Source organism: Sphingobacterium sp. B16(2022), from assembly GCF_012030425.1.
GTDB lineage: Bacteria > Bacteroidota > Bacteroidia > Sphingobacteriales > Sphingobacteriaceae > Sphingobacterium > Sphingobacterium anhuiense.
The window spans coordinates 519,042-634,384 of the sequence record NZ_JAAUVN010000002.1; the positions used below are offsets into that span (position 1 = coordinate 519,042).

The following is a 115,343-nucleotide window of genomic DNA, read 5'->3' on the forward strand; positions in this document are numbered from 1 at the left end:
TATGCAGATTCCTAATAAACAGATCACCTTATCGAATGGCGTGCTAAAACAAAATGACGGATGGATTTAGTAAAGCCGATCGTTAAATTTTGCTTTGATAAAAATTGTACAAAGATGAAAAATATAGTAAAGTATAGCATCTATTTCTTCATTGGAATAGTTCTGTTTGGAGCCTGTACTCCTGAAAAATATGAATTAGGGGATATCGATATTGCACCGGCCCAGATCTTAGAGGGCGTATCATATAAAATTGAACATGATGCCGCGAATCCCAATATTATTTATTTGACCAGTTTGGTGGATGCAAAATATACACCCCTGTGGGAGCATCCTCAGGGACGTAGCCAAGATAAAAAGGTTACCCTGAATATTCCATTCCCTGGAGAGTACAAAGTGAAGTTCGGTGTTGAAACCCGAGGTGGTATTGTATATGGAGAACCTGCTACTTTTAAGGTAGATGATATGTATGCCGAGTTTATCAGTGACGAAACTTGGACACTGTTGGCAGGTGGGGCAGGAGAAGAGAAAACCTGGTATCTGGATCTAGATCAAAATGGACTGTCTAGAGTTTTCAAAGGGCCGTTATATTTTTATGGAACAGGAGACTGGTGGGGCAATGTCAACCAGCAAGGAAAGCCTCTTAATAGCGATTCTTGGCTTTGGGATCCCACCTGGAAAGAAAATACCTGGCTTATGCCAGCGGGTGATTATGGAGAAATGACTTTTAATTTGAAAGGAGGCGCCAATGTAATCGTCAACCACAATATGCTTGGTAGAAAGCAAAACGGATCCTTTATGATTGATACGGACAAGAAGACGATCCGTATGGTTGATGCAACACCGTTACATGGTAAACCTCAAGATGGTATCGTGGTCGATTGGGGCGATGTTCGCATTATGTCGTTGAATGAAAATACCATGCAACTGGCCGTTTTACGAGATCCTGTTCTTTCGCAAGAAGGTGCCGCCATGTTGACGTATAATTTTATTAGTAAAGCTTATCGAGAAAGTTTGGAGTCGGGCGATTAAAAATGGGAATTACGTATTGAGCTTTCCGGAAAAACAGATACTGAAAAACGTAAATCAAGATTGTTTGATCTTGCCATGCTACAATCTACTGCGCATCCGTTTAGCAAAATTTTTCAATCTAGAGATAGATTGATCGTAGTATCAATAGTTATTATAAAATAAAAGGTCTAATGAAAATTAGACCTTTTTATTTTGGCGTTCAGTTATACTTCCGCTATTCTCTGTCCCTGAAGCCTACTCGTTCTTATATGAACTGCGTGCTTTTTATTAATTCCATTCATTTAATATTTGAGGTCTAGCATTCTGCTAAAAGGTTTTAATTGTAGGTTTATTTTATATTTTATATGTCTAAATTACAATTATTATATTATTTTTACCGAGCCATAAAGCAACCGTTTGCTTAAGGTATTAAAAAAGGCAGATATTCTGTTTTTTAACAATTGTAAAACTATTCCATTTATTAACTAAAAAACTATGTGGCATTCTGACAAAATTAAACTGGCGATCGCGACCAAACAGTGGATTATACCGCTTGTAGCCCTCGCAACTAGCTATTCACAGGTACAGGCAGCAAGTACCTTATCCTTTACAAGTAAGGATAGAAGTACATTGAATGTTCAGAAATCAATAAGCGGTACAATTAAGGACGCTAGTACAGGACAGGGAATTTCAGGAGTGACCATTAGTGTGAAAGGAACTAATATCGCAACTCAATCCGACGCAGCTGGCCGATATACAATCGCTGCAACCTCAGGTCAGTCGCTTGTTATCAGTTTTATAGGTTATGAAACTCAAGAAGTTATTGTCGGAGATAAGACCTTGCTTGATTTAAGGTTAACAGCTTCAAGTACTCAGATGGAGGAAGTTGTCGTTACAGCACTAGGAATCATGCGCGAAAAGAAATCTTTGGGTTATTCGACCACTTCTGTCAAAGGAGATGATTTCACAGCTGCTCGTGACCCGAATTTAGGTAATGCGTTGAGCGGTAAAGTTGCTGGGGTTAGTGTTGCGGGTAATTCAACTGGCCTCGGTGGAAGTAGCCGTGTGGTTATTCGTGGTGCAGCTTCAATGACAGGCAATAACATGCCATTATATGTTGTCGATGGTATTCCGCTAACTAATAGTAATCAAGGTTCTGCTGGACAGTATGGAGGAATGGATATGGGTGATGGTTTGAATAGCATCAATGCCGATGATATTGAAAATATTCAGGTGCTAAAAGGAGCAGCAGCTTCTGCACTTTATGGATATCGAGGTGGAAATGGTGTAATTATGATCACGACCAAATCAGGAAAGGGTAGTAAAGGTATAGGCGTCGATTTGAATAACAACATGACCGTAAATACAATATACGATTTTCGTGATTTTCAGGACACATATGGTCAAGGAAGACAGGGGATTAAACCTGCTGCTATTGGTGCTGCAAATGATACCTATAACCAAAGTTGGGGAGCGAAAATGGACGGAAGTCAAGCCGTCAACAAATTTGGAAATAATTATGCCTATTCTCCGAACGACAATTGGAAGAACTTCTACCGTACAGGCCTAAGCAATCAAACATCTGTAGCAGTTAGCGGTAGTGACGAAAAATCAACATTTCGTCTCGGTCTAAACAATATGTACGAAGGTTCAATATTGCCAAATGCCAAGTCTAATCAACGTGGAGCCAATTTAAATACTACATATAAAATTACGCCAAAGGTACAATTGGGTATCAATGCTAATTATATTTTTGAGTTTGTCGATAACCGGGCAAATCTTTCAGATGGTAATGGAAATACCAATGCAAGTCTTCTTTACTTAGCAAATGGTTATGATGTTCGTTGGTTGGAAGCTGAGGTAGATGAATTTGGAAAAGAATTACAACCCGGAAATAACGTTTATTTTAATAACCCTTATTTTTTACAAAACCGTAAGTCAAATAAGTCTACTAAAAAAAGACTCACAGGTGGATTCAACTTGCGTTATGATATAACCGATTGGTTGTATGCACAAGGAGCTGCCACACGTGATGGCTACAACCTAGCTTTCAAACAGGTTCAACCTAAAGGTGCATCCGCTGATCCAAATGGATATATCAACGAATATAATACCGAATTTGAAGAAACAAATTTTAATTACCTCATCGGTGCGAAGAAAAAACTTGGTGATTTTTCGATCTCGGCAACAGTTGGTGGTAACCATCAGAAAACCCGCAGTGAAACTTGGGGAACTGACGGCGGTATCCGCCCTTTTATTTTAGATGGTTTTTATTCGACAGGAAATGTCGCGGCTGGTACACGTACTTTCAAAAAGTTATATAATGAATATCAAGTAAAATCTTTGTATGGTACCGCGGATTTTAGCTTTAAAGATTTTCTGTTTTTAAACTTGTCCGCACGTAACGATTGGTTTTCAACACTTGATCCTGAAAATAATGGGTATCTATATCCATCAGCCAGTTTAAGTTATGTATTTACGGACCATCTTGATTTACCTGAGTGGATCAATATGGGTAAATTGAGATTGTCTCGAGCAGCATCCTCTAATGGAACTAGCGCTTATCAAACGGCATTGGCATATCAAATGCAGTCGTTTGAAATTCAGGGTCAGCCAATCGGAACGATTAAAAATTCTACTGTTCCAAATGCCAATTTAAAACCTGTGCGAATAAGTGAATGGGAAGCTGGAGCAAACCTTGAATTTTGGGGTAATAGAATGGGGCTAGATTTGGCTATTTATCAAAAAACAACAACTGATGATATCGTTCAAGTGACCACAAGTACTGGTTCTGGTTATTCCTCAGCAATCCAAAATATAGGTGAGTTACGCAACAAAGGTATTGAGGTATTGTTGTATGGAGATATTATCCGCTCTACTGATTTCACATGGAAAAGTTCTATAAATTTTGCTTTCAATGATAGCGAAGTGATGAGTCTTGGTGCTCAAAATAACTTGATTTTCGAGGGTGGACTTTCAAGATCGGGAAATGCTTCCGTACAGAATGTTGTTGGCCTAGCTTATGGACAGATCGTTGGTTACAAGTATAAAACAGATGCATCTGGAAATCGTATTTTTGACGACAAAGGTCTTCCTGTTCGCTCTGACGCAGTAGAAGTACTTGGTACCGGTGTCCATAGATTTACAGGCGGATTTAGAAATGACTTTACCTATAAGAATTTTAGCCTAGGCATGTTGTTGGATGTTAAGTTAGGAGGGAAGATCTTTTCGGGTACAAACCTAAACCTTTATGGCTCCGGTTTACACAAAGCAACCTTAGAAGGTAGAGATGGTAATATTGTAGGTAAAGGAGTTAATCTTTCTGGTGCGGCGAATACCACTGCCGTCGATGCGGAAACTTATTGGAAATATGTTGTAGATCAGTCTTTTACCGAAGAGTTTGTGTATGATGCAGGCTTTGTTAAGTTAAGAGAGATCTCTTTTGGTTATAAGTTGCCGAGTTCAATCTTGTCAAAAACACCTTTCAGAAGTGCTTCGTTATCTTTAGTAGGGCGCAATTTATGGACAATTCATAAAAACACACCTAATATAGATCCCGAATCAGCTTATAATACTAGCAATGCTCAAGGGCTTGAATTGAATGGTTATCCAATGACACGAAATGTTGGTTTTAACCTTAATCTAAAATTCTAAAAGAATGATTTAGCAGTTTGCTAAAAGATCAGATTGAGAATTAGTAACAGGAAAAAGAAAGAAAAAATGAAAACAAAACTACTATACCTCTGTGCTGTACTTGGACTTGGACTGTCCTCTTGTACTAAATTTGGAGACGTGAATGTCGATCCAGAAGCGATAGGGAAAGATAATATGGATTATAAATTGATCTTTACAAATGTACAGCAATATGGCTACGGTACAGAGTATGAAGCATGGCGTAATGGCTTGATCTATATCAGTACCATGATCCAGCATACAGCATCTGTAGAAAGCTATTGGAATGGCGATAAATATACCTACAGTGCAGGCTATAATGCAGCATATTGGGATCGTATGTATCCTAACGGTATTCGTGACGTTGTGGATTTAATGGAGAACTGGAAAGATAAGGAGAATTTTTATACGGAATACCAGATGGCACGAATTATGAAAGTTCTTATCTTTCACAGAATGACCGATCTCTATGGAGATGTCCCATATTCTGAGGCAGGACAAGCCTTTTATAGTGGTAAAGGATATCCCGTTTACGATACCCAGGAGTCCATTTATTTGGATATGTTGAAAGAACTTAAGGAAGCTGCAACGAATCTAAATGGTAAGACTTCTACAATTGGAAATGCAGATATCATTTATAAAGGTGATGTAGTCAAATGGCAAAAATTTGCGTATTCTATGATGTTACGTTTGGGAATGCGTCTTTCCAAAGTAAATGCAGAACTGGCCAAAACTTGGGTTAATACAGCCGTTTCAGGAGGTCTGTTTACCAGTAACGATGAAAGTGCACTTGTATTACATCCTGGTGCGGTTACAGCAAACAATAGTGCAGAACCATTCGCCAAGATTTACGCGCACGAAGATCCTAATGCTTACCGCATGAGTGAATCGTTCATCAATTTATTGAAAAATACGAATGATCCAAGATTACGATTCATTTCAACTGTTGTAGCAGATCCTGCTATTAAAGTAGATGATTCCCGTTGGTCAAGAGGTGATACCGCTGCGAGTAAACAAGTCGGCATGCCTAATGGTTATGATCAGATAAAAGGAGGAGCGACTTTTATTGAAGACTATCCACTGTATCCTGGAGCAATGAATAAATACTCTGTTGTCAATAGATATACTTATGCTCGTCTAGATGCACCTACATTTTTAGTGACTTATGCAGAAAATCAGCTTTTGTTAGCTGAAGCGGCACATCGAGGATGGATATCTGGTTCAGCTAAAAACTATTATGAAGCAGGAGTCCAAGCTGCGATGAAGCAATTTGCCCAATTTAGTATAGCCGGTATAGATGACGGTGCAATAGCACGTTATTTAACACAAAATCCATTTGTTGAATCTAAGGCATTGGAGCAGATCAATACACAATACTATATTAATACATTTTCGGATGAGTATGAATCTTTTGCTAACTGGAGAAGATCAGGATATCCGGTATTAAAGCAGGTTAATTATATTGGTAATGCAACAAACGGTACCATTCCAAGAAGATTTACCTATCCAACAGAAGAAGGAACAGTCAATGCAACTAATTACCAGCAGGCCGTTAGCCGATTGGATAAAGGAGACCAGATGACATCTCGCGTTTGGTGGGACAAACAATAAAAAATTAAAGTATAACGGCCAACACTTTTGTTGGCCGTTATACTTTAATTGAGATTGATAAAATTTTGAAAAGTTATATTTCGAGTCCCTGTAGTTGAAATCTAAATATTTATTTAAATAGCGAAAGGAGATCTGTGATTTCAAAACCCTTTAAGCATAGTAAATCTACAATTACAGGACTCATATTATGTATTCGATTTTTTTTCTATTATGAGGAGGGTGTACCTTTTTTAGAAATGTAAACTTAAAGCTAAGTTATACTGACGTAAATTGCCCTGAGTAATAAACCCTCTCCCTCCGTAATAATAATGTTTATTAAAAATATTGTCTGCCGTAAAATTGCATTTGAACTTTTTGTATTGATAACTGACCATACCATTAAGAAGTGTATAATCGTCTGTGGAAAAACTTCCAGCTTTTTTGCTGTTGATTATTAAATCCTGTCCGATATAATTTCCTCCAATACCTGCCGTCCATTTGTTGTCACCATATACTGGAAATTGGTAATTTGCATACCATGTAGCTGACCATTTAGGTCCTGCATTAACTGGCCTTAGACCTTTTGTTGCATCTTCTGCTTCTGTTATTTTACTGTCATTGTAAGCAGCTCCGCCATGTAAATATAAATTTTTTATAGGTTCCGTCTGAATGTCGATTTCTACTCCACGGCTATACTGCCTGCCACCTTGTATATATTTTGTAGCGTCGTTTTGATCTGCCATAACAGTATTGCGGATATTAATATCGTAATAACTTAATGTCGCTTCCAACAACTGATGCAGGGAAGAAATTTTTAGACCTGATTCCCACTGGCTACCGTACTGCGGTTTGAAACTGTACAATATACCGTTGATACTTGTGGGCGCAATGTTTTGGAAACCACTCATGTAGTTGCCAAATAAAGTAAATACTTTAGGTATGAACTGATAAGTAAAACCGATCTTAGGTGTTAAAGATGTTTGATTAAATGCACCCGTAGTGGTCTGTGATACTAAATCTTTCGTACCACTATTTATTAATCGGTCATATCTGACACTTAACATGATTGATAGCGCATCAAATGGTTTAAGGACATTTGAAACATACGCAGCATACGTATTTTGAGGTGCTATTGTGTGACTTGGTTGCTTAGAAATAACCAATTTATTAATAAGATCTACATTAAATAAGTTTGCCGATAAAGAAGGGTTTCTAATAGAAACTGTATCTATGTATCCAGCATTTTTATAGTTTGCTGTATAACTGTAATGATAATAGTCAAGACCTATTAGGAGTTTATTGTACCAATTACCAATACTGAAATTGCCAATGAAATTTTGTTGTACTTGGTGGTTAGTGATATCTTCCGCATCATAACGTAATACTCTTCTTGCTACTGAATTATTATCATTGGTCAATAAGTTGGTTTGGTAATCACCGCTTGAAGTGCCATAAGTTGTGGCAACGTTCGTTTCTGATTGCCACTTATCAGATATTAAGTAAGTCACTTTACCATAAAGATTAATAGATGTTGTTTTCCATAATATGCTATTATCTGTATACGATCTATTGTAGTCAAGCATTAAATTTCTTGAATTTTCTATATTCACTAATTTTCCATTTAATTTAGGATTTCCCGGAGTAAATAATGGACTATTGGTCGCTTCTTTCCTTAAAAACTCAGCTTCAAACTTTACTTTTAACTTGGTATTTATTTGATAGTTAAAGCTTGGAGATAAAAATATGTTTTTATTTAAACCTTGATCTTGGAAGCTTTTTCTGTTTACATAGGTGCCGAACATTCTGAATAGCAGATTATGGCTGGAGTCTAAAACAGTATTGACATCCAAACTTGCACGCTGAAAATTATTATTTCCTGCTGTAAGTGAGAAATTGGTAAAAGTACTGTCTACGGGAACATATGTAACCACATTGATGAGTCCTCCAAAAACCATATTAGCGCCTCCAAATAAGGTGCCGCTAGGCCCTTTGACCACGTCTAACTGTTGTATGTTGCTATTATCATCACTATATTGTAAATAAGCATTTAGGCCATTTCTAAAATTACTTCTAGTTCTAAAACCGCGGATTGAAAAATTGGGAGCTAGTCCCGCCCAGCTTGGCGTCACTCCGGTTGCATTAGACAGCATAGCTGTTTGTGTATAATAATTTCTATTCTGCGTAAGTTTTATTCCCACGCTCGTCGTTACTTGTGGATTTTCATGATCATGAATATTTAAACGTGCAGTCTGAAAGCTAGACCTGTCTTTATCACTGATACGGCCTTTCACATATGCGGAATCTAACCGGTTTAATTTAAGGGAGTCTGTAGTTTGTGCGGTTACTCTACAGGTAAAAAGGAAAGAGACGATTGCATGGGTTAAGAAGAGTTTAAAATATATTGGACGTAAAGACATAAGTTACGGATGTTGAATTATAAATAGTTGAAAAATTTTGAATACAACTTTTTTTAGAGTTGTGTCTATTAGATCAATGTTGGTTTAATATTTTAAATTGTTCGCAGTACGTATCAAAATAGCTGGTCGTGTATTTACCTGAATTTTAACTAATGAATGTGCTAATTTTGAATGTTATGTTATAGTGTTGTGCGAAGCACGTATGTGCAATTTTTCCTTCTCGTTAAGGACAAAGCGCTATATCCCTTATCAATAAATTCTATTGAATAAAGGCAACTCCTTTACGATTTTTATTTTTAAGTATTTGAGATAAGAAAATGCGTACCTATAATTAAATTGTACAACTTTTGGTAGCAGACTTTTAGCAAATTTGCTATAAAAATATAATTATGTGGTATAGATAGTAGGAGGTCTTAGTAACCGGTTGTAGAGATTTAGTTTCCACAAAGGGACATCAGTAAGTAGTGAATAACTTTGGTCAAAAATTGTAGAAGGACGGTTTTTTTTTAATATCGGGAAATAACTATGACAAATTAATAAGGTAGATTTTGAGAAAATTTCTTGAATATCTTTTTCTCTTTGGCCTTCTTTTTTCAAAGCCTTCATCAAAAAACAGTTACCGTTACAGTGCATTGTCACTGTATTTTTATTTACACAATACTTTGCAGCTATTTCGGAACGGTTTGCATAAAAACTCACAACTATAAAAAGTTTGCTTAAGCTCATCATAACGATACAGATCAATAGCAATATTGTTGTGAATGATTTCAAAAGCGATGTGATAATATGTTAAACCGATGCAAATATAATTGATTTTTTTAATCTTTTCAATATATTTGCAACATCATTGCATTAGCGGGTACTTATATGAAGCATTTTTCTTTTTTGATATTTATCCTGATCACTTTTCAATCTTTAAAGGCACAGACATTAAGTATACGGCATATTTTAGATCAAGAAAAATCAGTTATAACCGATACTACTTTTCAGTTAACTACTAGAGATAAACGAACTGTACCTATTCCTATCACATTGGTTAGCGGTTCAGAAAAGGGACCTACTTTTACCATTATAGCCGGGATTCATGGAATGGAATATCCGACCATATTGTCGCTATTGCAATTGCGTAAAGAAATAGATCCTAAAAAATTAAAGGGAAATCTAATTATAATTCCAATTGCCAATGTACCATCTTTTTATAGCCGTACTCCATTCGTAAATCCAATGGACGAAAAGAATCTGAATCGGGTTTTTCCAGGTCATCCCAATGGCAGCATTACTGAGGTGATGGCAGATTTTCTTACACGCGAAGTTTTTAGCGCAACAGATGTGCTTTTGGATATGCACGGTGGAGATGTAGGAGAAGATCTTATTCCTTTTATATGTTATTATAATAATCAAGAGTTCAAGGCACAGACTAAAAAGGCTGCTCATCTCAGTGAGATTAGTGGGTTTGATACAATTGTGTCCTATCCCTATATTCTCAATGCCCATCAACCTACGATGTATGCTTTTAAGCAAGCCGTCAGTCAAGGGATTACTGCATTAAGCATAGAAATTGGAAAACTAGGTTACTGGAATAAAGACGAAGTCTCAAAGACCAATGATGCTATTTACCGTATGCTATTTGTTTTGAAGATGTATGATAAGAAAGATATTAGTCCGACTTCCTTTAAAAAGATCAGGTATACCAAACAAGCATATATTTCGGTTCCTGTTCAAGGTATATTTTATAGCAATTTAAAGGCTGGCGACCGTGTACATAAAGATGATAAAATTGGTTATATCACAGATCTTTTCGGTAATAAGATCAACACAATTTTAGCAATGGAAACCGGAGTGATACTTTATAAAATCGGTACACCTCCCGTAAATAAGGGAGAAACCTTATGTTGCATTGGGATTGATGAGAACTTTGTAGAATAAGAGTTTGTGAATATTTAAAAAATATATTGTTACTGTTAAAATAAAGCAATGCTTTAAATAGCACATTCTTTGAACTTTAGAAAATTATTCAGCAAACTTCTTAACAACCAAACTTTTAATTTATTGGTCATAAACAGAAAAATTGATTGAGATTCTATTAAATTCATAAACAATCTGTATTTTTTATCGTTATGCTGTTTAAAATATGATATTTTTCTTGTTTTATAGCCTCTTCATTGTATTTTGTTTTGTTAATTTCGATAATTGCTATAAATAATGTATTACATTATTTATAATCAAACTTTCATATCACTATTTTAAAACAAAAGCTTTATTATGAATAAAAACCTAAAAACAATAGCTTTTCTCTCTCTATTGTTTATTACTACGGGTACTTATGCCCAAGTAGATAAGTATCAATGGAAAGAAGCATCAGAAGGAGGTTATCAATACAAGTATGTAACCAACGATCCCATTAAGACCCGATTTTACAAATTGAAGAATGGTCTTACGGTGATTCTTAGTCCAGATACCAAGAAACCTCGCATACAAACTTATATCGCCACTAAGGCAGGTAGTAAGACAGACCCGAAAGATCATACTGGATTAGCTCATTATTTGGAGCATATGCTATTTAAGGGTACTGATAAATTTGGGAGTTTAGACTGGTCAAAAGAAAAACCTTTGTTAGATCAGGTGGACAATCTTTATGAAAAGTATAACCATTCGACGAATGATGCCGAGCGTGCCACGATCTATAAAGAAATTGACCGTGTATCTGGCGAAGCCGCTAAATATGCGATTCCCAATGAGTATGATAAACTGATGAGCAGCATGGGCTCTAAGGGTACAAATGCATTTACATCATTTGAGCAAACGGTTTATGTAGAGGATATTCCCAACAATGTTATGGATAAGTATTTAGCTGTACAAGCCGAAAGATTTAGAAATCCTATTCTGAGATTGTTTCATACCGAGCTTGAGTCAGTTTATGAAGAAAAGAATATCAGTCTGGATAATGATAATAGAAAATCAATAGAGGCAATTTTTGCAGCAATGTTTCCTAATAACAATTACGGAAAGCAAACGGTCCTGGGTTCAGTAGAACATCTCAGAAATCCATCTCTGAAAGCAATCCGTCAATATTATGAGACCTATTATGTTCCCAACAACATGGGAATCATTATGTCAGGCGATTTTAATCCGACAGATGTAATCAAGCGTATTGATCATGCTTTTTCATTTATGAAATCTAAACCTGTTCCAGCTTATACTTTTGAAAAAGAACAGCCTATCACGAAGCCGATTTCAAAAACGATTGTAGGTCCATCTTCAGAATATATTTTGATGGGATTCCGCTTTCCGGGTGCAGCTAGTCCCGATGCACAGATCTTAAATCTCATGGCCAATGTGCTTACAAATGGTTCAGCAGGACTGATTGATCTTGATCTTGTGAAATCGCAAAAATTACTAGGTGCAGGAGCATTTCCTTATATTTTGAAGGATTATTCGATGTTGATTCTTCAGGGAAATCCTGGAGTAGGGCAGAGTTTAGAAGATGTTAAAAAACTTTTATTAATGGAGTTGGATAAATTAAAAAGAGGTGATTTTTCAGAAGACCTTCTTACTTCAATTGTCAATAATGAAAAGAAATCACAGATTAAACTGTACGAAAATTATAATCAAACTGCGGAACAGTTGATGTCAGGTTTTACATCAGAACTAGACTGGGCAAACGAACTGGCATATACAGACCGTTTATCCAAGATTACAAAAAAAGACATTGTAAATTTTGCAAATAAATACCTTTCAGATGTCAACTATGTGACCATTCTGAAGGAAAAAGGGCAGGACATGAATGTAGCTAAAGTAGAGAAACCAGCTATTACCCCGATCACTGTAAATAGAAATGTGCAATCTGCATTTTTAAAACAGATCAATGAGATGCCCGAGCAGGATATAAAACCGCAATGGATAAATTTTGAGCAGGATCTTTCAAAATCAAATCTACAAGACTTAGAAGTATTAACCGTTCAGAATAAAAATAACGAACTTTTTAGCCTGACCTATCATTTTGATTTCGGTAAATGGGATAATAAGTTATTGGGTATAGCAGTAGGCTACCTGGAATTTTTGGGTACAAAAGATAAAACAAGCGAGGAATTTAGCAAATTGTTCTATAAGTTGGCTTCAGATTTTTCTGTTTCCTCCGGTAATGAAGAAAGTAGTGTTTCCATCTCTGGCTTGAACAGTAATTTTAAAGAATCTGTAAGTTTATTACAGGATCTTTTACATAACTGTATCGTAGATGATGCCGCATTCAAATCTTATATAGAGCGGTTGAAAAAAGCCAGAGCAAATGCAAAGGAAAGTAAAGCGACTATCATGGAGGGTTTAAAAGCTTATGCACGTTATGGCGAAAAAAATCCTTTTAATTATACGTTCACTGACCAAGAATTAGACGCATTAAATCCTAAGGATCTAGTTGAGGTATTGCATAATGTAGCAAATGCAAAACATCGTATTTTATATTATGGCCCTAAAGCAGTTGCTGATTTAGTGGTGGATTTAAAGCCATTGAAAGATAAAGATGCTTCATATTTTTCATTAGAAAAAGGACTAAAATTTGTGGAAAAACCAACAAATGCAAATAAAGTCTTATTTGCTCAATATTCAATGAAGCAGGTAGAAGTGTTTTGGCAAAGAAATTCTGGATTATTTGATAAAAATCAGATGCCTACCATCACTTTTTTTAACGGATACTTTGGAGGTGGCATGGGGAGTATTGTTTTTCAGACTCTTCGTGAATCAAAAGCATTAGCATACACAACATATGCTTACTATGGTCAGCCCCAAAAGAAAGCAAACCATGGTATGGTTGGGGCATATATCGGAACACAATCAGATAAATTTAAAGATGCGGTAAGTGGTATGAATGAACTCCTGAATGAGTTGCCTGAGTCTACTGTTGCTATGGAATCTGTAAGAACAAATCTTTTAAAGTCATTAGCTAGCGAACGTGTTACCGGTGCTAGTATCCTTTCCAGTTATTTGGGTGCTCAGCGTTTAGGTCTTACAGATGATTCTCGGAAAGTCATTTATGAAAAAATACCTCAACTTTCTTATATAGATCTCAAAGCTTTTCATACTGAAAATATCAGCCAAAAACCGTACACATATTGTATCGTAGGAGATGAAAAAGACTTAAATGATAGCAATATTACCAGTCTTGGCGATGTGAAAAAATTAGATCTAAGTGAAATATTTGGGTACTAATAGCGTATCTATGCCGGATACATTTTAGTTTGTAAGGGGACCAAGTTATTTTACGATTCGCTTATGCAGCGTTACATTGCCTGCAATGTAACGCTGCATAAGCGATAAAAAATCATAAAAATCGACACTATAGATTGAATTAAATTAGTATAAAATGAAAAAAATAGTATTAATGATTACCGCTGTCATATTTGTGGTAGCTGGAGCATCTGCTCAGATCCACAAACCAGTAAAGTGGACTGTAGCAAGTAAAAAACTGAATAGCAAAGAAGCTGTTGTATTTATTAAAGCCACTATTCAGAACGGTTGGCATATTTATTCTCAAAACGTAAAAGATGGAGGACCTATTCCCACATCTTTTCAATTTGCTCAAGCTGCAGATTATGCGTTGACAGGTAAAACTGCAGAACCAAAATCTAAAGTAAAACATGAAGAAGTTTTCAAGATGGATGTCGGTTATTTTACTAATGAAGTTATTTTTCAACAAAAAGTAAGCCTTAAAAAAGGAACAGCTACAGTAAAAGGCACTGTGGAGTGGCAAGCATGCGATGCTTCCCAATGTCTCCCTCCAGACGAATACAGCTTTACTGTGACTATTAAATAAATAAGAAAAGGTGAAAATCACCTTTTCTTATAACTATTTTTTAATGGTATTTATAAATAGTATAGCAGTTATGTAGCTCAGTACTATTCTTAAACGAAGATTTTTGTTATTGGAATAGCTTAACCTCTTTTTTTGTTATGGCAGGTCTTTTATTATATTTAAAAAGCAGAACCAGAAAAAAATAAAAGGTTTTAAATCCAAAAAATAAGTAATGAACTTTAGCCATATCTTTATGTAAATAATTGTAATAAAGATGGATAATTTACATTCAATGAATCTATATCGTAATATAAAAAAACGCTTGAGTCTGGGAAACTCAAGCGTTTTTAATCTAACCAATTATTAACCTAATTTAATAATACATTTTTTGTGCCAAATTAATTGATTTCTTGATAATATTGGCGATTTTTTGGATTTCCACTCTTATATCCTACCAGATCATGATGGCCATTGTCGTTGACAATATTGCCTTACTATCCATTTAGATATCTACTTAAGTTAATGTGGTGGAAGTCAATGTTACTATGTGTTATGTCCAGATTTTCCGACTTTAACCCATAATTCGATTAGTAGCCCAGCTAAAAGCATAAAGACGCCGGCAGTAACAAACACACCAACAATTCCCGTAAAGTTAAATAACATTCCCCCTGCGGCTGCGCCAGCTGCAATAGCCCCCTGTACGGCTGCCACAACCATGCCTCCGGCACTTTCGGCTTGGTCAGGAACGGCTCTTGCAACCCAATTTGACCATGCTACAGGAACCCCGCCAAAAGCCATTCCCCAAATCGCAATTAATAGCGCATGTCCTACAAAAGAAGATGGAATCATTACCAAAAGCAATGCTATGATACCTACGATCATTGGCATCAGTACCAGTGTTCTACGTAAACTTCTTTCCAGTAGTTTACCGGCTAATAACGTCCCTGCAAAATTAGCTACTCCAAATCCCAGAAGCATGAGTGCTAAACCATTAGGCCCTATCGAAATAGTGCTTTCTAAAAACGGACGTATGTAGGTAAACAGTGCATAATGCCCCATGTGTGCTAATACACAGCCTACCATTCCTATAGCTATTCCTGGCCGTAAAAGTACACTGGACACTGTACCCGAGGTTGCTGTTTTATGGGGTCTTAGTCGAGGCAGGGTGAACCATTGGAAAACCAGTGTGATTACCCCTATTACAGCAGCAGCATAGAAGGCACTTCTCCACCCCAAGATCCCGCCTAAGTAGCTTCCCAAGGGTACAGACACCACTGTTCCAACGGCTATGCCACTAAAAATTATAGAAAGAGCTCTTGGGACAAGTGCCGCAGGTACTAAACGCATTGCAACTGCCGCCGCCATCGCCCAAAAACCTCCCAGAGCAACACCTAATAATGTTCGCATGACGAGCAGTACTATTAAACTGGAAGAAAAAGCGACCAATAAATTAGAAATAACCATTAAAAATGAAAACGCAAGTAATACCCATCGTCTGTCCAAAGACCGTGTCAGACCTGGTAAGATTAACCCCGAACATAATGCCGCAACTGCTGTAACAGTAACCGTTTGGCCTGCAACAGCTTCAGACACCCCGAGCTCCGAAGCCATAGGGGTTAGGAGACTCGCCGGTAAATACTCAGACGTCAACAATCCAAAAACGCCCATTGTTAGGGAAAACACTGCAGTCCATGCTGGTGCGGTCGGTCCTCCATTATTGGAGCCTGAGGGAGCTGCATCTATCCTTGTAACAACTTTACATTTGTTGTTACCTAAATTTAAACTATCCATAAAAACAAATTTATTATGGATCAAATCTCGTTTTTAATAACTATGAAAAGTTATGACAATCAAACAGATCGTAATGAAATACAAACAGCAATATCAACCCTAACTGTTTTCATTTGTAAACATATATATATGATCCGAAAGTGCTGTTTTAAATAGAAAATTACAATGAGTTTTATATTGCTATTTTATTTTTTAATATATACTGATCCCGTGTTTTTCCGAAATTGTAAAGGAGTAACAGCGGTTTGCTTTTTAAAGAAAAAGATAAAGTTAGATGAATGTTCAAAACCTAAGCTGAATGCTATCTGAGAGATGTCCCAACTACTAAATTGTAACAATGCTTTTGCCTCCTGAAGTATCCTTTCCGTGATCCACTCCGTAGTTGTTTTGCCTGTATATTCCTTCAAAGCGCGGTTCAAGGTATTTGTATGAACATTTAGCTGAGCAGAAAATTCGTTTGCGGTATTTAATTTCAATGCCTGGCTTGGCGAATCGATTGGAAACTGCAATTCTAATAATTCCACAAACAGTTTTGTAATGCGTTCGGACGCGTTCGCAGGTTGGTAAAACGTTTCTGGTGGTTGCATTTTCATAGCTTCATGCATAATGATCTGCACATAGCTTCGTAAAAGATCATATTTATGTGTATAATCGGAATGGATTTCGCGAATCATATTTTCAAAATGCCCTTTTAATACATGAATATTCTCTGTGTTTGGAAAAAATAGATGCTCCCCGCCGACTTTAAAGAGGGGGGACTGGGCTAGACTTTCGTTTCTGAAGTTGCGGGTAATAAAATCTTCAGTAAAAAGACAGAAATAACCGCCCTGATCTTCCGAGGTTGGTTCCCAGGAGTATGGGATCATCGGATTAAAAAATGTAATAGATGGTTTGTCAATCCTAATGGATTTATCGGCATAACTTAAAATTCCCGTGCCCTTTGTAATGATGGATATTTTATAAAAATCTCTGCGGTTGGGTGGGAGAGAGGTGCTATCGCAAGAAAAATTCGCTCGATTATATACATTAAAACCGCGAGCTTCCCTATCGATACGTCCATGTCGGCTATAAAACTCGGATACACTTTCCTTTCTACTCATAGTACAAAATTATGAAATTGAAACGATCATAGACAATATTTTTATTTCCAGTAAAAAATATAGCAGATATAGGCTACATGTCATAAAATTTGGAATATCGAGCTAAATCTTATGTTTATATCCGCCCTGAAATGAGTGATTACTTTAAAGCATAAATCTGTTATTTTCACAATCTATTGACCTGTAATTATTTAAGTTGGCTAAACCTCTAACCACTGTGAAAAACTAGGTAGCCACTTAAGTTCGGTCCATAATTTATTTACGGAGTTAATAATGACAGTAATTCCGTGTTGTTTATGGAATATTTCTTTTTGCACAGCTCTTTCAAATAATATTTCCAAAATAGTTTAGGGATTCCCGTTCTGGCAGGAACCTACTAGCATATACCTGTGAACAAAAAATTAGGCTTCAGACCGATATAAATTTAGAAAGAGCTTTATACGCTTTTTTTGGGGAAAGATTATTCCTTTATGCAGCCCGGTCTGCAGTTTTAATGATACAATGGAATAAAGTATTGATGATTCTTTTTTATGAAGGTCTACCATTACTATAAGCTTTTCGTTGTTCGTACGCTTAAGTTGCTTTTTTTCCTCTTAAGCTTTTAGCCAAAGAGAAGAAAAGCATTGCCAGCCAGGAATTTATTTTTATGGTACCATTATTTGTGGATTTATGTTAATGGTATTGATAATGAATTAGTTATTGATCTATGATAGACGTTAAGATAAGCACCCTTTCTGATGAAGAACTCCTACACATGCTGCAGGCTAGCAGCAATCAGGCGTTTACCGTGTTGTACGATCGTTATTGGAAAAAACTGTTTACCACAGCTGCCAATAAGCTGAATTGTCTCGAAGAGGCCGAAGATATCGTACAGCAGATCTTTATCAGCATCTGGAATCGGCGGGAGGAGCTTGAAGTTCATTCTTCTTTAGGTTCGTACCTAGCTGTTGCGGTAAAATACCGGGTACTCAAATGTCTCAATGCGCGGTTCAAGCATAAGTATTTAAGTGATAACGCAACAGAGGAGGTCCTTTCCGAACTATCGGACGACTCCACTCAGCAATGGCTCGAGTTCAATGAGGTTAATGAAAGATTGCAGTATCTGGTCGAGGCATTGCCCGAAAAATGCCGCCTGGTGTTCGAGATGAGCCGTGTGGAAGGACGCAGTCATAAAGAGATTGCATCCACCCTGGATCTCTCTGAGAAAACCATCGAGTACTATATCACCAAAGCACTGAAATTTATCCGCACAGGTCTAAAAATGTTTTTTCTTACACTGTGATTTCTTTAGAGGATTATAGCAGGATATAACAGGCGAAAAAATAAGAAAAGAGTTCAAACGATCAGATAGATTAAGGTAATTTTTAACTGTTGCACTAGGGATAACCGAACCGAGGAGAACATAACACAGAACGCCGTGCAACTATAAAATTGATATGAAAAATAAACGCATCGAGTATCTAGCTCATAAATGGTTGAACAATACCATCAGCTCCGAGGAGGGCCTCGAGTTCAATCAATGGTATCGTGAAGGACTGGAAAATCCAGTCTTTATTCACGGAAAATACGCAAAAACGGAAGAAGAGCTCCGTGACCGGATCTATCAGGTCATAGACAGGAACATACATAAAAAAAGGAGAAGCGGCCGGTGGTTGCGTACGGTGGCGGCTGCATTTGTAGTTTTGAACATCTGCGCAGGAATCTATCTGTACAGCAATAATGACCAGGAATTAGTAATTACTAATAGCAGTACACAAGATCTACCACCAGGCACGGACCAGGCAACCTTGACCCTTTCCGATGGTAGACGTGTTCAATTATCGGATGTCGGACACAATGATCAACTCGCCGATCAGGGAGGGGTAGTCATATCCAAGACAGCCGACGGACAATTGATCTACCATGTCAGCACTAGCGCAAAAGCTGATCCCAAAGGTGTTGTTTCTTATCATACGATTGAAACACCTCAAGGCGGACAGTATCAAGTAGTATTGCCAGACGGCACCCATGTTTGGCTCAATGCCGCTTCCTCCTTTCGTTATCCCACATCCTTTCCGAAGACAGGGCGCCGGGAAGTACAGCTAAGCTATGGTGAGGCCTATTTTGAAGTCAGTCCCGATACCGAGCAACCCTTTATTGTTTCATCCGGACGGCAGCAGTTGGAGGTAGTAGGTACCCATTTCAATGTCAGTGCCTATATCGAAGATGCTACGGTTAAGACCACGCTTTTGGAAGGGAAGGTCAAGCTGACCGACAGGCTGTCCAAAGAAGAAGTCATGCTTCGGGCGGGACAACAGGCACAGCTATCGGGAACAGGCATTCAGGTGAAGACCTTAGATGAAGCCAATATGGATCTGTGGAAAGACGGCAAATTTACGTTCAATAATGAAAGGATGCTTTCCGTGATGCAGCAGATAGCACGCTGGTATAAAGTTAAGATTGTATTTCAGGATCCTGTACAAGATGTACGGCTCAATGGTTCGGTGTCCCGATTTGAGCATCTTTCCACCTTGTTGAGCAAGCTGGAGCAGACCGGTCTGGTCAGTTTCAGGCGCGAAGGAGACAATCTGGTTGTTATGAAACCGTGATATGAATAAAAAGAATGCTAATAGGTAGCGTTTTTATGACCGTAAAGGGGACGCCTTTTGCGGTTTCTATAAAAAGAAAGGTTATGATGCTGCTTTTGCAAAGATTCTGTTTGAATGTAGCTTTTTTAATGGACCGTAGGTGCGCGAGGTACTTACGGTTTTTTTATGCATTTACTGTTTAGTCATAGTCAATAAAACTTTTAAAACTGAGAAGATTTTAAGCTAAACGGCTAGGGAAGTATCCTTATCAAGGAACCTATTTGTATATAAACTTACATTAAGGATTCCACTATGAAATTTACAGCTCTCTTTTGTTTTTTACTATTCATTACAGCGTTTTCGCAGGCACAGGAAAAAGATAAGTAAGGCAGACCACCGTTGGTGCCAGGTATTGCTGAGCTAAAGATTGGTGATCCGGTGCCTAAGATTTTGATATCCTACGAAAAAAGTTAGGTTTTTATTCAAGCAAATAGACCACTTCTTAACACTGCTGAAAAAGATGATAAGAAACTTATACCAGTTTAACGTTTTTAGGTACCCTATTATAAAGAATGAACAAGAACAATAAAGAGTAGATTTTTAATTTTTACGAAGCCGTAAAGTATAATCGCTTTGCGGTTTTTTTTATATGAAAATGAACAAATACCTGTTGTTTTACTTTTTCTTATTCCATTTTGGTTTTGTTAGCTCGGTTGTAGCACAAAATTTCGAACTACGTGGTCGTGTAGTAGATTCCCTTCAAAAAGGTCTTACAGGTATATCAGTTCGCGTTTATATGGAAAACGACAGTATAAGTACTGGAACTGATAAAGATGGTTTTTTTTCTTTTCGTTCATTGAAAAGAGGAAATATGAGACTTCTCGTTAGTAGCTTGGGGTATCAGACTTACCAACAAAATATGGTGTATGCCGGCGATGAGCCTGTCTTTAAATTACCACCGATTATTGTTCAGACCAAGACCCAGCGTTTACAAGAAGTAGCGGTAAAAGCCCCAGATGCCATTCGTGTTGCCAAGGATACAATCGAGTTCAATGCGTCAGCGTATGCAGTGGGCGAAAAGGACCGCCTAGAAGATCTGTTACGACAGCTACCTGGTGTAAGGATCGATAACGCTGGAAATGTGACGGCGATGGGCGAGTCCATGACTAAGTTGCGGGTCAATGGCAAGGATTTTTTCACCAATAATGTCAAAGATTTTTTGAAGCAGCTGCCTGCAGGTATCATTGCCAAGCTTCAGGTGATCGATGATTATGGCGATCAGGCCAATTTTACAGGGATTAAAGTAGGAAAACCTCAGAAAATGCTTAATCTGGTTATTAAAGATGGACAGAATAAAGGCATTTTCGGCGATGCTGAGGCCTCTGCAAGTACGCAAGGGCTTTTTGGGGGAGGTCTGCAGGGCAATCTCTGGCTTGATGTCCATCAGCTCAGTGCTTATGCCAATCAACAAAATACGCGTATCGAGGGCGGGAACCAGCAAACGACAAGTATTGGGGTCAATTATAGACATTCCATGGACAAGAGCAATGTTTACGGAAATTATGGCTATAATACGAACCAGCGAACAGGAGATTCTGAAAGCTACAGCGAGAGCGGTACCAGTAACGGCATCCTGTACAACCGGATGCAGAACAGCAATACCAATGAGAATCAAAATCAGCAAGTGCAGTTTAATATGCAGTCTAGCAGTAAAAAGAACTTTTGGAATTTTCAATTGTTGGGGCAGACTTCCACCGCTGAAGATGCCTCACATATGGTATCCAAACAGACCGGTGCCATCGTGCAGGATCTGGACAATACGGTGCTGGGCGATTCGAAAAATAAAAGCGGAAACTTATCCCTATCCTGGAGCCGGAATATGGGCAAACAGGGCCGCAGTTTGAGTACCAGCATTTCTGGAAGTGTACAGGGTGGTCAAGAGCTGAGCACGATCCACGATCAGCTGCGTTTCTACGATCACGCAACAGGGGAGCCCGTGAAAGATTCTGTCAATATGCGCCTGCTGAATGCAGACCGAAGAGAGTCCACGCTTGCGCTTAGTGTAAAATATGCCGAACCGCTCAACGATCATGCTGCAACCGAGACGAAGCGCAGTTTGGATCTTGGTTATAGTTATGCGCTCAGGAACATTGACCAGGTTTTGGAAACAAACAGCGGTCAAGAGGAGGTATTGCAGCGTATCGATTCATTGAGCACCGATTTCCGCTCGCACTTCAGCACCCAGCAGCTGGAGCTGAGCTATCGGGTAGCCGCACCCAAGTTAGGGTACAGCTTAGGGTTGCTGCTACTGCCGGCTAGTATGGATGCTGCTGAAGGTATGCAGCAGAAGGCTGTAGGTTATAGCCTATTCCATATCTTTCCTGTTGCGAGCCTGCGCTACACACCGTCACCCAAAAACAGCATGCAGCTGAATTATACAGGAACTGCTTCGGCTCCGTCAATTCAACAATTGATGCCCTTGCAGGATGTCCGCAACATGCAGCAGATCACTGTTGGCAATCCCGATCTGAAACCTACGCAGGTGCATCGGCTTAGTTTAGATCTGGGACATGTCAACCCTGCGAAAGGGTATACCTACAGTTTTGCATTAAATGGATCCGTTGTAGAGGATCAGGTCGTGAGCAATGTCCTGCTGTTTCCCGACACACTCAACAATTTCAGGCAGGAGACCCATTATGTTAATGCCAATGGCGCTTATCAACTGAGCGCCAGCTATGATATGACCTTACCATTTGCAAAGGATTACCAATTACGCTGGGGTACGTATGGGAGCAAGAACCGATCTGTGGTTTTTATTGGTGGGCAAAAAGGAGCAAATAGTACCATTGCCCTGCGCCAGTCTCTCAGTCTGGCGCTCAATAGGAAAACAATTCGGGGTACCGTAAATCTCAGTTATGGTTATGCCAACAGCCTATATGAGTTGAATAGCGATTTAAGTAGACGAACCTACAGCTGGGAGATGGGGACTGATGCCCGCTGGACCATCAGTCTACGGCTCGTCATTGGCGCAGATGCCAGTTATCGGATCAATGGTGGGTATAGCATCCCGGTCAGAAATCCCATTTTGATCAACGCCTATATGGAACTATTTCTGTTACGGAATAAAGATTTTAGTCTGCGTTTTCAGGGGTACGATCTCTTGGATCAACAGCAGTCGGTCAACCTGATGTTGATGGATAACAGCATCACGCAGCGTACTTCAAGTCGGATCGGGCGTTATGTATTATTGACGGCTAAATACAGCTTGTCCCGCTTTGGAGGGAAGCTGTAAAAAATTATGCAGCTCAACTAGGGATAAGAAGCTCAGATGGAACCTACCTATACTAACCAATATTTAAAAACAAACTAAAAATGGAGCAACCACCAATTTTCCGATCGGACTGATAGTCTGTAGGCAAAAAAAGCCACGCTATGTTCGCGCATAGGCATGGCTCAATAGCCGGGTTCACAGCAGCAAACTATTTGAAATTTACCTATTTAACCCAACTAACCCAAAAGTATGGATTATTTTTATTTTAAACAAGGGGTTCGGCATCGCTGGATTTCGCCCCATATTATGATTGTTATGAGAATAACGACATTCCTACTGCTCATCGGTTGCGTGCATGCAAGCGCCAATACCTATGGGCAAAAAGTAACCCTCTCCGAGCGGAATGTTTCGCTGGAGCAGGTTATCAGCTTATTGAAGCAACAGACAGGCTATGATTTCCTCTATGGTGCCGACTTGCATACCGATTCCAGAAAGGTCACGATTGAAGCGAAGAATCAGGAGTTTTCACTTGTTTTAAATCGTTTGTTTGGCGATGAAAGCTTTAGCTATACGATCAGTGATCGTACAGTTGTGATCAATTCAAAAAAAGATGCCACTGAACCACAAAGGACCATTCAAGGTAAAGTGCTGGATGAAAATCGAAAGCCATTGCAAAGTGCCACGGTTTCTGTAGAAGGAACCAATCAGAGTATACAAACAGATCTATTTGGTATGTTTACCTTGACCAATGTAGATGCAGATGCGACTATACGTATTAGTTATGTGGGTCACGATACTCGGGTCATTAAAGTAGCAACTATTAAGGGATTTATCGAGGTCATCATTCGGATGTCTGAAAATAAATTGCAAGAAGCCAATGTATTGAGTACGGGGTACTATACCTTACCGAAAGAGCGGGCTACAGGATCTTTTGAACATGTGGACAATGAATTGTTTAATAGAAATGTAGGTCCAGACGTGATCACGCGTTTGAAAGGGCTGACGGTCAGCACCATTTTTGGACCTGTGGATAATCCACCGAGTTATACTAACCCTTCAGGAAATACTACATTAGGTAGCAGAAAGCTCAATGCTTTAAATCAATTACAAATCCGTGGCATCAGTACATTAGAGATGAGTACTCCCTTTGATGCGGGTACACCCGGGCGGTTGCCTTTGGTTATTTTGGATAATTTTCCTTTTGAAGGCGATATTAATAATATTAATCCCAATGATGTGGAATCTGTGACGATCCTGAAAGATGCTGCAGCCGCTTCCATTTGGGGGAGCCGTTCCTCTAATGGCGTGATTGTCATTACTACGAAAAAAGGAAAATTGGAGCAACCGTTGCGCATCTCTGTCAATAGCAATGTCACCATTAAGGAACGTCCGGATTTATTTTATGCTCCTTTTATGAATAGTTCGGATTATATCGATATCGAGAAGTCTAATTTTAATAATGGTATTTACGACTGGTATGTCGACGATCCATCGGCTTGGTATACGTCTATATCGCCCGTGGTCGCTTTATTGGCGAAACAACGATCATTACCTATGAGTGATGTGACAGGTCGGGCCGCCATTGATGGTCAGATTGATGCTTATCGAAACTATGACCGCAGAAAAGATATCACCAAATATCTGTATCGGCGCGCTGTTTTACAACAGTATTCTGCTAGTCTTTCGGGTGGTGGTCGCCAGTTTTCTTATTTTTTCTCGGGAGGCTATGATCACAATACGGATAGCGAAGTGAATGTCTATTACCGCAGAAAAAACTTACGGAGCAACATGACTTTTAAACCGCTCAATAAGCTGGAATTGAGTGCCGATATTCGTTATACCAATGGCTTGTATCATGCTCCTGCGATACTGGGTGCCCAACAAAGAGTCATGCTGTCGCTTCCATTCGAACCTTATCTTCGATTGGCCGATGAAGCCCGAAATCCGCTGGAAGTAATCAATCCATTTAATAGCCTAGTTTCAAATCACAGGTATCGCTGGGCGGCTGGAAATGGTCGCTTATTGGACTGGCGCTATTTCCCACTCAACGATATCCAGACCAATTATGGCGAGAGCAATACGCAGGATTTCCTAATGAACTTTGATGTCAATTATACCATCATCCCGGCTTTAAGAGCGAGTGTCAACTATCAGTATGGTAAAAGGAACAATTTAACCACCCAATTTTTAGATCGTGACTCCTGGTACATGCGAAGCTTTATCAATACTTATGCGACCTATAGTAAAACCGATCTGACGCTTCCCGCTACTTTCAATGTACCCATTGGCGATGCGATTAGTCAGACAGTCCAGCCGGGTACCTCCAATACCTTACGGGCACAGTTGAATTTTGACCAGACCTTCCATCAGCTGCATGAAGTCAATGCGCTCGTTGGTTTTGAACGAAGTGAAGCCAAGATTGATGGTAGTCCTTATGTCATCCAGTTATATGGCTATAATTCAGATCCGATGATGTTCTCACCCGTGCCTTATGATACTCCACTTTCCTATATAAATGGTGATGGAGGAACAAATGTTATTCCTGTTCCGATCTATCTGCTAACCTCCTATATCGACCGGAAGACCTCTGTCTTTATGAATGCTTCGTATAGCTACAATAAGCGTTATGTATTAACAATAAGCGCAAGAAACGATGCTGCTAATATTTATGGCATAGCAGCAAGTGATCGGATCAAACCGAACTGGTCCATTGGTGGGGCATGGAACCTGCATGAGGAAGCCTTTTTTATGCCCGGTCTATTGCAGACTTTGAAGCTCAGGGCGACCTATGGTTATATGGGCAACATCAACAATACGATTGCCACTTATCCATCGATTACGTATAGTTCATCTCCAAACACTATTACGGGTCTCAATTATGCTCAGGTCGGTCAGGCTCCCAATCCCTATTTAGCACCCGAGCGTACAGGCATGCTTAACATTGGGGTAGATTTTAGCCTGCGGAACAATCGGCTATCGGGTACCTTGGAATGGTATCAGAAGCGATCCAACAATCTGATTGCCCCCACACCGGTAGATAACAGTACGGGTTATCAATCGATCATGATGAATTCGGCAAATATGAAGACCAATGGCTTTGAGGCCACTCTGCAATCTATTAATCTGCAAAACCGGGATTTTAGGTGGACCAGCAATTTACTGTTCGCCTATACCCGAAACGTGGTGACCAAATATCTGCTGCCTCGCGCCGATAGAGCAAGCAATTATGTAGTCTTTAATGATGGTAGTCCTCAATTTAGCAGTTATCGTGAGGGGTATGATCCCTTTAGTCTGTATACTTATCGTTTTGCAGGTCTGGATCCGCAGACCGGTGACCCGTTGGGCTATGATACGAATGGTCATATTACAAATGATTATAATGAAATAATTAACAATTCGAAAGTTCAACATCTGGAGAATCAAGGTTCGATTATCCCGATCTATAACGGTGCATTTCGTAATACGCTGCAGTGGAAATCTTTTTCGCTCTCGGCCAATATGCGTTATAGTTTGAAGTATAAATTGCTTCGTTCTGTTACTAATCAGGATGCTGGGTCTGGAGCATTATTTCGGTACTCAATGACTCCATATTGGTATTATGCCAATCGTTGGCAACAGCCTGGTGACGAGACCAAACCGGACGTGGTACCTTCCGTTCGACCGGGGGAAAATAATACTACTCGTGAACTATTTTATCAGGCTTCCTCTGCCCGTGTTATCTCTGGGGATCATATTCGATTGGAGGATATCCGTCTGGATTACCGGATTCCCCGTACAGGAAGGGTACTGCGCAGCATGCAGGTCTATTGTAGTATAAATAACCTTGGCATTATCTGGCGGGCCAACAAGTTTGGGATTGATCCAGCATCTATGATGCAACCGCCCGCCCCTCGAACGGTTACTTTAGGTTTTAATGCGAGTTTTTAGCAGGAATTAATGTAGAGAAATTATGATGAAGAACAAATTAATATTCATAATCATTCTGTTGCTATTTTTGCAGACAGGATGTAAAAGCGACTTCTTGGATCAGCGACCGAATCTAGCGCAGGTAACTCCCGCTACCCTGGCTGATTGCCAGGCGCTATTGGATGATTATTCCCGTATGAATGCCAGTTATCCGGATCATGGGGAGGTCGCATCAGATAGTTATTATTTTACGGATGCTGTGTACAATAGTCTTTCTGATGCGAACAATACAGCGGAAAATAAGAATAATTACATTTGGCATGCTCAAGGTGAGCATGTTGCGCAATGGTCTCGGGGCTATCAGGTTGTTTACAATGCCAATTTGGTGCTGAGCACATTGGAAAAGCTGTCTGCTGATGATCCTAATTATAAAATAATCAAAGGATCCGCTTTGTTTATTCGTGCCTTTGCTTTTTACCATTTGGCACAGCTCTTCTGCAAACCTTATACCGCCGGAACAGCAGGTACGGACCTCGGCATCCCTCTACGGATGACACCAAATCCCCAAGAGGTATCGAGCAGAGGAACGGTAAAGCAGGTCTATGATCGGATTACAACAGATTTGAATGAAGCTGTTGCTCTGTTACCTGTTGAGGTTCAGGTTAAATCACGCCCTTCCAAAGCAGCAGCCTATGGAGCCTTGGCGCGGACTTATTTGTCTATGGAAGACTATGGCAATGCCGCTAAGTTGGCCAATGAATGCTTGAAATTGCAAAGTACGTTGATTGATTATAATGCGACTAGTAATCCTGCAACTTCCACAACCGTCAATAGCAGTGCTACTGGTCCATCCTTTATGAGATTCAATACCGAAGTGATCTTTCAGGCGGTTACAATTTCTGGAACACTGAGACAGAGTAATGCATTGATTCATCCTGATCTGTATAGTATGTACAGTTTATCTGACCGTAGGCGAGCGGTATTTTTTCAAAGTTCAGGTGCTAATTTCGTTTTTAGAGGAAATTATGATGGCACGACCAATCCGGTCTTATTTATGGGATTAGCGACCAATGAAATGTACTTGATCCGAGCGGAATGCTATGCTCGTGTAGGCAACACGGTATTGGCTATGAATGATTTAAACACCTTGATGGCAAAACGCATGGTACCGCCTTATGTCAACCGGACAGCAAGTAGTGCTAATCATGCGTTGGTGCAGATTTTAACGGAACGCCAAAAGGAACTGATCTTCCGTACGCTGCGGTGGACCGATCTGCGTCGTTTGAATAAAGACCCACAATTTTCAGTTGTGCTACGTAGAAATATGAATACCATACCGTATACACCACTGCAGCCCAATGATCTGCGTTATACCTTTTTAATTCCAACCCGGGAAGTCATCGATTTAACCGGTATGGAGCAGAATCCGAGGTAAGAATAGCTGAAATGCTTTCATTAAAAAGAAATTGAACATTATGAAGACAATATTTAGAATAATAAGATTTTTCCTGATCTTTTTCTGTGGATTATTTTTGTACTCTTGTCAAAAGGAAATGGTATGGCAGGCAGAGGCGGGTATTGCCAAGGTCAATGTGATCAATGCCGTAGTAACGGGCGGAAATGCCAAGGTCAATGTATCGGCAAAGCAAATAAATTGGAGCAGTATTCCTGATAATCAAGCTTTGGGCGGATTTACACTGAGTAGAATGTTTATTGTTCCAACGGACAGGAATACAGTATTTCAGCTTGTACCCCTCAGTGATACCACAAATATGTGGTACAATCAGGTTGCTCAGTTGGATGGAGGAAAGGTCTATACCTTGTACCTGTCGGGTACGCCAACAGATTTAAAGACAAAATTTCAGGAAGAAATTAACTTTCCAGATTATGTGATCCGCGATCCGGGGAAACCTACTCCCTCAGCAGATAGTATTGTTAATATCCGATTTGTCAATCTGTCGTCATCAGGCCCTAAATTGGATATCAATATGCTTAATAATATAGCACTGGAAGCAAATGATTTGGGCTACCAGCAATTCACGGATTTCAAAGCTTATCCTGCTCGGAATAATACATATACCATCACTTTTCAAATTCGAAATTCAGCAGATAAGTCATTGATCGCGACTTACGATTTTAATGCAGATTTTTTTCGCTTTAAATCAGTAGCGGTTGTGCTGATGGGGGTGTATAATACACTTGGACTTCCCTTCGTAGACAACTATCGTATAGAATCAATTCCTTATCAATAGTAAATCAAAATTCGAAAGAAACCCTGCAAATATAAAGTGCAGGGTTTCTTTCTTTAAGCTTGCTTGTGGGCAGTACTTATAAATATAAATATTTTTTAGACCAAGAATTAGGGAATCTATGCTATTAAGGAACCTATAGATATAAACTTACACTAATTCTATTATGAAATTAACAACAGTCATTTGTTTTCTTTTATTATTAACAAGTATTACACAGGCGCAGGAAAAAGATAAATATGGTCGGCCACCTTTGGTGCCTGGAATTGCCGAGCTAAAAATTGGAGATCAAGTTCCTGATATTTTGATTGATAATATCATTAATATCGATAAGCGTAGCATCCGCACTTCGGATTATAAAGATCGGTTATTGGTCCTTGATTTCTGGGAGCGGAGTTGTGGTACCTGTATCGCGAGCATGCCCAAGCTGGATTCTTTACAGCGGGTATTTGGCGACCAGATTAAATTGTTATCCGTTACCTGGGAATCGGAAGCGAATATTGTTGATTTTTTTAAGAAAAATCGTTTTTTAAAAGAATATAATCCACCTGTGCACCGAGCTTCTGCTGTTGATGATAGGATTTTACGTTCTTATTTCCGCTATCAGACCAATCCACATGTCATCTGGATTTATAAAGGTAAGGTGATGGCCATTACGGGATACGAACATATTTCGAGTACCAATATTCAGGAAGTATTGGATGGGAAAACCGTGAGTTGGCCCTTGAAGAACGATAGCTTTGATCCGATGTATCCCCTCATGCGCTTGGATGGCTTGTCGGAAGAAGTTAGGGATTCACCTTATTACGGTTATTCTGTCTTGACCGGAACATCCAATTCGATGCAGATTGGTTTAGGAGGACTTTTTTTTAAGCAAGATACCGTACGAAACTGCAGTCGTCTTGCTTTCTTTAATCAGGACCTTTCGTCCATCTATCAAATTCTGTTATATGCAACAAAGCCATCTGTAACGATGGAAGACATGAGAAAAGATGCGACTAAAAGACCTTACATTCCGCATCCCGCACGTCGTATATTAGAGGTCAAGGATGTTTCCCGTTTTCGCAATGATCGCCAAGAGGATAAAGTGGTATGGGACAGTAAAAACCACTTCTGTTACGAAATGGAAAAACAGGGGCGACTAGAAAAACAAGCATTGGCAAAACAAGCTTTAACGGATCTGAACAATAGATTTTATCTGAATGGGCGATATGAAAAGCGTAAGGTTAAATGTTTGGTCTTTGTGAAAACCGATAAACCGCTCACCGATACTTTGCCGAAAGGAAAGGGAGGGATGTCAATTCCTGCTTTGGTGATGATGAGTTTAGATTATGCGCAAAAATATCCACCCGCTATCGATGAGACAGGATTAGGGTACAATGTAGAGTTTAATATTATGCCAGATGATGGTACCCTAGCTGGGTTTCGCAAGGAGATACAGCGCCATGGTTTGGATCTAATAGAGGCCGAACGGGAGATTGAGGTTCTAGTGATTTCGGACGCTAAATAGCACGTATTAATTATTTGATACAAGAAACCCTGCAAAATTTTGATTGCAGGGTTTCTTTTTTAAACTGCTCGTAGGCAGTATGGCTAAGCCGGAATTTTAAAAGCGCTTTTGTAAACGCTTAATGTATTTGTTTTTACACACAGAATAATCTATTTCAACCCTCCTTTATTGGGTCGCTCTCAATAGTACATTTGCACTTTCTGCTCTGCTATTAACAGCATCTGCAATTTCCAAAATTAATTCTGATGTAAGAATAGGCTTCTGATTATTATCAGCAGCTTGTATTTCGCATAGGAAAATTTTGGGACCTGGATAGTTTGTCGGTGGTGTAGTAGTAATTGTGAAGTTGCAAGAGCTTCCAGTACTACCAGAATTATATATATACCAAGGCATAAATTTAGTGCTTTTATAGATCAAAAAGCATAAACTTGAATTATTTAAATAGATCCAGTTAGATGATTGATATATCAATGCGTTATTTATTTTTAATGCTATTTTTTGTTAATCAATCTGAAAAAATCAAGAAACCCTGCAGAATATAATTTGCAGGGTTTCTTTCTTTAAACTGCTCGTGGGCAGTACGGCTAAGCCGAAATGTTAGAAACGTTTTGATAAACGTTTATTGTATTAGTTTTAACACACAGAATAATCTATTGCAACCTCCTTTATGGTTTCAATAGGACATTTGTACTTTCCGTTCTATTTTGGAGTGCATCTGCAATTTCTGTAACTAATTCTTCGGTAAGAATAGGCTTCTGATTATTATCAGCAGCTTGTATAGCACACAGGAAATTGTTGGGGTTTGGACAATTTGGAGGAGTATTTCCATGAAGGGTATAGCTGTTAGGAACTCCAACACTACCAGAAACATAATTGTACCAAGGCATAATATTAGTGCTTTTATAAATCAAAAAGCGTAAACTTTAATTGGTCGCTTACTCGTTTACAGGGTTTTCAGCTTCGCCCTTTGCCTACTCGATTTTGGATTTTCGGCCTTCTCCGGTTTTAATGGCTGCTTAGGTAGATAATTGTGTTTTACGTCTTTTTTTAATAGGTTTTTACGTCTTTACAATTATCAACTCAGCTACACTTTATATTAATCACGCGCGTGTGAGAAAGTGTCATGCTTCTTGTCATGTGTTTTCACTTTTTTATGTTTTTAGAAACACACTGACTGTATTTGTATTGCTCTCCAAAGCTCCTGCTATTTCACAGATGAGCTCGAAAGTCAAAATTCGTTGTCCATATTATCCATTTCTATCATGGTTACTTTATGGAGTTGGCCTTAAAAGCACATTTGTACTTTCAGTCCTACTGTTCACTGCATTAGCGATCTCACATATTAAAGCAAGTGTAATAATAGGAGAACCCGAATTATCACTAGCCTGTATCGCACACAAGAAGTTGTTTGGATTTGGACAAGGTGGAGGCGTACTTCCAACAATTGTATAACTGTTAGGACTACAGATATTTCCTCCGATATATGAATACCATGGCATAATTGTAGCGCTTTTATAGTTCAAAAAGCTTAAACTTTAATTTTTTTATTGTCTACTCTGTTATAGGATTTTCGACGTTGTCCTAAATTTTTTTAAGGTGTTGGCCTTAATAGTACATTAGTACTTTCAGTCCTACTGTTCACTGCATTAGCGATCTCGCATATTAAACTCATTGTAATTATTGGATGACCCATATTATCAATGGACTGTATAGCACAAAGAAAATTGTTCGGATTTGGACAGTTTGGTGGTGTTGAAGCAGGGCTGTAACTATTTGGGTTGCAAATATCTCCGGAATTGTATCTATACCAAGGCATAATTGTAGGGCTTTTATAGTTCAAAAAGCTTAAACTTTAATTTCTTTCTAGTCTACTCTGTTTTAGGATTTTCGACATGCTCCTATTATTTGCAACCTATTAGAACAATTATGAACGTAACAGCACGTTTGTTGTATCTATTCTATTTTGTAGTGCTAAAGCAATTTCTTGACATAGTGCAGCTGTAATAATAGGTGATCCCATATTGTCTGAAGCCTGTATTGCACATAGAAAATTATTAGGTGCTGGACAGCTAGGAGGTGTCGTTCCAATAAGAACATAATTGTTTGGACTACATGGATTGTGTGGAAATGAATCTACTGGGTTATATACATACCAAGGCATAATCGTAGCGCTTTTATAGATCAAAAAGCATAAACTTTAATTTCTTTCGTCTACTCTGTTACAGGATTTTCGACAAGCTCCTTTATTCTTTTTTATAAGTGGTACCAAACCTTATTGGTACCTTCCTGCAGGAAATATTCCTGTCTCAGGATGATGTTTTCACTATCGCATCCTGATAGTACCGCCGCTGACATTTCTTTTTGAAGTGATTCATCAATAATGGGCTTTCCGGTTGCATCAAAGCAGGCATTGATGGCGTAGATCTTGTCTGTACAGCCCTGAGTGCAGGGTGATTTTTTACCGACCACATAACGTGTGTACTGGGCGGGATCGGTAGGATCAAACCGTGTACCTTGTCTGGGTGTAAAGAGATACCATATTCTCATCTTGCTTTGCTTTGAGTGAACCTAAATTCCTATCTTGCTTACTCGTTTACAGGGTTTTCAGCTTCGCCCTTTTGTTTTTTTATCATCTGTGTTATCAGGTGATGCTAGGCCCGTACCAGCATTTACTCTTTTGGGCAAGTGGCCGGGCCTACAGCATGCACCTCAATCAGACACTATGAACATTGTACTGTACGTGATCCTAAATTCCTATCCTATTTATTCGTTGACAGGATATTTAGCGCTTCACCTTTTATATTTAACATGCTGTGCTTTTGATCTGATGTGAGGCACCGTACCAGCATTTGCTTTTCTGGCATTGGTACGGGCCTACATCATAAACCTAAATTTTAACAATTCAAATTATCAACTACGGCATGGTTTCAACTTAATCGCAATCATGATCACATTTGCTCCCTTTGAGCAACACATTGGTCGTGCTGGTCTGATTTTCCAGTGCACAGCAGATCTCGGCTTCCAGATCGCAGGTGATAATCGGTTTTTTGTGGTGATCCATGGCCTGTATCGCACAGACCATCAGGTGGCCCTCACAGTATGGCGGATGATTGCCATAAAGCGTGTACTGGTTTTCGTCTTTCGGATTTCCATCCTTTGAACAGCAGGGGGTGAATGTATACCAAGGCATAATCGGGTTGCTTTTATAAATCAAAAAGCGTAAACTTTAGTTATTTAAATAAGTTGAACTGCATCAACAATACGCCCACTAGGGCAATGGCAGTCAACCACATATTGACTTTTAAATGTTTTTTCCATCCCATCCTTCTGAACATACCTCCACAAGGGCAGGGATAAATATCATAGACCTGAAAAATAATCCCGGAGACATAGACCGTGAAGATCAACATCAGTGCAAACGAAAAGTAGAGGCCTAATAATCTCGTCTCCGGGAAAAGCAGCATGAAAACAACCGAAAGCTCCAGCAGCGGTATCAGCAAAGTCAGAATCGGTACGCTCCATTTGGGGATTGCCTGTGAACCTAATATATCGTAGAAGTATTTCATCTTAAAAAATTTTGGTATTGCTGTGTAAGCCCAAAGCAGGACAAATAACAGTACAATAGCATATGTAATAATAGTCGCAATCATAATCGTAGTTTTAAACTGTGAACTAACTAAGACTAAGGTAAAGGGAAAACGAAGGGGAACGGTAGCACATTTGTACCACTTTTTTTGTTAAGCGCTTAACAATTAAAATGCTCATTTTGTGACAGTTCTATTGTTGACAATTAGCATTTTTTATTGTGAAACGATGTTGTTTTGTTATGATGCAATAATAATTTCTTGTCTGTAGGAAATTTATTGTATTTTGCATCTAAAATGGCATTGAACTTGTGGCCTAATGGAATTCTGCATGAAAATTAAAAAACACCAAAAAAACTGATTTTTTTCTTGGTAAAATGATCCAGTTTCGGAATACTTTGGCAGTCGTTCTCTCAAATACTCAGTTCCAGACCATTTATAGGACAATAAAAAGGTCAAAACTGGAGTTATGCGCCTCTATTAAGGTGAAAAATGATGACCGTAAGCGTTGCTTATTCCCAGAAAGAGTAGGGTAGCAGTGGTTTGCTGTCTGAAATTCTTTTAAAAGTGGTGTCGCGATTTATGCCTTACAACCGTTATATTAACTATAAATACTAAATAATCTGAATTATGAAGAAAACTTACCTTTTATTATGCAGTCTGTTGGCTGTAATCACTCTGTTTTACGCCTGCAAAAAAGACAATAAGTATGAAGAGTTAACCCAGCTTGCGGACATGAAATTGCAGGAAGCGATTAAGTTAGCAGAAAATCAACCTTGCAAGCCTGCAGAAGAATGGCGTATTGACACGTTTTCCTACCGTTATGTCGCTGTACATCCAGGTTTTGAAAAAGAGTATAATAAATTGGTTGAAGAATACAGAAAACTATCTGAACAAGCTGATAAAGCGTACAAACCAGGCAAAAACGGTGCGCTTGTTTATGATACTTCACCGGTTGTGCTACCTCCGCACTTTGGTGTGCGCTGCAAGGATGGTAAGATGATCGTAGCATTGGCTACAGATCTTGAGCTAGTAGAGATTAACCAAAGATTGGAAGTGTTATTCCCTAAAGTTCGAGATTTCTTCAAAGACACGCCCTGTACCGACGCGAGCAAATGGGGTGTAATCAATTTACGAAAAGACTGCGAATTTGTACCTATCGCGATCACCGATACACCTAACTTTAGATCTTTTGCAGAAATGGAACAGCAATACAGCGCTTTGAATACCGCTAAGGTACGGTTGACCGAAGGAATGGACTGTCCGGCAGTTAATCCCAACCCTTCTAAAAACGTAGTCTGTGTTGATGGCAAAGCCAGTGTGAAATTGTAACCCGCTTTAGATAAGTAGTTTGAGAGGGCGATGTGGCGGAAATAGTATTGTGTTTGCGTTCAATAGCAGCCCTACAGTAACCTGCTTATTTTCAAAATCAAGGCCTGCATGTTAGTTTTGGTAAACTATTGTCTCGACAGCCTTTTCCATGGTTACCTATTCAGATGGTCGAGGATGGTTATGGCTTCGAAAAACTCGCAGATAAGGCTAAGAGTCTTTTCCAGGACTTAATGGTTCTGGAAAATCAATATTATTTAAGCAGATCGGTAGCCAGTATTATAATGGCTATTTTGTAAATTCGGACGATATTGAGAAAGAATTAAAGAGTACCAATTTAATTATTCGTGACGAAATCTCCATTTTTAATAATCCTGTCCACAGACCTATTTAGCCATTTTTTAATATGTGGTTTCAGCAAATTAAACTTATACTTATCTATTTTAAGCTGTACTACTGGATTACCAAATACATTATTATCGATAAAATCATGTACACTTCTTAGTTTTTGATTGCAATAATAGAGCTCAATTGTATCGTTTTCATGATTACCTTTGAATAATAGAAAAGGTGCATTTTGCCAACGATAATTCGTGCTGAGCGATTTATTACTAATCGACAAAATCATATAAATCGGAAGATCTGGGCTAAAATACCTGCGGCTATTTTTTATATGCGTTTCGTTTTTTAGCACGATATTTTTTTCCAGAAGAGGAGTTTCCAAACTATTTGCTAGTTCTTTAACATCATTGAATATTAAGCTCTCGAAATCTGCTTTAAATTTCTTGAATTTAACCCAGTAGATTTCATACTTTATATTTTCTTTCTGTTTCTTTTCTTTTACTGTTAACTTTCTTTTAATGATTTCTTCATCAAATGCTAAAAGACTTTTTTCCAGTGATTTAATAAGGTCATCCATATCATTCTAATATTTTGTTATTATTCCATATTCTTTCTCGTTTTCTAATTAATCCATCCCCAGATCACCGCGCTAAGCAAAAAATAAATTGCAAATGCAGCGATAATAACACCGATTGCTTTTAAATATTTAAGGTTGCCGTTATCGTCATTTCTTAATAATTGTAGATTGAGCATAAATGCAACTGCCCCAATGCCCCCGCCTAGTGCGCCACCACCAATAAATACTATGGAAAAGGGCATTACAGCTAAGACTGCTTGATACCACTTTAGTTTTTCTACTATATTATATTTAAGGTTATTGATTTGTAATACAGGTATGATGTCAGGAAATGAAGATTTTGGAAATGCTTTCACAATATCTCCGTTATTATCTGGTATTAGAAAAGGTTTTCCTTTTTCACTGGATCGCTCCACGAAAACTTCGTCTTTGTATAATGTTTGTTTACCTGTCCAAAATGAAACTTCTATTTCAAAGTTAGAATCTGGGAAATCTGGTAGTGTAAATTGGTGCTTCATTTAATGTTATTATTGATTTTCTAACTTCCTTTTAGCTTTTCCTATTAAGCGTTCATCCATAGGTTTGTGAATTAGGTAGAGAGGATCACTAACTTCTTCACCCTTCTCATTCTTAAATTTTCTTGATCTCCTTAATTTCTTAAAAGTACCTTTTAGCAATCCACTATTTAGGTAAATCGTGACACCTTTTTTTAATGGATAGGGGAGACATCTTGTGATTTCTGATTCTGAAAATTGTGTGCCCACATCTAGATGCTTAATAGCAAGTATTATGTAACTAGCTGTATTTTTTAGACCATTCTCTCCAACATCATCCGCAGCAGTATAAGGTGTATCTAGAATTATTTTTTTTGTTGCTTCTGGGAGATCATCCCATACAGGATACGTGTCTTTATCTTCTTCAAAGGTGGACCAATCCAACCCATAGATTAACGGGTATGCTTCCATTAGTTCTACATTCAACTTCCTTCTACTTGATTCAATTCCCTTATAAACTAAGTTTTTACCTAACAATAATAGGTCAATTTGTTCCTCAGTAAGCTGAAAATGGAGTCTAAACTTCTTACTTCTAGCTATAAATTTCTCTTCGTTGCTCATGTTTCGAAATTGTTTAGTTTAAAATATTTGAACTCCATCTCTATAAATATAGACCTATAGAATTTTACTAATTTGGTTATTGATGATATATAATCCTTATACGGTTAATAGTTAAATAAAAGCTTTTCAATCCTTGCTTATATCTGCTTTATGGTTGGGAAATTGAATTAAAAATTCCTTAAAAAATGTATCCAAGTCAATTTTTTGGAATTGAGTTATTGCATAGATAGTCGATAATGGAATATTGTATCCTTCTTGACTCCCAATTTTTGAGATGGTAGAAGATGATAAGTCACATGCCTCAGCATATTTGTTTAGTGAAGTTTCAGTACCATTTATTTTGAATGGATTGAAATACTTAGTTACAATAAACATGCATATATTTTTATTTAACTCTGTAGCGGAATCATCTTTTGCAGCCATTTTTATTCTGATTTAATATTTTTAAAAAAAAAATAGTGTTCGCTATAGCGAATACTTAATATTATTTTATTATCTTTGATTATTAATTATATGCGACAATTACGGTAGGAGCTTATGTCCCTACTGTTACGATGTCTCTCGTTTGAGAAAACCGGCAAAATTTGACCTGCGAGAAGACTGCGAGTTCGTCAAAATCTATTGGATTATTTCTATCTTTACAGATATGATATAGCCAATAGGGCGAGCTTTGTATCAGTCTTTCTGGAGGTAAGCAGAAAAATCTCGTGAAGATTATATTGCAAGGGTTCCATGCCGGTTTCCCTCAACCATTAAGCAGCAAGGTTCGACCTATTGGTATTATGTCAATAAGTACTTTCCTAAGCTTTCCGAGTCACATCGTTCACATAACCTTTTTAATAATTATGATGCAACGAATTAAAACCTCCAACAAAAGAACCACTCAAGACAGGATCAAGGATCAAGGTCATCGGTTCGCCAATTTCAAATTAATAAAGAACATATTCTGCGCGCCAGAATAAGCGTTACATTAATCATAACGCCAAATAGGTTAGGGGAAACTAGTACCAAATCAAAATGTGCGCAGATAGTAGAAAGCATGGTGTAATGACCATACCTGATACTAAAAAATGCGAGCTCTTGATAGGTTATTATCAGCTTCTTACCATCCCTGAATGGTTTTATGTTACCGACTTTTATTTTATTGGTACACAATTATATGCTCCAACAAAAAGAGGATCGGAGGCCTACTTTTCTTTTTCCACTTTAAAAGTACAATCTTTCCTTTAGTAAAGCAAATGATGTTCGTTAATATTTTATCGTAATACATTAATATTATAAAAGTCGGTTTTGTTCTTTAATCCAAATTATGCAATAGCGGAGACTACAAATAACCAATTGACGAAGACTATATAATTGCATTTTCTCGATTTATTTTTTTAACCTGGTTTCCTTAATGCCCAAGTTATGTCCAATCGGGTAGGGTTTAAGGGAGCCAATTTAAACCTTAAAATAATGCAAAAAACTTGCAAAGGGGACGGCTATGCGCTATCCCGAGAGGAAGAAATGTTTTCGTATTTGAGTGAAAAGTGCGTCCCCGTTATCAAAAAACGAACTATGATAACACTCTTACCCACAAGAACATTGAAAAATGCTAGACGAATGAGATCTAAAGATCGCCAGCCTTATGTGCCTAAGGCTATCTTAGAAAAAAGAGCGAAGGAATCTTATTATTCTTTATTGATTCCATCGGAAAAAGATATTAGTCCATTCATTACTGTTGTACGCGATGCACGCAATGATGTAATACGGATTACAATGGTCAATATGGCGATCTATGAGTGCTACCTGTTTGCTCTTGGACTGCCCGCTAACTTTCCGAGTGAGCAGATCATCGTTCATGGTCACGATCGGGCCCGATACATCCCCTGTCGAACTTGCCAGTACTGTGAAAAACTGCTATTCGACTATGAACTCACTGTTCCTAGCGGTACAAGTATAGAAGACTATCAACAACAGGTATTGAATGATCTGAATGTGCACTTTCAGTTAGATGTGAAAGTAGAGAATCTTTCCGTAGTGAAAGACAGCAGAAGAGTATTTACTACGGCTGGTGAGTCTGTCGAATTGCTATGGGAAGAACAGCTGATGCTGATCATAAAAGCTAAAGCTGCAGTAGAAAAGAATCAAGAATTCATATTAGAAAAGAATTAAATAAAGTTTCACTACCTGTGACGCCGATTCTTCCGAGGGATACATTGACGACCTGGTCAACCCTCGGCAAGAAACGGTGATAGGCGAAGCTTTATCCAAAAATTAACAACAATGAACACATATATAATATATATAAACAAGCTCTGGGGATATCTCCGGAAGCTTCTTAAGCCACAAGGAGCAGAAATACTGCTGATCAGTAAGGTGCTCTCAGTGTGCTTATTTATGACCTTTCATATGTTGAGTAGTGCTCAGACGCCCCGCAAGGACAGCGGGGCTGATGGGCCTATCAATCATGTATTGCGCGGTACTGTTGTGTCTGCTGTAGATAACAAACCATTGGAAGGGGTATCGGTCCGAGTCGAAGCCGAAAAGGGGAGGACCTCGACCAAGAGAGATGGAACATTCAGTTTGCAGGTTGAGCATGCAAAAGGACCCGTGAAGTTTACCTATGTCGGCTACAAAAGCCAAGAAATCAATTATACCTCAGGGGTATCGTTAATTGTGAAATTGATACCCGAAGATAACAAACTCGAAGAGGTGGAAGTCGTATCGACAGGATTTCAGAAAATACCGAAAGAACGCGCCACGGGTAGCTTCGAGTTTGTGGACAATAAGTTGTTCAATAGAAAAGTATCTACAGACTTTGTCAGTAGGCTGGAAGATGTGGTGCCGGGGATAACCTCAATGAAAATATATCCTGAAAATAAAGGAGATCTTTTGAATGTTCACATAAGAGGAATCAGTACTTTGGGTTCAGAAGGATGGCCACTGGTTGTTATTGATGGTGTACCTTATGATAATAAGGGTGCTGATGTCGGAATAGGAGCATTTAATAATATCAACCCGAATGATATCGAGAGTGTTACTGTATTGAAAGATGCCGCTGCATCCTCTATTTGGGGTGCGCAGTCGGGCAATGGGGTCATTGTGATCACCACGAAACGAGGGAAGTTTAATGAACGGACAGAGCTCAGTTTCAACTCCAATGTTAGTGTCAAGGCAAAGCCCGACTTGTATTATTACCCACAGATGAATACTTCGGATTATATCGATGCACAACAGTATTTGTTCGATCAAGGGAAATATGATAGTTGGTTTGAAGATAAATATTATAATCCGCAACCCGCGTTATGGCTGATGTACAATAGGCGAAATGGGGATGTACCTGAATCGGAGTTCTATAAACAAATTAAGCTCATGAAGAATACGGATCTACGAGATGATTTCTTGAAATATATCTATCGGAATGCGATCAATCAGCAATATCATGCGCAATTACAAGCAGGTGGTGAGCGGGTTAATACACTTTTTTCTGCGGGCTACGATAAGAACTTAAATGATGTGATTACTTCTTCCTTCAGTCGTTTGAACCTCAAATCCAATACGCAGTTCAAACCCATTAAAAATTTGGTAGTGGATTTAGGGCTGATGTATACAGAAATAAAAAAGCAGGAATCACTCGTTCCGGTGGGATATCATGGACTAGCAAAAGGTATGCAAAATTATCCCTATATGCGTCTAGCTGATGAACATGGAAATGCCTTAAATGTAGACGGTAGTGGACTTAATCCTGCTTTCAGGGATACGGTAGCAGGTGGACGTCTATTGGATTGGATTTATAATCCTTTGAATGAATTGGATGATTCAAAAGAAACACAGGTTATCAATGAATTTTTCACCACGATGAATGCTGGTTATCATTTTGATTTTGGATTAAAATTGAATGTACTTTATGCTTATCAACGCTCTAAATCCAAGTTCGAAGCATGGCAAGGTATGGGTACCATAGGACAACGAGATCTTATCAATAGCTATGCGAGTTGGACTGACGCTAAGGTGACTTGGAATCTTCCAGTTGGGGATAGTTTTTATCAATCAAATTGGGATAATCTTACACATCAAGGTCGAGCTACTGCTGAGTATTTTAGAAAATGGAATAATAAACATGAACTGACCCTATTTTCGGGTATAGAAGTGCGTAGCATTGAAAAAAATGCCACTTCTAGTCAATATTACGGATTTAATCCAGAAACAGGTTCTTATAAATCTGTGCCCTATGGCGTTTTACTACCGATGTTAAATGGAATCCTGGGTTCTTCCACGATTCGTGACCCCAATAGTTACCAACATTTCCAAAATAATTTCCGATCCTATTTTGCTAATCTTGCCTACACTTATTTAGATCGATATATTTGGAGTGGCTCATACCGCAAAGATGCTTCCAACCTTTTTGGCGTAAAGAGTAATGATCGGGGACAGCCTTTTTGGTCTTTAGGTCTTGCTTGGATTTTGTCTAAGGAAACCTTTATGAAAAACAGTCCATTCGATCATTTTAAATTGCGAGGTACCTACGGGTATAATGGTAATGTGAATAATAGAACTTCGGCTTATCCAATAATCAACATCGTTACTAATCCTAATAGTACGACTGGACAGAACTACGGGATGATCAGTACACCTCCAAACCCGAGTTTACGTTGGGAACGGATAGCGATTACTAATCTAGGACTTGACTTTGCACTAAAGGGAAATAAGCTGTCGGGAAGTGTCGAATATTATGTAAAAAATGCCAAAGACCTGATTGCTCCAGATAGGGTAGACCCGAGTACGGGTTTTACGACCTTAATGATCAATAGTGGTAATATCCGTACCAAAGGTTGGGACATAAGTTTAAATGCTATTCCAATTCAGCTTAAAAACTGGACCTGGAGCAGTAATTTCGTTTTTACTTATGGACGGACAAAGGTGCTTAAATCCTATGTCTCAAATGAAAATGGGAAAGATTTCATCAGTTCCGCACAATCCAATCCAAGGACTGCAATTGAAGGCATGGACCTCTATTCGTTATTGGCCTACAAATGGGGCGGCTTAGATCCTGAAACAGGACAAGCACGCGCTTATTTGAATGGTGAGGTGTCCAATAATTATAATGCCATCTTAGCCTTGAAGGTACATGATCTTGAAAATTACGGTTCGACTGTACCTTTGTATACAGGAAGTTGGCGCAACAGCGTTCGTTTTAAGGAGTTGGAACTGTCATGGAATATTTCCTATCAATTGGGGCATAAATTCTTGCGCAATTCCTTTGATAACCTCTTGTTTTTGAACAGTGATATTGGGCATAAAGATTATGCGCTGCGCTGGCAAAAACCAGGAGATGAATTGCTGACTGATGTACCTGCTTTTAACTATCCTGCTGACTTAGGTAGTCAGGTTTTTATGCGATCATCCGCTCTATTGGAGAATGGAGGACAGATCAAACTTCGCGACATACAGTTGAGTCTTAATGTGCCTTTTGCGAATAGGTTTAAATTGAAAAATTTTAGAATATATGCTTACATACAAAATGTAGGTACTATTTGGCGAAGTAATAAAATAGGTATTGATAGCGAGTATGGCTCTAATATTCCAGAGGCAATCATGTCTTCACTAGGTGTTAATTTTAAACTTTAATCCGAATAATCATGAAATTATACATGTATATCTGTAGCATGTGTGCTATACTATCTTTGTGCTGCTGTAACAATTTTTTAGAGGTCAAACCGGATATCAAGATGGTTATACCCAAAAGTTTGGATGATGCTGAGCTTTTGCTTAATGACTATGCAACGATGAATACGGGCTATCCGATATACGGGGAATGGTCTGCCGATGAATATTATATAACTCCCGAAACATTTGACGCACGATTAGACTTTGATCTACGTAATACTTATACCTGGATGGATATCATTTACGACGATGTGTCGCAATGGCAAAGACCATATAGAGCTATATTTAATGCCAACCAAGTTGTAGAAATCATTAATAATAGTGGACAAGATATGGATGCCCTAAAGGTCAAAAACCTACTAGGGTTAGCACATTTTTTTCGGGCATTTGCTTTTCAGCAATTGGTTGAAGTTTTTGCGCCTGCTTATCAAAAAGAAACAGCTTCTGTTGAGATGGGAATCCCTTTGCGATTGACTCCCGGCATAGACGAACCTTCCAGTCGCGCCTCTGTTCAGGAAACATATGATCAGGTTTTGCGGGATTATAGGGAGGCATCGATTAGATTACCGATTGAAGAAGGTATAAAGGGCAGGCCTTCTCGAGCAAGTGCCTATGCAGGTCTGGCAAGAACTTATTTGGTGATGGGGAAATTTGAAGAAGCGTATCGATATGCGGATTCTTGTTTACAATTGAAAAGTGAGCTGATGGATTTTAATAATCTTGATAAAAATAAAGCATTACCAATTGCAAGATTCAATGCTGAAGTACTTTTTCCAGCCATATCTGCAACTTCAGGTCCAATGAATCTGAATTATGGCTTGGTTGATTCGTTGCTTTATAAAAGCTATGAACCCAACGATCTGCGAAAAGTTGTCTTTTTTCGAGCAAACAGTTATCCATTAAATTCCTACGGTTATAAAGGGAGTTATGATAATGCAATGGCTAATCTGTTTGTTGGCCTGACGGCAAGTGAGGTTTACTTGATCAAGGCGGAGGCAGGTGCTCGAATCGGTAAAATTGAAGAGGCCCTGACTGCATTGAATACTTTGGGTGAAAAACGATTTGAACGGAATAAATATGTTGCTGTTACCGAACGAAACCCCGAGTTGTTATTGAACCTGATTTTGAAAGAAAGACAAAAAGAATTGGTTTTTAGAGGGCGTCGCTGGTCTGATCTCAAAAGGTTGAATCTAGATCCTCGATTTCAGAAGACACTAAAGCGGGAGATGCATGGAGTGGTATACCAATTGGTGCCGAACAGCCGTAAATATGCCTATAGACTTCCTGAAATCGTAGTCAATAGTGGGAAAATACCTCAAAATATTCGCTAATCATTTATAAAAAAGAAGAAAATGAACTATTTAAAATTAATAGCTCTGGTATGGATGATACTGCTGAGCGCTCCTTATACTTATGCACAGTCTGTTCAAAAAATGGATATGAGCAAAGTACTCAAAGTGGGAGATACTTTTGTTTCGCCAAGCTCGGTTCAGCAGATGCGGGGTACTGGAAAAGTTATCAACTTTCATAAATTAGTCAACAAAGTCGTAATACTGGATTTCTTTGATACCTATTGCGGTACATGTATTCAGGCTATGCCTAAGTTGAAAAAGCTACAGGACAAATTGAAAGATAAGGTACAGATCATCTCTGTCAGTTGGCAAGATGGGGCTACATTAGAGAAATTCTTTGAGAAGAATGAATATCTTAAGGAAAATAAGGTCAATTTGCCTGTGATTTATTCGGACCTCTATTTAAAGGCGCGATTTCCTCACCTTACCGTTCCGCATGTTGTTTTTTTGTACAAAGGAAAAGTGCATGCCATATCAAGTCCTGATTTAATCTCTGAAGAACATATCTTGGCATTATATAATACAGGTCAGATTGATTTTCCGTTAAAGGATGATTATGGTAAAGGAAATCTTTTAGGACAAACTATTAGTGAAGTGCAAATGAAGGGAGCTGTTTCACTTTCTGGATATCAAGATGGTGTCCCGTTTGAATCCTTTAGAAGACAGCAGGATAGTGTGACAGGTTTACAAAAGACATCCTTTTATAATAGCTCCATCTACAGTGCCGTGATGTTTACGTGGGCCAAAATAAAAAAAGCAAGTTATGTACCAAGACCCGAACGCTTGCTGTTGAAGGTGAAAGACCCGAATCACTATGAGGATATCGCTAATGATGGCGATATCTGGTATGCGGAACATGCTATTTCTTATGAGCGATTAGATAAAATACAAAGAACAGATTCGGCGCAGGCGAGGCTATTACTAAATGATTTACATGCCTTTTTAGGTATTTTAACCTATAAAGATGTGAAAAATATAAAATGCTTAATCTTGAAGTCATGTCCTGTAAAACCCTATACGGGGAAATTACCCTTGGACGGGATGACTTATAATGGAAGTTCAGTCTTAGCAGTTATGTTGGATATGGGGCAACAGTTTCCACCAGTCTTGGATTTAGTTAAGAGTAAAGTAGTGCTAAAACTTGGGAAATATAACAATTTGGATGAGCTGAATGAGCAACTTGCTTCTTATGGTATTGTAGCTGAAATTGGCATGGGCGAGCAGGAGGTACTGGTGATTGAGGAAGTGGAATAGGATAAAATAAAATAGGGTATGAAACTTCATACCCTATTTTGTTTTATGTAAAAACTGAGGTTAAGGTGATTTTTACCGCCTTTTTAAATGTACATTTGGACCATTAACTTGATTTTGAAGTGAATTGAGCATTTCGTCTTTCAAATCTTCGGTGAGAATGGGCTTATTGTTAAGATCAGCATCAGCCTCTATGTAACACATTTGCTGTGTTGGAGTAAGACACGTGGGAGGTGTTGATGTTATTGGTGTATAAGATCCTGGATCTGATGGGTTTGTACCCGTATAGCTGAATAGTGCCATAACTTTAATTTTTGTTATTGTTAGTAATTGATATCAATATTTAACATATTCATATCGTTAAAGATCGAACTACCTGTGTATAACAGGTTGGCCACATAGAAGCTTCCGCACATGGGAGGCTACTATATTAAAGTGGACTTTAATAATCATACCGCCTGCGGGAAATACTGCAAATCTGTAACGGTACTTTTTGATACCGATCTGGTTGTTTTTCATAGGTGTTATTTTTTGTAATTGCTACCGTTCAATATGCTTTTTCCAAGCTGATGCCTATCCTTGCCTACTGGTTTATTTGTTGAAAACTTTAACTATGCACTGCAGCAGGACTCAGTAATCTATCGCAATCTTGATCACATTTGATCCCTTTCAGCAGTACATGGGTAATGCTGGTCTGGTTTTCAAGTGCACAGCAGATCTCAGCTTCCATATCACAGATGATGACCGGTTTTTTGTGATGGTCATTGGTCTTTATAGAATGGACTTACAGATTTCTTTTACAATGCGGCCGATGATTGCCGCATCGTGTGTAGCATATATAAAAACAGTCGTAATCATAGTTTTAAACTGTGAACTAACTAAGACTAAGGTAAAGGGAAAACGAAGGGCATCGGTAGCACATTTGCGACACTTTTTTTGTTAAGCGCTTAACAATTTAAATGCTCATTTGCGTCAGTTTTATCGTTAATAATTTGCATTTTTTATTGTAAAACGATGTTATTGTATTGTGATTTGATTATAATATCCTATTTGTAGGAAATTTATTTTATTTGCTCCTAAAGTGGCATTGCACTTGTTGCATAATGAAATTCTTCTTGATAAAAGAAAAACCATTAAAAATTGTTGCTTTTTAGGTTCAAAAAAAGGCTTTATCAGAACCATACTCTTATCTAATCCGCCAGATTTGCTATGTGTCATCGTCCTGTATAAGGGCTTTGTTGGAGAAACCCCATTGGACAGTAATATGCTCCAATTGATCACCTCTAATGCATCAGATTGTACAGTGTAATTTACGTCTTCGGCGTCATTTGATCTCTGTGTATCGGTGTGTATCTTTGATGAGAGATTAATAAACCTGGAGTGGATAAGGTGGTGGAATAAGTCAAGAGATTGTTTCCAGAAAGGTGAAGTCGTATATAAATAAAATGGGAAATATAAGGCATCATGTTGATGCTTTTATAGATCAAAAAGCCTAAACTTTAATAAGTGCCTACTCTGTTATAGGATTTTCGGCAACCTCCTTTAATTGTATAGTATGGTCCATTCTGAAACAGGAGTATGAATTGCTGTTTCCCGTGAACTCGTTGGTTATACTAAGTTCGAGAGAAATGTGATTCGGAGGTTAGCACAAGAGTGACAGTTTTACTGTCTTTGTGTAGACAAATATTTTGAAAAAATAATGTCATATAAACTGTCAAATACTTTACAGTTTGTATGTAAAATCTTTGACAGCTTCTTAATTTTTATCTTCCCATGAGTTTTTTCTTCAGGACTGTGTAACCCTGACGGGTCAGTCCGACATGCATGGCTTTGGTGCCGACCGATGCAATGGTGCAGAATAAGGGATTTTCGGCTTCAAACTTCACAATCCGATCGACGGATGGTTCGTTGAGCAGCAATATCCGATGTTGTGAGGCTTGCTCATTCTGCACAATGATCTGCTCGATATGTGCTGTTACTTCTGGAAATTCTTCCCGCAAGGTCAGCGCATCGCGGTAACTCAGCGATAGCACAATGCCGGATTCCAGCATCTGGATATGATTGGTTCGATCTTCGCCGAACAGCAGGCTTGAAGCAAATAGAATAATTTCATTTTTCTTCCAGATCTGGGTGCCATAATTGGCACCTCTGACTTTGTTGTAATGGTAACTGTGTACCATGGCCTGGGTCGAAAGCCATAGGCGGCCTTCGTGGGCAGGGCCGGGCGATTCGACATCTTGGTATTTGATGGTTTTCTGGATTGAACACATGGGGGCGACACGTTGTAAAAGCAAATCTTGTTTTTCTGTCGTCAGGTTGAGCTTGGTTTCAATGTACTGTTTAATCACTTTGTGTTTAAAATCTTGCATAATGGTTATATATTATTGTGAATCCCGGGAGGGATCCGCTATTAAATTGGTTTATTAGATCAATTAGAATCGCTATTTTTATACCTATTCCTGTTACTCTTCAATACTGTGCCTGATCCAGATCATAAAGGGCTAAAAGAATTGCAGATCGAAATGGGTATTCATAAATTGGTCGAAACCGGTTCGGATATCTGCGATCAACACTTGTCGTTGCGCTAAGGTAAGTTGAAATAATTCGGTTTGAGATGCAGCAAGTCCCGCATTGTTCAAGATTTTTTTCATCATACTTTTTTTTAAGTTTTATTGTATAAAATTCGACACTTTTATAGGACGAGTCAAGAACTTAAAATCAGTATTTTATAAAATGTACATTTTTTGTACAGTCTGAGCCCGTGAATGGAAACCATGCCATAACTTTAAAATTTACTTGGAGTGCTCAAGTAGATGATTAAGGCAGGAGTCTTCTTTCCTAAAATGCATATCTAAATGCTTGATAAAACGATCCATTTTTGAAATTTTGAAATAATCAGTTTAAGAAATAGCAAATGCCATGGGAGAGGTATGGCCCATGGCAATGCATCGGGTAGGTGGTGTTTTATAAGAGCTTATAATAAATCCGAATAATTAAATGTCCAGCTAACTGAAGGTTAAAATGCGTATCGCCTTCAGATCGGATAGGAATATCAGAGGCATCTGATTGAGTCTTTTTCGATTCGTATTCTGTTACCTTGACCGAATCACGTGACAATGTACTTGAACGTTTCTCATCAGTCTGCTTATCCAATGTGATCTGCGATTGATTGTTAATTGCAAACACCAGCTCTTGCGCAAGATTGCTCTTGAAATCTTCCGACAGGGTATTGATATAGGCGATCTGATCTTCAGAAAGATCAAACCTGGATATCAGCCAGCTACGAAGGCACATCAGGATAAGGTCCTGTTCCATCATTTGGTAGTTTATGGTAGCACTGTAAAGTGCGGCGAGCCATTCGATGACTCCTTTATTATTGAATGGATGTTTTTTCATTTGTTTAAAAATTTGTGATTTTTTTTCAATTTCCTCGTGATTATCTTAAAAAAAATAAACTGTAACAGCATGCTTTGAGACAGGTTATTGCTTTAGGTAATATGAGGCTTGATTCATTTAATTTGTTTGTTGCTTCGATCGATATACGAAGATATTAGGTATCTCTTGTTAAGAGAAGTAAATAGGTTTCAAAATCTGTGAATCAATAATCTTGTCCGTTAAATACTTTTTAAAATTGGCTCTACTGTAATTAAAGGCGGTTTTGTATCGGCGAATTGGAAAATTAATTTTGTTAAACTGGTTTTGTAAAGAAAGCGTTACAAGTAATTTGCATGAATTTAATTAACTTAGGGGTAAATATAATAATCACCTAAATATGATTGCTCTTCGGTTTTTCTTTAGATCGTGGTATGGAAACCTATGGTCGATGTTTTTACTTGCTGCCATTTCATCTTTTTTGATCACTTTTTATACCACGGAACTTTCTGTTCCTTGGAGTCTCACATTAAGAAAACATATGCTGATATTTCTTTTCAGTTTTATACTGATGGTGTTGGCTATATTTCCTACTGGCTATGTTGTATATCGACTGGATACTGATAGTTTTATGAGGCAACATGAACTGCTGCGGTATTTGATTCAATTTTTGTTATTAGTTATGCTAATGGGCGCTCTTGCACTAAGGGTGGTATATGAGCTATATTTAGCGTTATTCGGAGTAGATCTCCAAAAGGCTGAGTATTTTGAACGAGACTTTGTTGTCGTTATATTCTGCTTGATCATGGTGCAGGTATACTATTTCATCCGGAAAGAACGAAAGGTGAGCGCTTATACGTTCAAGAGAAATCAGATTATGAAAATGTGGCTGTTGCATCGTGAAGAGTCTATAGATGAGATCGGTAGTGGTAAAGTTGTACTTTTACAAGAATTGAAAGAATCACGTGCGCAACAGGAGAGTTTAAGAATGCTCCACGAGACACAACTTGATGAATTATCTGTGGAACGGGATAAACTGATTAAATTTTATGAGGATGATCTACAGGAATTACGCGCAAGGAAACAACACCTTAGAAGCAGCCATGAATTGTTGAGTATGGACGAAATGCGGTTGAAAATATGTCTTAAAGAACTTAGCGACGAGGTTTTGGTAATAATAGGAGCAGAAAATGAATATGTTCGAATACCGCAGATAGCTTATTTCCATCTAAAAGAAGGGTCTTCCCGTTTTAAGCTTGTCGATGTATTGTTATTGGACGGGCGCGAAGGTAAAGTAGATTTGGAGTCACTTGCTAAAATAGAAAAATTATGGCCAAATTTACTGTTCCGGGCAGGAAGGGGATTGTTAATTATGCATTTGGCCATCAGAACTTTATTGAAAGAGGGAGATATGTATTTTATAGTTTTTTACGGAGCGACGCAAGAAAAATATAAAGTACAGACCGATGTGTATAAGAAACTGTTAAAAACACGTGCGGAATGGACTAAATTAATACCTGAACGACAATAAAACTAACTATCGGAGATGAGAACCTACCCCGATAGTTAAGTTCTCAAAGTTATAATCGTTCCACTACTTCCGTCAGTGGTAAACCGTAATAAGCTGCAAACTCACCAACCGTAAGATGCTGATGTTTTGCCTTGCTGTATGCATCTTTGGCCTGCTGATATTTTCGTTGGGCCTGGCGTGGACTGAGGTCTAGGATATTGGCTACGTCTTTTGCGCTGATGCACAGACGGTGTTTTTTTGACATGATAAACTGATCTGGGGATTGCCGGTGGACATAGCAGTGGCATGTGCCGGACAATCTGGGGTGATTACCTGATTCTCCTGTCAGCTAGATACCTCTCTGTCCCTCATACTGTTGGTTGCAGTGAGAAGGACAGCCCTTTCATAAGAAAATTACTAATTTACTTTTAACCGATACTCTTGTTGTTTTGTTTTAATTATTTGTTTTACAAGTTTTTAATGCTGTTCTGATGTATTATTTCAGGTTTCTACATTCCTATTTTGTTGTATTTTATACCTGCATCATCCCACCACTGGAGTGTGTGTTATTTTCCACACTTGGGTATACTGTTTCTGATGGATTACCTACTGTCTTATAGTAACTGTTTAGTAGCTCTTTAGTAGCTCTCCAGTACCTTTTTAGTAGAGGGGTAGTACCTTTCTCGTGCATTACCAGTACACTCCCCGTACCTTTTCTTGCATTTAATGATGGACAGATTGTGCCATATACTGCCATTTGCTGTTATGATGGTCGTATTAAGCCATTTTGGACCGTGATTGTTTTTGCCTGCTCCATATTTGTATTGCTATCAAAACAATAATATCATGGCAAAACAAGAAAGTTTAATCAAGTTTAGAGGTAAGGTCGGGGACCTTTCTTTTAGCAAACATCGCAGTCGAGGATACGAAGTTCGTATGAAAGGCGGTGTGGACAAGGCACGGATCCAGACGGATCCCAATTTTCAGCGAACGCGCGAAAATATGGCTGAATTTGGTAATGCAGCAAAAATGGCAAAACTCCTGCGTGTACAGTTAAATAATCTGCTACGCACATTTGGGGACAGTAGCTTACGAAACAGAATGACGTCTTTGGTACATCGCATTCAAAAAGCTGATGTTATCAATGGTAGGGGTGAACGCACGTTTTTGGAGGAGAACAGTCAGTTGCTTAAGGGGTTTGAATTTAATCAGGCCAGTAGCCTTAAAATGTTGATCGGAGTAAATTTGGACGCTTATTTTGACAGACTTGATGGGCAAGCTAACCTCACTGTTCCTGCCTTCAATCCCCAGATTGATGTGATGCTGTTGCCGGGAGCGACACATATGCAGTTTACACTGGCTGTTGCCGAGTTGAGCACGGATGATATTCCGCCCCGTCCAGAAGTTGTGAAATCGGCCTACATCCCGTTAATAGGGCAATATCCTGGCGATTTGTTAGAGGCTCCTTTGACTGTGGACGACACTAAAGTGGTGTACGTGATCGTGGGAATTTCCATGTACCAAGAGGTCAATAATGAGTTCTATCCATTAAAAAACAATCCATACAACGCAATGACAATTGTGGCGGTGGATATTCCTTAATGAAAAGTGATGAAAAACAGACAGATCCTGAAGCTTCAACGGAAATATGGAGCTCAAGGAACGAATGGAACGATCACCTTTAATGGAGAACATCTTTGCTATACGATCGAACTGCCAGACCGCAATAATATCCCTCGGATAAGTTGTATTCCGATAGGACAATATAAGCTGGAAAAGAAGCGGTATCCGAAACATGGCGAGCAGATCGGTATTCCACATGTCCTTGGCCGTGAAGCGATATTGATTCATGCCGCCAACGATGCACAGCGGGAGTTATTGGGTTGTATCGCACCCGTCACGACCTTAACGGGAGAAGGAACGGGTACCGCAAGCGGAAAGGCTTTGGCAAAACTGAAGGCACTTGTTTACAGCCTTTGGGATATGGGTGATGAAGTGTATCTGAATATTCACTAAAGAACGGAAGGCCTGGGAAAAATAATTACTTCTTATTAATTTTTCTAGGCTTTCCGTTTACAGCATTTAATTCTTATAATGATGAAAAACATTATTCAAAAAATAAGCCAGGCATTACAGGTAGTGCTTTTGGCGCCAATTAAGTTGCCAGGAAAGGCACTAAATATTATTAAATACATTGCTTTGGGACTTGGTGTGGTAGAGACAGTTCTAGATGATAAAGTGAAAAAAGGAGAGGAGGAAGGACCGCCACCACCAAAAGAGCTTCTGTCAAATAAAGAAAAGGAGGTGCAAGATGAAATTGAATGATATTCGTATCGGTACGATAGGTGGTACACTATGTTCGATATGGGTTTCATTTTCTTTCGGAGATGTGATACAGACCGTGTTGATGGCTGCATTGGGAACAGTAGTCAGTTACGCAACTAGTAGAATATTAAGGAAAATTTCAAATCGGAGGTAATTATTACCATCTAAAATTAAAAAATCCTCTCAATCGCGTTGAGAGGATTTTTTAATTTATTTATTTTTTCACAAAATTAAATGTGAAGTATACTTTAGTAAGTACTTTAAACATATTAAGGAAAGCCATCTTAAAATGTGGCAGTTAATTGTTTTATCAATAGAATCAATTAGTTATGACCTACACTTAAAAAACTAAACGCAGTGTCTCACGAATACCATCAAAATATACCGTAATGAATAAAAGTATTGATACCTTGGCAACTACGAAAATTGAAGAATTAGTTGCTGGATATAAGGTTTCATTACGGGAAAGCATGTGAGGTATCACTACTAATATTACATATTATAAATATTTACTCAATTTTATCAATTACAATTGATAAAGTCTTTTTGTCCCATTTGCTAATTCTCTCTTTATCAGCAGAAGTCACATATTTATTGTTTGGGAAATATATGAAAAAATGATCAAACGAACTAACTGATTTGAAATTTCCTGTGAAATCACTCTTATCATAAATGGTCACATTATACTTATTGGAAGTAATAGCAAAACCTCCAATATTACTTTTGAATTCGCCCAAAGCCATGTAGACTAAGCCAACGTTTTTCAGATCCTCAGCCGTATATTTACCAGGTGATAAAAATACTTCTTTTGTAGGCACAAAGTATTTATTTACGCGATCAATTTTATAAACTATAATTCCGGCCTCTTTTTCCTTTCTTTTGTCAGAAAAAGAGGTAGCTCCAAATTTATTAATAAATCGAATGATGGAAGGTTTGTTAAGATTACTCTGCATTTTGTCCTCTATATTTTTCACATAATCCTTTGCTGTATAACTAAGGACATCAAACATATATGTCGCGGCACCAGAACCTTTAAATAGTCCAATTTTACTCATATCTTGTTCCCATTCTGTCCGTAAAAATTCCAAATGCTTAACATTGCCGAGTAAAGCATTATCTAATAATTCTAATTGATCTATCAAAGTACCACCGTACACTGTTTTAAAAGATTTAAATGCATTACTTTCTTTATTAAAAAGTTCATCCACTTTTTCGTTTGATTGTTGATTAATGCAAATTAGCTTAAAACATTCTGAAATAAATCGCAAATTATAGATATGATATGCAAATGCATCTCTATCATAAAGATCAACACCGACACCATCAAATCTAGTCTGATTTTGTAAATATGTTTCTATCATTTTGATGTTAGCATTTATCTTAATCTGATCATTCATAATTAAATTGGTATGTAAATCAAGTGCATACTTAATTATGTCCCAATTATTGTTTCTTATTTTTTCTTTATTGTGAAATGCAGCTTTTTTGATAAGCCAGTTATCAATCTTTGTTTGTGAATCGATATCAATATATGGCCTGATTATGGAGTAAGCAGTTAACATATCAAAATCTTTGCCGTGACTAGGTGTATTAGTCATAAATATATATTCATCACTTTTAACAAAAGATCCTGATAATCTTAGTAACTTATTTTTTACATCAGTTAAATATAAATTTGCTTCAACATCTTTTTGAAAAAGAAAAAACCGTAGCGATTCTATCAGTAAATCTTTAAAAATAAGAGTTCGATCAGTAGGCCAAGTCTGATTAGCTAAGCTTAGTTTACTTGTTTCATAAATATTATCAAATACGTATTTTCTGGTGTGGTCAGTTTTTTGTATTTGGTCAATCAACTCAACAAACCCCTTGCGGCTTAATGCAGAGTTATGACTATATTGACTTGTATCTGATAGTCCACTCATTGTACTACTTGTATCCAAAATGTTAGAATTACTCAATGAGCTGATAGCTATATTATTATTAAGCATATCTTTACTGCAACTAATGTGTAGAACAGAAAAGAAATATAACCCTAATTTTATTACTTTTTTTAAAATTAATTTTTTCATAATTGATCTTTTAATGGTTAATAATCTTATAACATATTTATTAATGAAGTATTGTAATCCTTTTTTTTCCGTGAAAAAAATCTCCGTAAAATTATATTATAAACTCTTTATAAAGAGAGTCGCTTAGTAAAATTGAATTTCAGTATTATATTAAATAATATAGTCGTAAAATCGGGTCAAAATCGGGGTAATTTCTGTTCATTTTTGGTGAAATTACATTATGTAAAATGGGAAGGCTTAAAGAAAATGATTTAATCTAGAGTGTTTATTAAATATTTTAAGAAGGCGGATTTCGATCGAGTACGTCGAAAAACTGATATGTACCTAACTCTTGTTCCGATTTAATGTAATATTAGCAATATTTCAGTATAATAAACTAGCGTTAGTTTGATGATAAATACTTTATCTTAACATGCTTTATCGATCCAGTTTTAAAATCTTTTAAAACATAATTTATATTGTTTTCAGGAATATCTGAATCTTTAGTCATGTCATCTAAAGCCTCACAAAAGGAGGTGTTTGCAAAATTTTTGTTTCCAATTTCCAGTATTTCGTCACCTACATTTACTATCTTTTCAAGATTTTTACTGTAAACCACACCAATTATAAATTTGTTGTTATGAAAAATATGCCCAACTTCTCTTATTTTTCCTATATTTTTTAATTCTATATTCTCATAAGGTTCGAAAAAAAAACGTCTCTGCTTGTAATCCAAAGTAATTTTCCCATACTTAAGTATTTTGGTTCCCAGTAAAGATTCTGATCCTGAAGAAGTTATTGTATTGACATTAGAAAATACTTGATCATTGATAAAGAGCTTAGGAATTTTCAAAGCAAATACTTTTTGCTCCTGTCCCTTCCCATGTAATCCTAGTGAAGTAAAACCATCTGTCTGCGCTAGAGTTTTTATAAGATTCGAATCACCTTTCAAAGAGTTATAAGTTTCTAACGACATGTCGTAAAAACCATTTGCACCTGTATCAAATAATACCCGATCAAGTACCTTCACATTATTTTTATCAAAATTCAAGTTTATATATGGAGTGCTATGTACGTCGGACAACTCCATCTTTAAATATGATTTTTTATCTAGTGGAGAGTTCTCAATGCTATTTTTGATTGTTATAGTCTTACTCTTTTGATCAATTTGAACAATAGAATTTCTCAGGATGTTGCTACCTATTATACCTTCAATACCCCAACATTTGAAAAGATCATTGTCGTCCCTGATAACAATAGCGCTAGAATTCAAAAAAGTTATATTTCCGATATTTAGTTGTGGAAGGAGAGTTATGACTGATTCTTCTTTTTGACCATTGGCATCGTTAACATTCACCCCCTGTATCTTTTTAAGTTGAAGTTTTGTGTAAATTTTATTACTTACAATTAGAGGAGCTCCTGTGTCAAAAAGAAATTTGTAGCTTTCTCCGTTAATAGTTATGTAAACAAACATTTTTCCAGAAAGCTGCTCATATGGAAGGCTCTGATCGTATATCTTTTCCTTTATCGTTCCTTGGTTCATAGTAAACGCTTCTTGAGAAAAAGATTTAAAAGACCAAAATAAAAGAATAACAGCAACAATAAAAATTTTTAAGTATTCAATTTTTGAAGTGAGCTGTCTCCTTATTTGTATTTTATACGTACTCATTATTATTTGCATTTAGAAAACTACGTTTAGTTTGATCCCATCATTTTGTTAATTATCTAGTTTTGTAATCTTAAAGATTAGACTAATTGAGCATTAGTCTAATCTTTGAAAATACTAAGGTTTTTTAACACATTTGATAGTCATGCCGCGATCTTTGGGATAATCAGTAACTCTATTACCAGCGCCCGTTCCTCCTCTCTCATCGACTTCTAAAGTAACACCTCTAGTTGAGCTGTAGCTATCTGACGCCCAGTACATACCGTCATTTTTATTAGATACATCACAATCATTATCCGTGATCCAACCGGCCTCATGGAAATATACTCTTTCCCCTGTGTTATTAGATCCTGTAAAATATACTGCTCCATTTTCGGGACTATTTGGTATTGCTACATTCAAATTCCTAAAATCCGCTGTAGTTGGAGTCCTCCATGTATTTTTAGGTAGTACCTCCTTGCATGGATCACCGAAAGTCACAGTTTCATCATTGGTCATGCTTCTGGGGTATAATGAATTCCAGTTCCAATAATAATTACATTCGTGAGTCGTTCCCACTAAGTACGGCTCCGAAATTTTATACTGATTAATGTTATCGGTAGGGTCATAGTAGAGAATTCCATATGCCCATTCAGTATCCCCTATAACAGTACCTTTGTATTTTAACGTAACTAATCCTCTTTTTAAACTTTCTGAACTTGCCGAAAAACCTTGGATTACGGCCAGGCGAGGATTTGATGATTTAATTAAATCAATTCTATTGCCTGATTTATTTATAGCGATTTCTGTAAAAGAAACCTGGATATTAGTAATCGGACTTGTTGTATATAGTTCATTTGTCGATATTTTTGTAGAAGGAGATGCTTCATCCTTAAATGTAATAGCGCTATTGCTTTCTGAAGTCGTAAGCACTTGAGTAGCGAGCGATCCTGTTTTCAAACCAAAACCTTGGGTGGTCAACGGTAATTTGACGAAATTTGCTTTAAGACTGTTAAAACTATTTGCAAATATAGGAGATGCATCGACTTTAAGCTCAATTTTTGAAATCTTATGCTCAAATTGAACGTCGATTATGCTTCCAGATAAAGAATTGGTTGTGATTTTGCCTTCGTCGTAAAGAAAAGGAGCATCTGTTCGTGTCTCAATTACTGGATTACTTAGATCTTTAGGCATTGGGATAGTTTTATCGTCATTATATGAATAAGCATACCAACGGTAGGTGACATTAGATTTAAGATCAAGAGTATATTTAGAGCTAGCAACGGTGATCTCTGCAGATTCACGATAAATTTCAGAACCATCCTTTACTTCGTAAAATAAAACTCTATATTTTTTTCCAAAACCCATTGCTGTAACATTATTCGTAGAGACAGCAGATCTTTTGTTAGACATACTATTATTTTTAATAGTAGAATTTACATCGGGAGATGTAGACCACGAAAAATCACTAAAATTTTCTTCATTAAGTAATGTCTTATTTGATACCCCGCTCGTTTCTCCTTTTAGTGCCTTCGTAGACTGCATATTTCCTATATCGGACACTAAAACGACTGGTGCTTTAATCTGGCTTACACTAATTGAAACATTGCTTGATTGGCTAATATCCTTTTCTTCCGTTCTCTCACAGCTGTTAAATAAGGCCGTAGTAAAAAGCACAGATATTAAACATAGTAAATAGATTAATTTCTTATTATGTGTTATTGATTTCATTTTTTTATTATTAAAATTCAAAGTCGTAATTTTTTTCTTCAGATGATTGATCCATGATTTCGGGTCCGATAGATGCCGGGGCAGCTGATCCGGCTGCAATCCCTTGCTCCATCTCGATCATTACCATTTTAATTTGTGGTTGTATGTATTTGCCTTTCACTTTTGTAGCTTGAAAGTCCAGTTTGTTATTCTCATTTTCCTTTGTCATTTTGTTCTTGTTTTTGATTTAAAACTAATATTATCCTTAGCGTGATATTTTTGATTTGATAATAATCTTGAAACTCGATTTGATATTGTTTTCAGATATTATTTTTTAAAAATATAATAGGTAAAAAAATGCTTTATATAATTACCTATCGTAATTTTATCCGATTACCTCTTGGGGAATAGGCCTTGTACTGCTTTTCGCATAAACAAGTACGCTTATTTCATAACTGCTACATCATATATTGGAATAGTCTAATTAATAAATAACATTAAATTGAATGATTAAGTGCATGAATAATCCGGATTATTCGCCAGCAAATATCTATCATTTAATCAGAAGAGTAGGGTGTAATTTTTAGCTATTTAGGTTGTTAATATTGTCAAAGATAGATATTTACAACATTTTCTAGTTAGGATTTATAGCAGTATTTCAAATATAATTATCACACAGTGAAAATATATTTTTCATGTGAATCTAGCACAACGAGGTCACTATATTTATCACTACACGAATGTGTGTGGACTATGAAACTTTGGTATATAATATAGGCAAATCTCATTTTGAGTGCGATTTTGCTACTGTATCACAATAGAATCAAGATAGAGGGAAATCATAAAATTTACACTGTTGATATATGGGTAGGGGATAAAGTGAATAAATTGGTTTGATGTTTTTTTATACCTTTTTTGATAAAATTATACCCCTGATGTCTAGAGGATTAAAAGGAAATTTGAAAACAAATCTTCTTGGAAATCAAATGGCTGGATTATCGAAAAGATCATGACAATTATGTAACTTAACAGTTTAGTAATTGACCTTGAATAAATGCGAGCTTATATCGTGTTAGCGTTAAAGCAGGTAAGGATTGATGAATTATGACAGATAATGAATATTATCTAAGTGACATTTTGCAAAAAAAAGTTCGGTGATTTTGATTTGTCTTTATTTTTTACTGCATAAGTACAAACTCGGTAGGTTAGGTGTATTCTATGTCTTAAAATTATATTGAAAAAATATAGATCAAAAATCTAATGATATAAATTAAGTTACAGTATCCAGTCATATTTTATGTAATAAGTTTTTATTGATCAAAAGCTCCGCCAAAGCTATGCTCAAATTGTGTATTTACAAAAGTTTTTAATTTCCCATATATGAGAAAGCCATTTATACGGTTTACAATATTTTTTTTGATTATTACTCTTCAAAATGTCTTTGGACAGTCCTTGAAATTTGAGACACTTGAATATAAAAATGTATTTGAGCAAAGTCCAGTTGTTTCCATCACACAAGATCTCCAGGGAAGGCTTTGGTTTGGCGAGAATAAAAATCTTTTTAAATATGACTCATACCGAATAGTTAATCTTTTTGATGAAGATTCTTTGGTGAGAAAGGAAATAAAGTATGTTTCTAAATTAGCGGTCAATGGTCTAAATGATCTGTTTATTGCTTCATCCAACGGCGTATATATTTATGACATTACTAAAAAGAATTTGAAGACTGTAGAAAGTAAGGTTTTAAAATTTGATTTTTATGCGGATCACATGCTTGCTCATGGTAATCATGTTTTTATATGTTCTGATAAAGGTTTATTTGTCGCAATGCCTAATGGTGACAATTATATTTTAAAAACAATACTTAAACGTCCTAATATATTTGCTATAAATCATCTAAAAGAAAAAAAATTTATAGTAGCTTCCGAAAAAGGAATTGAGCTTCTATCTTGGGACGAAACTCAACCGGTAAAGCTTGAAAATTTGAGAATCCCATTTTCATTTGTTGGAAAAGACAATGTGATAACAATATATACTGATCAAAAGGATATTTGGGTAGGAACAAAAAAAAATGGGATCTTTCGATATAATTTTCTGGATGATAATTGGCTAATTTATAAAACGAGCAACAGTAATCTTTTGAACAATGAAATTTGGAAAATTATTAAAGATCGAGAAGGTAAAATTTGGATTGCTACGCAAAATGGATTATCCATGTATAACGTTAATAATTCATTTGTAAATTATCAAAACAATCCTTTTTTACCAGGTTCTTTAAATGCAAATTCAATTTGTGATCTCTATTTAGATAAACAGAATATTATGTGGATTGGAACATTCTACGGAGGCATGAACTATTTAATTCCAGACCAATTTGAGCCTATCATTTATTCCACTTCATCTGCTTTACAGAGGCGCTTAAGTGCAAATGTCATCAATAGTATAGAAATGGTAAACGGAGATTATTGGATTGGAACAGAAAAGTATGGCATTAATATTTTAGACGAAAAATCAAAAAGTATTAAGAGGGATAAATCTCTTTCAACATTATTACATACAAAATCTCTATATTATCATAAAGGTAAAGTCTATATTGGGACAAGGGAGACGGGCTATTCAATATATGATTTAAAAAGCAAAACGGTAGCAAATTTTATGTTACATAGCAGCCCGGTTTCACATATGAATATCGTACATGATATTATGGTTTCTGGTAATGGAACTATTTATCTTGGTACAAAAGCCGGTCCCTTTGTAATTTCAAATAACAAAAAACCTCAACTAATTTCTGAAATTAAGAATTCTCCATGGGTCGATTTTGAACAAGATAATAAAGGCCGTATTTATGCTAAAAGACTTTACGGCACGTTATACGTGAAAGAAAGCGAGAGCAAACCGTTTGAACCCCTCTTTGGACCCGTCTCTGATTATTTTATTGACAAAGAAAATATCGTCTGGCTTACTTCCGAAAAGAAAGTTGTTAAGATATCTCCTAATGGCCATATCGTAACTATCGCTGAATTTGAAGGAATAAAACTCAATGGAATTGTCGTTATCAAAAATGATCTTTGGATCACTTGTGATAAAGGTTTATTGGTGTATAATATAGCAACGAAACAAATGCGTATACTAAATAAATACGACGGAATACCTCTCAACAACCTTTCAAATTCTTTAATAAAAGTATTATCTGATAAAAGTATATTGGTTACAAGTTTAGCGGGTTTGATACAAATTGATCCTAGTCAATTAAGCAACAATCTCACAGCATCGCTGTATCTAGAGGATATTATTGTTAATGAAAATAGGTCAGTATTAACACAATTAATCCAAAAAGATACAACTAATAATTATTCGCTAGACCTAAAATATAATGAAAATCTGATTACTTTATCATTCGGTAGTAATAATTTAATCAAACCGGCTAAAAATAAATATAAATATATATTGAAAGGTGTTGATCCAGAATGGAGGGTGGATGATAAACCTGATTTTCGGTATTCCAATTTATCTCCAGGCAAGTATGAATTTGAGATTTATATATGCAATAATGATGGAATTTGGAGTACAGTTCCTTTAAATATCTCTATTAAAATTTCACCACCAGTATGGCGCTCTTGGTGGGCATATCTCCTATATTTATCCCTCCTAACGGTTGTACTCCATCAGCTATATAAATTTCGTGTGGAAAGAAAGTTAGCTAGTAATCTAGAAAGAGTTCAAAAAAATAAAATTAAATTTTTTACACATATTTCTCATGAAATCCGTACACCGTTGACTCTTATAAATGCACCTTTAGATGATATAATTGAAGACTCCATTGAAAACGAAGTGTTACATAGGAAATTAAAGAGAATAAAGAAGAATACAAATAAATTATTGAATATTGTTAATGAACTTCTTGATTTTAAGAAATTTGATGAAAATAAATACCCTTTAAAAAAGTCCATTGTTTCTTTTAAAGAGTTTTTGGAAGATAATTTTTATCTTTTCTCTGATCTGGCCAAGTTGAAAAATATAAATTATTACATTCGAAGAATAGATGACGTCGGTCAAATTGCAATAGATGTCAATCAATTTGAAAAGGTGATATTTAACCTACTTTCAAATGCAATTAAATATACCCCATTAAATGGAACAATTTATCTGGAACTATTAGACGATGATGAAAATCTTCAAATTAGAATTGTTGATAATGGGATAGGAATTAAACCCGAGTATGAATTTTTAATATTTGATGAATATTTCCAGGTTAATCCTGGCGGAGGCGAAATAGGTATTGGTATCGGGTTGGCCCTATCGAATGAAATCGTGAAAAAGCATGGTGGGAAATTAGAATATCAGCCCATTTTAGAAGATGGCGAGTCTAAGACTTTATTCTCGATAACAATAGAAAAAGATTTAAAAGAATATGAACTTTATTTACCGGTATCCCCTGCGCCAAATAAAAGTGATGCGCTTGCTAAAAATATACCGTATACGTCAAAAAGTAAAACAACAATCTTAATTATTGAAGATAATGTAGAAATACAAGAATTTTTAATAGATCTTCTCAAAGATGATTATTATGTATTTACTGCAAATGATGGAGAGGAGGGGTATAAAATATCCACTCAGCATTTACCGGACTTGATTGTTTCGGATATTATGATGCCCAAAATGAACGGTATTGAATTATGTGAAAGGATAAAATCAGAAGCCGCAACGTCTCATATACCGATTATTTTGTTGACAGCAGTTATGGATCCTCAACAGTTACTAGAAGGCATGAAATATGGTGCCAATATTTATTTAACAAAACCTATTGATAAGATTTTATTAAAACTAACTATAAACAATCTTTTACAAATATCTGATAAGAGGAGAAGAGAATTTGATATTGAGAAAAGTGAAATTGATAATGAGATTGACCACAAATTCTTTAATTCCTTAAATAGTTTGATTGAGGAAAACTTATCAAATGAAGAATTTGAAGTTAATTATATATCGATGCAAATGGGAATGAGTGTTTCTACATTATATAGAAAATTAAAAGCTGTAACAGATCTTACCGTTAACAATTATGTTAAAATTTACCGTTTGAACAAGGCAAAGTCTTTATTAGACAGTAAATTGAATATCAGTGAAGTTGCATATATGGTTGGTTTTTCAGATCGTAAATATTTTAGTAGAGAATTTAAAAAGCATTTTGGGTCTAATCCTTCAGATTACTTACCAAAAAAAAATAATAAATAGAGTTGGACATAGTAAATCCGTTACCATGAAAAAATCAGATTGCTTTTTTTCATTGTCTCGATAGTCCTGTCATCCTATCGAATTGCTGGTTGGCAATAGCATCCCCTCGTATCGGTTGTATGCCGATAGGACAATACAAGCTGGACAAGGAGCGATATTGATTCATGCGGCTAACGATGCACAGCGGGAATTGTAGGGTTGTATCGCACCCGCCACGATCTTAACAGAATAAGGAATGGGTACCGCTAGCGGAAAGGCCTTGGTAAAACTGAAGGCACTCGTGTACAGCCTGTGAGATATGGGAGATGAAGTGTATCTGAATATTCACTAAAAGGCGCAAGTCTCGGCAAAAATCATTACTCACGTTCAAATGCCTTACATTTTTTTGTATCAAAACTGTCTACTTCTTGCAAAACGAATACTTAATAGCAATTATGAATAGATTTTACGCCTAAATAGCTAAAAAAACACCCCTGTTTTTTAATTTTTTCATAACAATTTTGAAATAGTTTAATAATGAAAGTCATGTTACATAATATTTCACTTTAAGTCCATTATTAGTCACGTGTAATATTTGTTAAAAATAATTTTATGTTAAGAAACAATTTAAAGGAGAGGGGCGTAGTTGCGCCAGGACCTATGGATACTCCATTTTTTTATGGAGAAGAAAGTGACCACTCTATAGCCTACCATAAATCAGCATCAGCACTAGGCGGGCTTACGGAGATTTATGATATAGCTCCAATTGTTAAATTTCTTGTGACTGATGGATGGTGGATTACTGGGCAAACAATTTTTGCTAATGGAGGATATACTACACGTTAATTCGGAAATCATACATTTTAATTTGGTGAAGCGATAATGGATTTTAAGACAGTACTTTCTGAACATGATATTGATAATATTGTTGAGATGGCATTATTAGCCTGGCAGCAAGGAGATAGTTTGCTTTTCTTATCATATTTTAAGGACAAAGCACAGCTATTGGATGCAAAAGGACAACCTCATATATTAAAGAACTTTGTGAAGTCTGGTTGCAAACACGCTAAATTCACAATGATAGAAAAGGTTGAAAATGGAGGCAAAGATGTTATTGGGACTCTTCAATCAAAAAAATGGGGTGTGTTAAAAGTCTATTTTAAATTTAAGATTAATTATAAAAAAGAAATTATCAGTTTATGCGTGGAGCTGGCGTCGTAATTTATATTGATACTTTCAAAATTTGATGACTTTTCTGTAGTAAAAATTAGATACAGAATTGTGCGAATTGGATATCAGATATGTTTTAATTTCTGTTTTCTTATGGGGAGACTTGAGTTAACGGAATTATCGCTTTTTTTGAAATCTATACAATTAATTAATGTGTAAGTAAGGTGAGCATAGTTTTGAATACTGTCAAATTATCAAATTAAATATAGAATGGTTAAATATTCACAAAAATTTAAAGATCAGGTAGTCAATGTAATTTTAAGTGGGGAATTACTGTTAAATGAAGCCAGTTTAAAATATGGAGTAGCAAAATCAATAATAATAAGATGGATTAATAATTCCCTTAGAAAATGTGAACAAGATAATTTTTAATACCCTATCTAGCAGTTTGACATCAGGGAATTATTATCTTTCAAAATACCTAAAATTGGCAATTTATTATGAATAGAATTATTAAAGAGAATCGAATCCAAATAATAGATGTATTGAGAGGGTTTGCGTTAAGCATTATTATTTTTATGAACTTTGAAAGCATTATGAAAATTCCCTTTAATGAAGCAGACCGAGACTTGTATCATGTAATGAATGTTTTATTCAAGGGTAAAGGATATATTCTGTTTTCGTTTCTTTTTGGTTATGGCACCTTTATTTTTATGGAAAATGCGTATAAAAAAGGTCTTTCTCCAGCTTTGTGTTTTTTTAAAAGAATTATTTTTCTTTTTGTTGTGGGCTTTTTGCATCGGTATTTACAAGCAGGCGAGGCGTTGACCTATTATGCAGTCTTTGGGCTGTTTCTCCTTCCCAGCTATAAACTAGATTCTAAATACATATTTTGTATTGCTACTTTATTTTTTGTAGAGAGTACGATTGCAGCTGCACAGATATTTAGTTCTTTGGGGATGATATTTTGTGGTTTTGGGATAAGTAAAATTAACTTTTTCTCAATTTACATGAATAAGAAATACAGCAAGCAATATCTTTTAATATTAGCACTTTTTGTAGTGCTTTCCATTCTTGGGTATTTTTGGATCTACAAATATATATACATTTATCATATTTATTACTTATCCAAAGCGATGTTTATAGGTGGAATTTTGCAGAGTATAGCATATACTTTATTGGTCATATTGCTTTATTTGCATTCGTCTATCTTTAAAAGATTATTATATGAGTTTGCCTATCTGGGGCGAATGTCCTTAACAAACTATTTGATGCAGACTATAATGCTATTTGTATTGGCATATTTTTGTCCTGGCACTACATACCTACAAGGAATTTATGCAAGTATAGCGGTGTTGTTTTTGCAATATTTATATAGTAAATTTTACCTAATCAAGATAGATTCTGTAGGTCCGTTTGAAAAAATATGGAGGAAGTTTACGTATTATGATTTTAAAAAGTTGATTGGAAAGACTAGTTTTTAATGAATTGTGGATAACTAAATTTTAGGCATAAAAATGGTTATGATACTCTTATCGTACTACCGTTCTTCTAAACACCCTAGCTTTGTTTCCAACCTGAAAGAAATTGGAGCTCCTCTTGAATACGATCGATCGCGACATAGGTATTATTATGAAGAAGAATATTTGATTCAAATCAAGGCTAATATCCAAAACTCGATCTGAAATAGATAAGACCTATTTCTGCAGGGAAGTATTATTTATCAAATAATATCTCCAGTGCTTTTTTTGAGCATTGAGCAACTGTAATTTAGTTGTTTATGAACACCTGTCAAATTTTAGCTTTTTACAATAGACTTCAAAAATCAATCTTATTGTCCATTTTCTTGATACATAATTTATAAAAGGGGATATGGACTAGGGGAAATCAGGTATCAGCTATTAAGTCAGATCCAATAGGTTTTAATGAGTAAAAAGAGTATTAAATAAGTCTTTCTGAAGGTTAGTCGAAAACTTAATTTGAGATATTCTTTTTATATTGTTGTAACAATTTTTTTATTCAATCGACTAATCGATTATTATCAGTTAACTTATTTATGAATTTATCTATAACAAATCTCAGTAATTTCCTCTCAAATTTTGTGTTCAAATAGGTGCAATCGTGTAATAAAAACCTCCTGAAATGCTCGGTTCAGGAGGTTTTGTTTCCTATATGAAAATAGAAGAATCCTGATGGGCATTAGTTATCAATCGCCTATAAAACTTCGAAAAGGTCTTTATATTTTACTGTAGTACCGTTCAATTTCATTTCAATCGCGGATTTTGCTCTTGGTGCAAAGGCTGGAACAATTCCGATCACGTAGCCCGGAATGATGAATGATATTTGACCGTTTTGAGCGATAGCACCTTCTCCGATTCGATTTCCGATGATTGAATATCCGTGACCATCAATAAAATTACCGGTTATTGTAAATGGCTCTCCGACATATCGTGTTGTATGAGCAGATGTATTCCAATTTAAGTTTCTAACTTCAACTTGCTCTGTACTTGTTACGCTATAAAAAGGACTGCTGTAACTGAAATTGAAAACACCATCTAGAACATTACGCACAGCAAATGATTGTGTATCATAGGAACTGTTAAAATAATGTGGTACGGCATGTTTGCCTACTGTTGAGGTATAGGGAAGGTACAAGATCGGTATAAGATTGCCGAAAAGGGGGCGAACCTGTTCCGAATGAGAATTGCTTTATCTCTGAACTTACAGTTTTTGAGCTTATGTATGGCGCTGAAAATAGTGACAATCCGAAAAAATCACTTGATGCGGTAGATAAATTTGTAAAAGGATTATCCATTATTCCAAATATGGCCTCAGTAAAGCATTACGCCAAAACAAAAGTCTTCCTTAGAAAAAATGTACACCTATGCATGATGAATTTGATAATAGGAGTTACTGCTGTTGCTCACCAATTAATCTTAATGACAGATAATATCAAAGATTTTAGGTTTATTCAAAACCTTAAAATTGAAAATTGGTTCGAACGAATTTAATTTACTACCTGCAGTCTCTTCCTGCGGTTACTTTTCTTTTACCCTAAAAAAAAGAGTTTGCAATTTTTTTTCATAGCAGATTGGAGAGGGCTCAATAAATAATATGAATTCTGATAATTTCTTAAAAACATCTTTATTCTGCCGTGTGAATAGCTCTTGCTGTTCAATCCTTTTTTTTATTTCGTTTAAAAATAAAAAAGATTTTTTTATTGTAAATAAATCGCTAATTTTAACTTGATGTATGTGCTTAAGGATGTCCACCTCTGTTTCAAAGATGGGCTTGCGCATATAACTATTTTAAAATGATCAACACCTGAACCCTTTTATTATAGCACCCTTACCAACGGCTCAATACTGATAAACCACGTTTTAACAACGAATATATTAGATATAAAAATAGTTATGCATCCTGCAGGCTTGATGCAAGCGAGAGACCAATAGTCTTAAGTTTGTTGTCAATTGTTTTTTTATCTGTATTAAATCTTTATATATATGAACCACAGATTAAATGAACAGCAATCCTTGCTGCAGGTATTTGTAAGTGATAAACCAGAACCGCGTCCATGGCTGAGGAATTTGAATCAGTCGCGAGATCCCGCCTTGATCTTTTTTGAATTAGATAATATTACTTTAACAGATGGTGGCTTGTCGATCTTCTCTTTTTATGGTAAAGACCTATCCATGCGCATGACTACCTGTGCTTCAGAGAGTGAGAAAAAACTATACTCTACCCCCGATGAACCTGTCGTTACTTTTCATTTGCAGATGATGGATGACCATTTCAGCCGTTTTTCCGATGACCCTAACCAGAGTCTGTGGATGGCGGACCAAACCCGGTTATTCTGGCAAAACAAAGAAACTGTCATCTATGAATTGCCGGACGGGATCTGCAACCATCTGGATCTATTTTTTAGACCCGATCATTTTTTAGAAATGGCAGATCGATATCCCATCTTGCGAGAAATGGCGATGGAAGTAAAAACAAGCCCATCTGGAAACTTAGATTTTTTTGTATCACAAAGTAACGACGATGTCGATGATCTGGTGGACCAGCTGTTGGATGAACTGCAGGATTATGCGGTGAGCACGCAACGCTTTCAGCATCTCATCGAATGTTTACTCTTGCGCTGTATGGGTGTCATTGTAATCGTTGAACCGATACCTGATGACGCAATATCCGCAGATGATTATTATTTGCTAGATGAAAGCACACATGGATCCCAGTCCCATCCTAACCCCAGTTACTTTTATACAGAAGAGCTACAAAAACTTGTTGACAGCTTGCAGATGTTGACAGAAGTAGAAGTGAAAAACAAATTTTACGAAGAAAGACTTGCTTATTTTGATCATAAGAAAAATACAGCAGCCTGTCAAAAACTCATGGATAAAATAAAATCTCGCTATCCCCTGATTATGGGCGATACGATTGATATTGTAGCAGATTTTTATTTTGCGATAGCTGAATGTCTAGATAAACAATACAAAAAGTATCCTTTGGATGACCAGGAGATGAAAATAGTGACCGAAGCTATTGCATTTGTCTGTGATCAATCATTCCAACTTCGTCTGCCATCTCCTGTTTGTCTAGAACTCTATCACAAATGGACCAAAAAATCCTATTACCAAAATATGGATCTGGATAAAATAAGCGCGCTATTAGCGAAGGTTATATCCGAAAATGATCTGAATGTACCTAAGCTGGATGGCTCCCCAGAATCTAAAGCGATATTTTCGGAATATATGAAAGAGCAATTTGGCTTGAAGCCGATCTCGAATTTTATGGATGAAGGCGAAAAAGATAAACCCAAAGAAGTGACCGAACTTTACCAGACGCTCATCCAAAATTTGCCAGATGAATTTACCATAACCGATGACGGCGGAATCAAAAAAAGCGACCTGATCCGGATTCTGGATTTTGCTTATGATTTAAACGATGTTATTCCGATGTTATTGGTCGAAATTGAACATTTTTCAAAGGACGTGCAATATGTCGATAAGCAAACTTTTGAAAAAATATACTGGTGGCTACTGGCTATGAAAGAAAGGAATAGCGACCTTCATGAACAGGATCTCATGTTACGTAAAGATCGGCTATTTGGTCTGGTGCAAGTTTATGAATCTGCCATAGATGGAAAGCATGCGGTCGAATGGAGAATTAGTCAAAGTAGGGAGGTTTTCGTGAATTTGGCATCTAAACTCATCAAAGTCCGGCTCAGGATGGAAGAACAGATGAGTAGAGGAACTTTTATGCTGTGCGTTAAGGCATTTATTCGAGCAGGAGATACCTATAAATTGCCAAAGGAGTAATGATGGTTCTAATTGCTTGAATGGCTATTGCAGGCCGTCAAAGGTTTAAATCTTATTTGATTCTGCCCTTAAAGTCAGTACCGGCATATTGTTCATAAACTGTTTTCAGGGATAGATAGATCGCTTTTACACAGTCGAAATAATACTCCACTATAATCCAGTTCCGGTCAGTAAGTTTTTCAAAGAAATATCTGGAATCAAGGAAAAGTGTCGATAATGTTTTGATGATTGCATTTATCAGAGTTTATTGAAGCTATTTTTTAAATAGATAATCATGTTGTTAAGAAAGGTAAATAAACCAAATTATATGAATGGTTATTTTGAATTTATATTATCTCAGCATTTACAAATGCTATCAGAAAATGTAGGTAGGGTACGATTCTATTGAAAACAATATCTATAAAATTAATAATAGACTTTATGGATATTGTGCTAACTGTTGGTTGATTATAAGTGAATTATTACTTATTTTTTTAGATTTAAAACCGAAATAGATTATATTCTCGGTACTTATGATGTAGAAGGTTATTCCGATATTGAGATTATTGATTTAATTGCAGTTTAAAGAATTTAAACGTATTTTATGTTGCTGAATGTAAAAGTTGGATGGAGTTAAATCCCATCTCAAAAGTGATGGAGAACCAGTTGTTCTGAAATACAAATCACTACTGGTTCGATTTTGACCTTCGTCAATGTTTCTTAAATATTTTTGTTGCAACTTTGACTTTCAATAATGTTATATCTACGATTACAATGATGCTTCCAGACTTAATTCAAAAGATAACAATGCTCAATGAGAAGCAGTTAACCACTGTCATTTCATACTTTAAACCTGTTGAAGCAAAGAAAAACGAACAGTTGCTTGAGTATGGCACAGTAGCAAACCGACTCTTTTTTATTAACAAGGGCTGTCTTCGATTGTATTATTCTAATGATGATCAAAGTATCATTACAAGGTTCATGGCATTTGAAAATACGTTCCTAACTTCTATTGTAAGCTTTATTTCCAGAGAGCCTTCGACAGAATATATTCAGGCAGTGGAAGCATCAGAACTTTTAGTTATTACATACGAGGACTTTTCTTATTTAAGAAAAACTATACCTGAATGGGACAAGATGTATATTTATATACTGGAATACGGATTAACGGTCATTACTTCCAAATTAGGTAATCTACTTACACAGAGTGCTACCGAACGTTATCGCAATCTGCTTAAAAACAATCCTGAACTTATACAGAGGTTGTCCAACTCCAATCTTGCTGCCTACCTGAATGTATCGCCGGAAACACTCAGTAGGCTAAAGTCTCAGATATAGTAGCTACATGAACCAGAACTATTATATATCACCTATCCTGTTAAAATCTGCAGGTACAAATAAATTTTCAATATGAGAAGTGACGAGGTAAAAAAGGGGAATCAGAGAACACCACATAGATCATTGTTCCGAGCTACAGGACTAAAAGATGAAGATTTTGCAAAGCCATTTATCGGTGTAGCAAACTCATTTATAGAAATAATTCCAGGACATTTTTTTCTGAATAAAGTAGCTGAGATCATAAAAGATGAGATCAGGGCCAATGGATGTGTTCCATTCGAGTTTAATACAATCGGTGTCGATGATGGCATTGCTATGGGACATGATGGGATGCTGTTTTCACTACCAAGCAGAGAACTTATTGCAAGCTCAATAGAAACCGTGATGAATGCGCACAAACTTGACGCAATGATAGCGATACCCAACTGTGACAAGATAGTTCCGGGAATGATCATGGGTGCTCTTAGAGTGAATGTGCCAACAATTTTTGTGAGCGGTGGTCCAATGGCCAAAGGATATAAAAAAGATGGGACCCCAATTGATCTAGCCTCTGCTTTTGAAGCTGTCGGGAAACACGAAGCAGGAAAGATCAGTGATGAAGAACTTCTGGATATTGAATGTAATGCCTGCCCTAGCGGAGGTAGCTGTTCGGGCATGTTTACCGCAAATTCAATGAATACTTTAATGGAAGCTATGGGTATTGCGCTACCCGGAAACGGAACAATACTGGCCCAAACGAGTGAACGTGAGGCACTATACAGAAGTGCTGCGAAAAGAATTTGTGAAATAGCAAAGGACGAGGCTGCTGGTGAGCGCTTTAAGTTAAAAAACATTTTGAATGAAAATGCCGTCAGGAATGCTTTTGCTGTGGATATGGCAATGGGCGGAAGCTCAAACACGGTTTTACATATGCTGGCTATTGCTAATGAAGCAGATGTTAATTTTCAACTCAAAGACATCAATGAGATTTCTAAAAAAGTTGCTCATATCGCGAAGATATCACCTAGTTTATCAACCGTCCACATGGAAGACATTAATAAGGCTGGTGGTGTAAATGCAGTGATGAAGGAAATGACAAAAAGGGGTAATACAGTTTTATTGGACAATTTGACAATCAGCGGGGAAACATTACTGGAAAAAATTGCGAATGCAGAGATCAAAGATGAAAATATCATCCGAACTATTGACAATCCTTACAGTCCGGTAGGCGGATTAGCCATTCTTTATGGCAATCTTGCTGAGGAAGGTGCTGTTGTAAAAACAGCTGGCCTTACCGGCGCAAGGGTATTTACCGGTAAGGCTGTATGTTACGATGGACAAGATGAAGCTATTACAGGTATACTGATGAAAGAAGTAAAGGCGGGTGATGTCGTGGTAATTAGATATGAAGGTCCTAAGGGCGGACCAGGTATGCAGGAAATGTTAACTCCGACAAGTTTGATCATGGGCATGGGATTAGGAAGTTCGGTTGCACTGATTACAGATGGAAGATTTAGTGGAGCAACAAGAGGAGCCTCAATCGGCCACGTATCGCCAGAAGCAGCCGAGGGTGGCATGATTGGCTTACTTAAGAACGGTGACGAAATCCATATCGACGTTGATAATTACATCTTATCTGTTAATCTGGATGATGAGGAAATTGCCAGACGGAAAGCGACGTTTGTGCCTATTAAAAAACCATTACAATCAAAGTGGCTTGGTCAATATAGGGCTTTGGTTACCAATGCAAGCAACGGAGCTGTCTTGAAATCAGACTTATAATCTTGATTAATTAGAAGTCTCGGTCAAACTAGTTCTTCGTCAATTTTGGCGAAGAACTAAGCGGTCAGTATTAAATAGTTATTCTGATTAGCAAGTAGGTCGCTTAAAAAACTAGCGTACTGAGCCCAATGATATTAAAAATTATAGTTTTCACCAAATGTGGTGAAGAACCACTTTCTCCAGAATATTCATTTATGTTGGGATTTTAGATAAATGGGGTTGCCTGAGTTTGATTACTGATACTTATTCTTGAGATGTAATAGAGGTTATTGTTTTTGAGAGGATATGACTACTATAGGGTGTGTTAATGCTTTAGAAATGGCTAATTGCTAATAGGAAATGGTCAGATTTTTATGTCATTCAGCATTCCAAAATAAAATGGATTAATCTTATTGCAAAATGTATTACTTAGTGTTAAAGTGTCAAGTAGGAGGTAAGTGAAGGTTAAGTTTATCAATCATCATGACACCATGACTTTTTTTAATTGCGTCTTTCCTGAATGTGCATTTTGCATAATACAACGATAGGCGGGTTCTGCAACCATTAAGGTATGTGTTACTACTCCATCACTGTGTAAACTTAAAGGATGATAAGGAGATTCAAATTCCTCTAACTTTATTTCTAATACCAGTCCTGGTCCATCAAATTTTAGTGCGGTAATAAAAGGTATAGCATCCTTTATAGTTTTAAAGAATACCTCTTTTGTTCCTTTTCTTTATTTCGCTGATACCATTTTGTAAATCTGAGTTTTTAGTCTTCCCTTCGGGATTGTAAAACAATATTTATATGCAGTTTTTTTGCGTAAACATCTTGTTGTCGGGAAATTTGTTATAAGTTGCTTTTAAAATGGCATTGAACTTGTACCAAGGAGAAATGTTGCTAGATAAGGGTAGCAGGTAATGTCATGATCATGTTGTTGTTTGACCGCATTATTTAAATGTTTTTATATTCTATTAGGGAAAAGCTTATGGGTGGGAACCTACTTATGCATCTGTCAATTTGATGCATATGATAAACGGATTTTAAGAATAAGCTATCCATCTTTTATGAAACACAAACAATCTTTACTCTTTATTTTCTTGTTGCTCTGTAGCTCATCTTTTGCACAAAATAAAGATGCTATAGCCTCCGCAAAAGTGATCAATACGGTCAATGCCAAATCACATCTTTCATTTTTAGCCTCGGATGAATTGCGGGGTAGAGAGGCCGGTACAGCTGATGGTGATAAAGCCGCACAATATATAGCCGATTATTATAAAAAAATAGGGGTAAAAGGTGCTGTCAATGGCGCTTATATGCAGACAGTAACAGCCAAACGTGTGTTACTGAATGAATCTGTCAAAGTAGGTGGTATGTCTTTTAAACCGGTGGTGGATTTTTTTAATATGCCCGCATCGGTGTCTTTGTCCGGATATGATATAAAAGCTGATACCATCCTGTTTGCTGGTTTTGGAGTCATTGACGAAGGGTTGCAACCGTACAATGATTTTCAGGATCATGAGGTTACGGGCAAAGTGGTCATGCTCCTAGGGGCTGGACCTCGGGATGCAGCTTTTTCTTTTCAGCAAAAGATAGGCTACCTGTCTTTTCATAAAGCCAAAGCAGTGCTGCTAGTGGAACCTATTGTCGATCGTAAATCGGATGGGCTGATGCAACATCTTTCTGGCGATCAGATGTTGTTGGAAGGTTCGCAAGAGCTTGCCTCAATGGATAAGATGATCCAGGGCATGCCGGTTATTTATATCGGTCAAAAAGTGGCCGATGCTCTGTTAAATGCTGCCAAGACAGATCTGGTAACACTAAGAAAGAAATTGATGGATAGTAATAAGCCTTTTCCTTTTCTGTTTAAAACTAATTTTTCGGCTCAAGCTTCACGAGCATTGCAGACGGTAAACCCGGTAAATGTACTGGGCTATATTGCGGGCACGGATCCGGTATTGAAAGATGAGGTACTGCTGCTAAGTGCTCATTATGATCACCTGGGTATAAACCGTTATACGGTAGGCGATAGTATCAATAATGGTGCGGACGATAACGGATCGGGTACGAGCGGCATGTTACTGATAGCGGATGCTTTCATGGAGGCTATCAAAGCAGGAAAAGGCCCTAAGCGCAGTATCTTATTTATGGCTGCTACGGGTGAAGAAAAGGGATTGCTGGGTTCGTCCTGGTATGTCAACCATCCGGTGATGTCTCTGGATAAAACCATCGCCAACCTCAATGTGGATATGATCGGCCGTACGGATACGTTGCCACATCCGGATATAAATTATATCTATATTATCGGCGCTGACCGGCTGAGCAATGATCTGGATCGGGTTGTGAAACAAACAAATTCGGACTATACAAAGTTAGAATTGGATGAACGCTACAATGTACGTAATGACCCTTTCCAATTGTATTACCGCTCGGATCACTATAATTTTGCCAAGCAGGGCATACCTGTTACTTTTTACTTTGGCGGTTTTCATGGCGACTATCATAGACCTAGCGACGAATTTGATAAGATCGATTTTGAACTGCTCTGCAAAAGGGCACAATTGATTTTTTACACCGCCTGGGAACTGGCAAATGCACCTACTAGACCTATCGTGGATAAGAAGATCGACAAGTAATTATATTGGGTTAGAGCTGGTCGTCGTCATCGGATTGCTTATTGTTGATTTTCTTTTTAACAACCTTCTAATGCTGGTCTCAGCGATTTTAGGTATTGATTTTTGATCGCCTTTTAAATGAGACATCGCGGTAACAGCCGCTCGATCAGTAAGTATCGTCGTTCGGTGCTGCTCTGTATGTTTTTTTCGATGTATTGTTTAATAATTCGACACTTATAATCTCTCGTAATTTATTTTATAAATAGGTTATAAAACATTAAATCGGTTAATAAAAGTTTAGATTAAGAGGGTAACTCATTAAATCGTTGTACGATAGCAGATCCATACACTGAATGGAAAATCCTGACTCATACTTGTGACATTTGGATTATTCGGATCAGGAACAGATGAACCGCCAATGATAACATCTTTTACGGTGGGTTTATCATCTTCGGCAACGGTATCTTTTTGAAAAGTGATAGCATAGCCACTTTCCCAAGTGCTTGCAATGCCTTCTGCTAACATCGTTTTAAAGGTGGTAGTCATGTTGTTAATCTGTGTAATTTGATTGGTATGTAGATCAAAATGATCCATCATAAACTGTGCAAAGTCCGCTCGGATTTGTGCAATTAGTAATTGTTGTTCAGTAGAGCTTAGGTGTAGCAGTTCGTTTTGAAAGGCAGCAACTCCTGCATTGTTAAAAATCTTTTTCATTCATGTACTTCTATTAGTTTTATTATTAAAATTCGGGATTTTTGTACGTAATATGGAGTGAAAATCACCGGTTTTCCGAAAATGTACAAAAAGTGTACATGTTTTTAGGAAAATGTACAAAGAAAATTACTTAGTGTAATCGTGCGTATTAATATACTATAGGGAATATATTTTTCATTTTGAAAATTTTTGGTTAATATTACATCCGTTATTAGAATAATAATTGGTGTAATATTAACCTAACCATAACTGGATAAGATCTTTCTACTATGATGAATAAAACTTTGCAAAAGCATGTTTTTTATCTGATCGGAATTGTATTATTTGCTTTAATGATAAATCTCGGTAGTGCTTTTGATGATTTGATTAGCCGATTAAATAAACCTTTATTTCAACGGGTAGTGTTAGCGACTATGGTGCTGGTATATGCATATATCTTTCTGGTCCAACAGATATATGCTTACCTTTTTTTTAAATCATGTCGCTTTGTACAGCTAACGGGATTTCTAAAAGGTATTATATTTATAATTCTTTGTTTGGGAATAGTTCTTTCTATCCATTTGCTGCTTTTGGATATACTCTTAACGCAGCGCGACCAAGGAACATTCTTTACACTTGATTATTTTAAAAATGATTTTTTGTTATTTTTTATTCCGGTATTGTTTTATCTGATTTTCCTGTTTCTTAAACCTGACTTCGTGTTATTACTCAGATTTGCCGGGATAGGCGGTTTAACGATTCCGAATGAAGAGGAGCCACCGTCAGAAGATGATTTATCAACCGATGCTGAAATCAGCGAGATCGATCAAGAAGATCGGTATTTAGCATTATGGAAAGAAACCAGGATGAAGAAATTTTTATTTGAGTATTATTTTGAAAATTTTAAAAGACCTCTTAGAGGCGATATTCCGCTATGGAAAGTGGTTTTCTTTGAAAAGACAGCAACAGTTACGTTCGGTTATTTTGTAAACGGTGAAAAATGGGCGCTGCTTAATTTTGATGATACCATTTTAAATAATCCTTGGGTGATAAAGATCAATCAAAACAGTTATATCAACATGCTGTATGTTCTGGAGAAGCCTGACTATCGTGTTCTGTTAAAGGAAAATCAACAGATTGATGAGGTTCCTAAAAAGGCGAACCGTATTGAAGTTGTGGCTCTGTATGAACAGGTAAGAATGGGACTAGAGGTTGTTACTGACTCGCAAAAATTGGATTTATTACTCCAGATAAGTCGCCGGATGAAGGATAAAAATTATACTAATTTCTGGAAAGAGGCATATTTGCAACAACTGGATGAAAGTAAGCTGGAGGATCATATTGGAAGGATTTCATGACTGAGGTTTCTTTTCATCTAGTGTAACATCCGAATTGACGCATGTGCAGAAATCTGGGAACAACCTTATTGCAAAAATGAATCGGAGAGTTTTGTAGCTATCACTTATATTTGATGTTAATGATAAATTTTAAAATAGAGCATTTTTTTAAAACAGTAAACCTGCCAAAATTATTTTGTCTGTTAGCTTTGAATAAATTATTGACAACAAGGTTTTATCCTTCGTATTAACCTCAATAGATGAGAAGCTCTTGAGCAATCCTATTGAAGAAAGTTCTAACTACATAGTTTTTTTGTATCAGTTCTATTTGCTCCTTTTATCGAAACTTTAATATTTCAATCACTGATTTTTTCTGTCGCAAGAAAATTTAATCTTAAAGATTCTTTGATTATTTTTTTATCTACCATACTTTTTGCTTCTATACACTATTATAATCTTGCATATTTTTTAGTTATTGTTTTTTCAGGTTTTTTTACTCTTTTACTTTTTCACATATATCGAAGCGGGAAAATAATTTTGTCGCTTTCTCAGTAGATTTTTCTAGGTAATATAGATCCCTTTGCATTCAATTTAATGAAACCTCAAAATATTCTTTGATAAGAAATGGTAAATATCGAAGGTGGCATAAAATTTCCAGGATTAATTACGGCAATTTATGAAGCAATATGTGATGCTGTAAATTGGGTTAAAAACCAGTATTAGAATTTAATTTTTATAAGTGAGGAACTAATTTCTTATTTAGCATCCCATTAATTTTAATGAAATTGTGTATTTTAAAATTTATGATTCAAAAATATCTTCTTCTTTTATTTTATGTAATACTGTCAATGCCAGTTGTTGGTCAAATATTTTTTGTTGATAGTGCAGATCATACTCCGATTTCAGGGGTAAATATTTATACGAGGTATGGAAACTTAATTGGATTTAGCAATAAAGATGGTCAGTTTGATTTGTTAGATGGCATTCAAGTTGAAGATCAGGATTTATTAGGACTCGTCGCACAGCATATTTCTTATCAGACAAAGAATATCAATATCCCTTCTTTAAAGACAAAATTTAAGGTTCTACTTAATCCCCGTTCTACAAAACTTCAGGAAGTAATAATTAGTCCTAAAAATGCCGATGTAATTGTTTTAAAGGGTTATTTTAGATCTTTGGAAACTTTTAATAAGAAAAATAAGTATTTTATAGAGGGTCTTATGGAGTACTATATTCCTTCCAATGGACAAAAATCTCGTTTTCGGCTTCTCGATTATAGGGTATTTTGCGATTCGGTTATAGTGAGAGATTATGATGATAAAATGGGAAGCTTCTTTCTTGTTAGTCATATCGTGGAAATTCCTTTTAAGCATATTCTAAAAAACTCAAAGATATATTCAATAGAAAAGAAACAGCCCAACCTTTCATACATCATGAAAAATGAAAAACAAGCAGGGACTATATCTTATAATAAGGACAGTGGAAGTATGCAGATCTTTATTGATCAGGTTTTACCAGACACTATATTGAAGGATAAAATTTTTAGACTTGAAATCAATACAAAACAAAAAGTACAAGTCGAAAATTATTCATCGTTAGAAATCGAAAAAGCCAATCTATATCATCTTTTGAACATATATCAACATGAAGTTGCTACTATAAAACGTAAAGCTGAGTTTGGCCATTTGCCATATGAAATATTATCTGAATTTTATATTTTAGATCGAAATTTTATGTCCTCTGACAATTTTAAGAAAATGAAAAAACAATTGTCATCAAATAACTATAAATCACCAAATAAAAGTAAATATTCAAATGAATTTTGGAAAAATTTGGATCAATATGATATTCCACCTATTAACAACGGTTTGTTAAACCAACTGTATCAAAATCTTAAATTAGTACATTAATCAGTAGTGTTTATTATCTGAATGAAACTTTGATTTATACTTTTTATTTGCGTTTTATTGATCGATCAAACTTATTTTTAGTTAATCTAAAAATAAGTTTGATTTTTTTTATTCCAACAACAATATAATGATAAGCTAAACCAAATACGTTTTCTCCCATAATATCACTCGCTAGTGATGGAGGTAAAAGTTCATAGATACTTACACCAAAATACTCGGCAATTTTGTAGACCTGATCAACTTTTACTTTTGTTTCATTGCGCTCAATTTTTGAATATGCAGCTTGAGACATTTCTAGATGATAAGCAACTGCTTCTTGTGATATTTTTAGATTTTCTCTTTTCTGTCTAATAAAAGTTCCAATCTCTGCTTTTGACATAACTTACTCTTAATTTATTGCTCGACAAATTTAACAATATAACCTGAGGTTATAAAATTTATAAGTGTTAAAACTCTAGGTTGTGATTTATAACCTAGAGTTGTGGTTTAGTCTTTTGTATTTCAGGACTTTTATAAATATTTAAAACAGAAACCATGAAAGAAAAATTAAACAATAGCAATGTCATTGAGCTAAGCTTGGAAGAGAAAATAGAAATAAATGCGGGTAGTGAGCGAAAAGAAGATAAACTAAATAGCTGGTTTGAAAATTTTTGGAATATGTTGAAAGGTTGAATACTTAATTTATGATGAAATAAAAAATTTCTTGTATAGATTTTGGTCTAACAAATAATGCAACTAAAGCTCCTATTGAATAGGCTGTTATATGTAGATATTTATTGATTCTACTTTTCTTGATTTGAGTCAAAAGTATTAAAATCAATAATCCGCAAATCCAACCTTGCAACGCATTACTTATAAATGGGAACACAACGCTTCCCATTGGTTGCAAGGGGAAAAAGAGTGCTGAGAAACCATAAAGACCAAAACTTAAGCCAGATGCACCCATAGATGTGAAAAAGAAATCTTTTCTTTTTTGACAGCACTGGAGTAGATTAGGTAATGAAATTAATAATAAAAACAGTAAGGGCGTTAATAAATATGCAGTAAGGGTTCCATATTCTTGACTTGTCGTTCCGAACATGTCATATCCTAATCCATAAACAACAGTTGTGTTAAATAATAAATGCATCCAATTTCTATGAATAAATGCAGAGGTAAATAGAGTATGGATACGCTTACCTCTCATTATTTCGTAAGGATGTAAGATCAAGGCGTGAAAATAGGATTTGTTGTAAAAGCCAATGATACTGCTAATTAGTATAATGGGAACGACAATGTACGAGTATGGTGCCTCTTTAAAAGTTGGGAATACGTCGAAAAATTGCATCTACAATTAAAATTATTTTTATTTCAAGATAGTAAAAAAAAATAAAATACAACCTGTAGTTGTGGTGTGATAAGTTCTTATTTGACAAATTTGAGTAATTAATTGTCATTATGCGAAAAACTAATATTATCTATATTTTATTGCTTATAGCGATTGTTTGCACGCTTACTGCTTTACCATTTATACAAGTCCCGATTTCAATCTCTGCTCCTGGAGTGATTAGACCACAAACAGAAAATAGTAAAATCATCTCGCTTGTCAGTGGCCGTGTCGTCGAGAGCCGAATACTTGGGAACAATCAGAAAGTGATGGCTGGGGATACTTTATTTGTTATTGTTTCGAAAGATTTGCAAAATAAATTGGAACTAAATCAGCACCTAGGATCGGAGTATGCGCAACAGATCGCAGATTTGACGCTCCTATTATCCCGCAATTATAAGGGTCTGCAAAGTGGGTTGTATTACATGGAGCTCGTCTCCATGCAGCACAGGATGTCTGAGGTGCAATCGCAATTGACACTAGCAAAACGTGAATTGGATCGTAATGAACTTCTGTTTAATCAAGGAATAATAGCACAGGCTGAATTTGATAAAAGTAGGTATTCTTATGAGCAATTGGAAAATCAAGTTTCATCTATTGAAAAACAGCAGATGGCACAATGGAGTGCTAAGTTGATTGAATTGAAGCAAAAACATCAATCTACGTCTTCTGAGCGAAATGCTATTCAAATCGATGGTGAGAATTATATCGTCAGAGCGCCATTAACGGGTACAGTGATCAATCTAAAAGGTTTTCAAAAAGGTAGTCAAATTATACAGGGCCAAGATATCTTAGAAATCTCACCAGAAGATAACTTGGTAGCAGAATGTATGGTTCCGGCAAATGCTATTGGTTATATCAAAGATAAGCAAGTTGTCAAATTTCAGATGGATACTTATAATTATAATCAATGGGGTTTCTTAACGGGATCTGTTAAAGACATCGATTATAATCTGGTTTCCGATCAGAAAAATACTGCATTTTTTAAAGTGCGCTGCCAAATGGATGCTAATTTTCTGAGTTTGCCAAATGGTAACAAAGTCACAGTAGGTAAAGGAAATACTTTTAATGCCCGTTTTTATCTCGTAGACCGTACGCTATGGCAATTATTGTTCGATCGCGCAGATGATCTTTTTAATCCCAATTTGGGTAGTAAAGAGTCTTAGCATTTTTTGTTCGATTGTATCGACAGGAGTTGTGATTTGGTAAGGTCTAAAAACGGATAGTGGCTTCAGCTTACTTTATGGTCATAAACTCAAGAGCATAATGTCAACTACTCCAATTCACTAAATAATAATAACATACTAAATCAATTAAAGGGTGCCTATTAATAGTATTGGAATTCTTTACATATGATAAAATAGATTAAATAAAAATGAAGAAATCTCCTGTCCGTGTTAAGCAACATGATATTCGTGATTGCGGGGCTGCTTGTCTGGCGTCTGTTGCAAGTTACTATGGATTAGATATTCCAATTGCAAAAATAAGACAGCATTGTCATACAGATACCCGAGGCACGAATGTATTGGGTATGATCCAGGGATTACAAGAATTGGGATTTACAGCCAAGGGTGTGAAGGGCGCTATAGACGCTATCCCCCAGATTCCACTTCCTGCGATCGCACATGTTGTATTAAATAATCAGTTGCAGCACTATATCGTGATCTATAAAGTTCAGAAAAATCAGATCACCGTAATGGATCCTGGTCCAGGAAAAGTGCAACAATACAGTATGGAGGAGTTTCAGAAGATCTGGACAGGGGTATTAATCCTTTTAGAACCTAATGAGTATTTTAAACAGCGGAATGAAAAGACAGGCGTTTATAATCGATTCTGGAACTTGATTAAGCCTCATAAATCAATTGTACTGCAGGCTTTGGTAGGTGCTGTTATTTATACTTTACTTGGATTGTCATCTTCATTTTACATTCAGAAAATAACTGATTATGTATTAGTGGATGGTAATGTGCGTTTGCTTAATTTACTATCTGTAGCCATGTTGGTGATTTTATTAATTCAATTGATCATCGGCACGCTCAAAAGTGTCATGGTGCTACAAACTGGGCAACGTATAGACCGCTATTTAATCTTAGGCTATTATCAGCATTTGTTGAGTCTTCCACAGCGTTTTTTTGATACGATGAAAGTTGGTGAGATTATCTCTAGAGTCAATGATGCCGTCAAGATCCGTGCATTTATCAATGATGTGGCCATCCAGGCTGTTGTCAATGTTTTAATTGTGGTATTCTCATTTGCATTGATGTTTTCCTATTTCTGGAAACTGGCGCTGATTATTTTACTGGTGATACCATTTTATTTCTTTGTCTATTGGTTGACCAACAAATTAAATAAAAAAGTGGAGCGTCGGCTTATGGAGGAAGGAGCTGAACTGGAATCGCATCTGGTTGAATCGCTCAATTCTGTTAAGACGATCAAACAGTTTGGTATGGAGACGTATTTCAATAGTGGTACAGATCAGAAGTTTAGTCACTTGTTGAAAACAATTTATTCATCAGTTTTGAATGGTCTTTTCTCAGCGACATCAAGTGAGTTTCTTTCGCGCCTGTTTACCATTATCTTGCTATGGGCTGGATCCTATTATGTCATTGACCGAACGATCACGCCTGGAGAGCTACTATCTTTCTATGCATTGATCGGTTATTTAACGGGGCCTGTAAGCCAGTTGATAGGTATGAACAAAACATTACAAAATGCACTGATTGCTGCAGATCGTTTGTTTGAAATAATGGATCTTGAAAGAGAAGAAAATCAAGGGAAATTGGACTTACCAAGCAGTCAGGTTGGTGATATTGTTTTTGAGAACATCCGTTTTTCCTACGGCTCCCGGGTTGAGGTGTTCAAAGATTTTAGTTGCAGATTTGAAAAAGGTAAGATGACTGCCATTATAGGTGAAAGCGGAAGTGGTAAAACAACATTAGGAGCTCTTATACAGCAATTATATCCTGTCCAATCGGGTAAGATCCATATCGGTCAATACGATCTTCAGTATATCTCTAAACAATCCCTTCGCGAACGCATTGCTGTCGTGCCACAGCAGATAGATCTTTTCTCTGGAAATGTGATCGACAATATAGCCGTGGGAGAGCAGGTTCCTAATTTTCAACGGATGATGGAGGTTGTGAAACAATTGGATATGATGTCGTTCATTGAAAAGTTGCCTTCGGGTTTTGAAACTTATCTGGGAGAGAACGGCTCTATGCTTTCTGGTGGACAGCGGCAGCGTATCGCTATTGCACGGGCATTATACCGGGATCCTGACATCTTGATTCTGGATGAAGCGACTTCTGCTCTGGATACCCAAACGGAGCTGATCATACAGCGTGCATTTGACCGATTTCGGGATGCAGGAAAGACAATGCTAGTAATTGCTCACCGTTTGAGCACGATAGCTGGGGCTGATTCCATTATTGTGATGAAAGATGGACAAATTATAGAACAGGGAAGTCATGAGCAACTGCTATCGATGGAGTCTGCTTATAAAGAGATGTGGAAAAAACAATCTGTAGTGCTAGGATAATGAAATATATAATACTTACCACTCTTGTGTTCATTTTAGGAACACAAATGACGGTGGCTCAGAAGCAATGGTCTTTGGCAGATTGTGTAACCTATGCAACCGATCATAATTTGCCTATAAAACGCCAAGACATTTTGGTGGCTATCAAAAATCTTGATCAGGAAATGGCTCAACGAGATCGGTTACCTGCAGTAGGTGGGTATTTTAATGGATACAGTACATTTGGTCATTCTCAAGATGTCTTTGGGACGATTCGTCGCAACGATAACTTCAATAGCAATGTCGGTATCAATGCGGAGGTAACGCTTTACCAATACAACTACCTGCGCAATCAGGCTAAGAAGGCAACGTTGCAAGCGGAGCAGGAGGAGTTGGAAAAAGGAATTTTAAGAAGAGACTTAACACTTAAAGTAGTACAAAGCTATTTGGAGGTATTGCTTTCCCAAGCGCTAGTACATGCACAGGATTCTGCAATAAACTTTTCTTTGCAATTGCTTGATAAAGCGGAGAAAAGTACTGCAATCGGAGCAACTGCACCAGCGGTAGTTTTTGAGGCTAAGGCGAACTTAGCCCGGGAGAAACAGCAATTCCAACAATATCATAAAGAAGCGCAACAGGCAAAATTAGCTTTAGCTCAATATATGAATTTTACGGATTATCAAAGTTTGATCATATACGATCCACTTTTAGAAACTGAAATTTTTAAAACGGGTATAGATAAAAATCAATCGGATCTTATTCAAACCGCCTTTGATAACAATCCCATTCTTGCAAAACTTGAAAATCAGCTTCTCGGATTGGATGTAGAAACCAAGCTGATCAAGGCGACAGACTATCCCTTGGTTAAAGGTTCGGCGAGCTTAGGAACTACTTATTTTAATGCTTTTAAATCTCCTGGTGAACGTCCTGTATTTGTTCAGAGCAAAGATAATTTTGCTCAACAACTCGCTATAGCCGTCACAGTTCCCATTTTTAATAAAGGGAAAACGAAAAGACAATTGCAACAGATTACATTTCGTAAACAGGAAATCGAGTTATTAAGTGATTATGAAAAATTGCAGCAGGTACAAATTTTAGAAAAACTGAATCTCGACTGGATTGAAAGCAAACAGCAATATGATATTTCGACTGAAGCATTTGCCGCGACAAAGGAATCATTGGAATATTCCAGACTGAGTTTCATGGCCGGTAAAGCATCCATTTATGACATTAATACGAGTAAAAATAATTTAATTAAATCGGAGACCGATATGATTCGGGCTCGTTATAGCACTTTATTTAGTCTTTTGATGCTGCACTATCATGTGTCAGGAGATATTAAATTTTCTAATCATATACATTAAATCACAGTTTATGCAACTATTTAAATATATTGAACGGATCAACTTAATGGATCAACTGATCCGTCAAGGAAGAACAGGTACACAAACCGAATTTGCAAATCGTCTTGGACTTTCCGTCTCACGGCTTGCACGTATTATTGAGTATTTGAAAGGGATAGGTGCTCCGCTGGAATACGATCGATCACGAAATACCTATTATTATGAAGAAGAATATTCTATTCAAATCAAGGTTGATATTCAGCAGCTTAATTATCAACAGATCAGACATATTTCAGCAGGAACTTATTATTTTTCAAAAAATATTTCCAATGCTTTTTTTGAGCATTGAGCAACTGTAATTTAGTATTGTTGATCAACGAAGCAGTTATCCGAAAAGGCTTAGCAATAGAGTAGGAATAGTTTTTTATAAACAAAAATATGAATAAATTAGAATTAAAATCAATTGGTGTTCAAGAGTTGGATACTAATGAGATGGTAAATCTTGATGGTGGATTTGTCGGAGTAATTGCTGCATTTGTAGTTGGGGCTTGGCTTGCAGACTCATTATTTAATTATAATGAAACAGTTGATAATTTTAACGATGGTTATAACAGTGTAAGATAGTTAATTATGGAATTTGTTGAAGAAATTAAATTGGATGAAATGCTCCAAATTAACGGAGGATCTGAATTTTCTAATTGGACATGGAGACAATTAGGGAAAGGCTTAGGGTATTTAGTAAATGCTACAGAGCAGTTTTTTGATTCTCAATCAAGCGGTGTAGATAATATAGGTGGTCCTACAGCAAATCATGGCTAATCCTGATTTAAATATAGATTGTGATATTTATTAAGTATCACAATCTATGTGATTTTGATAAAATTAATTTGAATTTATGAATAAAAAGATTTATTATTTGTTAGCAGCGGTAATAGGAATATTAATTTATTTTATTATTACTTATTTATTTCAGTTTTTTAAATAGAATTTACTCATAAGAAGTGCAGGATAGATTTAGATATAATTGGTTTTCGTATCTCATATTCAATTTTGACATGATAAGTTAGATGTCTAAGCTTAAGTTAGTTCTTTGATTGCCTTATTAATTGGTGGTTAACTTTAATTTTTTTAGGTAATTTAACTTTTTAATTCAATGATCTTGATAATTCAAATGCCTCAAAAAAGAATTTTAAATTTTTAATTCTATTTTTCTCTATTCTGTTTATATATTCAGCTACTGAAGCCTTCCTATTTCAAGATATAATAGCTCATAATGACAAAGTGTAATCGAATCAAATTACTTTTTTATGTGTAAAAAGATATATTATAGCAGCACTAACAGGAATATTAATTTACTTGATTATTATCTACCTTTTCCAATTTTTTAAATAATCATTTATGAACACCTGTCAAATTTTAGTATTTTACAATAGACATCAAAAATCAATCTTTTGGTCCGTTTTCTTGATACATAATTTATAAAATGAGATATGGACTAGGGGAAATCAGGTATCAGCTATTAAGTCCGATCCAATAGGTTTTACTGAGTAAAAAGAATACTAAATAAGTCTTTCTGAAGGTTCGTCGAAAACTTAATTTGAGATATTCTTTTTATATTGTTGTAACAATTTTTTTATTCAATCGACTAATCGATTATTATCAGTTAACTTATTTATGAATTTATCTATAACAAACCTCAGTAAAATCTATCCGAATGGTGTAAAAGCCTTAGATGATGTCACTCTTGAAATTAAACCAGGTATGTTTGGTCTCTTAGGGCCAAATGGAGCTGGTAAATCTTCTTTAATGCGAACTATCGCGACACTTCAAAGACCGGATAGTGGTACAATTACTTTTGACCAGATTGATGTGCTGAAAAATCAGATGGACTTAAGGAAAGTACTGGGCTACCTCCCTCAAGAATTTGGAGTCTATCCCAAACTTTCGGCTGTAGATCTATTACAATATTTTGCTCGTCTTAAGGGTATTTCTTCAGGTGCTGATCGCCAAAAAATCATCAACCGTGTTCTTGAAGTGACCAATCTGTGGGATGTACGCCATAAAAGTGTCAGTGGATATTCTGGTGGGATGAAACAGCGATTTGGTATTGCTCAACTGCTATTGAACGATCCCAAATTGATTATTGTGGATGAACCTACTGCCGGACTTGATCCTGCAGAAAGACACCGTTTTCTCAATGTACTGCGCGAGATCGGCACGGATCATACGGTTATATTTTCTACGCATATCGTAGATGATGTACGTGAACTGTGTCATGAAATGGCCATCCTAAATGGAGGTAAGATCTTATTAAGGGGGACTCCGAAAGAAACAATAGATGAACTGTCCGGGAAGATTTGGGTACGTATCATCACCCGGGAACAACTGGATGAGTACACCCAAAAATATAATGTGATATCGACCAACTATAATCAGGATAATACCTTAAATATTCGCGTGTATAGCGATCTATGTCCTGATGAATCTTTTGTTCCTGCTGATGGACAACTGGAAGATGTTTATTTTGTCGCCCTTAAAAAAGATCAACACCATGTTTAGCACTATTTTTAAATTTGAGTTCACCCGCTGGTTTAAGAATAGTACCATCTATATCTACATGTTGCTGTTCTTTGTGCTAGCACTGTTCATCATGCTGTCTGCACTTGGTATCTTTGATGGTATTACCGCGACAACATCTTCCAATACAATCATGAACTCACCTCTGGCGATCAGCGAAATGATTAATGGGATGTCTAATCTAATTTATTTTCTGATCCCAACCATTGTGGGGGCTTCTGTCTATCGGGACTTTCAATACAATGTGCATAGCATTCTTTTTAGCTATCCCTTTACCAAGACTGATTATTTACTGGGTAAGTTTTTCGGTTCACTTTCAGTAGTCTTAATCATCGTATTGACTTCTACACTAGGGATTATAGTTGCGCAGTATGTTCCCGGTATTAACCAAAGTTTATTGGGGCCGGTACATGTATTTGCCTATTTTCAGACCTATCTTATTCAGGTCATCCCCAACCTGATAATTTTCAGTTCCATTATTTTTGTATTGGTGACACTGACTAGAAATGTATATGTGGGTTTTGTTGCAGTATTGATTTTACTCCTGCTGCAAGCGGTGGTTCACAGTACTACAGCTGATATGGATAACCGTTACCTCGGTGCATTGATCGATCCATTTGGGGATAGTGCCATTTCCTACTATACACAATACTGGTCTCCAGCAGAAAAAGATATCAGAAATCTTCCTTTTACTGGAGCGGTGATCTATAACCGATTGATATGGCTAGCCGTATCTTCACTTTTTATTGGTGGTTTTTACTTGTTCTTTTCGTTTTCTCAACAAGCTTTTACATTTAAAACGAGTAAAATTGGTAAACGCGTGACTAAAAATAATTTTGAAAGTATTTTTAGAATGGATCTTCCGGTGGTGAAATATAATTTTTCAGCTTTTCACTATTTTAAAACTTCATGGGCATTGGCGAGATACAACTTCAGTTACATTGTCAAAAATCCTATATTTATGATTTTGACATTGGTAGGGATCCTCTTTGTTATCTTAATGGCAAGTACCATCGGTTCTATTTCGGGAACGTCGACTTATCCTGTTACTTGGAAAATGCTGATGATACCTGGTTCCACATTTAAGTTTTTTCTGTTGATATTGACTTTCCTGTTTACAGGTTTGCTGGTTCATCGGGGGAGCATTACCCGTATGGGGGGATTGATTGAGGCGAGTCCGGTCCCGAACTGGGTTTTACTTTTATCAACTTTAATTGCTATTGTCAAAATGCAACTGGCCTTGTTACTGGTTGTTATCGTGACTTGTATGGCCTTTCAGGTATATCATGGGTATTATACTTTTGAGATCGGACAATATGTGATGAACCTCATGGTGTATGGCATGCTCTCCAATATAGCTTGGATCTTTGTCTCTGTGTTTGTCCATACTTTGTTCAAAAATTATTTGACGGGTTTTTTTGTGCTCTTGCTCTTGTTTATCGCATTGCCCTTTCTTTCGGCAATGGGAGTGGAACAGAATATTTACAAATTTAACCAGGGACCTGGGCTTGATTATTCGGATATGGATGGCTTCGGGTATGTGTTGCCGTTCTTGACCTATAGGGTATATTGGCTTTTATTTTCGGTTTTCTTCTTGACCATTTCGTTGTTACTATGGCGAAGAGGTCTGTTCTCAGGAATTAAGGAAAGATGGCTGATTCTTAAAAGTAATTTAAATCCCACTATTGTCGCGATAATCACGATCAGTCTTGTCGGATTTATCGCTATGGGAGCTGGTATATATTATGAAAATAATATTAAAAAACCTTATTACACCAGTTTAGATCATGAAAAACAGGCTGTTGAATGGGAAAAGAAATACAAAAAATATCAATACCGGCCACAGCCTAGGGTTGTGGATGTTAAATTCAATATGGATATCTACCCGAAAGAGCGAAGCTTTAAGGCACAGGTAGCTTATGTATTGAAAAATAAGACCGGGGTAGCCATTGATTCGATTTTTGTCAATTATAATGATTACGATTACAAGTTCTCGTTTAGTGTGCCCAATACATTAGTTTCGGAAGATGATAAGTACAATTTTAACATTTATAAATTACAACAGCCACTTGCTCCAGGTGATTCCATTACTTTGAATTTCAGTACCCAAAGTCCGCGCAATACTTGGGTGAATGAACGATCTCCAGTCAAAGGCAATGGTACTTTTATCAACAATATGCAATTCCCAAATATTGGATATTTGGATAGGGGAGAATTGGTGGAGAACGATATCCGAAAGAAATACGGACTGCCACATCGAAATCGGATGGCAAAACCAACAGATCAGAAAGCGTTGCAAAACAATTATATTTCGAATGATGCCGATTGGATTCGTTTTGAGGCTATCGTGAGTACGGATTTGGATCAGTTGGCCATAGCACCAGGTTACTTGACTAAGGAATGGGAAAAGGGTGGTCGTAAATATTACCACTACAAGATGGATACGGAGATTCTCAATTTCTACGCCTTTAATTCTGCGCGATATGAAGTGAAGAAAGACAACTGGAATGGCGTGAATCTGGAAGTATATTATCATAAAGGACATACGTTCAATCTGGACCGCATGATGGCATCCAGTAAGGCATCTCTGGCTTATTATAGCCAAGAATACAGTGCTTATCCGCACCGTCAGTTGCGTATTGTCGAATTTCCGCGTACCGATGGAACTTTTGCTCAATCATTTGCCAATACCATTCCTTTTTCAGAAGCTATCGGGTTTATCGCTGATGTAAAGGAGAAAAATGAAGATGCGGTGGATTATCCTTATGCGGTAACCGCACATGAGATTGCACATCAATGGTGGGCTCATCAAGTCGTAGGTGCGAATGTACAGGGAGCTACATTGCTATCGGAAAGCATGTCGGAGTATTCTTCGTTGAAAGTGTTGGAAAAACGTTATGGTAAGGGGCAGATGCGCAAATTTCTAAAAGATGCATTGGACGGGTATCTAACAGGACGAAGCGCTGAGAAATTGGGCGAGAGGCCGCTCATGTTCAATGAAAATCAAATGTATATCCACTACCAGAAAGGTTCCTTGGTGCTGTATGCTTTAAGTGATTATCTGGGTGAGGATGTTTTCAATAAGACTGCTAAAACCTATCTGGAACATACGGCTTTTCAAAATCCACCCTATACAACATCATTGGAGTTTGTGGAGCACTTTAAACAAGCGACACCCGATTCATTGCAGTATCTGATTAAGGATATGTTTGAGACCATCACTTTATATAATAATAAGGTTGAAAAAGTTACTTCTAAAAAAATGAAAAATGGTAAGTATCAGGTCGATATTGAATTTGAGGTTGCCAAATATCGTGTGGATGAAAATGGGACGAAAAGTTATCATGATAAAGGCAACAACCCCATTTCATTTAAGAAATCGGATAAAGAAACTGTGGAGTCATTGCCCTTAAGGGATTACATTGAGATCGGTGTGTTTGCAAAAACAAACAAGAAAGGTGGACGTTCAACACAGGAATTGTATCTGAAAAAACATAGGATCGATCAGATCAATAATAAAATAACACTTGTGGTCGACGAGTTGCCTCTTCAGGTTGGAATCGATCCGTATAATAAGTTGATTGATATGGATTCGGATGATAACCGGAAGGATATCTGATCAACAAAAAATAACAAGGATTACAATCAGCACATGAGCTTGCAATAGATTTTAATCTGAAAAGAACTGTTTACTGTTTAATTATTATATATGTGCAGTAAAGCCACGTTGAGAGATGTGGCTTTACTTATTTGTGATCATATAGCTCCGTGTTATTTCTCATGAGTTATGATAACATGAGTTTTTCCAAAATGTAAATACCCATAATATTGCCAACACATATTGTTAAGAATATAATCTTTGGTAAAGAACATGGAAAGGTCAAGACTTCAGGTATGCTGGAAAGGAAAGATCAGACATATTTCGGCAGAACAATGTTAACTTTCAGAAAATATCGCCAATGCTTTTTTTGAGCATTGAGCAATTGTAATTTAGTATTGCCAATCAACAAAGCAGTTAGCCAACCATCTAGCACAAAGAGAGGATAGTTTCGACCCCCAGGAAAACAATAATTACGAAAATAACCTTAGAAATAGAGTATGAATAATTTTTTTATAAAGATAAAAATGAATAACTTAGAATTAAAATCAATCGATGTTCAAGAATTGGATACTTATGAGATCACTCAAATTGATGGTCGAATTCTCTGAATAATCGCTTTATTTATGTCAATTTAAATTTATGAATAAAAAGATTTATTATTTGCTAGCAGCAATAGTAGGAATATTAATTTATTTTATCATTACTTACGTATTTCAGTTCGTTCAATAGCATTAACTTTCTAAGGAGTAAAAGATGAAATGGGATGTAGTTGATTGCAAAATAAATAATAGGACACATTTATGGGATTAAATAATATTTTACAGCTATACGTAAAGAATAAAAGATTCATTATAATAGCAACAATTTCAGTATTTGCAATTTATAAAATTGGGTATTACTGTGGTGGACTTTTATTTAAACTTCTATAAATGAAATTACGTTATTGAGTAAGTATATGGAACAAAATTTATTAGAAAATTATATAAAGGAGATTCGAACTATTGATCTAGCCAAGGCAAATATTTTTTCTCTGCTCTTATTCATACCCATCATTTTAGTATATGGTCTTCCCTTTTATTTGATATGGGGTGAACTGGATTTTATTGGATTATTTGTGGAGAGCTTTAAAGAAAACCCGCTCTTTTCAATAGCTATTGTAATCGTTCTACTTGCCGGTATAGTTGTACATGAATTAATTCACGGAGCTACTTTTGCCCTTTTCGCTAAGCATGGTTTTAAATCCATAAAGTTTGGAATCTTATTAAAGATGTTAACTCCCTATTGCCATTGTAAAGAACCTTTAAGAGTTAAAGAATATATAGTAGGAGCTATTATGCCAGCCATTATTTTAGGATTATTGCCAGGCATTATTGCAATTTTTATAGGTAATGTGTTCTTGTTAATATTTGCTATATTTTTTACGGGAGCCGCAGCTGGTGATTTTATGATCATCAACCTGATATGGAAAGAAGATAAAGATACGATGGTCTTAGATCATCCATCAGAGGCAGGCTGTTTTATTTTCAAAAAAATATAATCAACACCTCACCCTACGCTTGTCAGAATTTATAAGAATGCGCCAGAACAAACACTTCCAATAGCTGTAGTAATAAAAAAATGTATATCGAAAAAGGATACATGATATACTTTTTCTTGATAAGCTTCTGCGCCATTTAAATTACTTTATTAATTCCTCTAAAACTTTTCAAATAATATTTCCAAAATAGACTAGTGATTGTTCTTGCTACAAAAACCTACTAGCATATACCTGGGAACAAAAAATTAGGATTCGGACTGATAAAAATTAGAAAGAGCTTTCTACCATCTTTTTTTAGGGGAAGGTTATTCCTATATATAATCAGTCCGGTGTTCCAATGTTACATCGGAATGCAGTGGGGCTTTTTAAATTACTTAATTTTTCACAAAATTAAACAGTGACCATCTCCTGCTAAACGTTTCATTAAAATTGTTACCTTTGCAGAAATTTAGTGAAAACGATATGTTGGATAGGAAAAAGAATAGTTTTTTGTTTTTGATTTACTTGGTTGGACTGAGTATTATTGGTTTTTTGGCAACGGATATGTATCTGCCGGCATTTGATATGATGCGACTGGATCTTTCGACAGATAAGAGTAGTATCAGCACGAGTTTAAGTTTATTTTTAGCTGGTTATGCTCTTGCACAGCTGGTCTGGGGGCCAATAGCCGATAAGATCGGGAAACCCAAAACCATCCTCATCGGACTATCATTGTTTACGCTCGCTTCTTTGTGTATCTTTTTTACCAACGATGTCCTTTCGTTACTTGTTTTACGTTTGCTGCAGGCAATCGGTGTCTGTGCTGCTGCGGTAAGCTGGCAGGCTCTGGTTGTTGAATATTATCCGGCATCTCAGACCAATAAAATTTTCGCGACGATCATGCCCATGGTGGCTTTATCTCCGGCTCTGGCTCCTTTGCTGGGTGTATATCTGTTGCAACATTTTGGATGGAGATCCATCTTTATCACCCTAGCTGGTATCGCCGTGCTCCTGATGCTGTATACCTTCACTTTAATGCGCAAGCAAAAGTTGGATACTCCAGTTGATACAAAAGCAGGTGAAAAAACGAAACAGTCCTATTTTTCACTTTTAAAATCCAACGTGTATGTGGGCAATGTGCTGCTCTATGCATTCTGCTCGGGTTCATTTTTTGCCTGGTTAACGGGCTCTCCATTTTTTCTCAAAGAACTGGGTTATGACGAAAGCCAGATCGGATTGAGCTTTGTTCCGCAGACCATTGCATTTATGATGGGCGGATATGGCTATAGGGCGCTGGCAAACCGTATTGAGACCAAAAAACTGATGCCGGTTTTACTGATTTTATATTCCGTGTCTCTTCTAGCGATATATGCTATGAGTGTGATGACGACACCTACATTGACATTATTACTGATTCCGTTCTGCGGTATGGCATTAGCAAACGGTGCATGTTACCCGATTGTAGTTGCGCAAGCACTACGTGTTTTTCCAAATAATCTGGGTAAAGCCGCGGGCTTACAAAATGCAATTCAGCTTGGAATCTGTTTTATAGCGAGTGCTATCGTTTCGGTTTTTTCAAAAGATGCACTATTGGCTACGGCAATCGTTATGGTAGGGACAATTCCATTTATGTTAATCGCTTATAGATTGACTTTAAAAGGTAAATAAAAATCATTTTACGGTCCCCGCCTCATGCTTTCTCCGACGGAAAATTCTCCCGGGTAGAGCAGTATGATATAATGATTGGGATCCTTTAATAATTTGAGATCCTGTAAAGCTGATGCGTCTGGGGCAGTTGAAAATTGAACATGATTGTTTGTTTTAGAGATCTGTATGGGGTAGATTGTTTTTTCTGTTAAGGTATCAGGATATGTTTTTATTTTGATATAATTTGGATGATCAGGATCTAGCTTAATAATCTCTGAGTATGGTTGTTGCGTTGTATCATCTCCAGAAACATATTGTACCTCGATCAAGCACATCCGTTGTTTTGCGATCAAGAAATGGGATACAGCATACAGGAAGAACAGACCAGCGATCATACCCATAAAATAAATCAGTTGCTTCAACTGAAAATTGGAGAAAGTAACATGAACTTTCATAGACGTTCTTTTTGAGGGCGGTTTTTCCCTGGGGGTTTCCTCCCGGGAAAGCCGCCCTTTTTTTTTGTCTTTATTTTTTACGATAACCTCCTTGTCGCTAGAATTATCCGCAGAAGCTATTTCCACTTCTTTATTTTCGAGTATTTCCTCTTCCGCTATGTGATTTTCCTGTTCTTGACTCTCGTGACCAATTGCTGTTGTACTTGCTTCAGGTACGATCGTTTTTTCATGATCATCAGGATCGCAAAATTCAGGTGTTCGCTTTTTTAAATGGCGCAATTCCCGCCATTTATGGAATGGTCTTGGACCAAACTGTGTGAGTATGGCTAGTAGTTTGACGATGTTTTCGTCGGGATTGCTCGTTTTAGCCGTTATAAAATTTTTAAGCGGTTTCAGTTTATCTAACGGAAATCGACGGATGCTGGTCTCCAGATCATCATATCGTTTGATCGGATTAAAGAAATCCTGAAATACCTGTGTATCTTCTTTCGATAGTCCATTTGCAAATAATTTTAAACTCAAATCTCTTAGATTCCCGGGTGTGGGATTCTCAAGTTTTAGATCTAACTCATGTTGGGAAAGCAACTCCCTAAAGTTACTTATCACCTCTTTTTTAAATTCTTCAAACTCAAACATTGTCCCAAAATTAAAGTAACCCTAGCACCCGATTTTACGGAAAACCGTAAAATAATAGACTCTTTACGCACTTTTTTGCACTGGAATTTTCGGAATTCTATCGGAATTTCTGGAATAATAACGGAAAGGTTGGAAAGATCGGAATCCTTTGATGTTTAGCTTTTTATCTGCGTTAATTTTGATTTCGAAATCAGTTGATCAATCGACTAGTTCTTTCTAGGAAAGCGACGAAAAGATTTCATAAGGAGTGGATATCGCGGTCGTTTTTAACCGGTTTGGGAAGCAGTTATTGGTTCCCGCGATTGAAGCTCACTCACTTCCCAAAAAATTCAGAAGGCCTTCTGAAAACATTGTAGTAACCCCGGGCATGAAGCCCGCGGGACTACCAGGTTTTTGACTTTTAATTTTTTGAAAAATGTGGTATTTCATTTTAGCACTTTTATTTGGCAATCCTTCAAATACAGATACAAATCACCCTCAAGCATTATCCTCTGTGCAGGATGTGGACAATGAAGGAAATACTGGTCCTGTTCGTCCTGGTAAATAAGGATAAATAAATATCAGTTAAAATAAGGCAACACAAGGTTGCCTTATTTTGTTTTTAAGCGTCTGGTTGTTTTTCCAGTAAAATTTCGATAAATTCGAACAAAATAAGTTCCTTATTGAAACGCTTTAGCTTATACATACTTATTGTCTTTTTTTATTCCTGTCAACAAGCAGTTATTCAAAAGGAAATTCCTATTGATAATCCGGCTTATGATAAGGCATTCGAGTATCTCGAAATGGGGAAAGCAGATAGTTCTTTCTTCTATTTTAATGCGGCAAAACAGATCTTTTTGGAAAAAGGAGATAGTCTGCAAGTAGCCAAGTGTTTAATCAATATGGCGATTACCCAAAAGGAGCAGGGAGACTATTTTGGATCTCAGGAAACAGCATTGCAGGCTGTTCCTTTTCTGGATGAAAATAAACCTGAACATCATAGTTTTCTCAGTATGAATTTCAATGCTCTTGGACTTTCTACAGATGAACTTTATGATTATCCAAAGGCTATTCTCTTCTATGAATTAGCAATTAAATATTCTGACGATGCGCAAAATACACTGATCTACCGGAATAATTTAGCGAATGCCTATCTTTATAATAGGGATTATAAAAAAGCTCGTGAGATATATGATGGTATCATCGGTGGTACACATAAAAATGCGGTTGAATATGCGCGTGTGCTTTCCAATCTGACAAGAGTGAAATGGAAGCAGGATGCAACTTACCCTGCAATAAATGACTACCAAAAAGCATTAAAAATTAGGCAACAAGAGCATGATCTGCGTGGGCAAAATTCTAGTTTCCTGCATATAACAGAATATTATGAAGATCAAAAACCTGATTCAGCTTTGTTTTATGCTAAAAAACGTTATGATATTGCTAAAAAAATTGCTAGTCCAGACGATCAAATTAAAGCACTGAAAACATTGATTCAATTGAGCCCCAGTGACTCCTCAAAATATTATTTTAAAATTTATAATGTTCTGAACGATAGTATTCAGGAAGCACGTCTCGTTGCAAAAAATCAGTTTACTATGATTCGCTATGAGGTGGAAAAAAATAAGGCAGATAACTTGAGCCTGCAGAAGGATAATGCGGAGAAAGAATTCAATATCGTAAGGCAGCGCATTTGGACATTCTGCGTTTCCTTATTATGTGTTACGGTTATTGTAGGCGGTACTTTATGGTATAAGAGACGCAAAGAACGTATGCAGTTTGAGGCACAAAATAGAATCAAAGCCAATCAGCTCACTATCTCACGTAAGATTCACGATGTGGTAGCCAATGGCCTTTACCGCGTCATGACAGAAATCGAGAATAGGGAAGATATTGACAGGGAAGGGATCCTCGACCGCCTGGAAATGATGTATGAGAAATCTCGTGATATTTCTTACGAAACCGAAATAACGCCAGATGCGGAGCCAGATTGTCAGAAACAAATTGCTGAACTTTTGAAATCTTTTGTGACTGAAAATAGAAAGGTCATTATTGCCGGAAATGATGCTGAGCAATGGGAGGGGGTTACGGCACATATCAAGCATGAAGTTCATCATGTGCTACAGGAACTGATGGTTAATATGCGCAAGCATAGCCAAGCAACAGATGTGGTGATCCGTTTTGACTGGTCTCCTGGGCTATTGCGTATCTTTTACAGTGATAATGGTGTAGGAATGCCCGAATCGCAGGTAAAAGGTAATGGTCTTACCAGTACGGGAAACCGTATTTCTAATTTGGATGGTAAGATTACCTTTGTCAATAATGCAGGGAAAGGGCTAAAGGTTGAAGTGTCCATCCCTATTTTTTAAAAAGATCTTATTATATGTTTAAAAAAGTACTTATAGCCGAAGATCATGAAATTGCCAATATTTCGGTTCAGAAAACACTTCAGGAGCTGGGGATCCAGACAGCAAAATATGTCTATTATTGTGATGATGCATTTACCTGGGTTAAAAATGCACAGCGGGATGGTGAACCCTACGATCTGTTGATTACCGATCTGACTTTCGAAGAAGATCATAATCCGCAACGTTTATCGGGAGGTCTGGCACTTATTCAGGCAGTTAAAGAGATCCAATCCCAACTAAAAATCATTGTGTTATCAGCGGAAAGTCGGACTGCTGTTATTGATGAACTGTTTAAAAGCAGAGCCATTGATGGTTATGTGCGTAAAGCAAGACGCGATGCGCAATATCTGAAAGAGGCTTTACAGGCCGCACATCAGGATAAACTTTATCAGTCCCCTGAAATTAAACAGTCTATCCGGGAAAAGAATTCACATGAATTTACTACGCTCGATATTCATATCATTGCCCTACTGGCAAAAGGAATACTGCAGAAGGATATTCCACAACATCTGCAGCAACAACAGATAAAGCCATCAGGACTGAGCAGTGTCGAGAAAAGATTGAACCTGATGAAAGAAGTGCTAGAATTCTCCAAGAATGAACAGCTTATTGCTTATTCAAAAGATATCGGTTTAATTTAAGTAAACCGATATTCTATCCTTGCCGAACCAGTTATACAGGGCTTCTGAATTTATATTCAGAAAGCGAATCCCTGTCTATTTGGCACGTACTTTTTATTATTGTAAAGAAGGTCTTAAGAGTTGAAACTGTAGCCCTAGACGGAAGACATTTAAACGGGTCGCATCTGATGAGGATGCGCCATCCATCTCCCCTTTGTAGTTTTTAGTACCCCAGGCGTAACCCGCAAATACCGTATAACGGTTATAATTGACGTTGAACTGTAGGCGGGGTCTAAGATCCATTTTCATGAGATCCTTGCCTCTGTCTTTTTCAAATTCGGTTTCATTGCCTTTATTGTCTTCAATACTTCCTTTTTCTTTTATCTGAAGCGTGTTGGCGATATCAACGCCCAACTGCATATCCAAAGTAATAGGTTCAAATGAAAAACGATAGCCAATGAAAGGATTAAAATTTAAAAACTGCTGGTTCAGCTTGGTCATGCCTATGATGTTATTCGTGTTTTCTAAGCTTTGAAGATATATTTTAGTCTGTAAACGTTCAAATGCACCTTCTACACCCAGTAAGAAATTGTTGCTAAATACGTAGCGGTAGTTGATCGCTCCGCCCAGGTTAATACCATACTTTACTCCAAAAGGATTGTTGGTATAATAGTCCTGTGGGCTAGAACCGTTCAGGAATGATCTAGAATCGCTTCCTGGTCCTGTAAAATTGGAAGAACCTGAAGTAACACCTACCCGCAATTCATGTGATTGGGAAAATGCAAGAATCGGAATACTGCATGTGAATAAGCTTGCTAGAATGATTTTCTTCAACATAAATGGAATTTTTAAATTATTTCATAACAAAGAAACAGCTGCTCCTTATATTATGTTTAAATTTAGGTAAATCATAGCAATAAACCCCATTAAGAATTTTATTTTAAATAAAAAATGGTTAACGTAGGACCTGTACGTTAACCATCTGTAAAAAATTACTAATTAATCAATTTGTTTGCAGTCGATCCAGCATTTTAGGGATAAACTGGATGCGATTGCAAACGTTGTAAATAAAAATTCGCACCTACCTTTAATGTGAATGATACAAAGTTAAAATTCCTAATAACGGGATTTTACGGTTTCCCGTAAAATTAAGATTTTATGACATTTCTGCATTGTTTATTGTTTTTAAATCCAATAGGGCCATATTTTTTTTTAAAATATTTTTTAAAAAAATGAATTCCACTATGCTTATTCATTTGGTTACATGCTCATTGGGGGAGAGAGGCTTGACTATCATTGCGATAATGAACCGATTAAAATCAGTCCTAAACAGAAAAGACACATCGTACGACGATGTGTCTTTTCTATATGCTTTGAAACTGCAAGTCCTAATTCATTATAATGATGCGAATTTCATCCAGTCCGCATTTTCTTCATAATCCATTAACGGGTCTGCTGTGTTGTTGCTATGCAACTGACCAGCAAACATCGCCAGGTCCATCTTGATATGCTGACGTGTTATTTCGGTCATCTTATCGTTAAACCCTGCATTGTTGATCAACAATACATATTGATAACAAACAACGCGTGCGATCATTCTTCCCAAAGTCATCATTTCGCGTTGTTTTGGCTGATCTGGAAGATTGAAATTAAGAATTTCACTGAAGAATGGTGCAGCAAGTTCTGTCCCTTTATATTGTTTTAAGAATGCCAGAAGATTGTTTTCTTTGCTTTTGCGCATCAGTTTGGCAATTGCTTCAGCAATCTGTGTATATAACATTTCATTAGATCCTTCAAAAATCTGAAATGGTCTACTGTCTACAACACCTCTGCCGGCAATATGGTCTAAGCGGTATCCATTTGCTCCTGATAATTGCAAGCATATCTGTGATGCTTCCTGCATCAGATCTGTCACGAATGCTTTTACACTATTGGCATCTACACCATGACTAGATAAGTCATTGCTGATTGAGCTTACTGTGGTGCTGTATGCACACATCGCCGAACATAGGGTAAAGGCTGCCTGTAAACGTGATAACTGAAATTTAACGGAGTCCATTTCATTAAGGCGGATGCCTGTAACACGTCTTTCATGACAATGTTGCATCGCTTCATCCAGCATACGCTTGATAAAGCCCATACCCATACCCGGAAACTGCAGTCTGCTACGGTGCAGTGTATCCAGCATTAATTTTATACCGGTACTTTCTGGAACCAATCGCTGTGCTGCGGGTACTTTGATGTCAATATTATTGATTCCATAAGGAATAGCATATAGACCAAGACTGTTGTAACGTCTTTCAACTTCAATTTTTTGTTCTGCGGCTGCGTCTTCCGTTAAAAAGAAATCAATATCACGGGTCAGATCGCCGTTTTCATTTCTTTTACGTGCAGTCACCAACCAGTAATCGGCTGCTCCTGTAAGACCTTGCCAATGTTTCTGGCCCTGTATGCTGTAATGATCTCCTATCTGCTCATAAGAAGTACGCATATTGAGCGCATCGCTGCCAAAGTCAGGCTCTGTGATCATCAAGCCACCCATTGCCTGGTTTTCCAAAAACTGTTTGAATACTTTTTCCTGAACGGTGATATTACCATACTTCGCTAATGGTTCTAGAAAAAGGGCAATGTTGATTCCGAAAATAAGGGACAGCGATAACGATTCGTACGAAGCGGCTGCTAGTACTCCCAGACACTCTTTAACATGTACTCCACGACCACCATGGCTTTCTGGAATAGCAACCGCAAGCGGTGTCATGTCCATGATTTTGCTTAAAAAATCAGGCGGTAAATCGCGCGATAGACTAAGGTTATTATAGTCATATTCCTGATTAAATAAGCTGGATAATCTTTCCTTAAATGAGGAAATGTAAATATCAAAATCTTGCGTCATGGTTGATTGTTCTAAAAAGTTAAGCATCTTAAAATGTAGGATTAAATGATGAACAATAACGAAGGGGCTTATGCAGATACCATTCTTGCTCAGCGTCTCCTAACTTCTCTGATGAGAAGTGAGTACTGAAGTAAGGTAACAAAAAACTTGTTATCAAAAAATACATTTTTTTCTGGTTTAACATGAGTTTTATAAAAGTGATTGCATATTCACCATCGCTTTGTACAAAAATAAACCTAAAAACGCAATCTCTTTGTTTTATTTAGTATAAAGATTAGGACAAATCGTGCATGTGTGGCACGAAACTACCTTGCTTTATTTCGATAAGAGGTTGGTGACATGCCTACAATTTTCTTAAAGATGCGTGAGAAATAGGACGGATCGGAGAAATCCAATTCATAACATATGTCGGCAATGCTTTTGTTGGATTCGAATAGCAGGAGCTGGCTGTGCATAACCAGAACTTCCAGAATAAGTTCCTTTGATGATTTTTTAAAAACAGAGGAGACACATCTATTGAGATAATTGGGTGATACGGCTAATTTATCGGCATAGAATCCGATTTCCTTCTGTTTTAGATAATTTTTATGAACAAGTTGCTTAAACATCATCGCAATCTCCTGACTGCGGTTGAGCATGTTGTTGGTGTTGGAAAGCTTGATGATTTTTAACAGTGCTGATTTAAGCAAGCTTTCAAATAGTTCTTTATACGGAGATGCCGTATGCAACTCTTTGTAAAGCAATCTAAATAGCTGGTGCAGATCGTGATCATCTGCTGCAGAGAGATTGTGAAGCGGTGATATGGTAAAAATATTTAAAATTTCCTGCTCTCTGAAAATGGAGGTCATGGCTGCATCATTGACCAGAATACAATGTCCTTTGGCTGATTTATCAACCGATCTGATCACCGATATATTACCATAGTTACTCATGAGGATCGCCGGCGCCTGAACCACGTATTCTTTGGGGCCGATCTGGTGTTTAAAATAGCCTTCGGTTATATGAACAAGTAAATTGTAACCCAGAAAAATAGGTGGTGTCGGAAATTTAATATAGGGCGCAATTTCGCTCAATCGAAATATTTTGACTGACGATTGCATGTATTTTAGATGTTCCAGACTGCCGGACATAAACCGTTCGACAAATTCGTTCGCATTTACTTGTTTTTCCATTCTTGATCCTAATATAATATTTCTGGTACTTACCGCCAAAGCTAAAAAGATGTTTCTTTTCTGTACCAAAGTTACGCATTGAAATGATAGCAATTTTATACTAATCTTGTGCCAATAATCACCTTTATACATCTTTCTCCATCATATTGAGACCGAGACTGCCTTAGCATGGCAATGTTTCTATACAGAAAAGGGCTATGTGTAAAACATAACCCTTTCTTTATTATTAGCCAATAGATTGCAGGATATGGTATTATTTTACTAATCCTGCTTTTTATTATTTGTAGATAGCAAATTCTTCCATCGGATTTCTTACTTTCTTCATTGGTGCTAACCAATCTTTTTCAGAATCACGGTAGCCCACGTACATTAATGATACGCTTTTTAAACCTAAGCTTGCTAAGTCAAGTACTTCATCTACGATCTGATTGTTAAAGCCTTCAGCAGGAGTAGTATCAACACGCAATTCCGCTGCCTGTGCCAATGCCAGCCCTAAACCAATATAAGATTGTTTTGCGGTATGTACAAAATGCTGTTCTTCAGTCTGAGAAGCGTATAGCTTTTTGATCATATCTGTATAACTATTGAATCGTCCTTCAGGCAATTCACGCTCTTCTGTTGTACGGTTGTAGATGGTATCGATGCGTTCTTCGGTATACTTGTCCCATGCAGCAAATACCAATAAATGAGAACAGTCGCGCATACACTCTGGATTTAAAGCTCCAGCAACTAATCTTTCGCGTACTTCTTGACTTTCGACAACGATGATTCTAAAAGGCTGCAATCCTGAAGAAGTGGGCGCTAAGCGTGCCGCTTCTACAATTTTTTCGATGTCTTCTTTACTTACTTTTTTTGTGGGATCGTATGCTTTTGTAGCATGGCGCCACTGTAAATCTTCAATTAATGCCATTGTTTTAATTTTAATGATATGTTGATAACGGAGCGTGCAATTTTGATACTAAAAAATTTGTTTTTTTTGGTGTTTTCAATTGTCAGATACTCCTGATATCAAGGTTATACTTCTGTTACTATTTTACTTTTTAATATTTTATTAGCAATGTTGCGCATACTTTCAATCTCTTCAGCACTGATCTCCAGTTCTTCTATTAACTTCTGCGGTATGCACTTGGCCTCTTTTTTCAGGTCTTTTCCAGCTGTTGTCAGGAAGATTTCGACAACCCGCTCATCAACCGTACTCCGTTTTCGCACGAGCAGATGTTTTTGTTCGAGACGTTTTAGTAACGGTGTCAGTGTACCGCTATCTAAAAACAGTTTATGACCGATCTGATTGACGGTCTGTTGGTCTTTTTCCCAAAGAACCATCAATACCAGGTACTGTGGATAGGTCAGTCCGATCTCATCGAGATGAGGGCGGTAGCGCTGAATGATTTCCCGGCTCAGTGCATAGAGGGGAAAACAGAGCTGATTGTCCAACTTTAAAAGATCTTTCATGTCAATTTTGTTTGCGGTACAAATATAAATATTATTTGCAATTAAGTTGTGTGCAATTTAAAAAATAGGGCTTTTTAATGTGTTTATTGACAATGATATGGCATAGATGGGGATAGCAATATTCTTTAAAAAGTTGTCTTGCTATCTTTTTTTAATAATTTTCCTGTTAGACTTGTGTCTTAAGAAAATATATAAAATACGGTGTGGTTGAATTAGGTTAGAATTAACTGAAATATGATCTAAATAAATTGTATTTATGATTACTGGTGGTAATTAATCGTTTTTTAAGTGTGTTGGGGCTTATTTGAAAATTTGCAAAACATTTTAACGGAGGCATTGGTTTAACTGAGAGTAAAAGGATACTGATTACTTACTGTTGGCTTAGATTAGAGTCTTTATGAATATACCAATTACTACTAAATACCGATTAGCAAAATTAATGTCTTGTTGTTTACTGTTTGTGCAACCCCTTTGTGCGCAACTCATACGTTATGAGACAAAGGATTCGCTGAATGGGAAACCTAAAATGACCTCTTTCTTAATCGGCCGTTTGAAATTAAACGGAATCTACGATATCAAGGGTAACCTGCATGGCAACAGTTCTTTTTTAATCCACGAAAATGATGTTTATGGCCGTGATAGACCGGCATTCTGGGTTGATATGCGCCAGAGTCAAATACGTTTTGCTTCCACGACGCAGCTGAAGAATGGCAAGGAGATCAGTGCGATGTTGGAAGGTGATTTCGAGGGGGGACCCAACCGGACTTCACTGTTCAGACTGCGCCATGCCTGGATTAAGTATGATCACTTTACTTTGGGACAGAATTGGTCCACCTTTGGAGATCCGGATCTGTGGCCGGCAAGTTTGCTGGACTGGGATGGTCCTACCGGGATGGTTCTGAGTCGCCGCATCCAATTGAATTATAAAAACAAATTTACGGAAAAGGGCGGTGCTGGTTATGAACTTGCGATAGAGCAAATGGAACCCCGAAGATTGTATGATTATACCATCAATACAGATCGTGGGGTAGATTATGCACCGCGACGTATTCCTGACGTCATCGGTGCATTGCGCTATGACTACGATGGGGGAAGCTTCTTGAAGGTCGCAGGGGTCTACCGCAATATTGCTTACGATTCGAAAGAAGTATTGACTGGCGATACGGACTACAGGTACAGGACAGCCAATGGCTGGGGGCTGACAGGGATGGCCAGTATTTTTTTTAATAAAAAATCAGGATTGGTCAACAACCTGCAGGCACAATGGAATATGGGGCGGGGTATCGCTGATTATTTTTTGGCTATCGGAGGTTCGGGACTGGATGGCTTCGCTCACGAAGAACAGCCCGGGCTGCTCAATTTATTGGATGTAACTGCGGGATTTATATCGTATCAGCGCTTTTGGACACCTAAATTCCATACGATGCTTATGACTTCTTATAATCATTTTTCGGGCGGAGAAAATACGCTAAGTCCTTGGAATAAAATGAATAATTATCAGTTCACCTTAAATCTTTCATACAATGTTCTAGAAAATCTGATGCTGGGATTAGAACCGCAGTTCGGTTATAAACAGCTGGAATTTGATGAAGGGCTTACAAAAGGGAAAAATGCAATGCGGATGAATTTTGGAATGCTATTTAATTTTTAACCAATCAAATTATAATACAATGAAAAGACTATTGATATCTCTAACCCTGCTGCTGTTTCTGCAGTTGGCCTATGGACAAAAGCCTAAGATCATCATATTGGCCACGGGTGGAACCATAGCTGGACAGGGGGCTTCGGCAAATCGTGCAGGGTATACTGCAGGAAAGATTCCGGTATCTGATTTGATCGGGAGTATTCCATCGATCAACGAAATCGCGGAGGTGAGCGGTGAACAGATTTCTTCTGTTGGCAGCCAGGATATGAGTTTGGATATCTGGAAAAAGTTAGCGGTTCGCATTAATGAGATTTTCAGTAAAAAGGAAGCTGACGGAATTGTGATTACACACGGTACCGATACGCAGGAGGAAACGGCTTATTTTCTGGATCTGGTGGTGGCTTACGATAGTCCTGTTGTCTTGACCGGTGCCATGCGTGCCTCTACCGCTATCAGTGCTGATGGCCCTAAGAATTTATTTGATGCCATAACCTTGGCGGCTGATGTGAAAAGCAAGGGCAGAGGTGTGCTGGTATCTTTTAATGAATCCATTTTTAGTTCAAGGGATGTGACCAAATTGAGTACGACGAAAGTCAATGCATTTGGTTCACCTAATAGTGGTGCAATCGGTCAGGTTTTTGACGGAAAAGTAGAATTCTACAAATCTTCAGACCGTCAGGTGAAACCTTTGGCTCCTTTTAAAATAGATGCTAATACGGTCTTTCCAAAGGTTGAAATTGCATACATGTATGCCGATGCTTCACCAGCTTACCTCAACCTGCTGGTAAAAGAAAAGGCCGCGGGTATTGTAATCGCGGGGGTAGGGAATGGGAATTTTTCGAAAGCTTTTACTGAACAGGTCAAACAGGCTGTAAAAACAGGCATCATGGTGTGTCGTGGAAGCAGATGTGTATCGGGTCGGGTCGTCGAAGATGGAGAAGTGAATGATGATGAATTAGGAACGTTGGTATCCGATGATCTAAATCCACAGAAAGCCCGGATACTGCTGATGCTGGGCTTGTTAAATACACATGATAAAGAAACATTGCAAGGTTATTTCTTGCGTTATTAATAGCATTATAAACGATTATCATTTTAAATAATTAAGATTATGACATCTTCTCGAATTGAACACGATTTTTTAGGTGAAAAAGAAATTAGCAACGACTGCTATTACGGTGTACAGACGTTACGCGCAAAGGAAAATTTTGATATTACTGGAATTCCGATCGGTAGTGAGCCTCTTTTTATAAAGGCATTTGGTTTTGTGAAAAAAGCGGCGGCATTGGCGAATAGGGATCTGGGTATTCTGGATGCAAAGAAAGCCGAAGCGATCGCGTATGCTTGCGACCGTTTGATCGCGGGTGAGTTTACGGATCAGTTTATCAGCGATCTGATTCAGGGCGGTGCTGGTACTTCTTGTAACATGAATGCCAATGAAGTGATTGCCAACCTGGGACTTGAATATCTGGGGCACCAAAAAGGAGAATATAAATATTTGCACCCGAATAACGATGTTAACTTGTCGCAGAGTACAAACGATGCTTATCCTTCTGCTTTTCGAATTGCAGTTTATCTTAAAATTGGGGCTTTCTCCCACGCTTTGGAGGATCTGCAAGGCGCATTTTTTAATAAAGGGAAGGAATTTGACGGCATTTTAAAAATGGGGCGTACGCAGTTGCAGGACGCAGTGCCAATGACTTTGGGACAGGAGTTTAATGCTTTTGCAACCACGCTGGGCGAAGATGTGCTGCGTATTCGGGAGGCTTCGCAGTTAATTACAGAGGTGAACATGGGAGCTACAGCAATCGGTACCGGCGTGAATGCGCCTGAGGGATATGCACAGTTATGTGTAAAATACCTAGCCGAAATAAGCCAGGTTCCCGTTACGCTTGCCGCCGATCTGATCGAGGCGACTTACGATACTGGAGCTTTGGTCCAGCTGAGCGGAACGCTGAAGCGTAATGCAATAAAATTGAGTAAGATCTGTAATGATCTTCGTCTGTTGAGCAGCGGCCCTCGTTGCGGTCTTAATGAAATAAATTTACCGGCTATGCAACCGGGTTCTTCGATCATGCCTGGAAAGGTCAATCCGGTTATTCCAGAAGTGGTCAACCAAACTTGTTTTTATGTTATCGGGGCCGATCTTACGATTACGATGGCGGCAGAAGCTGGTCAGTTGCAACTGAATGTAATGGAACCTGTCATTGGCATGGCTTTGTTTACTTCCTTGCAGTACCTGACCAAAGCTTGTGGTACCTTGAAAGATAAATGTATCGTCGGTATTACCGCAAATGTTGAACATAGTAAAAATCTGGTGATGCAGAGCATCGGGATCGTAACACAATTGAATCCGATCTTAGGATATGAAGAATCTGCCTCTATAGCAAAAGAAGCTTTAAAAACGGGTAAATCTATTCACGAAATTGTGGTCATGGAGCGTAAGTTGATTACGCAGGCGAAGTGGGATGAGATTTATTCGATCGAAAATTTGATTCATCCTAAATTTATATCGAAATGATATTTGTGCAATTTGTGATTCTGTTGGCGATGATCTTAATCGGATCACGTATGAAAGGAATCGGTCTGGGTGTCATGGGAATGATCGGACTGTTTATCTTTGTGCTGTTTTTTAAAATGACACCGGCGGATCCGCCCATATCGGTCTTACTGATTATCCTTGCTATTGTAACGACGGCAGCGACTCTTCAGGCCGCAGGTGGTTTGGATTATCTGGTGAGTATAGCGGAACGTATAATCCGTAAGAATCCGAGTCAGATCACCTTTATTGCGCCATTTACGACCTATTTTCTTTGCTTGTTTGCAGGCACGGCTCATATTGTTTACTCGCTTTTGCCCATTATTGCAGAGGTTTCGGCCAAACAGCGTATTCGTCCGGAGAGACCGCTTTCGGTATCGGTCATTGCTTCGCATTTAGCCATTACGGGCAGCCCGATGAGTGCTGCAAGTGCCTCTTTAGTTGCTATACTGGCTTATTCTTCGGCTTCTATCGATATCATGAAAATATGTATTCCAGCGGCACTCTGTGGTATATTTGCCAGTATATTAGCGGTACGAAAGAAGGGATTGGAACTGGATAAAGATCCGATATTTCTGGAGAAAATGAAGGATCCGGAATTTGCGAGATCGATGGATCCTAGTCAGATGGAAAATGGAACTACCCAATACCAACCTGAGCCAGGGGCTAAAATTGCGGTTGCGATATTTGGATTTGCAATTCTGCTGATTATATTTTTTGGCGCTTTTCCTGCTTTTGTTCCTCATGTGGGTGGAGGTCCTAGTTTCAGTGTAAATGCAAATGGAACGATCAATCTAACCAGTTTGATCATTATGATCACCTTGTCGGCTTCAGCATTTATCATGCTGATAACAAAAACTTCTGCTGTAAAAGTCGCTAAGATGAGTTTATTTACATCGATGGCGACGGCTGTTGTTTCGGTGTTGGGTGTGGTATGGATGAGTGCTACTTTTATGCTGGCGAATGAGGCAGTTATTGAACATACTTTTAAGGATATTGTAACGGTATATCCCTGGACTTTTGCGATCGCTTTATTTTTGATGGGTGCTTTGACTTTTAGTCAGGCAGCGACAACAAGGACAATTATGCCAATGGGTTTGGCACTGGGTATTACAAGTCCACATTTATTAGCGATGTTTCCGGCTGTAAATGGTGATTTTCTGCTTCCTGGTTACCCGACATTGGTCGCTGCAATAGATTTTGATCGAACGGGAAGTACGAAAATTGGAAAATTTGTCGTTAACCATAGTTTTATGATTCCGGGTCTGGTTGCCATAGCAGTCACTATTTTTGTTGGTTTTATCTTAAGTGGTATACTGCTTTAGCTAAAGGTTCTGAAAGTTTTTAAGAGACATCTTTTCCAGAAGAAAGGATGTCTTTTTGTATGTTACCTAACTGTTTAATTTTTGCTGATAGACCATTTGTTCTTTAATACGATAAAATAATAAGCAAAACTGCCTAATACCGGGATGCTAAGAATTATGAAAAACCAGAGAAGGCGGTGTACGCCTGGTATTGTTCTATTTGTCGCGGCGTGAAATAAACAGTATAAATAAGCAAACAGCACCGGTAGGATGAATATACTAAGAGCAATTATCTCAGAAGTGCCAAGATTTATGAATAAGAGGTCCATATATTTAAGTTTATATATTAATCATTTTGAAATTAATAGTTGAACTAAGGTAGTGATTTTTAATGAATTGACAAAAAAGGCTGTCATAGTCTCTATAAGTTTTATCATTTAGGATAACTAAGGGTTGTGCCATAATGAAAATTATATAGTTTTTGTCCAATTATTATTACATTTGATAGGTGCCAATGTTCTATTGGTACTATATAATGACCTAATAAATAATTGATTGACCAATTTTAAAACGCTGGAAACCGTATGCCCCATTTAAAAAAATATTTTTACTATACTGTGTTTGCCTTCTTTTTTTTAGGTATGGTTGTGCAAGCACAACAGTTAGCTAGAACTGCCGACCGTCACAATTATACTTCCGGTGCATTGATTCAGGACAAGCTTCAGGTTAAGTGGCGTTTTCAAACCAAAGGGCAGGTTTATTCTTCTCCTGTTTTATATGCCGACAAAGTTATTATTGGATCCTGTGACAGTAATCTTTATGCTCTAAATAAAGCTGATGGAAGCGTACTTTGGAAATATAAGACAGGTGGAGAGGTACGGGCTACTGCGGCGGTGGATCAACAGGTTGTTTATTTTTTAAGTGCTGATGGTCATTTTTATGCGCTAGATGTGCATACCGGAAAGCAATTGTGGACTTTTAAAACGGAAGGTGAAAAGACTTATGATATCTGGGATTATTTTCAATCTTCGGCAGCTGTAGAGTCGGGAATCGTGTATTTTGGATCTGGAGATGGACATATTTATGCGCTTGATGCCAAAAATGGAAAAGAAATCTGGAAATATAAAACAGCAGGTATTGTACATGCTTCGCCTACTGTGACAGCCCATGAAATCTTGATCGGTAGTTTTGATGGTTATTTTTACTGTTTAGAGAAAAATGGTGATTTACGTTGGAAATTTAAAACGATTGGTGAGCACTATTTTCCGAAGGGAGAGGTGCAGTTTCATGCTGTTGCGGCGGATAGTTCTGTTTATTTTGGAGCCCGGGATTTTAATAGCTATGCTTTAAAAATTAAAGATGGTACTGGACATTGGGTTTACCATCAGCCCGGAAGCTGGATCAGTGTACCTAGTCTTGCTGGAAAACAGCTGCTGCTGACTATGTCGGATTCTTATAGTGTGCTCGCTTTGGATAAGGTTTATGGAGGGAAACTTTATGAACCACGGATTCCATTAAACACGTTTAGCAGTGCTTCGATCACAGATTCTGCTGCTTATTTTGGTGCGTTGGATGGTGTGCTTTATAAGTTAGATCTTTCGAAAGGTACGGTTTCAAGTGTTTTTCAAACGACATCCAGTAAACTGAACCGGTCAAATTTTTTTGATGAAAAAAGATAAGTTACGAACTGGACTGGATGAAAAATATGCACATGATATCCATCAATTGTTTACGGGATACCTGCAGATGGGCAGTATTTTTTCTACGGTCTGGATTGATGGTCAATCATTGTATTTTGGTTCTGCAGATGGCGCTGTGTATGCACTTGAATAGGTTTGTAAGATATGTGATTTGTTTTTAGAGAAACTATTATGCTCCTTGTTTGTTTAAAAATTGCGAGCAATGATGTCTTGAAGATACTTGTTTGCTTTTATTATTGATCATAACAGAACAGGCATGGATATTTCTAAATTATTTGATTTAAGTGGTAAAACAGCTATTATTACTGGCGGAGCAGCAGGCATAGGCAGGGCTTGTTGCCAGATGCTGGCTGCTTATGGCGCGTATGTCGTGGTCGCCGATTATAACTTTTCTGCAGCGCAGCAAACAGCATCTGAAATTAATCAAGATGGTGGAAATGCACTTGCAATTGAATGTGATGTAACGAAGGATGAAGCGTTGGTTAATCTGGTGGATGCTGCCGTTTCAAAGTATGGTGGAATACATATTTTAGTAAATAATGTGGGTGGAGGTGGAGCAGGGAAAGAAAGTCCTGATCAGATCGCTGTTTCACAATTTGCCAAGGTATTTGAAATGAATGTTTTTAGTATGTGGCGGCTATGTCAATTGGTAGCGCCCCATATGAAATCGGCAGGTTATGGGAGCATAATCAACATGTCATCTATGGCTTCTATCAATACTAGTCCTGCAATTAGTGCTTACGCTTCTTCTAAGGCTGCAGTAAATCATATGACTAAAAATTTGGCATTCGATTACGGACCGGAAATCCGCGTGAATGCGGTGGGTCCTGGAGCGGTTCGAACACATGCACTGGGTACAGTGTTAACGCCGGAAATAGAACGCAGTATGCTGAAGCATACGCCCTTGCAACGCTTGGGGGAGCCAGAAGATATTGCTGGTGCGGTGCTTTATTTTGCGGCTCCGATTTCCAGCTGGACAAGCGGACAGGTACTGTTTGTAAATGGGGGCGGGGTGCAGACCTTGGATTAGGGTTTCTGAATAATCATTTTTTTTATGTCATCTAAACTTTGGAGTACTGTTGCAATAGTTGCTGTTGTTTCGGGCAATTCTGTTGTATGGTAACTATGAAACTCCCATATTTCTAAAATTTCTTCAAGTGGAACGGTATACAATTCGTAAATAGGATTTAAAGAACGACACTGTAACATTCCGTCTTGAAGCAGCGTGATGGCTTTGAATATAATATCCTGCCCCTTTAAGACTACAAGCGCGAGTGATTCGGGTTTTATTTGGCTCCAGTCTTCAATAAATTTTCCTGTTATATCCATATTTTGAGGAAAGGGCAACATGGAGTCTCCAACTACAGGAAAGGTACGATAGGTTCGGTGCTTAGAAAGATTGGGAATATGATATTTCGGTAGCTCTGAAATATAGTCCGGATCAGCATACCCTCCAGATACATAGCCAGCTCGTCCTTTTATGGGCACATAGTCAACATGTTCCTGATCGGATTTGTCAACACTGATGGCCAGAACTCTAAGATTTCCGCCTTTGATATAAATATCGTTCCCAGCTTCTAGATCGCGAATCTTTAACTCACCTAGCTTACTGATGTCAACGGTCATTAAGGTATCTAAACTGATCTTAAAATAATTGGAGATGGATAACATAAAATGTGGTTCCATTGCTTTTGTTTTGCCAATTTCAATAAGTGCAAGTTTTACCCGTGTTACATTGATGGCTTCGGAGAGTACTGCCTGACTGACTTTTTTACGCTCCCGGAGGAACTTTAGGTTATTGGTAAAAAATATTTTTGGTTCTTTATTTTCCATTTGCTATTATTAGAAACATTGAATTGTTTCTATTGGAAACAAATGTAGTGTAAAGTATTGATTTTTTATAGGGCATTATGGTGACACCTGACGATTTGGATTTATTTTTGTAAATAGAAAAATTACGCAAAGTTGATCGGAAGTTAGTTAGTTCCTGTAAGATATAGAATAATGAGTTGCAAACTTTGTTAAATTGATTGAGGTGAACAAGTTGAAAAACATAACGTATGCCATCGTGGATATTGAAACTACGGGTGGAAATGCCCGGGGCAGCCGTATGACAGAAATTGCGATTGTGATTCATGACGGAGAGAAAGTCATTGATCGATGGGAATCGTTGATTAATCCGGAACAGCATATTCCATTGGCTATTTTTGCACTGACGGGAATTGATAACGAGCTGGTGGCAGATGCGCCTGTATTTGGTGATATTGCGCAAAAGGTTTTCGATATGCTGGATGGGCGTATTTTTGTTGCTCATAATGTCAACTTTGATTATTCATTTATTCGTCATCAACTGGAAGAACAGGGGTATAAATGGACGGCACGAAAACTATGTACAGTACGACTGAGCCGTAAAATAAAACCGGGTTTTCGATCTTACAGTTTAGGAAAGCTTTGCGACAGTTTAGCTATTCCTATTTCAAATCGTCATCGTGCCGGCGGAGATGCAGAAGCAACGGCCATATTGTTTTCTTCTTTACTGCAGTGGGATACTGAAGGTGTGGTGGATGAAATGCTGAAGAAAGCGGCTCCGGATCAACGACTCCCGCCTAATTTGGCACCAGAGGATTTTGAAGCCTTACCGCAGCATCCGGGCGTCTATTATTTTATGAACCAATACGGAAAGGTTATCTATGTTGGAAAAGCCATAAACCTAAAGAAGCGTGTTGCATCTCATTTTACGGGACATAATATCAATAAACAAAGACAGCATTTTTTAAGGGAGATCTATCATATCACATTTGAGGTGTGCGCGACGGAACTCATGGCGCTATTACTGGAATGTACAGAAATAAAGAAACTATGGCCGGCCTATAATCGTGCATTGAAACGTTTTGAGCCTAAATTTGGTTTGTTTAAATATGAAGCACAGAATGGCTATCTGTATCTTGCGGTCGGTAAATTGAAAAAGCACTGTCAATGTATTC

At 37.2% G+C, this 115,343-nt stretch carries 93 protein-coding genes and 1 pseudogene (2 of these 94 cut by a window edge); 59 read left to right on the plus strand and 35 right to left on the minus strand.

The annotated features are described in order from the left end of the window. The 4 genes from HCX49_RS12490 to HCX49_RS12505 form a co-directional block, all read left to right on the plus strand. Positions 1–70: the final stretch of a RagB/SusD family nutrient uptake outer membrane protein gene (locus HCX49_RS12490; protein ID WP_168127243.1), read on the plus strand. It extends 1,559 nt beyond the left edge of the window; the window shows 70 of its 1,629 coding nt (coding positions 1,560–1,629); the start codon falls outside the window, past its left edge; its stop codon occupies positions 68–70. Positions 71–114: 44 nt separating this feature from the next. Beyond that, a complete protein-coding gene (locus HCX49_RS12495; RefSeq protein WP_168127244.1) occupies positions 115–1,029 on the plus strand; it encodes a hypothetical protein in 915 nt (304 codons plus the stop codon). A gap of 474 nt (positions 1,030–1,503) precedes the next feature. Beyond that, positions 1,504–4,662, plus strand: a complete 3,159-nt coding sequence (locus HCX49_RS12500) for a SusC/RagA family TonB-linked outer membrane protein (RefSeq protein WP_168127245.1) — start codon at positions 1,504–1,506, stop codon at positions 4,660–4,662. 66 nt (positions 4,663–4,728) lie between these two features. Next, positions 4,729–6,291, plus strand: coding sequence for a SusD/RagB family nutrient-binding outer membrane lipoprotein (locus HCX49_RS12505; protein ID WP_168127246.1), 1,563 nt, complete (start codon positions 4,729–4,731; stop codon positions 6,289–6,291). A 230-nt stretch (positions 6,292–6,521) separates the two neighbouring features. Here the strand turns inward: HCX49_RS12505 and HCX49_RS12510 are convergent, their stop codons facing one another. Next, on the minus strand, positions 6,522–8,687 hold the full coding sequence (locus tag HCX49_RS12510) for a TonB-dependent siderophore receptor (protein WP_168127247.1): 2,166 nt from the start codon (positions 8,685–8,687) through the stop codon (positions 6,522–6,524). 867 nt (positions 8,688–9,554) lie between these two features. Between HCX49_RS12510 and HCX49_RS12515 the strand changes: the two genes are divergently transcribed. The 3 genes from HCX49_RS12515 (at position 9,555) to HCX49_RS12525 (ending at position 14,493) form a co-directional block, all read left to right on the plus strand. Next, the gene (locus HCX49_RS12515; RefSeq protein ID WP_168127248.1) at positions 9,555–10,613 is read left to right on the plus strand and encodes a succinylglutamate desuccinylase/aspartoacylase family protein; all 1,059 of its coding nucleotides are present in this window, start codon (positions 9,555–9,557) and stop codon (positions 10,611–10,613) included. Positions 10,614–10,949: 336 nt separating this feature from the next. Continuing rightward, positions 10,950–13,889, plus strand: coding sequence for a M16 family metallopeptidase (locus HCX49_RS12520; protein WP_168127249.1), 2,940 nt, complete (start codon positions 10,950–10,952; stop codon positions 13,887–13,889). Between the two features lie 154 nt (positions 13,890–14,043). After that, on the plus strand, positions 14,044–14,493 hold the full coding sequence (locus HCX49_RS12525) for a protein-disulfide reductase DsbD N-terminal domain-containing protein (RefSeq protein WP_168127250.1): 450 nt from the start codon (positions 14,044–14,046) through the stop codon (positions 14,491–14,493). Positions 14,494–15,015: 522 nt separating this feature from the next. On the opposite strand, the gene HCX49_RS12530 is transcribed toward HCX49_RS12525, so the two are convergent. Together HCX49_RS12530 and HCX49_RS12535 are read right to left on the minus strand one after the other, a co-directional pair. Next, positions 15,016–16,263, minus strand: coding sequence for an MFS transporter (locus HCX49_RS12530; RefSeq protein ID WP_168127251.1), 1,248 nt, complete (start codon positions 16,261–16,263; stop codon positions 15,016–15,018). Positions 16,264–16,448: 185 nt separating this feature from the next. Next, positions 16,449–17,363: a helix-turn-helix domain-containing protein gene (locus HCX49_RS12535; RefSeq protein WP_021191253.1), complete on the minus strand. Its 915-nt coding sequence runs from the start codon at positions 17,361–17,363 to the stop codon at positions 16,449–16,451. A gap of 706 nt (positions 17,364–18,069) precedes the next feature. Between HCX49_RS12535 and HCX49_RS12540 the strand changes: the two genes are divergently transcribed. From HCX49_RS12540 to HCX49_RS12570, 7 genes are all read left to right on the plus strand, one after another. Next, positions 18,070–18,645, plus strand: coding sequence for an RNA polymerase sigma-70 factor (locus HCX49_RS12540; protein WP_168127252.1), 576 nt, complete (start codon positions 18,070–18,072; stop codon positions 18,643–18,645). A gap of 154 nt (positions 18,646–18,799) precedes the next feature. Further along, positions 18,800–19,951 carry a FecR family protein gene (locus tag HCX49_RS12545; RefSeq protein ID WP_168127253.1) on the plus strand — a complete coding sequence of 384 codons (1,152 nt, stop codon included), beginning with the start codon at positions 18,800–18,802 and terminating at the stop codon, positions 19,949–19,951. Between the two features lie 628 nt (positions 19,952–20,579). Then, the gene (locus HCX49_RS12550) at positions 20,580–23,222 is read left to right on the plus strand and encodes an outer membrane beta-barrel protein (RefSeq protein ID WP_206368444.1); all 2,643 of its coding nucleotides are present in this window, start codon (positions 20,580–20,582) and stop codon (positions 23,220–23,222) included. Between the two features lie 228 nt (positions 23,223–23,450). Beyond that, entirely contained in the window at positions 23,451–27,128 is a 3,678-nt protein-coding gene (locus HCX49_RS12555) for a SusC/RagA family TonB-linked outer membrane protein (protein ID WP_168127255.1), read from the plus strand. A gap of 22 nt (positions 27,129–27,150) precedes the next feature. Next, positions 27,151–28,542, plus strand: a complete 1,392-nt coding sequence (locus HCX49_RS12560; RefSeq protein WP_168127256.1) for a RagB/SusD family nutrient uptake outer membrane protein — start codon at positions 27,151–27,153, stop codon at positions 28,540–28,542. 40 nt (positions 28,543–28,582) lie between these two features. Next, positions 28,583–29,359: a DUF4397 domain-containing protein gene (locus tag HCX49_RS12565; protein ID WP_168127257.1), complete on the plus strand. Its 777-nt coding sequence runs from the start codon at positions 28,583–28,585 to the stop codon at positions 29,357–29,359. Between the two features lie 163 nt (positions 29,360–29,522). Beyond that, a complete protein-coding gene (locus tag HCX49_RS12570; RefSeq protein WP_168127258.1) occupies positions 29,523–30,866 on the plus strand; it encodes a TlpA family protein disulfide reductase in 1,344 nt (447 codons plus the stop codon). A gap of 165 nt (positions 30,867–31,031) precedes the next feature. On the opposite strand, the gene HCX49_RS12575 is transcribed toward HCX49_RS12570, so the two are convergent. Further along, entirely contained in the window at positions 31,032–31,259 is a 228-nt protein-coding gene (locus HCX49_RS12575) for a hypothetical protein (RefSeq protein WP_168127259.1), read from the minus strand. Between the two features lie 272 nt (positions 31,260–31,531). Beyond that, the gene (locus HCX49_RS12580) at positions 31,532–31,753 is read right to left on the minus strand and encodes a hypothetical protein (RefSeq protein ID WP_168127260.1); all 222 of its coding nucleotides are present in this window, start codon (positions 31,751–31,753) and stop codon (positions 31,532–31,534) included. Between the two features lie 223 nt (positions 31,754–31,976). On the opposite strand from HCX49_RS12580, the gene HCX49_RS12585 reads away from it, so the two are divergent. Continuing rightward, on the plus strand, positions 31,977–32,318 hold the full coding sequence (locus tag HCX49_RS12585; RefSeq protein ID WP_168127261.1) for a hypothetical protein: 342 nt from the start codon (positions 31,977–31,979) through the stop codon (positions 32,316–32,318). A 472-nt stretch (positions 32,319–32,790) separates the two neighbouring features. On the opposite strand, the gene HCX49_RS12590 is transcribed toward HCX49_RS12585, so the two are convergent. The 4 genes from HCX49_RS12590 to HCX49_RS12605 all read right to left on the minus strand — a co-directional run bounded on the left by HCX49_RS12590 (position 32,791) and on the right by HCX49_RS12605 (position 34,516). Continuing rightward, entirely contained in the window at positions 32,791–33,027 is a 237-nt protein-coding gene (locus HCX49_RS12590) for a hypothetical protein (protein ID WP_168127262.1), read from the minus strand. 92 nt (positions 33,028–33,119) lie between these two features. Further along, entirely contained in the window at positions 33,120–33,413 is a 294-nt protein-coding gene (locus HCX49_RS12595; RefSeq protein ID WP_168127263.1) for a hypothetical protein, read from the minus strand. A gap of 385 nt (positions 33,414–33,798) precedes the next feature. Then, positions 33,799–34,056 carry a hypothetical protein gene (locus tag HCX49_RS12600; RefSeq protein WP_168127264.1) on the minus strand — a complete coding sequence of 86 codons (258 nt, stop codon included), beginning with the start codon at positions 34,054–34,056 and terminating at the stop codon, positions 33,799–33,801. Positions 34,057–34,096: 40 nt separating this feature from the next. Next, on the minus strand, positions 34,097–34,516 hold the full coding sequence (locus HCX49_RS12605) for a MauE/DoxX family redox-associated membrane protein (protein WP_168127265.1): 420 nt from the start codon (positions 34,514–34,516) through the stop codon (positions 34,097–34,099). Between the two features lie 564 nt (positions 34,517–35,080). On the opposite strand from HCX49_RS12605, the gene HCX49_RS12610 reads away from it, so the two are divergent. Then, entirely contained in the window at positions 35,081–35,782 is a 702-nt protein-coding gene (locus HCX49_RS12610; RefSeq protein WP_168127266.1) for a hypothetical protein, read from the plus strand. 334 nt (positions 35,783–36,116) lie between these two features. Here HCX49_RS12610 and HCX49_RS12615 read toward each other — a convergent pair whose 3' ends face one another. From HCX49_RS12615 to HCX49_RS12630, 4 genes are all read right to left on the minus strand, one after another. Beyond that, the gene (locus HCX49_RS12615) at positions 36,117–36,698 is read right to left on the minus strand and encodes a hypothetical protein (RefSeq protein WP_168127267.1); all 582 of its coding nucleotides are present in this window, start codon (positions 36,696–36,698) and stop codon (positions 36,117–36,119) included. 44 nt (positions 36,699–36,742) lie between these two features. Further along, complete coding sequence (locus HCX49_RS12620) at positions 36,743–37,216, minus strand: hypothetical protein (protein ID WP_168127268.1); 474 nt, start codon at positions 37,214–37,216, stop codon at positions 36,743–36,745. Between the two features lie 9 nt (positions 37,217–37,225). Then, entirely contained in the window at positions 37,226–37,813 is a 588-nt protein-coding gene (locus HCX49_RS12625) for a hypothetical protein (protein ID WP_168127269.1), read from the minus strand. Positions 37,814–37,939: 126 nt separating this feature from the next. Further along, positions 37,940–38,236, minus strand: a complete 297-nt coding sequence (locus tag HCX49_RS12630; RefSeq protein ID WP_168127270.1) for a hypothetical protein — start codon at positions 38,234–38,236, stop codon at positions 37,940–37,942. Positions 38,237–39,268: 1,032 nt separating this feature from the next. On the opposite strand from HCX49_RS12630, the gene HCX49_RS12635 reads away from it, so the two are divergent. The 4 genes from HCX49_RS12635 (at position 39,269) to HCX49_RS12650 (ending at position 46,068) form a co-directional block, all read left to right on the plus strand. After that, on the plus strand, positions 39,269–39,967 hold the full coding sequence (locus HCX49_RS12635; RefSeq protein ID WP_168127271.1) for a hypothetical protein: 699 nt from the start codon (positions 39,269–39,271) through the stop codon (positions 39,965–39,967). A gap of 111 nt (positions 39,968–40,078) precedes the next feature. Next, complete coding sequence (locus HCX49_RS12640) at positions 40,079–43,423, plus strand: SusC/RagA family TonB-linked outer membrane protein (protein ID WP_168127272.1); 3,345 nt, start codon at positions 40,079–40,081, stop codon at positions 43,421–43,423. Between the two features lie 38 nt (positions 43,424–43,461). Continuing rightward, positions 43,462–44,793, plus strand: coding sequence for a RagB/SusD family nutrient uptake outer membrane protein (locus HCX49_RS12645; RefSeq protein WP_262887348.1), 1,332 nt, complete (start codon positions 43,462–43,464; stop codon positions 44,791–44,793). Between the two features lie 21 nt (positions 44,794–44,814). Beyond that, complete coding sequence (locus HCX49_RS12650) at positions 44,815–46,068, plus strand: TlpA family protein disulfide reductase (RefSeq protein ID WP_168127274.1); 1,254 nt, start codon at positions 44,815–44,817, stop codon at positions 46,066–46,068. 72 nt (positions 46,069–46,140) lie between these two features. On the opposite strand, the gene HCX49_RS12655 is transcribed toward HCX49_RS12650, so the two are convergent. From HCX49_RS12655 to HCX49_RS12670, 4 genes are all read right to left on the minus strand, one after another. Beyond that, the gene (locus tag HCX49_RS12655) at positions 46,141–46,368 is read right to left on the minus strand and encodes a hypothetical protein (RefSeq protein ID WP_168127275.1); all 228 of its coding nucleotides are present in this window, start codon (positions 46,366–46,368) and stop codon (positions 46,141–46,143) included. Positions 46,369–47,828: 1,460 nt separating this feature from the next. Further along, on the minus strand, positions 47,829–48,434 hold the full coding sequence (locus tag HCX49_RS12660) for a hypothetical protein (RefSeq protein ID WP_168127276.1): 606 nt from the start codon (positions 48,432–48,434) through the stop codon (positions 47,829–47,831). A 132-nt stretch (positions 48,435–48,566) separates the two neighbouring features. Further along, the gene (locus HCX49_RS12665; protein WP_168127277.1) at positions 48,567–48,719 is read right to left on the minus strand and encodes a hypothetical protein; all 153 of its coding nucleotides are present in this window, start codon (positions 48,717–48,719) and stop codon (positions 48,567–48,569) included. A 310-nt stretch (positions 48,720–49,029) separates the two neighbouring features. Then, entirely contained in the window at positions 49,030–49,461 is a 432-nt protein-coding gene (locus HCX49_RS12670; RefSeq protein WP_168127278.1) for a hypothetical protein, read from the minus strand. Positions 49,462–49,888: 427 nt separating this feature from the next. On the opposite strand from HCX49_RS12670, the gene HCX49_RS12675 reads away from it, so the two are divergent. Then, a complete protein-coding gene (locus tag HCX49_RS12675; RefSeq protein WP_206368446.1) occupies positions 49,889–50,968 on the plus strand; it encodes a hypothetical protein in 1,080 nt (359 codons plus the stop codon). Positions 50,969–51,017: 49 nt separating this feature from the next. On the opposite strand, the gene HCX49_RS12680 is transcribed toward HCX49_RS12675, so the two are convergent. Next, on the minus strand, positions 51,018–51,212 hold the full coding sequence (locus HCX49_RS12680; RefSeq protein ID WP_021191273.1) for a hypothetical protein: 195 nt from the start codon (positions 51,210–51,212) through the stop codon (positions 51,018–51,020). 267 nt (positions 51,213–51,479) lie between these two features. After that, a complete protein-coding gene (locus HCX49_RS12685; protein ID WP_168127280.1) occupies positions 51,480–51,704 on the minus strand; it encodes a hypothetical protein in 225 nt (74 codons plus the stop codon). Between the two features lie 47 nt (positions 51,705–51,751). On the opposite strand from HCX49_RS12685, the gene HCX49_RS12690 reads away from it, so the two are divergent. From HCX49_RS12690 to HCX49_RS12705, 4 genes are all read left to right on the plus strand, one after another. After that, positions 51,752–52,549: a hypothetical protein gene (locus HCX49_RS12690; RefSeq protein ID WP_168127281.1), complete on the plus strand. Its 798-nt coding sequence runs from the start codon at positions 51,752–51,754 to the stop codon at positions 52,547–52,549. Positions 52,550–52,558: 9 nt separating this feature from the next. Continuing rightward, entirely contained in the window at positions 52,559–52,963 is a 405-nt protein-coding gene (locus tag HCX49_RS12695) for a DUF5675 family protein (protein WP_168127282.1), read from the plus strand. 78 nt (positions 52,964–53,041) lie between these two features. Next, complete coding sequence (locus tag HCX49_RS12700) at positions 53,042–53,272, plus strand: hypothetical protein (protein WP_168127283.1); 231 nt, start codon at positions 53,042–53,044, stop codon at positions 53,270–53,272. Beyond that, a complete protein-coding gene (locus tag HCX49_RS12705; RefSeq protein ID WP_168127284.1) occupies positions 53,259–53,426 on the plus strand; it encodes a hypothetical protein in 168 nt (55 codons plus the stop codon). Before HCX49_RS12700 ends, HCX49_RS12705 begins: the two co-directional genes overlap by 14 nt. A 355-nt stretch (positions 53,427–53,781) precedes the next feature. Here the strand turns inward: HCX49_RS12705 and HCX49_RS12710 are convergent, their stop codons facing one another. The 4 genes from HCX49_RS12710 to HCX49_RS12725 all read right to left on the minus strand — a co-directional run bounded on the left by HCX49_RS12710 (position 53,782) and on the right by HCX49_RS12725 (position 58,904). After that, complete coding sequence (locus HCX49_RS12710; protein WP_168127285.1) at positions 53,782–55,341, minus strand: alginate lyase family protein; 1,560 nt, start codon at positions 55,339–55,341, stop codon at positions 53,782–53,784. A gap of 382 nt (positions 55,342–55,723) precedes the next feature. Further along, positions 55,724–56,989 carry a retropepsin-like aspartic protease gene (locus HCX49_RS12715; RefSeq protein ID WP_168127286.1) on the minus strand — a complete coding sequence of 422 codons (1,266 nt, stop codon included), beginning with the start codon at positions 56,987–56,989 and terminating at the stop codon, positions 55,724–55,726. A gap of 114 nt (positions 56,990–57,103) precedes the next feature. After that, complete coding sequence (locus HCX49_RS12720) at positions 57,104–58,696, minus strand: hypothetical protein (RefSeq protein ID WP_168127287.1); 1,593 nt, start codon at positions 58,694–58,696, stop codon at positions 57,104–57,106. Positions 58,697–58,706: 10 nt separating this feature from the next. After that, the gene (locus tag HCX49_RS12725) at positions 58,707–58,904 is read right to left on the minus strand and encodes a hypothetical protein (protein ID WP_168127288.1); all 198 of its coding nucleotides are present in this window, start codon (positions 58,902–58,904) and stop codon (positions 58,707–58,709) included. 1,151 nt (positions 58,905–60,055) lie between these two features. Between HCX49_RS12725 and HCX49_RS12730 the strand changes: the two genes are divergently transcribed. From HCX49_RS12730 to HCX49_RS12745, 4 genes are all read left to right on the plus strand, one after another. Further along, positions 60,056–63,910, plus strand: a complete 3,855-nt coding sequence (locus HCX49_RS12730) for a response regulator (RefSeq protein ID WP_168127289.1) — start codon at positions 60,056–60,058, stop codon at positions 63,908–63,910. Positions 63,911–64,501: 591 nt separating this feature from the next. Then, positions 64,502–64,735, plus strand: coding sequence for an SDR family oxidoreductase (locus tag HCX49_RS12735; protein ID WP_237682791.1), 234 nt, complete (start codon positions 64,502–64,504; stop codon positions 64,733–64,735). Positions 64,736–64,771: 36 nt separating this feature from the next. After that, the gene (locus HCX49_RS12740; RefSeq protein WP_168127290.1) at positions 64,772–65,110 is read left to right on the plus strand and encodes a hypothetical protein; all 339 of its coding nucleotides are present in this window, start codon (positions 64,772–64,774) and stop codon (positions 65,108–65,110) included. 449 nt (positions 65,111–65,559) lie between these two features. Continuing rightward, positions 65,560–66,543: a DUF418 domain-containing protein gene (locus HCX49_RS12745; protein ID WP_168127291.1), complete on the plus strand. Its 984-nt coding sequence runs from the start codon at positions 65,560–65,562 to the stop codon at positions 66,541–66,543. A gap of 730 nt (positions 66,544–67,273) precedes the next feature. Here HCX49_RS12745 and HCX49_RS12750 read toward each other — a convergent pair. Continuing rightward, a complete protein-coding gene (locus HCX49_RS12750) occupies positions 67,274–67,714 on the minus strand; it encodes a hypothetical protein (RefSeq protein ID WP_168127292.1) in 441 nt (146 codons plus the stop codon). A gap of 83 nt (positions 67,715–67,797) precedes the next feature. On the opposite strand from HCX49_RS12750, the gene HCX49_RS12755 reads away from it, so the two are divergent. The 5 genes from HCX49_RS12755 (at position 67,798) to HCX49_RS12775 (ending at position 76,070) form a co-directional block, all read left to right on the plus strand. Beyond that, positions 67,798–68,070 (plus strand): hypothetical protein, encoded by a 273-nt coding sequence (locus HCX49_RS12755; RefSeq protein ID WP_206368448.1) that lies wholly within the window; start codon positions 67,798–67,800, stop codon positions 68,068–68,070. Between the two features lie 492 nt (positions 68,071–68,562). Continuing rightward, the gene (locus HCX49_RS12760) at positions 68,563–70,377 is read left to right on the plus strand and encodes a hypothetical protein (RefSeq protein WP_168127293.1); all 1,815 of its coding nucleotides are present in this window, start codon (positions 68,563–68,565) and stop codon (positions 70,375–70,377) included. 753 nt (positions 70,378–71,130) lie between these two features. Continuing rightward, positions 71,131–71,694: a Crp/Fnr family transcriptional regulator gene (locus HCX49_RS12765; protein WP_206368450.1), complete on the plus strand. Its 564-nt coding sequence runs from the start codon at positions 71,131–71,133 to the stop codon at positions 71,692–71,694. Positions 71,695–71,766: 72 nt separating this feature from the next. Then, entirely contained in the window at positions 71,767–73,455 is a 1,689-nt protein-coding gene (gene ilvD / locus HCX49_RS12770; protein WP_168127294.1) for a dihydroxy-acid dehydratase, read from the plus strand. 1,046 nt (positions 73,456–74,501) lie between these two features. Continuing rightward, on the plus strand, positions 74,502–76,070 hold the full coding sequence (locus tag HCX49_RS12775) for a M28 family peptidase (RefSeq protein ID WP_168127295.1): 1,569 nt from the start codon (positions 74,502–74,504) through the stop codon (positions 76,068–76,070). Between the two features lie 297 nt (positions 76,071–76,367). Here the strand turns inward: HCX49_RS12775 and HCX49_RS12780 are convergent, their stop codons facing one another. Next, positions 76,368–76,763, minus strand: a complete 396-nt coding sequence (locus HCX49_RS12780) for a hypothetical protein (RefSeq protein WP_021191283.1) — start codon at positions 76,761–76,763, stop codon at positions 76,368–76,370. 269 nt (positions 76,764–77,032) lie between these two features. Here HCX49_RS12780 and HCX49_RS12785 point away from each other — a divergent pair, with 269 nt between their 5' ends. From HCX49_RS12785 to HCX49_RS12795, 3 genes and pseudogenes are all read left to right on the plus strand, one after another. Beyond that, on the plus strand, positions 77,033–78,100 hold the full coding sequence (locus HCX49_RS12785) for a hypothetical protein (RefSeq protein WP_168127296.1): 1,068 nt from the start codon (positions 77,033–77,035) through the stop codon (positions 78,098–78,100). A gap of 297 nt (positions 78,101–78,397) precedes the next feature. Next, positions 78,398–78,634 (plus strand): annotated as a pseudogene (locus tag HCX49_RS25830) (type II CAAX prenyl endopeptidase Rce1 family protein); the annotation flags it as partial. Between the two features lie 248 nt (positions 78,635–78,882). Beyond that, positions 78,883–79,989, plus strand: a complete 1,107-nt coding sequence (locus tag HCX49_RS12795) for a carboxypeptidase-like regulatory domain-containing protein (protein ID WP_168127297.1) — start codon at positions 78,883–78,885, stop codon at positions 79,987–79,989. A gap of 43 nt (positions 79,990–80,032) precedes the next feature. Here the strand turns inward: HCX49_RS12795 and HCX49_RS12800 are convergent, their stop codons facing one another. Next, the gene (locus HCX49_RS12800; RefSeq protein WP_168127298.1) at positions 80,033–80,368 is read right to left on the minus strand and encodes a helix-turn-helix domain-containing protein; all 336 of its coding nucleotides are present in this window, start codon (positions 80,366–80,368) and stop codon (positions 80,033–80,035) included. A gap of 155 nt (positions 80,369–80,523) precedes the next feature. Here HCX49_RS12800 and HCX49_RS12805 point away from each other — a divergent pair, with 155 nt between their 5' ends. Next, positions 80,524–80,661: a hypothetical protein gene (locus tag HCX49_RS12805; protein ID WP_021191288.1), complete on the plus strand. Its 138-nt coding sequence runs from the start codon at positions 80,524–80,526 to the stop codon at positions 80,659–80,661. Between the two features lie 4 nt (positions 80,662–80,665). Here HCX49_RS12805 and HCX49_RS12810 read toward each other — a convergent pair whose 3' ends face one another. Continuing rightward, on the minus strand, positions 80,666–81,175 hold the full coding sequence (locus HCX49_RS12810; RefSeq protein ID WP_237682792.1) for a rhomboid family intramembrane serine protease: 510 nt from the start codon (positions 81,173–81,175) through the stop codon (positions 80,666–80,668). Positions 81,176–81,426: 251 nt separating this feature from the next. On the opposite strand from HCX49_RS12810, the gene HCX49_RS12815 reads away from it, so the two are divergent. The 10 genes from HCX49_RS12815 (at position 81,427) to punC (ending at position 95,577) form a co-directional block, all read left to right on the plus strand. After that, a complete protein-coding gene (locus HCX49_RS12815; protein WP_021191290.1) occupies positions 81,427–82,521 on the plus strand; it encodes an HlyD family secretion protein in 1,095 nt (364 codons plus the stop codon). A gap of 209 nt (positions 82,522–82,730) precedes the next feature. Further along, positions 82,731–84,893: a peptidase domain-containing ABC transporter gene (locus tag HCX49_RS12820; RefSeq protein ID WP_168127300.1), complete on the plus strand. Its 2,163-nt coding sequence runs from the start codon at positions 82,731–82,733 to the stop codon at positions 84,891–84,893. Continuing rightward, on the plus strand, positions 84,893–86,236 hold the full coding sequence (locus HCX49_RS12825; RefSeq protein WP_168127301.1) for a TolC family protein: 1,344 nt from the start codon (positions 84,893–84,895) through the stop codon (positions 86,234–86,236). Before HCX49_RS12820 ends, HCX49_RS12825 begins: the two co-directional genes overlap by 1 nt. Before the next feature lie 10 nt (positions 86,237–86,246). Then, a complete protein-coding gene (locus HCX49_RS12830; protein WP_156169493.1) occupies positions 86,247–86,564 on the plus strand; it encodes a hypothetical protein in 318 nt (105 codons plus the stop codon). A gap of 89 nt (positions 86,565–86,653) precedes the next feature. Then, on the plus strand, positions 86,654–86,839 hold the full coding sequence (locus HCX49_RS12835; protein ID WP_168127302.1) for a hypothetical protein: 186 nt from the start codon (positions 86,654–86,656) through the stop codon (positions 86,837–86,839). A 6-nt stretch (positions 86,840–86,845) separates the two neighbouring features. Beyond that, positions 86,846–87,034, plus strand: a complete 189-nt coding sequence (locus HCX49_RS12840; protein WP_168127303.1) for a hypothetical protein — start codon at positions 86,846–86,848, stop codon at positions 87,032–87,034. 855 nt (positions 87,035–87,889) lie between these two features. Beyond that, positions 87,890–88,774: an ABC transporter ATP-binding protein gene (locus HCX49_RS12845; protein WP_021188235.1), complete on the plus strand. Its 885-nt coding sequence runs from the start codon at positions 87,890–87,892 to the stop codon at positions 88,772–88,774. Beyond that, entirely contained in the window at positions 88,767–92,411 is a 3,645-nt protein-coding gene (locus HCX49_RS12850) for a M1 family aminopeptidase (RefSeq protein WP_168127304.1), read from the plus strand. Before HCX49_RS12845 ends, HCX49_RS12850 begins: the two co-directional genes overlap by 8 nt. A gap of 937 nt (positions 92,412–93,348) precedes the next feature. Further along, positions 93,349–93,930 carry a DUF3267 domain-containing protein gene (locus HCX49_RS12855; protein WP_021188237.1) on the plus strand — a complete coding sequence of 194 codons (582 nt, stop codon included), beginning with the start codon at positions 93,349–93,351 and terminating at the stop codon, positions 93,928–93,930. A 438-nt stretch (positions 93,931–94,368) separates the two neighbouring features. Beyond that, on the plus strand, positions 94,369–95,577 hold the full coding sequence (punC, locus tag HCX49_RS12860) for a purine nucleoside transporter PunC (protein ID WP_206368452.1): 1,209 nt from the start codon (positions 94,369–94,371) through the stop codon (positions 95,575–95,577). A gap of 8 nt (positions 95,578–95,585) precedes the next feature. On the opposite strand, the gene HCX49_RS12865 is transcribed toward punC, so the two are convergent. Then, the gene (locus tag HCX49_RS12865) at positions 95,586–96,647 is read right to left on the minus strand and encodes a hypothetical protein (RefSeq protein WP_132770455.1); all 1,062 of its coding nucleotides are present in this window, start codon (positions 96,645–96,647) and stop codon (positions 95,586–95,588) included. 415 nt (positions 96,648–97,062) lie between these two features. Between HCX49_RS12865 and HCX49_RS25695 the strand changes: the two genes are divergently transcribed. The 3 genes from HCX49_RS25695 to HCX49_RS12875 all read left to right on the plus strand — a co-directional run bounded on the left by HCX49_RS25695 (position 97,063) and on the right by HCX49_RS12875 (position 99,675). Continuing rightward, positions 97,063–97,194: a hypothetical protein gene (locus tag HCX49_RS25695; protein ID WP_021188240.1), complete on the plus strand. Its 132-nt coding sequence runs from the start codon at positions 97,063–97,065 to the stop codon at positions 97,192–97,194. Positions 97,195–97,309: 115 nt separating this feature from the next. Then, positions 97,310–98,995, plus strand: coding sequence for a tetratricopeptide repeat-containing sensor histidine kinase (locus HCX49_RS12870; protein WP_168127305.1), 1,686 nt, complete (start codon positions 97,310–97,312; stop codon positions 98,993–98,995). 14 nt (positions 98,996–99,009) lie between these two features. Further along, entirely contained in the window at positions 99,010–99,675 is a 666-nt protein-coding gene (locus tag HCX49_RS12875) for a response regulator (RefSeq protein WP_021188241.1), read from the plus strand. A 96-nt stretch (positions 99,676–99,771) separates the two neighbouring features. On the opposite strand, the gene HCX49_RS12880 is transcribed toward HCX49_RS12875, so the two are convergent. The 5 genes from HCX49_RS12880 to HCX49_RS12900 form a co-directional block, all read right to left on the minus strand. Beyond that, on the minus strand, positions 99,772–100,491 hold the full coding sequence (locus tag HCX49_RS12880; RefSeq protein WP_021188242.1) for an outer membrane beta-barrel protein: 720 nt from the start codon (positions 100,489–100,491) through the stop codon (positions 99,772–99,774). 559 nt (positions 100,492–101,050) lie between these two features. Then, positions 101,051–102,547, minus strand: coding sequence for an acyl-CoA dehydrogenase family protein (locus HCX49_RS12885; RefSeq protein WP_168127306.1), 1,497 nt, complete (start codon positions 102,545–102,547; stop codon positions 101,051–101,053). 305 nt (positions 102,548–102,852) lie between these two features. Then, positions 102,853–103,719: a helix-turn-helix domain-containing protein gene (locus HCX49_RS12890; protein WP_168127307.1), complete on the minus strand. Its 867-nt coding sequence runs from the start codon at positions 103,717–103,719 to the stop codon at positions 102,853–102,855. A 277-nt stretch (positions 103,720–103,996) separates the two neighbouring features. After that, a complete protein-coding gene (locus tag HCX49_RS12895) occupies positions 103,997–104,629 on the minus strand; it encodes an NAD(P)H-dependent oxidoreductase (protein WP_168127308.1) in 633 nt (210 codons plus the stop codon). A 104-nt stretch (positions 104,630–104,733) separates the two neighbouring features. Then, entirely contained in the window at positions 104,734–105,171 is a 438-nt protein-coding gene (locus tag HCX49_RS12900) for a MarR family winged helix-turn-helix transcriptional regulator (protein ID WP_168127309.1), read from the minus strand. A 397-nt stretch (positions 105,172–105,568) separates the two neighbouring features. Between HCX49_RS12900 and HCX49_RS12905 the strand changes: the two genes are divergently transcribed. The 4 genes from HCX49_RS12905 to HCX49_RS12920 are packed head-to-tail and all read left to right on the plus strand — an operon-like array spanning position 105,569 to position 110,680. Beyond that, the gene (locus HCX49_RS12905) at positions 105,569–106,822 is read left to right on the plus strand and encodes a hypothetical protein (RefSeq protein WP_168127310.1); all 1,254 of its coding nucleotides are present in this window, start codon (positions 105,569–105,571) and stop codon (positions 106,820–106,822) included. A gap of 19 nt (positions 106,823–106,841) precedes the next feature. Next, positions 106,842–107,888 carry a type II asparaginase gene (locus HCX49_RS12910; RefSeq protein ID WP_168127311.1) on the plus strand — a complete coding sequence of 349 codons (1,047 nt, stop codon included), beginning with the start codon at positions 106,842–106,844 and terminating at the stop codon, positions 107,886–107,888. Between the two features lie 36 nt (positions 107,889–107,924). Then, positions 107,925–109,337 (plus strand): aspartate ammonia-lyase, encoded by a 1,413-nt coding sequence (gene aspA / locus HCX49_RS12915; protein WP_380921841.1) that lies wholly within the window; start codon positions 107,925–107,927, stop codon positions 109,335–109,337. Then, positions 109,334–110,680 carry an anaerobic C4-dicarboxylate transporter family protein gene (locus HCX49_RS12920; protein WP_168127313.1) on the plus strand — a complete coding sequence of 449 codons (1,347 nt, stop codon included), beginning with the start codon at positions 109,334–109,336 and terminating at the stop codon, positions 110,678–110,680. Before aspA ends, HCX49_RS12920 begins: the two co-directional genes overlap by 4 nt. A gap of 74 nt (positions 110,681–110,754) precedes the next feature. Here the strand turns inward: HCX49_RS12920 and HCX49_RS25835 are convergent, their stop codons facing one another. Then, positions 110,755–110,988: a PLDc N-terminal domain-containing protein gene (locus tag HCX49_RS25835; protein ID WP_132770437.1), complete on the minus strand. Its 234-nt coding sequence runs from the start codon at positions 110,986–110,988 to the stop codon at positions 110,755–110,757. 255 nt (positions 110,989–111,243) lie between these two features. On the opposite strand from HCX49_RS25835, the gene HCX49_RS12930 reads away from it, so the two are divergent. From HCX49_RS12930 to HCX49_RS12940, 3 genes are all read left to right on the plus strand, one after another. Beyond that, the gene (locus tag HCX49_RS12930; RefSeq protein ID WP_168127314.1) at positions 111,244–112,338 is read left to right on the plus strand and encodes a PQQ-binding-like beta-propeller repeat protein; all 1,095 of its coding nucleotides are present in this window, start codon (positions 111,244–111,246) and stop codon (positions 112,336–112,338) included. Next, positions 112,325–112,492: a PQQ-binding-like beta-propeller repeat protein gene (locus HCX49_RS12935; protein ID WP_168127315.1), complete on the plus strand. Its 168-nt coding sequence runs from the start codon at positions 112,325–112,327 to the stop codon at positions 112,490–112,492. The genes HCX49_RS12930 and HCX49_RS12935 overlap by 14 nt, the downstream gene beginning before the upstream one ends. Positions 112,493–112,615: 123 nt before the next feature. After that, positions 112,616–113,389: a glucose 1-dehydrogenase gene (locus HCX49_RS12940; protein WP_168127316.1), complete on the plus strand. Its 774-nt coding sequence runs from the start codon at positions 112,616–112,618 to the stop codon at positions 113,387–113,389. Here HCX49_RS12940 and HCX49_RS12945 read toward each other — a convergent pair. Beyond that, the gene (locus HCX49_RS12945) at positions 113,386–114,192 is read right to left on the minus strand and encodes an XRE family transcriptional regulator (RefSeq protein ID WP_168127317.1); all 807 of its coding nucleotides are present in this window, start codon (positions 114,190–114,192) and stop codon (positions 113,386–113,388) included. The two genes, HCX49_RS12940 and HCX49_RS12945, sit on opposite strands and share 4 nt — an antisense overlap. Positions 114,193–114,394: 202 nt before the next feature. Here HCX49_RS12945 and HCX49_RS12950 point away from each other — a divergent pair, with 202 nt between their 5' ends. Further along, positions 114,395–115,343 carry the 5' portion of an exonuclease domain-containing protein gene (locus HCX49_RS12950; protein ID WP_317166831.1) on the plus strand. The gene runs 500 nt beyond the window's last position, so the window shows 949 of its 1,449 coding nt (coding positions 1–949); it begins with the start codon at positions 114,395–114,397; the stop codon falls past the right edge of the window.

Coding starts and splice junctions, on each gene's coding strand:
- HCX49_RS12495 (WP_168127244.1), top strand. CDS start 115: ATGAAAAATATAGTAAAGTATAGCATCTATTTCTTCATTGGAATAGTT.
- HCX49_RS12500 (WP_168127245.1), top strand. CDS start 1,504: ATGTGGCATTCTGACAAAATTAAACTGGCGATCGCGACCAAACAGTGG.
- HCX49_RS12505 (WP_168127246.1), top strand. CDS start 4,729: ATGAAAACAAAACTACTATACCTCTGTGCTGTACTTGGACTTGGACTG.
- HCX49_RS12510 (WP_168127247.1), bottom strand. CDS start 8,687: ATGTCTTTACGTCCAATATATTTTAAACTCTTCTTAACCCATGCAATC.
- HCX49_RS12515 (WP_168127248.1), top strand. CDS start 9,555: ATGAAGCATTTTTCTTTTTTGATATTTATCCTGATCACTTTTCAATCT.
- HCX49_RS12520 (WP_168127249.1), top strand. CDS start 10,950: ATGAATAAAAACCTAAAAACAATAGCTTTTCTCTCTCTATTGTTTATT.
- HCX49_RS12525 (WP_168127250.1), top strand. CDS start 14,044: ATGAAAAAAATAGTATTAATGATTACCGCTGTCATATTTGTGGTAGCT.
- HCX49_RS12530 (WP_168127251.1), bottom strand. CDS start 16,263: ATGGATAGTTTAAATTTAGGTAACAACAAATGTAAAGTTGTTACAAGG.
- HCX49_RS12535 (WP_021191253.1), bottom strand. CDS start 17,363: ATGAGTAGAAAGGAAAGTGTATCCGAGTTTTATAGCCGACATGGACGT.
- HCX49_RS12540 (WP_168127252.1), top strand. CDS start 18,070: ATGATAGACGTTAAGATAAGCACCCTTTCTGATGAAGAACTCCTACAC.
- HCX49_RS12545 (WP_168127253.1), top strand. CDS start 18,800: ATGAAAAATAAACGCATCGAGTATCTAGCTCATAAATGGTTGAACAAT.
- HCX49_RS12550 (WP_206368444.1), top strand. CDS start 20,580: ATGAAAATGAACAAATACCTGTTGTTTTACTTTTTCTTATTCCATTTT.
- HCX49_RS12555 (WP_168127255.1), top strand. CDS start 23,451: ATGGATTATTTTTATTTTAAACAAGGGGTTCGGCATCGCTGGATTTCG.
- HCX49_RS12560 (WP_168127256.1), top strand. CDS start 27,151: ATGATGAAGAACAAATTAATATTCATAATCATTCTGTTGCTATTTTTG.
- HCX49_RS12565 (WP_168127257.1), top strand. CDS start 28,583: ATGAAGACAATATTTAGAATAATAAGATTTTTCCTGATCTTTTTCTGT.
- HCX49_RS12570 (WP_168127258.1), top strand. CDS start 29,523: ATGAAATTAACAACAGTCATTTGTTTTCTTTTATTATTAACAAGTATT.
- HCX49_RS12575 (WP_168127259.1), bottom strand. CDS start 31,259: ATGCCTTGGTATATATATAATTCTGGTAGTACTGGAAGCTCTTGCAAC.
- HCX49_RS12580 (WP_168127260.1), bottom strand. CDS start 31,753: ATGCCTTGGTACAATTATGTTTCTGGTAGTGTTGGAGTTCCTAACAGC.
- HCX49_RS12590 (WP_168127262.1), bottom strand. CDS start 33,027: ATGCCTTGGTATGTATATAACCCAGTAGATTCATTTCCACACAATCCA.
- HCX49_RS12595 (WP_168127263.1), bottom strand. CDS start 33,413: ATGAGAATATGGTATCTCTTTACACCCAGACAAGGTACACGGTTTGAT.
- HCX49_RS12600 (WP_168127264.1), bottom strand. CDS start 34,056: ATGCCTTGGTATACATTCACCCCCTGCTGTTCAAAGGATGGAAATCCG.
- HCX49_RS12605 (WP_168127265.1), bottom strand. CDS start 34,516: ATGATTGCGACTATTATTACATATGCTATTGTACTGTTATTTGTCCTG.
- HCX49_RS12610 (WP_168127266.1), top strand. CDS start 35,081: ATGAAGAAAACTTACCTTTTATTATGCAGTCTGTTGGCTGTAATCACT.
- HCX49_RS12615 (WP_168127267.1), bottom strand. CDS start 36,698: ATGGATGACCTTATTAAATCACTGGAAAAAAGTCTTTTAGCATTTGAT.
- HCX49_RS12620 (WP_168127268.1), bottom strand. CDS start 37,216: ATGAAGCACCAATTTACACTACCAGATTTCCCAGATTCTAACTTTGAA.
- HCX49_RS12625 (WP_168127269.1), bottom strand. CDS start 37,813: ATGAGCAACGAAGAGAAATTTATAGCTAGAAGTAAGAAGTTTAGACTC.
- HCX49_RS12630 (WP_168127270.1), bottom strand. CDS start 38,236: ATGGCTGCAAAAGATGATTCCGCTACAGAGTTAAATAAAAATATATGC.
- HCX49_RS12635 (WP_168127271.1), top strand. CDS start 39,269: ATGCAAAAAACTTGCAAAGGGGACGGCTATGCGCTATCCCGAGAGGAA.
- HCX49_RS12640 (WP_168127272.1), top strand. CDS start 40,079: ATGAACACATATATAATATATATAAACAAGCTCTGGGGATATCTCCGG.
- HCX49_RS12645 (WP_262887348.1), top strand. CDS start 43,462: ATGTGTGCTATACTATCTTTGTGCTGCTGTAACAATTTTTTAGAGGTC.
- HCX49_RS12650 (WP_168127274.1), top strand. CDS start 44,815: ATGAACTATTTAAAATTAATAGCTCTGGTATGGATGATACTGCTGAGC.
- HCX49_RS12655 (WP_168127275.1), bottom strand. CDS start 46,368: ATGGCACTATTCAGCTATACGGGTACAAACCCATCAGATCCAGGATCT.
- HCX49_RS12660 (WP_168127276.1), bottom strand. CDS start 48,434: ATGCAAGATTTTAAACACAAAGTGATTAAACAGTACATTGAAACCAAG.
- HCX49_RS12665 (WP_168127277.1), bottom strand. CDS start 48,719: ATGATGAAAAAAATCTTGAACAATGCGGGACTTGCTGCATCTCAAACC.
- HCX49_RS12670 (WP_168127278.1), bottom strand. CDS start 49,461: ATGAAAAAACATCCATTCAATAATAAAGGAGTCATCGAATGGCTCGCC.
- HCX49_RS12675 (WP_206368446.1), top strand. CDS start 49,889: ATGTTTTTACTTGCTGCCATTTCATCTTTTTTGATCACTTTTTATACC.
- HCX49_RS12680 (WP_021191273.1), bottom strand. CDS start 51,212: ATGTCAAAAAAACACCGTCTGTGCATCAGCGCAAAAGACGTAGCCAAT.
- HCX49_RS12685 (WP_168127280.1), bottom strand. CDS start 51,704: ATGGCAGTATATGGCACAATCTGTCCATCATTAAATGCAAGAAAAGGT.
- HCX49_RS12695 (WP_168127282.1), top strand. CDS start 52,559: ATGAAAAACAGACAGATCCTGAAGCTTCAACGGAAATATGGAGCTCAA.
- HCX49_RS12700 (WP_168127283.1), top strand. CDS start 53,042: ATGATGAAAAACATTATTCAAAAAATAAGCCAGGCATTACAGGTAGTG.
- HCX49_RS12705 (WP_168127284.1), top strand. CDS start 53,259: ATGAAATTGAATGATATTCGTATCGGTACGATAGGTGGTACACTATGT.
- HCX49_RS12710 (WP_168127285.1), bottom strand. CDS start 55,341: ATGAAAAAATTAATTTTAAAAAAAGTAATAAAATTAGGGTTATATTTC.
- HCX49_RS12715 (WP_168127286.1), bottom strand. CDS start 56,989: ATGAGTACGTATAAAATACAAATAAGGAGACAGCTCACTTCAAAAATT.
- HCX49_RS12720 (WP_168127287.1), bottom strand. CDS start 58,696: ATGAAATCAATAACACATAATAAGAAATTAATCTATTTACTATGTTTA.
- HCX49_RS12725 (WP_168127288.1), bottom strand. CDS start 58,904: ATGACAAAGGAAAATGAGAATAACAAACTGGACTTTCAAGCTACAAAA.
- HCX49_RS12730 (WP_168127289.1), top strand. CDS start 60,056: ATGAGAAAGCCATTTATACGGTTTACAATATTTTTTTTGATTATTACT.
- HCX49_RS12735 (WP_237682791.1), top strand. CDS start 64,502: ATGTTAAGAAACAATTTAAAGGAGAGGGGCGTAGTTGCGCCAGGACCT.
- HCX49_RS12740 (WP_168127290.1), top strand. CDS start 64,772: ATGGATTTTAAGACAGTACTTTCTGAACATGATATTGATAATATTGTT.
- HCX49_RS12745 (WP_168127291.1), top strand. CDS start 65,560: ATGAATAGAATTATTAAAGAGAATCGAATCCAAATAATAGATGTATTG.
- HCX49_RS12755 (WP_206368448.1), top strand. CDS start 67,798: ATGTATGGCGCTGAAAATAGTGACAATCCGAAAAAATCACTTGATGCG.
- HCX49_RS12760 (WP_168127293.1), top strand. CDS start 68,563: ATGAACCACAGATTAAATGAACAGCAATCCTTGCTGCAGGTATTTGTA.
- HCX49_RS12765 (WP_206368450.1), top strand. CDS start 71,131: ATGATGCTTCCAGACTTAATTCAAAAGATAACAATGCTCAATGAGAAG.
- ilvD (WP_168127294.1), top strand. CDS start 71,767: ATGAGAAGTGACGAGGTAAAAAAGGGGAATCAGAGAACACCACATAGA.
- HCX49_RS12775 (WP_168127295.1), top strand. CDS start 74,502: ATGAAACACAAACAATCTTTACTCTTTATTTTCTTGTTGCTCTGTAGC.
- HCX49_RS12780 (WP_021191283.1), bottom strand. CDS start 76,763: ATGAAAAAGATTTTTAACAATGCAGGAGTTGCTGCCTTTCAAAACGAA.
- HCX49_RS12785 (WP_168127296.1), top strand. CDS start 77,033: ATGATGAATAAAACTTTGCAAAAGCATGTTTTTTATCTGATCGGAATT.
- HCX49_RS12795 (WP_168127297.1), top strand. CDS start 78,883: ATGATTCAAAAATATCTTCTTCTTTTATTTTATGTAATACTGTCAATG.
- HCX49_RS12800 (WP_168127298.1), bottom strand. CDS start 80,368: ATGTCAAAAGCAGAGATTGGAACTTTTATTAGACAGAAAAGAGAAAAT.
- HCX49_RS12805 (WP_021191288.1), top strand. CDS start 80,524: ATGAAAGAAAAATTAAACAATAGCAATGTCATTGAGCTAAGCTTGGAA.
- HCX49_RS12810 (WP_237682792.1), bottom strand. CDS start 81,175: ATGAGAGGTAAGCGTATCCATACTCTATTTACCTCTGCATTTATTCAT.
- HCX49_RS12815 (WP_021191290.1), top strand. CDS start 81,427: ATGCGAAAAACTAATATTATCTATATTTTATTGCTTATAGCGATTGTT.
- HCX49_RS12820 (WP_168127300.1), top strand. CDS start 82,731: ATGAAGAAATCTCCTGTCCGTGTTAAGCAACATGATATTCGTGATTGC.
- HCX49_RS12825 (WP_168127301.1), top strand. CDS start 84,893: ATGAAATATATAATACTTACCACTCTTGTGTTCATTTTAGGAACACAA.
- HCX49_RS12830 (WP_156169493.1), top strand. CDS start 86,247: ATGCAACTATTTAAATATATTGAACGGATCAACTTAATGGATCAACTG.
- HCX49_RS12835 (WP_168127302.1), top strand. CDS start 86,654: ATGAATAAATTAGAATTAAAATCAATTGGTGTTCAAGAGTTGGATACT.
- HCX49_RS12840 (WP_168127303.1), top strand. CDS start 86,846: ATGGAATTTGTTGAAGAAATTAAATTGGATGAAATGCTCCAAATTAAC.
- HCX49_RS12845 (WP_021188235.1), top strand. CDS start 87,890: ATGAATTTATCTATAACAAACCTCAGTAAAATCTATCCGAATGGTGTA.
- HCX49_RS12850 (WP_168127304.1), top strand. CDS start 88,767: ATGTTTAGCACTATTTTTAAATTTGAGTTCACCCGCTGGTTTAAGAAT.
- HCX49_RS12855 (WP_021188237.1), top strand. CDS start 93,349: ATGGAACAAAATTTATTAGAAAATTATATAAAGGAGATTCGAACTATT.
- HCX49_RS12865 (WP_132770455.1), bottom strand. CDS start 96,647: ATGTTTGAGTTTGAAGAATTTAAAAAAGAGGTGATAAGTAACTTTAGG.
- HCX49_RS25695 (WP_021188240.1), top strand. CDS start 97,063: ATGTGGTATTTCATTTTAGCACTTTTATTTGGCAATCCTTCAAATACA.
- HCX49_RS12875 (WP_021188241.1), top strand. CDS start 99,010: ATGTTTAAAAAAGTACTTATAGCCGAAGATCATGAAATTGCCAATATT.
- HCX49_RS12880 (WP_021188242.1), bottom strand. CDS start 100,491: ATGTTGAAGAAAATCATTCTAGCAAGCTTATTCACATGCAGTATTCCG.
- HCX49_RS12885 (WP_168127306.1), bottom strand. CDS start 102,547: ATGACGCAAGATTTTGATATTTACATTTCCTCATTTAAGGAAAGATTA.
- HCX49_RS12890 (WP_168127307.1), bottom strand. CDS start 103,719: ATGGAAAAACAAGTAAATGCGAACGAATTTGTCGAACGGTTTATGTCC.
- HCX49_RS12895 (WP_168127308.1), bottom strand. CDS start 104,629: ATGGCATTAATTGAAGATTTACAGTGGCGCCATGCTACAAAAGCATAC.
- HCX49_RS12900 (WP_168127309.1), bottom strand. CDS start 105,171: ATGAAAGATCTTTTAAAGTTGGACAATCAGCTCTGTTTTCCCCTCTAT.
- HCX49_RS12905 (WP_168127310.1), top strand. CDS start 105,569: ATGAATATACCAATTACTACTAAATACCGATTAGCAAAATTAATGTCT.
- HCX49_RS12910 (WP_168127311.1), top strand. CDS start 106,842: ATGAAAAGACTATTGATATCTCTAACCCTGCTGCTGTTTCTGCAGTTG.
- HCX49_RS12920 (WP_168127313.1), top strand. CDS start 109,334: ATGATATTTGTGCAATTTGTGATTCTGTTGGCGATGATCTTAATCGGA.
- HCX49_RS25835 (WP_132770437.1), bottom strand. CDS start 110,988: ATGGACCTCTTATTCATAAATCTTGGCACTTCTGAGATAATTGCTCTT.
- HCX49_RS12930 (WP_168127314.1), top strand. CDS start 111,244: ATGCCCCATTTAAAAAAATATTTTTACTATACTGTGTTTGCCTTCTTT.
- HCX49_RS12935 (WP_168127315.1), top strand. CDS start 112,325: ATGAAAAAAGATAAGTTACGAACTGGACTGGATGAAAAATATGCACAT.
- HCX49_RS12940 (WP_168127316.1), top strand. CDS start 112,616: ATGGATATTTCTAAATTATTTGATTTAAGTGGTAAAACAGCTATTATT.
- HCX49_RS12945 (WP_168127317.1), bottom strand. CDS start 114,192: ATGGAAAATAAAGAACCAAAAATATTTTTTACCAATAACCTAAAGTTC.